The organism is Ornithinibacillus halotolerans (genome assembly GCF_014637405.1).
GTDB classification, from domain to species: Bacteria; Bacillota; Bacilli; order Bacillales; family Amphibacillaceae; genus Ornithinibacillus; species Ornithinibacillus halotolerans.
In genome coordinates this window covers 57,672-173,014 of record NZ_BMEY01000004.1, presented here as the reverse complement: position 1 = coordinate 173,014, position 115,343 = coordinate 57,672, and the positions used below count along the sequence as shown (strand labels likewise).

Here is a 115,343-nt window from a genome sequence, read left to right as displayed (position 1 = left end):
GCATGTTGAATTAATGAGCCATTTACTAGATTAGGGAACAATCCTATTAAAATTACACCTAAGACAAGAATAATTGGAGAAATTAGCATTCCAATTGGTGCCTCATGTGGTTTCTTTGGTAATAATTCCAGTTTCTTCGGACCAGTAAATACGCCAAAGAAAAAGTACATGGAATAGACGAAAGTAAAGATACTACCAAACACAGCTAAATATGGTATAGCTTCTGTTAAGAAACTTGCGATCGCATTACTATTCTCATTCAAATTTGTTGTTGCCTCAAAAAATAGCTCTTTACTATAAAACCCATTTAGGAATGGGAATGGTACACCTGCCATAGAGAAGGTACCGAATAAAGCTAATGTCGCCGACATTGGCATGAATGTTAATAATCCGCCAAGTTTACGTATGTCTCTTGTACCAGTTTCATGATCAATAATACCAGCAACCATAAATAGACTACCTTTAAATGTTGCATGGTTAAGAATATGGAATACAGCAGCAAATACAGCAGCTTCTGTACCGAAACCAAGCATTGCCATGATCATTCCTAGTTGACTTACGGTGGAGAAAGCAAGGATACCTTTTAAATCAGTCTGTCTCACAGCCATATACGATGCCCATACTAACGTAATGATTCCTACTAAGCTGACTACTATAAAGAACCATTCATAGACAACAAAGATTGCTGAAAATCTTGCTACTAAATAAATTCCTGCTTTTACCATCGTAGCCGAGTGTAAATAGGCACTAACAGGAGTGGGTGCTTCCATTGCATCTGGAAGCCAAATATGGAATGGAAATTGTGCTGATTTTGTAAATGCACCTAATAAGATAAAAACTAAAATTAACGGTAAATAACCACTACTTACGATTAAATCAATTTGATCGATCATAGAACGGATGCTAGTTGTACCTGTAATTACAGTTAGTAGAATAAGTCCCCCAAACATACTTAATCCACCAAATATAGTAATTAGCATTGATTTTTGGGCGCCATAACGTGAGCGTTCACGATGATGCCAATAACCAATAAGTAGGAAAGATGAAATCGATGTTAATTCCCAAAATCCATATAAGACAAATACGTTATCAGACAGAACTACTCCTAGCATTGCAGACATAAACATTAGCAAATAAACATAGAAATGTCCTAGTTTTTCTGTTTTGTGTAAATAATAGATGGAATAGAATACGACTAATGTCCCAATCCCACTAATAAGTAGCACAAATAGGAGACTAAGCCCATCTAAATAAAAACTAAAATTAATATTTAATGAAGGAATCCAATTATATGTATGATGTAAAGGAGAAAAGCCTTCGCCGATAAATCGTATAAAGTAAATGAAAATTCCTAAGGGGATAAATAAAACGAATATACCTGTATGTACTTTATCTTTCAATTTACTTAAAAATGGAATAAATAAAGCAAATACAAGCGGTATTAATACTGCAAAAATCATTTAAGAAAAACCCTCCCAATAATAGATTAGTTTGTAATATGACAGAAAAAAATAGATTCCTTCCTTTTTCACCATAGATAGTGTCTATTTTAATATATAAACGACAAAGTAACAAAGTAAAATACCGATTTTTTGAAGAGAAATTATTTGCTTCATATATATAAGGAAAATAAAATTATACTATATTAGTTATTTCCCAGTGGAAATAAAAAAACCTTACCATCATAAATTGGTAAGGAATAGTGTATTATTTATATTTATTTTGAGAAATATGTCAGTTTTTGTTGTGACTAACTTGTATATTTAATTTTATGGCTCAATCCTCTTCGAAAGATTTCATCTTTAATTAGCGCAACAAAATCAGGGCTTAATTTTAATTCATTTGCTTTATGATATGATTCCAGTAATAGCTCATCTGACAAATGCTCCATAATTGCAGCCCTCCTATTAAAAGTAAATTTGATAGAATGTTTTACAAGATTTAAACTAGTTATAACTTATCATGATTTAAAAACTAGAACAAGATGTGAGTTATCTACATTCGTCTGTAGATAACTTGTGGAAAAGAAGGGAAATTTGCTTTTAAACCTAATGATTACACTGTTGATATTGTGAATATAGTTATCCACAGTGCGATAATTGAGGGAATTTGTCGAACGATTTTTGCATTAATAACGTGATTTTTACATATTTCTACCTTAACTAACATAAATATGGTATTTTAATACTCGTAGGTTTTTCTTCTTAGCATAGTGGATGTGCTAGAACTGATATAATCTAGTTACTTTACTTATATAATTACCAAAAAAACTACTGTATAAACCTAGAATAGGATAGTATATACAAGAGAATACGTGAATGAAGAGGTGTAATTGTTGTTAAATCGTTTTTTACCCAATGAACATGTGAAGAATATTTTCGAGGTTAGACCAGAAGTATTAAAAGAGAAAGGAATTAAAGGGATTATCACAGATTTAGATAATACGTTAGTGCCATGGAATGTAAAAAGTGCTACTCCTGAAGTAATTGAATGGTTCAAACAAATGAAGGATAATGGCATTAAAGTAACTATAATATCGAATAATAAGGAAGAAAGAGTCAAAATGTTCTCAGAGCCACTCGGGACACCGTTTGTGTTTAGTGCAAGAAAGCCATTACGGAGGGCATTTAAAGTAGCTGCAAGGCAAATGGATTTACAAAAAGATGAGATTGTAGTTATCGGCGATCAATTACTTACTGACGTATTAGGTGGAAATTCGGCAGGTTTATATACGATTCTAGTCGTTCCGATTGTACAAACTGATGAGAAAATAACACAATTCAACCGGAAGATTGAGCGGAAAATTATGAATTATTTTCGAAAGAAAGGTTTAATTAGTTGGGAGGATTAATATTGGAAGCTATATATTGCATGGGGTGTGGCGTAGAAATACAGACCGAAGACCCTAAAGGATTAGGGTATACACCCAAATCATCATTAGAAAAAGAGAATGTATTATGTAAGAGATGTTTTCGTTTAAAACATTATAATGAAATCCAAGATGTTTCAATTCAAGATGATGACTTCTTAAGAATGGTTAGTTCTATTCGAGATAGGAAAGGGTTAGTCGTACATATTATCGATATATTTGATGTGAATGGGACGATGATTGAAAGTTTACCTAGGATTGTTGGTAATAATCCTATCATTTTGGTTGGAAATAAAATGGATTTATTACCAAAATCAACAAATCAACAGAAGTTAATTCATTGGTTAAAAAAATCTGCCAAAGATGCTGGACTAAAAGTACAAGATGTTTTTCTAATTTCTTCTGCAAAAGGATTTGGAATAGACGAATTAACTGAACAAATTGAGAAACTGAGAAATAAACAAGATGTATTTATCGTAGGGACAACAAATGTAGGAAAGTCCACGTTCATTAATCGATTAATTAAACAATCTGTAGGTGAAAGTGATGTAATTACAACATCTTATTTTCCAGGTACAACATTAGGATTTATTGAAATACCATTAGATGACGATTCCGTTCTAATTGATACACCTGGAATTGTAAATCAGGAGCAAATTGCTCATTATGTTTCTGATCAGGATTTAAAAGGTATTACACCGACTAAAGAAATCAAGCCACGTGTTTATCAATTAAATGCTGAACAAACCTTGTTTTTTGGGGGACTTGCTCGAATCGATTTTATTAAAGGGGATAAGCAGTCCTTTGTTTGTTATTTTGCTAATCAATTGCCGATTCATCGAACAAAGTTAGAAAAAGCAGATGACCTATATGAAAATCACGTTGGAGAACTATTGTCACCACCAGACGAAGAAACGAAAAAACTGTTGCCCCAATTTATAAATACTTCCTATCGTCTTGCAAATGAGAAAACGGATATTGTTTTTCCAGGTCTAGGTTGGGTAACCGTAAATGGAAATTGTACAGTAGTTGCCCATAGTCCTAAAGGTGTCAACGTTTCAATTAGAAAATCACTGATTTAGTTTGGGGGAAGAGGGGATGGAATATAAACTAGGCCTATTAGGTTATCCAATTAGTCATTCGTTGTCCCCATGGATATATAATCAATTTTTAAAACAAGAAAAGATAAAAGGGACATATACTATTTTTGAAGTTGAAGAAAACCGTTTAATAGACCAAGTTAACAAAATGAAGGAAAAGAACTTTAACGGTTTTAATGTTACTGCACCATATAAAGAGAAAATTATCCCTTTATTGGATGAATTGGATGTTTCGGCACAAAATATTGGAGCAGTTAATACTGTTCTAATTAAAAACGGACAACTCACTGGTTATAATACAGATGCTGTAGGATATTTGCGGTCTCTGGAACAATATTTTCCGCATTTAAAACAAGATAAACAACAAAAGATATTAATAATAGGTGCAGGTGGAGCCGCTAGGGCTATTTACTACGGGTTAAATCGTGCTGGTTATATAAGTATTGATCTTACAAATCGGACACTCGAAAAAGCTCATGCAATTACAAAAATAAAATCTGTAGAAACTAAATCATCAGTCATGTCATTAGAAGTAGCAGAAAAACAATTAAAAGAATATGATTTGGTTATTCAGACGACTAGTGTTGGGATGAAACCAAGATTAAATGAAATCCCAATTACATTAGATGGAATACGTAGTAGAACAATTGTTAGTGATATTATTTACCAACCAATCTGGACGAAATTCCTTACTGAAGCAAAGGCATTAAATGCATCTATCCATCATGGGCATACGATGTTACTCTATCAAGCTCAATACGCCTTTGAAATATGGTTCGGGAAAAAGCCAACACTAAAACAAATGGATGAACAATTAAAACGAATTTTAGAAGGGTGATTATATTTATGCTTACAGGCAAACAAAAGAGATTTCTTCGTTCGAAAGCACATCATTTAAAACCAATATTTCAAGTTGGGAAAATTGGGGTAAATGAAAACATGATCGTTCAAGTAAACGAAGCATTAGAAAAGAGAGAATTAATTAAAGTTAGCATTTTGCAAAATTGCATGGATGATAAAGATACGGTGGCAGAGGAATTAGCTGAGGGTACTGGTGCTGAGATTGTACAACTTATCGGAAACAATATTGTATTATATAAAGAATCAGAAGAACATAAGCAAATACAACTTCCATAATAAAAACTAGTACGAAAGGAGTTTTCATGAAACGTATTGGTATTTTAGGTGGAACATTCGATCCACCCCATATTGGACATTTAATTATTGCTGAAGAAGTGAATCAAGCATTAGATTTAGATGAAATTTGGTTTATTCCGACCTATGAACCTCCACATAAAGGGCGAGCTAGTGTAAGTGTTGAAAATCGGATTGAAATGCTTAAGTTAGCCATTGCGGATAATGAGTCATTTAAACTTAATACAATTGAAGTTGATAGAGAAGGCAAATCATATACGTATGACACGATGCTTTTGTTGACTAATAAGTACCCGGACTCAGAATTTTACTTTATAATTGGAGCAGATATGGTCGAGTATTTACCAAATTGGTATAAAATTGATGAGTTAATGAAGTTAGTTACGTTTATTGGGGTTAAACGGAGTGGATACTCCTTAAATACAACGTATCCAATTAGAGAAGTTGAGATTCCAATGGTTGATATTTCATCGTCATTAATTAGAAAAAGACAAAAAGAAAAAGGGACGATTCAATATTTAGTTCCTAAGTCTGTATATACTTATATAAAGGAGCATAGTTTTTATGAATAAACAAGATGCCCTTTCCATAGTTGAAACCCATCTAACAAAGAAGCGATTTGAACATACTGTAAGAGTTGCTGAAACAGCAGTAACTCTTGCCAATTTATATCAGGTATCTGCTAAGAAAGCAGAAATTGCAGCGATTTTTCATGATTATTGTAAATACCGTTCGTTAGAAGAAATGATGCGAATTATTGAAACTTCTTATTTACCGAAAGACTTACTTTTATATCATCATGAACTTTGGCATGGTCCTGTTGCATCCATTAAAGTAGAAGAAGAATACGGAATTACGGATGAAGAAATTAAATCTGCGATATATTGTCATACAACGGGAAAAGCACATATGGGTAAACTAGATCTGATTATTTTTGTAGCAGATTACATTGAACCAGGTAGAAGTTTTCCAGGACTAGAAGAAGTTCGTGAAATGGCTACAACTGATTTACTAAAAACTGCTTGGATGATTTCTAGAAATACGATAAACTTTTTGATGGAAAAGAAAAATCGGATTTATCCTGATACATTTCATGCATATAATGATTTAACGAGACTTTTAGATGGAGGTAATCATTTTGAACAAAATGCCATTGGAAATATTGAAACTAGCAGCGGAAGCATGTGATGATAAACGAGCTGAGGATATTGTTGCCCTAGATTTAGCTCAAGTATCTTTAGTTGCTGATTATTTTCTTATTTGTCATGGAACAAATGAACGTCAAGTTCAATCTATTGCTAGAGCTGTTAAAGATCAGATGGAGGAACATAATGTTTCAGTTAAGCGGCTAGAAGGATTTGAACAGGCAAGATGGGTTCTAGTTGACTTAGGGGATGTTGTTTGTCATGTATTTCATAAAGATGAGAGAAGCTATTACAACTTAGAGCGTTTATGGGGAGATGCCCAACACGTACCACTAGAGGTGGGTAATTAATAAAATGGCTTATCAATTAATGGCAAACTTATATGACCGCTTTATGGAAGAAGCACCATACGATAAGTGGGTTCAATTTACAGAATCGATAATTAACAGAAACAATCTACATGTATCTAACATTGTTGATCTCGGGTGTGGAACGGGAGAGATAACCGTACAATTATCGGAAAAGTATTCGATTACCGGTGTTGATTTCTCCACGGATATGTTGGCTATTGCAGAGCAAAAAGCAATGGAATCAAAACAGAAAATTGATTGGGTACATCAAGATATTCGAAATTTGAGTGGCTTAAGCGGGTATGACTTAGCAGTTAGTTATTGTGATGTCATCAATTATATAACATCAGAATCTGACGTTCAAAAAGTGTTCTCCAATGTATATGAACTATTAAATAATAACGGAATATTTATCTTTGATGTGCATTCGTTATCTCATGTAGAAGATAATCTAATTGGACATACCTTTTCAGATGTTAATGATGAGAGTGCATATGTGTGGTTTTGTTTCGAAGGCGATGAACAAGGAGAAATGATTCACGATCTTACCTTTTTCGCGTATAACGGAGAAAACTATGAGCGATTTGATGAAACTCATTATCAACGAACATTTTCGGTACATGTTTATAAAAATTTGTTAGAAAAATGTGGATTCGAAAAAATAAGTTTTTACGGGGATTTTTCATTAGAAAATGAATTTTCGTTAGAAAATGCCGAGAGAATCTTTATTATTGCACAAAAAGGACAAGGATAATGTTATTTCCTTGTCCTTTTCTCATTTTGCTTATCAGATATTCTTTCAGTATGATGGTGTCATAAGCATGATAAAGGTGTGATCATATTGATTGAATTACTCCGAAAAAATATCGTAATTGCAGTCATCTCCCTCGTTGCAATTCTAATTCTATTCTTTCAATTAATAGATAAGGATGAATCTTCTATCGCAATTCTAACAGAGGAACCTATTTCTCAAGATAGGAATGTAGAAGAAAAAGATATTCCAGACCAAATAATAGTCGATATTAAAGGAGCAATACATCAGCCAGGGGTTTATGAAATGGAGCCTAATTCTCGTGTGAAAGATATTGTAGATAAAGCAGGTGGATTTACGAAAGATGCGAATGAGTATGAGATTAATTTAGCTCAAAAACTATTTGATGAGATGATTATTATTGTACCGAAGATGGTGGAAGGAGATAAACAATCTAATACAGCCTCACAATCGAATAAGATTAGAATAAATTATGCTTCAGTAGAAGAAATAGAAACACTCCCAGGAATCGGTCCATCAAAGGCTAATGCGATTATTCAATATCGAGAAGAACATGGCTATTTTCAGAAGGTTGAAGATCTATTACAAGTTTCAGGTATCGGTGAAAAAGTTTTAGAAGCCATAAAAGAGGAAATACAAGTACCGTAGTTAATTGACGATTCATAAAAATGAAAGGTAAACTAGATATTATAGAGAGGGGAGTAAATGTCATGGAACGAATATCATGGAACCAATATTTTATGGCGCAAAGTCACTTGCTCGCATTACGTAGTACATGTACTAGATTAATGGTCGGAGCAACGGTTGTACGCGATAAACGAATTATTGCTGGTGGCTATAATGGGAGTGTCTCAGGTGGTGTTCATTGTGTTGATGAAGGGTGCTATGTAATTGATGGACATTGTGTTCGAACAGTCCATGCTGAAGCAAATGCTCTTTTACAATGTGCAAAATTTGGGGTGCCTACTGAAAATGCGGATATTTATGTTACGCACTTTCCTTGTCTTCAATGTACAAAACAATTAATTCAAGCGGGTATTAGGAAAGTATATTATGCAGAGAATTATAAAAACCATCCGTATGCAATACAACTATTTGAAGAAGCTGGTGTCGAAATGGAAATGGTAAAACTTGATTATTTGGCGATTGATATGGCTTATAAAGAGAAAACTGAAGTCGTTCAACAATTATTGGAATTAGTACAAGATAATTCCTCAACAGAAATAGACCAATTAACAAAGAAGGCAAATGAATTATTCAATGTTTAAGGTAAAGTAAAATGAAAGGTTATTGCTATATTTTAGCTCTAAGTGTGTTATGTAGTATTTTGACAACAATTTTTAATAGCATTTATATTGGTATCTTATTTCTAATCTGGATTAGTTACTTATTTTATATGAAACGAATAGGGAAGCTCTTATATTTTGTTTCCCTATTCTTCTACATATTTTTCTCCTTATATGTCCCTTCGATAGAGTTACACCAACATTCAATTACTCCGACAGAATTAACATTACATGGAGAAATTACTAGTCCAATTACCTCCTCTAATCATTTCCTACAATTTGAATTCCGAGAAAACAATTCTAACCAACTCATTCAAATCATGACCTTTGACGATGATAACTATTCATATAAGACAACTAGCATTCAACACGGGGCTGAATGCCAGATAAAGGGAATATTAAAAAGCCCAGAAGGAAGTAGAAATCCGGGACAATTTAATTATCAAGCATATCTCGCCTCTAATCACATACATTATCAATTCGAAGTGTCAAAGTTGGAAGATATTGCTTGTCATCAAAAATCTAATTTAAGTATCCTTTATAAAATTCGCGAATCTTTAATACAAACTATCTCTAATAGATTTTCAAACTTTACCAGTAGTTGGATTAGGGCGTTAGTAATAGGAGATGATCAGGATATTCCCGAGGATGTGATAGAGCTATTTCAAAGATGGGGTCTATCGCATATACTGGCTATTTCAGGTTTACATATTGGGTTAGTTGTAGGACTACTATATTTACTAACGATAAAAATAAATCTGTTAACGAAAGAGAAAGCAACAACGTTAATTATTGTGTTTTTGCCCATTTACGCCGTCATTGCAGGAGGGGAGCCTTCTGTATGGAGAGCTAGTATAATGATTTTATTAGGTCTTATATTGAGAAAAATGAAATCCAGATTTACTATAATAGATATAATTAGTATTACATTCATACTCCTTGTTTTGGTGAATAGATTTATTATATACTCTGTCGGATTCCAATTTTCTTTCATTGTTACATTCAGTATTATATTATCTAAAACATGGTTACTAGATAGTAATTCGTATATGATGCAAATGTTAAAATTAAGCTTCATTTCCCAGTTTATCATTACACCGTTACAAATGTTTTACTTTTTTCAATTTAATCCTCTTTCCATTTTTCTAAATTTAATTGTTGTTCCTTATTTCACTTTTTTTGTTATCCCACTCATGTTCTTATTTATCATAATGATGATAGTTCCATTTTTGTATCCGATTATTGATAAAGTATTTACATTCATTCATGAAGAGTTATTTTTAGTAGCTTTAAATTTGATTGATCATTATTTATACTTTCCATGGTATACCGGTTATACAACGCCCTTCTTTTTCATTGGTTATTATATTCTACTGTATCTTTTAATGGGTCGAATTCAAGGTGGGAAAAAGAAACAGGCTTTTTATTTCGGCGTTATGTTAATTGTGTTACTGCTCTCTAACGTTGTAAAGCCATATTTAACACCGACAGGCCAAGTGACAATGCTTGATGTGGGTCAGGGTGATGCAATCATTATTGAGCTACCTTTTCGTAAAGGAGTCATTGTAATTGACGCAGGAGCAAAGGTTTCGTTTGAAGATAACACCATTTCTGATTCAAATTATTCTCGAATCATAAAACCGTTTTTACAGTATCGTGGGATTCAAACCATTGATGCTATTTTTATAAGTCATGAGGATGTGGATCATTCAGGTAGTGTTCCGTTCCTAATTCGAGATTTTCAAGTGGAAGCCGTGATTGTAAGTGATTATTATCAATTAGATTCTACTTTGTTAGAGGAAATTCAAAATAAAAAAACAGAGCTTCATCGAGTGAAAAGTGGGCAAGAAGTAAATATTGAAGGGAAAATGTTTAAAGTGCTTTCACCATGGGTAGATAGAAATAGTAGTAATGAAAACTCTTTAGTTGTTCAAACGGTGTTAGGAAACAAAAGTTGGTTATTTACCGGAGACATCGAAGAACAAGCCGAATCTGCGTTACTTCGAAATTATCCTCATCTAAAAATAGATGTGTTAAAAGTTGCTCATCACGGGAGCAATACATCTTCAATTCCTGCATTTATATCTAGTATCAGTCCAAGGTATGCGTTAATATCAGTAGGTGAAAATAATCGGTATCAACATCCTTCAGAAGAAGTCATTGAACGATATAAAGAAGAAGGAACGATAATATTTCGTACTGATCAACTAGGTGCAATTATGTTTCGTTTTACAGAAAAAGAAGGAACATTTTATCATTATCAACCATAGTCTAATATAGAATTGGAATTAAAAATAATAAAAGAGACAGGTAAATTCCAGTCTCTTTTATTACGTATTACCATATGTACTTCTTTTACGAACCAATTACGCTAATTGTTACCCCAATAAAAAATATTAAAAGAAAGAAAACTAACGAAAATCCGAATCCTTTAATGGAATCAACTACATCATTATTTTTGGATTGTGGATCTTTTTCAAATTCATTCATAGCTAACCCTCCCATTTCAACCTTAGTATAAATTAATTACATAAAAAAATCCACCAATGATACAAAAAAGTCATATTTTATTTGCATTCCAAAATTAGAAAGACTTAACAACTATACTTTTAGGCTGGAAGGGTCATGCTATAAATGAACAAAAAATATCGTTTATCATCCTGTTCCTAGGGCATGATGGTAAACGTTTATATAGATAGGGAGGGAAATTTCTTATCCCAAATTTCCCTCTCAAGGTTTTTCTTGCTATTCACCGTTTGACGGATTACCATTTAACTATATCATATTTGGAGTGAATAGCATGACTTACAAAGAGGTTGTCAAACAAATAAAAAAACAAAATATACCAGAGGTCATTTTATTATATGGCACAGAAAACTATTTTATCCAAAAAATTACGGATTTATTAGTTAAACAAGTGTTATCTGATGAAGATAATTTGTCTACATATGACTTAACAGAAATATCCATTCAAGAAGTTATTGCGGATGTAGAAACATATCCTTTCTTTGGTGATAAGAAATTAATTATAGCAACTAATCCGACCTTTCTTAAGGCTAAACCGGACAAGCTCTCCTTCGAACATCAATTGGAAGTACTTGAACAATATTTAGAAATGCCAGTGGATTATTCCGTTCTTGTTCTTGTTGCACCATATGAAAAAATTGATGAACGGAAAAAGATTAGCAAGTTATTAAAGAAAAAAGGTCTTGTTGGGGAATGTAACCCAGTAAAGGAATATGAATTAAGAGATTGGATTAAAAATTTATCATCACAACTAAATATAACGATAGCGGAAGAAGCTTTTGATGTATTTGAAAACGAATTATCTACAGATTTAAATATCATCGAAAAAGAACTTGAAAAAATCTCACTCTATATTGGTGAAGGTGGTGTAGTTACAAAGGAAATTGCGGAGGAGTTACTTTCTCATACGATTACTAGTTCTGGGCTGCGCTTAGTTGATTCCGTAATGGACGGGGATTTAGCAAAAGCAATTAGAGTATATAAAGATTTAGAGAAGATGAAAGAGGAACCAATTGCATTAATTGGTCTTCTCGCATTTCAATTTCGGACTATACTCCGAGTAAAATTACTGAAGCAAAAGGGCTATAGTTCTGGACAAATGCAAAAACAAATTGGTGTTCATCCCTATGTTATAAAAATAGCGATGAATCGTGAAGCGAAATTTTCGGTGGAAAGACTGGAATACATCATGGACCAATTAGCAGAAACCGATGCCATCATGAAACAAGGAAGAATGGAAAAAGATTTAGCGTTTGAATTGCTATTATATAATCTCATTAAGAAATAAGTTTTTTCTAAGAGATTATTTCGTTTTAATCTAATAAATAGTAGATAGAAACTGTGCGGCTAGTATTATGGTTTGGAGCATTATANTTATTAAACATTTATAGAAAACTAACTATATTTAGAAAATCCAACCTAGCGCAGGCAGAATACGGAGACTCCAGCGGGAATAGCACGAGTCCGAAGACCCCGCAGAGGTGGTTTTTCCTCGAGGAGGCTGAGGCCGTGCCCGCGGAAAGCGGAGTATTCTGCCGGAGCGGCATCGTTGCACTATCCAAATTAATTAGGGTTAATTTTACAGTAGATACCGCACAGTTTCTATCAAATGGGCACCGAACTGTACGAAGGTGTAAGAATCCAGCCAAAAATAAAAAAACGATCCGTTTATGGATCGTTTTTTTTATTAGGCACCAAGACCGTTAACTTTTTTAGTTAAACGACTTTTTTGACGGTCCCCAGCATTTTTGTGAATAAGTCCTTTTTGAACTGCTTTATCAATCTTTTTAATCGTAGTAGGTAGCGCTGATTTAGCGTTTTCTACGTCATTTGCTTCAACAAATTTTTCAACTAACTTCACTTGTGAACGCATTTCAGATTTGAATGATTGGTTTTGAGCACGTTTTTTATTGTTTACTCCAACACGTTTAATTGCGGATTTAATATTAGCCATTGTTTCACCTCCTAGAGATACAGAACGTTCAATACATCGAACAAGAGACATTTTACCAAAATTACGGCTTGTTTTCAATAACTATTATTTATATAGCTAACATTTGTATGTTTTTTATGAAAATGTGAACGCTAATTCTATAGTGATAGGATACTTGTATTTTCTTGGAAAGGAAGAGATTAAGTGGATTTAAATGAGAATAAGTTTCAAGTACGTACTGATTTAGCAATTGAAGCGAAAGATATGTATGTAGAAAAAGAAACTCCTCCAGAAGAGCAAATTAAAGGAGTTCAATTACGAGAGAAAAATGAAAATGGAATTAAAATCTCTTTTGTTGATATCGATAAGGATGGGGCAGAAGTGATTGGTAAAAAACCTGGTTCATATGTCACCATTTACGCAGATGGGGTTAAGAAACAAGATACAAAGAGCCAGGAAAATGCAGCAAAAATACTGGCAAGGGAACTAGAGAATCTATTAGAGAGAAATAATATCCCAAAAGATGGTACAGGGTTAATTGTTGGTTTAGGCAACTGGAATGTGACACCAGATGCACTTGGGCCGATGACGGTAGAAAAAGTACTAGTTACAAGCCATTTGTTTAAGCTTGAACATCAATCCATATCTGAAGGGTATCGTCCAGTTGGAGCAGTAACTCCAGGAGTAATGGGAGTTACTGGAATGGAGACAAGTAATATTATTTTTGGTATTGTTGAAAAATTTAAACCGGATTTTGTTATTGCTATTGATGCACTGGCTTCCCGATCAATTGAGCGAGTAAATGAAACCATCCAACTTTCTGATTCAGGAATTCATCCAGGTTCAGGTGTTGGTAATAAGCGGAAAGAAATAAGTAAGGAAACATTAGGAGTGCCAGTTATTGCTATAGGTGTCCCAACTGTTGTTGATGCAGTCACAATAACTAGCGATACGATAGATTATATATTAAAGCATTTTGGAAGAGAATGGCGTGAGAAAGATCGTCCTTCAAAGTCACTAGCACCTGCTAGTATGACATTTGGTGGGAAGAAGTTTACAGAGGAAGACTTACCAGATCCAGAGAAAAGACAAACATTCATGGGTATTGTAGGTACGTTGTCTGAAGAGGAAAAAAGAAAATTAATACAAGAAGTATTAACACCAACTGGCTATAATATGATGGTTACTCCTAAAGAAGTCGACGGATTTATGATAGACATGTCCCATTTAATAGCAAATGGAATCAATGCAGCTCTTCATGAAGCGGTAGATGTCGATAACTTTGCTAATTACTCTAGATAGTGTGAGTGTATAAATCTATTAAATTTTGCGAAAAATAAGAGAAACAGTTCTACCTTCCGAAGATTCGTCATAGATTTTAACTATAGATGAACTTGGAAGGTGGAACAGTATGAAATTACCGAATAATAACCCGAATAATAAGAACATATTAGATATTCTTAAGAGAAGTACGTTGTATATTTTCAGTATTTTGTTTCTATTTATTATTATTGGTATATTTACGACAATCTCACCAGCTCTACGCCTGTCCTCTAATACATTAACAAACTGGACAAACGAAATAGAGAGTTCAACATTTATGTATTTATTAGGTATGGAGAATCGAGCTTTTATGGAGGGCCTTCCACCTGATGCTTCTATACCAAATGTGTCATCTACAATTTTTCAGATTGCAACAAGTATTAAACCAGATGACCCAAGAAGTCTGTTGGGTAACGAACTTCCTGGTTTTTCTATTTTTGATAGCGAAATATTTATTGCCGGTGAAGGGACAAACTATACGAATTTACCTGTGGAATCCTCCCCACCATTAGAGGAGGTTCTGAAAGATAGAGAAGCTATAGTAGATGAGGAACTAGAAATAAGTGAACCAGAAGAACCAATTGATACTCCTTCAACAGGAGATAAAAAAGTAGTGTTTATTTACAATACGCATAATTATGAATCATTTTTACCACATTTACCAGGTGTTACAGATCCAAACTTAGCTCAACATAGTAAAGTGAATATTTCTAAAGTAAGTGAAAGATTTTCAAATGCTTTAGATAAATATGGTATTGGTAATATCTTAGATAAAACAGATACTATGAAAATTTTAGATGAAAACAATATGGAATATTGGCAGTCATATGAAGCAATTCGAGGTCCAGTTCAAGAGGCATTTAAGTCAAATAAAGATGTACAATATGTATTTGATTTTCACCGAGATGGAGTACGTAGAGACGTAACAACGAAAGTAATAAATGGTGAATCATATGCGAAGATAGCATTTGTAATTGGCGGAGAAAATAAAGACTATGAAAAGAACCTAGAGATTGCTAGCAAGCTTTGGAAGATAATGGAGGAAAAATATCCTGGTTTAAGTCGTGGCGTACTGCCACCAAAAAAAGGTGTTGGAACAAATGGACTATTTAATCAAGACTTACATGAAAATGCATTAACTGTTGAAATTGGTGGAGTCGATAACACATTAGATGAATTATATCGATCGGCTGATATTCTAGCAGAAGTATTTAGTGAATATTATTGGGATGCAGAAAAAGTTAGTACGGAATAAGGGAGGTTTTGATAGTGTTTAAATATATATCAGTTATACTACTTCTTGTTATCGTATTTTTAGTAGGAACTATTATCGGTGCTGAACATAAAGGGGAATCTATTTTACCGACTTTTAAAGAAGAGAACACCACGGAAAAAGTAACAGAAGAAGTGACACATACTGCAAATACAACAGAACAAAAACAAGAAGTGGTAAATGAACAAATGATCGCACAGGAACTTTCTATGTCCAATCAAGACCACCTTAGTCAAAAGACTGCATCCTTTTTTGAAGTTATCGTACAAGGATTCTATGATATATTGGTTGAAATTTTATACCAAATATCACAATTGTTTTTTTAATTTTATATTTGAGGAACCGCTACATTAGCCCCGGAAAAAACTACGGATAATTCTTGAAAAAGAAAAAGGCCGTATATTTTCGGGGTTGGTTACTTGGATACAAAAATTTGGGGTTATACTTATCATTTGAATTATAGTAATGTAGTATATATAGCTATTTTAACAACTCTTTCTTGAAACTAAAGGTTGCAATTGCTATAATCATGCTAGCAATTATCGTATTTTTATGTAGAAATTTAATTTTTACTTTTACTGTTCGTTGGTAAAGGCAATAGGAGTGAACAACACGTATGGCAAGAAATCAAGATAATGTACGCAACTTTTCAATTATCGCCCATATTGATCACGGTAAGTCGACACTGGCTGACCGTATTCTAGAAAATACACATACAATTACAGAGCGAGAAATGAAATCGCAAGTCCTTGATGCGATGGATTTGGAAAGAGAACGTGGAATTACAATCAAATTGAATGCAGTTCAATTGCATTACAAAAGTAAAAGTGGGGAAGATTTTATTTTTCATCTAATAGACACCCCAGGACACGTCGATTTTACATATGAAGTTTCGAGAAGCCTTGCTGCTTGTGAAGGTGCAATTTTAGTTGTCGATGCAGCGCAAGGTATTGAAGCACAGACTTTAGCGAACGTTTATTTAGCAATGGATAATGATTTAGAAATTATTCCGGTTATAAATAAAATTGATCTTCCAAGTGCAGATCCTGAACGGGTAAAAAAAGAGTTAGAAGAGGTCATTGGAATTGATCCTGATGATGTCATTTTAGCTTCCGCAAAAGCAAATATAGGTATAGAAGATATATTAGAACGAATTACAGAAGCCGTTCCACCACCAGTTGGAAACCCTAAAGAGCCTCTTAAAGCGTTAATTTTCGACTCATTATACGATTCCTATCGTGGTGTAGTTGCCTATGTTTGTATTAAAGAAGGTTCTGTTAAAGTAGGCGATCGTATTAAAATGATGGCGACAGGAAAAGAATTTGAAGTTAATGAAGTAGGGGTATTTACACCGAAACAAGTTCCACTTAAGGAATTGCATGTTGGTGATGTAGGTTATATTACTGCTTCAATTAAAAATGTTGGGGATACTCGAGTAGGGGATACGATTACACTTGCTAATAACCCAGCTAAAGAACCACTTCCTGGTTATAGACGTCTAAATCCGATGGTATATTGTGGACTTTATCCTGTAGATTCTAATAAATACAATGACTTACGTGAAGCGTTGGAACGATTAGAGTTAAATGATTCAGCCCTTCAATACGAAGCAGAAACGTCACAAGCGTTAGGATTTGGTTTCCGTTGTGGATTTTTAGGATTACTTCACATGGAAATTATTCAAGAAAGAATTGAACGAGAATTTAAAATTGATTTAATTACAACTGCACCAAGTGTTATTTACGAAGTGGAACAGACAGATGGTGAACTGATATCTATTGATAATCCATCTGAAATGCCTGATCCACAGAAAATTGAAGAAATTCGTGAGCCGTATGTTAAAGCAACGATAATGGTTCCTAATGAGTATGTTGGTGCAGTAATGGAAATAGCTCAGAAAAAACGGGGCCAATTTATTGATATGGAATATTTAGATGATATTCGTGTGAATGTTATTTACCATATTCCACTTTCTGAGATTGTTTATGATTTCTTTGATCAATTGAAGTCAAATACAAAAGGGTATGCTTCATTCGATTATGAATTAATCGGTTATCGTCCGTCCAAACTTGTTAAAATGGATATCCTTCTTAATGGCGAAACAATTGATGCACTATCGTTTATTGTTCATAAAGATTTTTCATATGAGCGTGGGAAACTTATTGTAGAGAAATTAAAAGAATTAATTCCTAGACAACAATTCGAAGTACCTATCCAAGCTGCTATTGGTAATAAAATTGTAGCTAGATCAACGATTAAAGCTATGCGTAAAAACGTTCTTGCAAAATGTTACGGTGGAGATATCTCACGTAAAAGAAAATTACTTGAAAAACAAAAAGAAGGTAAAAAGCGCATGAAGATGGTCGGCTCGGTTGAAGTACCACAAGAAGCATTTATGGCTGTATTAAAGATGGATGATGAATAGAAATGAGAGAACGGAAGAACTTTTCAAAGTTTTTCCTTTTCTTTTTTGGTGGATTAATAGGATAAACTTTCCACTAATAAATTACTCTCACATAGTTGATTCCGGTGTAATTAGAGGAAAAGAAATAAGTTTCCAGAGAATTGTAATGTAAACACTCTGTGAAATCTCATATTTTTACGTTAGGAGAAAAAAGATGATTCAATCAGTATACATTCATATTCCGTTTTGCCAGCATATCTGTCATTACTGTGATTTTACAAAGTTTTTCTATAATGAAGAGTCTGCTACGGAATATTTAGAAGCTTTAACAAATGAAATACAAGTACAAGTTGCTGGTTCAAACAATAAAGTGAAAACCATTTTTATCGGCGGAGGAACACCGACAGCACTTAACTATACCCAGTTAAAAACACTCTTAACGTTAGTACATGATAAGTTTGATGTTTGGAATTGCGAAGAATACACCATAGAAGCTAACCCTGGTGATTTTGATGAAGCCAAGGCAAAGCTGCTTAAAGAATATGGAGTGAACCGTGTATCACTAGGTGTACAAGTATTCGATAATAATATGTTAGAGGAATTAGGAAGAGCTCATCGGGTTGAAGATGTGTATAAAACTGTAGATTTATTAAAAGAAAATGGAATTACAAATATTAGTTTAGATCTTATTTATTCTTTACCTCATCAAACACCAGAACATTTTGAACGTACAGTAACAGAAGCTTTATCATTTGATTTACCACATTACTCAGCTTATTCGCTGCAAATTGAGCCAAAAACAATCTTTTATAATCGACATAAAAAGGGGCAATTACATCGACCGCAACAAGAAGAAGAAGTCGCGATGTTTGAGATTTTAAAGGAAAAAATGAGAGCTAAAGGGCTACGTCAATATGAAATTAGTAACTTTGCCAAGGAAGGCTTTGAAAGTAAGCATAATTTAACGTATTGGAATAATGATTATTATTACGGATTTGGTGCTGGTGCGAGTGGATATTTACCGGGAAAACGGACAATGAATATAAGACCATTACCAGCATACATTAAACAGGCAAAACTTGATGGGTACCCTTACTTAAAAGTTGAAGAGATTGGATTAAAAGAAAAAATTGAGGAAGAACTATTTTTAGGGTTACGTAAATTAAGTGGGATAAGTAAGCAAAAATTCCATGATAAATTCGGTTTTTCTCATGAATTGTTATATAAAGATGAAATAGAGAAACTCGTTCAGAAAGGTTGGTTAATTGATGAACAACATTCATTTTATCTTTCTGAACAAGGTGTATTATTTGGTAATAATGTATTTGAATACTTTTTGATAGAAGATGATGATTTAGAGTCAATTGCATTGACAAAAAAATAATGATTTGATAATTTATTATTAGAATTAGCACTCAAGACTTGAGAGTGCTAACAGGGGTGATCATTAATGTTAACAGATAGGCAATTGTTGATTTTGCAAGTTATAATTGATGATTTTATTGAATCAGCTCACCCAGTTGGCTCACGTGCTATTTCAAAAAAAGATGAAATATCCTATAGTGCTGCAACCATTAGAAATGTTATGGCCGATTTGGAAGAGATGGGATATATTGAAAAAACCCATTCCTCTTCTGGTCGTGTACCTTCCCAAAAAGGATATCGCTATTATGTTGACCATGTTATTGCACCAACTATAAAAGAAGGCAACCTCTCAATTATGAAGGACTTAATACGGGATGAGTTCATTGACTTTGAAAAGCTAGTACAAAAGTCAGCTGAAGTGTTATCTGATTTAACAAACTATACGTCTATTATCCTAGGTCCAGAATTGTTTGAAACGAAAGTAAAACAATTACAGATTGTCCCAATATCTGACTATTCAGCAGTTGCAATTCTAGTTACCGATTCCGGGCATGTGGAACATCGTTCATTTACTATTCCTGAGGACATTAGCCCTTCTGATTTAGAAAAACTCGTCAATATTTTAAATGAACGATTAAAAGGAGTCTCTTTAGCTAGATTACCTCAAGTGATTACAACTGAAGTAGTTTCCCTTATGAAAGTATATGTGAGGGACTTTGAAAAATCATTTAACTACTTACAATCAGCTTTCTTTCAGGAACAACCAGTTAAACTCTATATCGGTGGCATTACAAATTTGCTAACACAACCTGAATTTAATGATATTAATAAAGTACGATCATTCTACCAAATGATGGAGAATGAAGATCAAGTTGTCAATTTGTTGAAAACACCACAACATGGGATTAGAGTCTCGATTGGGAATGAAAATAAATTAGATGAGATAAAGGACTTTAGCTTAATCACGGCATCTTATCAATTAGGAAATGAACAAAAAGGTACAATTGCATTACTTGGGCCGACACGGATGGAATACCGAAAAGTGATTACTCTTTTAAATTCATTATCAAATGAAATGACAGATGCGTTGTACTTGTGGTATAAAAACAACGGATAGATAAGATAGGTGATAAATTACCTACTGCATATGGAGGTGCCAATTATGGAACAAAAAGATGTGACAGAACAAGAACAGGAAACTGTAGACGAAGTGGAAGTAAAACAAGAAGAATCTACTGAAACAACAGAAGAAGTAATAGAAGAAGTAGAAGTAGGTACTAATAATCAAGATGAGATTACAAAACTCCAGCAAGAAAAAGATGAACTATACGAAAGATTACTTAGATTACAAGCAGAGTTTGATAATTTCAAGAAACGTTCGGTAAAAGAAAGAGAAGCAGAAAGAAAGTATAAAGCGATGGATCTTGCTTCTGAACTATTACCAGCAATTGACAACTTCGAGAGGGCGCTTCAAGTAGAGGAAACAGAAGCAAATAAAGGCTTACTTGAAGGGATTTCCATGGTATACAGACAATTACTTGATGGACTTAAGTCACAAGGTGTCGAAGTAATTGAAGCTGTTGGAAAAGAATTTGATCCAAATGTTCATCAAGCAGTCATGCAAGTAGAGGATGAAAATGCTGAGTCAAATGTTGTAGTAGAAGAATTGCAAAAAGGTTATATGATTAAAGATCGTGTCATTCGCCCTGCAATGGTTAAAGTAAATAAATAATTTTTTTGGCTTACTATCAAGGAGGAAATAACTATGAGCAAAATCATTGGAATTGACTTAGGTACAACAAATTCATGTGTTGCAGTAATGGAAGGTGGAGAAGCTGTCGTTATCCCGAATCCAGAAGGAAATCGTACAACACCATCTGCTGTAGCATTTAAAAATGGAGAAAGACAAGTAGGGGAAGTTGCGAAACGTCAAGCAATTACAAACCCTAATACAATTCTATCCATTAAAAGACATATGGGAACTGATTATAAAGTTGAGGCGGAAGGTAAAGAATACACACCACAAGAACTTTCTGCAATTATCTTACAACATTTAAAATCTTACGCTGAGGATTATATCGGTGAGAAAGTTGAAAAGGCAGTTATTACTGTTCCGGCTTATTTCAACGATGCAGAACGTCAAGCAACTAAAGATGCTGGTAAAATTGCAGGTCTAGAAGTGGAGCGTATTATTAATGAGCCAACTGCTGCAGCATTAGCATACGGAATTGAGAAAGCTAACGAAGATCAAACAATTCTAGTATATGACCTTGGTGGAGGTACGTTTGACGTATCAATTCTTGATATTGGAGATGGCACGTTTGAAGTAATTGCAACTGCTGGAGATAACCGCCTTGGTGGGGATGACTTTGACGATGTAATCATTGACCACTTAGTTGCAGAATTCAAAAAAGAAAACGGTATTGACCTTTCTCAAGATAAAATGGCAATGCAACGTTTAAAAGACGCTGCTGAAAAAGCGAAAAAAGATTTATCTGGTGTAACACAAACTCAAATATCATTACCATTTATTACAGCTGGAGAAGCTGGCCCATTACACTTAGAAATGAATCTAACTCGTGCAAAATTTGAAGAACTATCTTCTGAATTAGTTGAACGTACGATGATCCCAACTCGTAAAGCATTACGCGATGCTGATTTAACAGCTAGTGAAATTGATAAAGTAATTCTTGTAGGTGGATCAACGCGTATTCCAGCAGTACAAGAAGCAATCAAACGTGAAACAGGTAAAGAACCTTCTAAAGGTGTAAACCCAGATGAAGTAGTTGCATTAGGTGCAGCTATTCAAGGTGGAGTGCTTCAAGGTGATGTAAAAGACGTTGTATTACTTGATGTAACACCACTTTCATTAGGTATTGAAACAATGGGTGGAGTATTTACGAAATTAATTGAGCGTAATACAACAATCCCAACAAGTCATTCACAAGTATTCTCTACTGCTGCTGATAACCAAACAGCTGTAGATATCCATGTGCTTCAAGGGGAAAGAGAAATGGCTGCTGACAATAAAACACTTGGCCGTTTCCAATTAACTGATATTCCTCCAGCACCGAGAGGTATTCCTCAAATCGAGGTATCATTTGATATTGATGCAAACGGAATTGTTAATGTTCGTGCAAAAGACATGGGCACAAATAAAGAGCAATCCATTACAATCAAATCTTCTTCAGGTTTATCAGATGAAGAAGTGGAAAAAATGGTACGTGAGGCAGAAGAAAATGCTGAAGCAGATAAGAAACGTCGTGAAGAAGTAGACCTTCGTAATGAATCTGACCAATTAATCTTTACAACTGACAAAACGATTAAAGATTTAGGCGACAAAGTTTCTGAAGAAGATAAGAGTAAAGCGGAAGCAGCAAAAGAAGAATTGAAAAAAGCACTTGAAGGTAGCGACGTTGAAGAAATCAAAGCGAAAAAAGATGCTTTACAAGAACATGTACAACAACTATCCGTTAAACTATATGAGCAAATGGCTCAAGAAAACCAAGCTGCTGGAGAACAAGCAGGCGGTAACGCAGATGATAACGTTGTAGATGCAGACTACCAAGAAGTAGACGACGATAAAAAATAAGATCATTTTCAAATGAAAGTCAAAGTCAGGACCCTCTTGACTTTGACTTTTGTTGTTAGTCCTGTTTAGAATTTAAAATTATTGTAAATTGATATAAACAATTATTGCACTGAGCGGCCCGAATACACAAAGACTCCTTGAAAAAGAAAACCACTTTTTCTGCGTGCGATGTAATGCTGTCGAAGCATTCCTTGTCCTATGGGAGGATAGGCATAGGTGAGACCCCGCAGTGCGTAGCACGAGGAGGCTCAGCAGCCGCCCATGGAAAGCGAAGTGTATTCGGGCCGCGGATATGGCAAGAAGCAATTTATAATGATTAACAACAACCATTTGCCACTACAATATTTTTAATGTTATGATTTACCTTATGTGAAAGTGAAGCGGGAGAGTGATAGCTAGTGTCAAAACGAGATTATTATGAAGTATTAGGTGTTGAGAAAAGCGCAACTAAAGAAGAAATTAAAAAATCATACCGTAAATTAGCAAGAAAATATCATCCGGACGTTAATAAAGAACCAGATGCAGCAGATAAATTTAAAGAAGTAAAAGAAGCATATGAAACATTATCCAACGATCAAAAACGAGCACAATATGATCAATTTGGTCATGCAGGAATGAATGGTGGCCAAGGTTTTGGTGGCTTTGGTGGGGCACAAGATTTCGGCGGTTTTGGAGATATTTTCGATATGTTCTTTGGAGGTGGGGGACGTAGACGTGACCCTAACGCACCACAACAAGGTGCTGATCTTCAATATACAATGATTTTAGACTTTGAAGAAGCTATTTTCGGTAAAGAAACGGAAATTTCAATTCCAAATGATGAAGAATGTGCAACATGTCATGGTTCAGGTGCAAAACCAGGAACAAAACCAAAAACATGTACCCATTGCCAAGGAAGCGGTCAGTTAAATACAGAACAAAATACACCATTCGGTCGAGTAGTGAACCGTCGCGTATGTCACCATTGTAATGGTTCTGGAAAGATAATACCGGAAAAATGTACAACATGTAGTGGAAAAGGAACCGTTAAAAAGAATAAGAAAATCCAAATTAACATTCCTGCTGGTATAGATGAGGGACAACAAATTCGTGTTGCTGGTAAAGGTGAACCGGGTAAAAATGGTGGACCAAGTGGTGACCTATATGTTGTTATTAAAGTTCGTAGTCATGAGTTCTTTACTAGAGAAGGTGACAATATATTCTGTGAATTACCATTAACATTTACACAAGCTGCACTTGGGGATGAACTAGAAGTTCCAACCGTTCATGGTAAAGTGAAGCTGAAGATCCCTGCTGGAACACAGACAGGCAGAATCTTCCGATTAAAAGGAAAAGGTGCGCCTAATGTAAGAGGATATGGTCATGGAGATCAACACATTAAAGTTCGTGTAGTAACACCTACTAAATTAACAGAACGTCAAAAAGAATTACTACGAGAATTTAATGATATTAATGGTAATAATAAAACAGAGGAACAAGAGGATTCTCTTTTTCAAAAATTTAAAAAAGCATTTAAAGGGGATTAGGCTAGTATCCTAATTCCTTTATACATAATAGTTATCAACAAATGAACAATAATAATAGAAATGAGTGAGATTCGTTTGAAATGGTCGGAAATATGTATCCATACTACTAACGAAGCAATAGAACCGATATCCAATATTTTACATGAAATTGGAGCAAGTGGTGTTGTCATAGAAAATCCACTTGATTTGATAATTGATAAACAAGATGTGTACGGTGAAATATTCGAATTGAATCCAAAAGACTATCCAGATGAAGGTGTATATATAAAAGCTTATTTGCCTTTAAATAGCTCCATTATTGAAACTGTAGAAGAGATAAAGTTAGCTGTAAATAATTTAACAGCCTATGGAATCGAACTCGGAAAAAATGAAGTAACTTGGAGTGAAGTGGACGAAGAAGATTGGGCTACTGCTTGGAAGAAGTACTATAAACCTATCCAAGTATCAGAAAAGATAACCGTTACACCGACATGGGAAAATTACCAACCTACAAGCGAGGATGAAATTGTAATTGAGTTAGATCCTGGAATGGCTTTTGGAACAGGTACACATCCAACAACGATGTTAAGTATTCAGGCATTAGAAAAGTATGTAAATATGGGGGATTCTGTTATTGATGTTGGTTGTGGGTCGGGTGTCCTTAGTATCGCTTCCGCTCGCTTAGGCGCTAAGGAAGTTTATGCATTTGACCTGGATGAAGTAGCTGTGCAAAGTACTAAAACGAATGCAGAATATAATAAGGTAGATGATTTAATCCATCTCAAACAAAATAATCTATTACAAGATGTTCATTTACAAGCTGATATTATTGTATCCAATATTTTAGCCGAAATCATTATTCGATTTATTGATGATGCATGGGTAAATCTAGTAGATGGTGGTTACTTTATCACGTCTGGAATTATTCAGTCCAAAAAAGAAATGGTATTAAATAAAATGCAAGAACATGGATTTAAGATAATTGAAATAAATGAGATAGAAGATTGGGTTTCTATTGTCGCTAAGAAGAAGTAGGTGTAGGAATGCAAAGGTATTTTGTCCCAGAAAATAATTGGCAATCTAATTCAGTATCAATCGATGGAGAAGATGCTCACCATATTATTCGAGTTATGCGTATGCAAATAGGAGATGAAATAATTTGTAATACGCCTCAAGGTCAGAGTGCAACATGCAAAATTTCCATGATTCAAGAAAAAGAAGTCGTAGCTGAAATAATTGGCTGGTTGGATAAAAGCTCCGAGCTTCCTGTCTTTGTTACCATTGCTCAAGGTCTACCGAAAGGGGATAAGATGGATTTAGTACTACAAAAGGGAACAGAACTTGGGGCCAAAGCTTTTATCCCCTTTCAAGCAGAACGCTCGGTAGTAAAATGGGATTCTCGTAAAGTAGAGAAAAAATTATCACGTTATGCTAAAATTGTAAAGGAAGCTAGCGAACAATCACATAGAAACTATTTGCCAGAAATAAAGTCAGTGATGAATTTACAAGCTTTGATTATGGAAAGTAAACGTTACGATGTAAAGATAATCGCTTATGAGGAAGAAGCAAAAACAGATACCTTTCGATCGTTTGCAAGTATTGTAAAAAGTTTATCGAAAGATAGTAAAGTGTTAGTCTGTATCGGTCCTGAAGGTGGTTTATCTATGGAAGAAGTAAATAAACTTAAAGAATATGACTTCATTCCTGTTCGGTTAGGTCCGAGGATTTTAAGAACGGAAACAGCCGCACTGTACGTACTTAGTAGTATTTCGTATCATCTGGAAGAATTGGAGGGGCTCTCATGCCAACAGTAGCATTTCATACATTAGGTTGTAAAGTTAATCATTATGAAACAGAAGGTATTTGGCGCATGTTCATGGATCAAGGCTATGAACGTGTTGATTTTGATCATGATTCAGATGTATATGTTATTAACACATGTACAGTCACTAATTCTGGAGATAAGAAAAGTAGACAAATTATTAGACGAGCAATTCGTAAAAATCCAGATGCGATTGTTTGTGTAACTGGTTGTTATGCACAAACATCTCCAGGTGAAATTTTAGAAATTCCTGGAGTAGATGTCGTTGTCGGTACACAAGACCGCAAAAACATGATCCAATATATTGAAGAACATAAAAAATCGAGAGTTCCAGTGAATGGTGTTTCTAATATAATGAAAAACCGAGTTTTTGAAGAAATGGATGTCCCTGAATTCTCGGATAGAACTCGTGCATCTCTTAAAATTCAAGAAGGTTGTAATAACTTCTGTACGTTTTGTATTATCCCATGGTCCCGTGGATTATTACGTTCTCGTGATCCAGAAAGTGTCATAAGTCAAGCACAGAAGCTAGTTGATGCAGGCTATAAAGAAATAGTATTAACCGGAATTCATACAGCCGGTTATGGAGAAGACCTAAATGATTATAATTTTGCAGCATTATTAAGAGACTTAGAGTCTAAAGTGTCTGGTTTAGAAAGAATTCGTATCTCCTCCATTGAAGCAAGTCAGATTACGGACGAAGTTATTGAAGTTCTTGACCAATCAGAAAAAATCGTTCGTCATTTACATATTCCGTTACAATCTGGTTCGGATACAGTTTTAAAACGGATGCGTAGAAAATACTCTACCGAATTTTACTATCAAAAAGTTGGAAAAATCCGAAAAGCATTACCAGATTTAGCAATTACTTCTGATGTTATCGTTGGTTTTCCAGGCGAAACAGAAGAGGAATTTATGGAGACGTATAACTTCATTAAAAAAGTTGGATATTCTGAACTGCATGTCTTTCCATTCTCAAGAAGAACTGGAACACCTGCAGCAAGAATGGATGATCAAGTAGACGAAGATATTAAAAATGAACGTGTACAACGAATGATTGACTTATCAGAAGAACTTGCAAAAGAATATGCCGCTCGTTATGAGAATGAAGTACTTGAAGTTATTCCAGAAGAGCGTGATTTGGAAGAAGAAAATATGTTAGTCGGATATACAGATAACTACTTAAAAGTTAAGTTTGAAGGTACCCAAGATATGATTGGAAAAATTGTTCGTGTCAAGATTACGAAATCAGGATATCCATATAATGAAGGTAAATTTGTTCGAATAATGGATTTTGCTACACATGGTAAAATGAAAGTGAATGCCTAGTCTAATGACTGGGCATTTTATATATTGAAGCAAGATATCTACCATAGATTTCGAATCTGTAGAATTTAATTGATAGCATTTCCAATTATAAAGTGCTATTATACAAGAGGTACGTACAACTTAAGAAAGGAAGTTAAAATAATGACTCAAAATTTAGCAAAATATATTGATCATACATTATTAAAGCCTGATGCAACAAAAGAAAGTATCTTGAAAATTGTAGAGGAAGCAAAGGAATATGAATTTGCATCTGTATGTGTAAATCCTCATTGGGTTTCACTTTGTTATGATTATCTTAAAGATACAAGTGTAAAAGTTTGTACAGTAATTGGGTTTCCATTAGGAGCAACATCTACAGAAACTAAAATTTTTGAAACAAAACAAGCAATTGCTGATGGAGCAACAGAAGTTGACATGGTAATTAATGTAGGTGAACTAAAATCTGGTAATAGAGAATTTGTAAAGCAAGATATTGAGGCAGTGGTAAAAGCTGCTGAAGGAAAAGCTTTAACAAAAGTTATAATTGAGACGTCTCTATTAACTGAGGAAGAGAAAGTTATTGCATGTCAATTATCAAAAGAGGCAGGTGCAGACTTTGTCAAAACATCTACTGGATTCTCTGGTGGTGGAGCAACTGTGGAAGATGTTGCATTAATGCGTCAAACAGTAGGTCCAGAAATGGGAGTAAAAGCTTCTGGTGGCGTTAGAGATCTTGCGCAAGCAGAGGCAATGATTGAAGCAGGAGCAACAAGAATAGGAGCAAGTTCTGGTATTGCTATTGTTCAAGGAAAACAAGGAACTTCCGATTATTAATCAAATATAGCTTCAAGCTTTTTATTTTTAAATAACTTTGCAAGTATACAAAAGTTATGAAAGATACAAAGGAGAAGTAAGAAAAGCAAAATATATAGTTGACCGATTGCATAACAATATATTATAATTACAAAAGGCATGTGATATATACATATGCCTTTCTAATTAATCTGTTTTTTTGCTTCGGAGGGAGGGAAATTAGCATGTCAAATACAACTCGCGTTCGTAAAAACGAGTCTCTTGAGGATGCTCTTCGTCGCTTTAAACGTAGTGTAGCTAAAAGTGGAACACTACAAGAATATCGCAAGCGTGAACACTACGAAAAACCTAGCGTTCGTCGTAAAAAGAAATCTGAAGCTGCTAGAAAGCGTAAATTCTAAAGTAGGTGCTACAAATGTCTTTACTAACACGGTTAAATGACGATATGAAGCAAGCGATGAAGAATAAGGACAAGGAAAGACTTAGTGTTATTCGCATGGTTAAAGCTTCATTACAGAATGAATCGATAAAGCTTGGTAAAAGTGAGTTATCTGAAGACGAAGATTTAACAATTTTATCAAGAGAACTGAAACAAAGAAAAGATTCCCTCCAAGAATTTAAATCAGCTGGACGCGAAGATCTTGTTGAAAAGCTTGAAATGGAAATCGAGATTATTCAAGAATATATGCCTGAACAGCTATCTGATGAGGAGCTTTCAGCTATCATTCAAGAAACGATTCAAGAAACTGGTGCATCTTCAAAAAAAGATATGGGTAAAGTCATGAGTGCCATTATGCCTAAAGTAAAAGGTAAAGCAGATGGTTCTAAAATAAATAAATTAGTTCAACAATTTTTGAATTAACGTACCCAATAAATAAACCCTTGCTATTATTAAGCAAGGGTTTATTATTTTCCCCATTTTCCCATACAATATGCATGTCTCATTTTTCTATCCTTCCTGTAATAATCATGATACTATTTATAATATATCTATTTCATATCAATTTTTTGAAACCTTAGCTTATTATTATCCGTATATAATGATGTATAATGAGAGGGAGGTGTAGTACTTGCCAAAGAAACGATTAATAAGTTATTTTTTCCTGTTTATCGCTATTTTTCTATTTTTAATACCATATACTAGTCACATTTATGCTGATGACCAAGGTGGAGGGAAAACTGTATATATTATCCCTATTAAAAATGATGTGGAAAGAGGATTGGAAGCATTCCTATCACGTACAACAAAAGAAGCGTTAGAAAATGGGGCAGATCATATCATTTTTGAAATAGATACACCTGGTGGCAGTGTTGCTGCTGCAGATAATATAGGGACGATCATCGCAAATTTAGAAATTCCGACAACTTCCTATATTATTAGTCAAGCATTATCTGCAGGCTCTTATATTGCATTACATACGGATACCATTTATATGACCCCGCGAGCAACAATGGGAGCAAGTGGAGTAATCACCGGTGATGGAAATGCTGCAGATAAAAAAGCACAATCTGCATGGCTTAAAGCTATGACAAGTGCAGCAGAAGCTGGCGGAAGAGATCCTCTTTATGCTGCAGCAATGGCAGATTCTTCGATAGATCTACCTGAATTAGATGCACCTAAAGGAGAATTTTTAACGTTAACACCTCAAGAAGCTTTACAAGTAGGTTATGCTGAAGGTATTACTTCGGATAGAACAGAGCTATTATATGAGTTAGGGTTATCCAAATCCATTGTTGTGGAAAAAGAACCAACTATAGCGGAAAATATAGCAAGATTTATTACAAATCCAATTGTAGTATCTATTCTTTTATCCTTAGCAGGACTTGGACTCGTTGTAGAATTATATTCCCCGGGATTTGGAGTGCCAGGCACCATTGGCTTAGTTTCATTAGTATTATTTTTCTATGGTCATGTAGTTGCTGGGCTAGCAGGTATGGAAGCAATTATAATATTGCTTATTGGACTTGCCTTAATCATAGCAGAATTCTTTGTACCTGGTGGCATATTAGGGTTACTAGGAGTTGGAGCAATAATCGCCTCATTATTTATATCTGGCGCAAATATTGCAGACATGACAATGAGTATCGCGATTGCGCTTATCGTTGTGATAGTAGCTTCTGTCATTTTGTTTAGAAGAATAGGTTTAGATAAAGGTGTCTTTAGACATGTGATTCTAAAAGAAAGCACAACGACAGAATTAGGATATGTATCCAATGAAAATCGATTAGATTTGATTGGAATGGAAGGTTTCACCGCAACAGCTCTAAGGCCATCAGGCGTTGCCGTGTTTGGTGGAGAGCGGGTTGATGTCGTTTCAGAAGGTAGTTTTGTCGAAATTAATCAACCGGTTAAAGTTGTAAAAGTAGAAGGAGTACGAGTTGTTGTTAGAGAATTATAAGGTTATTAAACCTATAATATAAATTTTTTAGGAGGAATTCATTATGGATCCAAGTTTAATTATGCCTGTGATATTAATCGCGGTGATATTGATTGCAGTAGCAATCCTATTTACATTTATACCAGTAACACTGTGGATTAGTGCACTTGCTGCAGGAGTAAAAGTAGGTATTCTAACACTGATCGGGATGCGCTTACGTCGAGTTGTTCCAAGTCGTGTAATTAACCCATTAATTAAAGCACATAAAGCAGGTCTTGACGTAAAAACAAACCAACTAGAGAGTCATTATCTAGCTGGAGGTAATGTGGATAGAGTAGTAAACGCATTAATTGCTGCACATCGTGCTAATATTGAGCTATCCTTCGAACGTGCTGCTGCTATTGACCTGGCAGGTCGTGATGTATTAGAAGCGGTACAAATGAGTGTAAACCCTGAAGTAATTGAAACTCCATTTATTGCAGGTATTGCGATGGATGGAATTGAAGTAAAAGCTAAGGCTAGAATTACAGTACGTGCAAACATTGACCGACTTGTCGGGGGTGCTGGTGAAGAAACCATTATCGCTCGTGTTGGTGAAGGTGTTGTAAGTACGATTGGTAGTTCAGATACTCATGCAAAAGTATTAGAAAATCCAGATATGATTTCTCACACTGTATTAGCTAAAGGGCTAGATGCTGGTACTGCTTTTGAAATTCTGTCGATTGATATTGCTGATGTGGATATCGGTAAGAACATTGGTGCGATGCTACAAACAGACCAAGCGGAAGCAGATAAGAAAATTGCTCAAGCGAAAGCAGAAGAACGTCGCGCAATGGCAGTTGCACAAGAACAAGAAATGGTTGCTCGTGTTCAAGAAATGCGTGCAAAAGTTGTGGAAGCTGAAGCAGAAGTACCACTTGCACTTTCTGAAGCGTTACGTTCTGGTAAATTAGGTGTTATGGATTACTTAAATTATGAAAATATTAACGCCGATACAGATATGCGTGACTCTATTGGAAAACTATCTAAAGATAATAATGATGATGAAAATTAATGTTTATCTAATTAATAATAACTGGAAGAAGGGGGGACTTTGATGGAACAATTTCTACCGATTATAATTATTATTATAATAGGGATTATTCGATCACTTTCTGGTGGAAATCAAAATGAAAAACAACAGAAGCAACAACGTCCAAATGTTCCAAGACCTCGGCCTTCTAGCACCCCTTCAGGTCAACCGAATCCTGAGCAAACTGTTTATAAAACAGCGAACTCTGATAAGGAAAGGTCTAAACGAACACCGAAACAGACTGTCTATCAATCTGACCCATCGAATGTTTATGTAGAACAACAAAAACAGCAGATGGAAGAGTTAAAGCAAAGAGTACAGGGAAGGTCTTCGTCTGATATGATTACATCAGTAAGTTCCTCTAACGATCTTACAGGAAAAGACATTACTGAACTTGATATGTCAATAGGTCCTGCCATTACAGATGCAATTAGGCATCAGACATCGACTAAATTGAATGAAAAGCAAGAAGCATTCAAGAAAGATGTGCAAACAGGATTAACTTATAAAGGTCTTGTCCAAGGTGTAATAATGTCAGAGGTGCTTGGACCACCAAGAGCAAGAAAACCATACCGAAGTGTGATACAAGAAAGAAAACGAAATACACGGTAATAAAAACCCAAAAGCATTCGAAAGGATGCTTTTGGGTTTTTTAGTTCTTATCTGTTTCATTTTCTCATAAATATGTATGTGAGAGGGGGCTTTCACTAGTGAAGAAATTCCAACAACGATTACGACCATGGCTAGTAAAGTACTTAGCACTACCTTCTGATGTCATTATGGAATTGCCGAGAATAACGATTATTGGACAGCTTCATGTTTATATCGAAAACCATAAAGGCCTAGCTGTCTTTTCAGATAATGAGTTAAGGCTGAAAACGACGAAGGGATACATACAAATTAAAGGGTCTTCATTTGTTTTAAAGATGATGTTACCGGAAGAGATATTACTAGAAGGCAAGATTACTGATGTTAGATTTATTCCGGGATAAATGATAGTTACCAGGAGGATATTATGAAACAGATTCAAGGAACGTTTATAAAAGGTTATGTACGAATTGTGGTAACAGGACATATGCCAGAAATGTTTTTTCAAAGTTGTGTTTCAAATGGAATAACTGTCTGGGATATTAAGAGAGAGAGTAGTAAGTCATGTAGTGGGAATATTAAATTGGCTGATGTTTCCAAGGTTAAACAATTGAGACGGAAATATGAGTACAAGATCTCTTTTAAGGAACGAAGGGGTTATCCTTTTATCTTTCACCGATTTATACGCAGAAAAGAATTTGTGCTTTCTTTTATAATGAGTATTTTACTAATCATCTTTATGTCTAATATTATATGGAAAGTAGAGATAACAGGAGAATTACCTTTAGAACTAGAAGAAAAAATCGTAAAACAATTGAATGAATATGGAGTTCATCCTGGTGCATGGATATTTTCTATCGATCCACCAGGTAAAATTCAGCAAAAACTTACGGAAGATATTCCTGAGTTATTATGGGTTGGTGTGAACCAAAAAGGGACAACCTACCAACTAGAAGGTGTAGAGAAGATTATTGTTCAAGAAGAAAAAGTAGCAGGTCCTAGAAATTTAGTTGCAACTAAAAAAGGCGTTATTAAAAGAATGTATGTAGCAAAGGGTCTACCAAAAGTTAAAATTAATGATTATGTGGAACCTGGAAAAGTTCTAGTTTCTGGAAACTTAAATGAAGTGGAGCAATCAAATGAAGAAGAGGATGAAGAAAAGCCAAAGAAGCAAGTTTTAGTTCCGGCTGAAGGTGAAATCATTGCAAGTACATGGTATGAAGTAGATGTAACCATTCCATTAAAACAGAGGTATGAACACTTAACAGGTCAACAGGAGAAAAAATACTATTTTGGCATAAAGAACTTTAAATTACCAATTTGGGGATTTGGCAAACCAGAATTTGAGGAGATTCATTATGATAGTCTTGAAACGCCTATAAAGTTTTTAAAATGGGACTTGCCCTTCTCTATAGTAGAACAAACCTTAAGTGAGAAACAAATTCAAGAAATAGAAAGATCAAAAGAGCAAGCAATACAAGCAGGGATTAAGCAAGCAAGAGAAGAGGTCCAATTACAACTAGGGCCAGATGCTACAATAATATCGGAAAAAGTTTTGCATGAATCGGTGGAGAATGGTAAAGTAAAATTATACTTATATATGACAGTTGAAGAAAATATTGCTAAAGCACAACCAATTACTCAAGGAGATTGAATATGCCCGAAAAACTTAATGCAATTGATATCGAACTGACAAACCCAGAAGAAGCTCTAGAGCTATTTGGTAATAATGACAAATATTTAAAGCATATAGAAGATAAGTTAAATGTATCTATTGTGACAAGAGGAGAAAAAGTAAGTGTTTCTGGTACTAACGAAGATATTTCGATTGTACAAGATGTTCTTCTAACATTATTAAATGTTGTCAGAAAAGGAATAACCATTGCTGAAAGAGATATTGTCTACGCAATTGAATTAGCAAAACAAGGTAAGATTAATCAATTTGAAACGTTATTCGAAGATGTGATCGCAAAGACTGTAAAAGGCAAGTCTATTCGAGTTAAGACTTTAGGTCAAAAGAAATATGTATCTGCCATAAAGGAGAACGATTTAGTCTTTGGCATTGGACCAGCAGGTACTGGAAAAACATACCTTGCAGTTGTGATGGCTGTACAGGCATTAAAAAATGGACATATTAAACGAATCATCTTAACAAGACCAGCGGTTGAAGCAGGAGAAAGCTTAGGTTTCTTGCCTGGTGACTTAAAGGAAAAAGTCGATCCGTACTTACGTCCGTTGTACGATGCATTAAATGACGTGTTGGGAGCTGAACATACGTTACGTCTTATTGAACGAGAAACAATCGAAATTGCTCCACTTGCATATATGCGAGGTAGAACATTAGATGATGCGTTTGTCATTTTAGATGAAGCTCAGAATACTACACCAGAACAAATGAAAATGTTCTTAACCCGCCTAGGTTTTGGTTCAAAGATGGTAATTACAGGAGATATAACACAAGTAGATTTACCTAAAGGTGTTAAGTCTGGTTTACAAGTTGCTGATAAGTTATTAGCATCAATTAAAGATATATCGTTTATTTACTTAACTCAAACGGATGTAGTTAGACATCCTTTAGTTCAAAAAATAATAGACGCTTATGAAAAAGCAAGTCAGATTGATTAAAAAAGACCCGAATAGGGTCTTATTTCTTAATTTTACTTACTAAATATTTACAATGTTTACAAAAAAGAGGTGAAAAAGATGAAAGTATTTAAAGGAATGCTAGAAACTATTGTAAAAATACGATCTAAATGGTTGCGAATTATTGTCCCAGTATTAGCGTTATGTCTTTATTTTTTTATAATAACAATCGGAAATGTCTATACCGAGACTTACGATATTGAACCGTTAACAACTGCGAGAGAGACGATTCGTTCTCCAATTACGATTGAAAATCAAGAGGAAACGGAACGTAAAACACGTCAAGCTTTAGAAGCGGTTGAAGACAGGTTTGATATTCTAACTAATATAGCAGATGAACAGATTGGATATATTGAAGAAATCTTTGTTGCTTTAGATAAACTTGAAACGGATGCAAAATTGGAAGAGGATAAAGATGGTATTCCAGTTCAACTTACAAATAAAGAAAAGGTAGAGCGTTTAAAGCAGTTACTTTCCAATAGCATTACAGATAAAGTAGAAGATAGTGTATTCTTAAGGTTATTAGATGTACCAAAAGAAGAGCGCGAGAAAGGGAAAGAAATATTCATCTCTTACCTTCAGGACGAGTATGCAAACGGGGTTAGGACAGCAAATATTAATTCTGCGATTAATCGTGTTCGGGAAAATATTAAGTATTCAACACTTGATCAAAACTTAATTGAAGCATTTCATGAACTAACTTCATTTGCAATGGTTGAGAACTCTTTTTATGACGCGGAGAAAACCGCTGAAGCTAAAAAACAAGCTGCTAGTAATGTTGAACCAGTCATGATCAATGCAGGAGAAGTTATTGTACGTGAAGGGGAAACAATTACAAATGATGTATATGAAAAACTGCAACTAGTTGGTCTATTAAATAAAGACCGAAATGTATTTCCTGTTATTGCATTAGGTTTATTAGTCTTATTAATTGGTAGTGTCATTGCGTATGAGATGAACCGAATTGATAATCTGAAACATTTGGATAAAGGAAAAATTGCATCCATTTTATTAATTAGCTTCTTTGTAATTTCTGTCATGAAAATAATTAGTATTTATACGACAGCATCAAATGAGCTTTTCTTTATCGTACCAGTAGCAACAGGTGTATTATTGTTGAAACAATTAATTAATGAGCGATTAGCAATTGTTTTATCTATCTTATATGCAGTACTTGGAGGCATTATTTTTAATAATGGCATACCAGGTACACTTAATGTAGAGGTAATTATTTATTTCTTTTTCTCCCAGTTTGGAGCAATCATATTTTTGACAAATGTGAAAGATCGTCTTTCGATTGTCCGATCTGGGATAGGTATGACAGTTGTAAACATACTTACTATACTTCTATTTGTATTCTTGTCCTTTGAAAAATATTCACTTGGTGAGGTAATTGTGTTATCCAGTTTTGGGGTGGCAGCTGCTTTTCTTTCGGCAGTATTAACAATTGGTTTAATGCCATTCTTTGAAACAGGACTTGGTATATTATCAGATATTAAACTGCTACAATTATCTAGTCCGAATCAACCATTATTAAAGAAAATCTTGACGGAAGCACCAGGAACATATCATCACTCTGTGATGGTTGCTAATCTAAGTGAAACAGCATGTGATGCAATAGGAGCAAATGGATTATTAGCCCGTGTAGCTGCTTATTACCATGACATTGGAAAGACAGTTCGACCTCATTATTTTATTGAAAACCAATTATCAATAAAGAATCCACATGATGTCATATCACCTGAGCAAAGTGCAGAGATTATTATTCGACATCCATATGACGGGGCCGAGTTACTAAAAAAACATAAAATGCCTAAAGAAATTATTGATGTGGCAATGCAACATCATGGTACTAGTTTATTAAAGTATTTTTATTATAAAGAGAAAGAAACTAATAAAGCAGCTAGAGAAGAAGATTACCGATATCCTGGTCCAAAACCACAAACAAAAGAAGCTGCAATTATTTCTATTTGTGACTCCGTTGAAGCAGCAGTTCGCTCTTTGAAGGAGCCGACAGAAGAGAAAATAGAAGAAATAGTGTCTAGTATTGTTAATGACCGATTAATGGATGGACAATTAGATGAATGTCCACTAACTATAAAAGAAGTAAAAGTAATTCATCAAACAATTTGTGAAACATTAAAAGGAATTTTCCATTCTAGAATTCAATATCCAATGAAGGAGGCAAAATAGTGGAAATCGACTTCCATGATAATACCAATTCTGTAAAAGAGGATCATTTAAAATTAATATCTGGGTTACTTCAGCTCGCAGCGAGAAAAGAGAATGTGAATGAGGATGCAGAAGTTTCCGTTACTTTTGTTAATAATGAAGAGATTCAAGAAATCAATCGTGATTATCGCAAGTTAGATAAACCAACGGATGTTATCTCTTTTGCATTAGAAGAATCTGTAGAAGGTGAAATAGAAATACAAAGTGATGATATTCCTGTAGTCTTAGGAGATATTATCATTTCAGTTGAGAAGGCAAAAGAACAAGCAATCGATTATGATCACTCCTTTGAAAGAGAACTAGGCTTCTTAGCAGTGCACGGTTTTCTACATTTATTAGGATATGATCATATGACAAAAGAAGATGAAAAAGAAATGTTCCAAAAACAAGAGGATATACTAGGGGAATTTGATCTTGGCAGATAAAAAAAATTCCATAGGCTTTTTATATGCAATAAATGGATTGAAAGAAGTTTTTACATCCGAATTTAATTTTCGGTTACATGTTCTATCGACAATACTTGTTACATTAGCGGGGTTATTCTTTAAAATATCAATAATGGAATGGATAGCAGTTATAGTAGTGATCGGACTTGTTGTATCTGCAGAACTATTAAACACAGCAGTTGAAGAAATCATAAACTATATTAAACCAGAAATACACCCCGCCGCAAAAAAAATAAAAGACATCGCCGCCGCAGCAGTCCTCATCACATCCCTAACAGCCCTGCTCGTCGGAATACTAATATTTGTACCGAAGTTGTTTTAAGTTAATAATTTGAAATAATAATATATTTAAACGTATGGGATATAACTCTATCAAGGGTATTAAAGCCGAACACCCACTACACTAGCCCCGGAAATATACGGAGACTCCTGCAGGAGGAAAGGCATCGGTAAGACCCCGCAGTGCGATAGCACGAGGAGGCTTACCAGCCGCCTGCGGAAAGCGAAGTATATTTCCGGGGCGGGTTAGATGCACTTGCTACAATGTTTGCTTTTACCTTTGTAAGAAAGAGTTATGTCCCTATTTATTTATGTAGCATTAAATTGATAATTATCGAACTATATAATCTTTTCAATTGTTTTGTCGATTACATGAAACGTGAAAGATTATGTAGTATAATAAAGCAAATATTGAACGAATCTATTGAAACTTCTTGGAGGATTTACATGGAAAATTACAAATCAGGATTTATTGCAATCATTGGCAGACCAAACGTTGGAAAATCAACCTTTATGAATAAAGTAATTGGTCAAAAAATCGCTATAATGAGTGACAAGCCGCAAACAACACGAAATAAAATACAAGGTGTCCTTACACAATCTGATGCACAATTTATTTTTATAGATACACCTGGAATACATAAACCAAAACACCGACTCGGTGATTTTATGGTAAAAATTGCAGAAAATACACTAAATGAAGTGGATGCCGTATTATTTATGATTAACGCAGATGAAGGGTATGGTAGAGGAGATCAATTTATCATTGATCGTCTAGAACGAGTGAAAAGCCCTGTTTTCTTAGTTGTTAATAAAATTGATTTAGTCCATCCGGACAAGCTATTGCCCTTAATTGAATTATATAAGGATAAATATGAATTTGAAGAAATTGTTCCAATTTCAGCATTGGAAGGAAACAATGTAAATCGTTTACTGGAAGTGTTAAAGTCACACTTACCAGAAGGACCACAGTTTTATCCAGCTGATCAAGTTACTGATCACCCGGAACGATTTATAATAAGTGAGTTAATTAGAGAGAAAGTTCTTCATCTTACTAGAGAAGAAATTCCTCATTCGATAGCGGTCGTTATAGAAAATATCGAAAAACGAGAATCGAATGCTGTATTTATTCAAGCAGTAATCGTGACAGAAAGAAAATCACAAAAAGGAATTCTTATTGGGAAACAAGGAAGCATGCTAAAAAATATCGGTAAGGAAGCTCGAAAAGATATTGAAGCTTTATTAGGTTCAAAAGTTTACCTCGAATTGTGGGTTAAAGTTCAAAAAGACTGGAGAAATAAACAAAGTCAGTTACATGAATTTGGATTCCGCCAAGATGAATATTAGAGTTGGAAAATTTTAAAATACATCGTTTTAACGGTTGTGGAAAAGATAAGATTATCCGGAACATCATTGCAAATATTGCAATTGGTATTCCAGATTACAAAAGGAAAAAATCAATGTTCTAACTTAGAAAAAGATACTTCTTTGAAAAGTATAAAGAAAGGTGTGTTTTCTTGTGATAGACTTAGTATGGAAATTATTTAGTCAAACAGGAAATATAGAGACCTATTTACTAATGAAAGAGTTAGAAAGTGAACCCGATGAGCTTGACTTCGATAAAGGCTCTATAAATAATCTGGAAAACTTACCGGTAGATTCAAATTTGTAGCATGCAATAATTAGAGGGGACTTGAATGTATGCTAGAAAGAATAGATGGAATTGTTATTAAAACGAAGGATTATGGTGAAACACATAAGATTGTAACAATCTTTAGTAAGAAAATCGGTAAATTCTCTGCGATTGCACGTGGAGCGAAAAAACCTAAAAGTCGAATGGCTGCTGTCACGCAGCCTTTCATTTATGGAGAATTCTTTGTTTATTTAAATAAAGGATTGGGTACCATTCAACAAGGGGAAATTATTGATTCTTTTCGCAAGATCAGAGAAGATATTATTAAAACTTCCTACGCAGCATACATCGTAGAGCTAACAGAAAAATTACTAGATGAGAAAAAGCCCAATTTAGAGATATATACTCAATTTGTAAAAACTTTAGAGTGGATTAGTGAGCATGAACAAGCAGATATTCCAATTATGATGTATGAAATGAAATTATTTGCAGTGGCTGGTTTTGCTCCTACAGTTGACCGTTGTATTAACTGTGGTGGTAAAAATGCTCCTTTTTCTTTTTCTATGGTAGAAGGTGGCCTTCTATGTTCAAGGTGCCGACATGTAGACATGGAGTCCGTACAATTATCTACTAATGTAGTAAAGCTTTTATATCTTTTTGCTAAAGTAGGGTTAGAAAGAGTAGGGAATGTTTCTGTCAAAGAAGAGAATAAATTATTATTAAGGCAGTTATTAGATAATTATTACGATCGTTATGGTGGTTATTATTTAAAAACAAGGAAATTCCTTAATCAATTAAATAAATTTAAGTAATTGTATTACTAATATTTGACAAAAACTATTATTTTCAGTAAGATGATACATATTCAAAAAGACCGTGCTATGAAAGAGAAGAGTACTTTCTGTATTTCATTAATAGCGAGCTCAGGATAGTGTAAGCTGAGTAATAAATCAGTTAGGAATGGCGCTCTGGAGCATGAACGGATACAAGTGGCTTTACAAAGGTAAAGCAAGTAGGGTGGAACCGCGGCTTAAAACCCGTCCCTATGTCTATAAATTATTATAGGCATAGGGACGGGTTTTTTTATATTTCCCTACCTTGTAGAAGTAAGAATAATAATTAATGGAGGTTTTTTAGGTGAATATACAAAATATGATTTTTACACTTCAAAAGTTTTGGTCTGAACAAGATTGTATATTAGTCCAAGCATATGATACAGAAAAAGGTGCTGGTACAATGTCACCAATGACATTACTGCGTAGTTTAGGTCCGGAGCCTTGGAGAGTGGCTTATGTCGAACCTTCACGTCGACCAGCAGACGGTCGTTACGGAGAGAATCCAAACCGATTATATCAGCATCATCAATTTCAAGTGATTATAAAACCATCACCTGAAAATATACAAGAACTGTATTTGGAATCTTTAAAAGCTTTAGGGATCAATCCTCTAGAGCATGATATTCGTTTTGTAGAAGATAACTGGGAGAACCCTACTCTAGGAGCTGCTGGTTTAGGGTGGGAAGTATGGCTAGATGGAATGGAAATTACTCAATTTACATACTTCCAACAAATTGGAGGCTTAGAAGCAAATCCCGTTACAGTCGAATTAACTTATGGGATAGAACGACTAGCTTCTTATATTCAAGATAAAGAAAATGTTTTTGACCTAGAGTGGACAGATGGGTTTACGTATAAGGATATTTTCAAACAACCTGAGTACGAACATTCAAAGTATACATTTGAGGAATCTAATGTAGATATGCTGTTCCAGTTATTTACAATGTATGAAGAAGAGGCTCAAAGAACGATGGAAAAGGGACTGATTTTCCCAGCGTATGATTATGTGTTGAAATGTTCCCATACGTTTAATCTTCTAGACGCAAGAGGGGTTATCTCTGTTACAGAACGTACTGGATATATAGGCCGAATTCGAAACTTAGCTCGTAATATTGCAAAGGCGTATGTAGCAGAAAGAGAAAAACTTGGCTTTCCGCTATTAGATAAGGAGGAGAAATAATGGCCAAAAATGTGTTGTTTGAAATTGGATTAGAAGAATTACCAGCTCGTTTTATTGATGATTCAGAAAAGCTACTAGGTGAGAAAACAGAGCAGTGGCTGAATGATTTACGTATCTCTTTTTCAAAGGTGGAAACATTTTCGTCGCCAAGAAGACTAGCAGTACTTATTCATGATATGAATGAAACGCAGGAAACGATTGAAGAAGAAGCAAAAGGACCAGCATTAAAAGTAGCAAAGGATAATGAGGGCAATTGGACAAAAGCAGCAATTGGTTTTACTAGAGGACAAGGGAAAACAACTGATGATATTTATACAAAAGATTTAAAAGGAACAACGTATATCTATGTGAATAAAGTGATCGAAGGAAAACCAACCTATGATCTGTTACCACAATTTAAAGAAATTATTGAGTCTATTCCATTTGGTAAGAATATGCGATGGGGAGAACAGACGATGCGTTATGCTCGACCAATACGTTGGTTAGTCGCTCTTTATGGAAATGAAGTAATTCCATTTGAAATTGCGCATGTCGAGACAAACAATACAACGTTTGGACATCGTTTCCTAAGTGGTAAACTTACAATAAATAATCCAGAAGACTATAAGTTATTATTAAAGGAAAATTATGTGCTTGTAGACCCAACAGAACGAGAGAAGCTTATTGTCGAAGGCATTAAGAAAATTGAAGCAGAGAAGAATGTACTTATTCCAATTGATCAACAACTAATGAATGAAGTACGTAATCTTGTTGAATATCCTACCGTATTTATTGGATCATTTGAAGAGGAATTTTTAAAATTACCAGCAGAAGTATTAATTACGTCTATGAAGGAACATCAACGATATTTCCCTGTGAAATCTAGTGAAGGTGAATTGCTCCCATACTTTATTGGAGTAAGAAATGGTGATGCTAACCATATAGAAACAGTAATAAAAGGAAATGAGAAAGTATTACGAGCAAGATTGTCAGATGCACAATTTTTCTATGAAGAAGACCAAAAAAATTCAATTGATTTTTATCTTGAAAAATTAGAAAGTGTTGTATTTCAAGAGAAGCTTGGAACAATCTCTGATAAGGTTAATCGTGTTGCAGCTATCGCTGAGAAGATTGCGGTAGCATTAAAGTTAAACCAAGTTGATTTGAATCATATAGGTCGTGCTGCGAAGATTAGTAAATTTGATTTGATGACAAATATGGTCAATGAATTTACTGAACTTCAAGGAATTATCGGTGAAAAATATGCACATATTTTTGGTGAAGATGATACTGTTGCAACTGCAATTAAGGAACATTATATGCCAACTAGTGCCGGCGGTAAGCTACCAGAAACAATTGTCGGTTCGGTTGTTAGTGTGGCAGAGAAGTTGGACACGATTGTTGGTTGTATTGGTGTTGGTCTAAAACCAACAGGTTCTCAAGACCCTTATGGTCTACGTCGTCAAGCTATTGGCATTTTGCGTATTGCAAATGATAGAGAGTGGGAAATTGAAGTAAGTGAACTTTTCCAAATCGCTTTGAATCATTACAAAGAAATACAATTAGAGCATTTTGATGCAAGTGTTGTAAATCAAGAACTACATTCATTTATTCAACAAAGGGTAGCATTTGTATTGAAAGAGAATGGAATTGAACAAGACATCATCCATGCTATAACCAACCATGGTATTGGTGAAATGGCTTCGATAATGAAAAAAGCAACGATACTTTCAGCGAAACGTAATGATGCGAACTTTAAATCAACACAAGAAGCACTTGTTAGAGTATTGAACTTAGCAGAGAAGACTGAAGAAACAGTAGTTAATGAAGAATACTTTGAAACTGATTCAGAAGCTAATTTATATAAAATGTATAATCAAGTACAGCAAAGTTTTGAGAAATTAGTAGATCAAGATGAATTTGAGAAAGCATTTGCTGAACTAGAACAATTAGCAGAACCAATTCATGCATTCTTCGATAATAATATGGTCATGTCTGATAATGAAACTATAAAAAGAAATCGATTGGCATTATTAAAACGAATTGCACAGTTACTAAACAGCTTTGCGGATTTAAATGTAATCGAGTGGAAACAGCATTTTTAATAGAATAGCCATACTATTACCTGTTTGGATAGAAAATAGGTTATAATATTATTATGTAGTATGTCTTTTTTAACCGTTGGGTGGTGTGAAATTGTGGAGTTATCCAATCGACAAGAAAAAATAATAGAAATTGTTAAACATAATGGGCCAATTACAGGAGAGCATATAGCAGAAAGATTGAACTTGACTCGTGCAACATTAAGACCAGATTTAGCCATATTAACGATGGCTGGATTTTTAGACGCAAGACCAAGAGTCGGTTATTTCTATACAGGTAAAACTGGTTCAGAATTGTTAACAGAGAAAATAAAAAAATATAAAGTCCAAGAGTATCATTCTGTACCAATCGTTGTACAAGAAAGTGCATCAGTATATGATGCAATATCAACAATGTTTCTTGAAGATGTAGGAACATTATCGATAATAGATGAGAATTCTTGTTTGACAGGAGTAGTATCCCGGAAAGATTTGTTACGTGCTGCTATAGGAAATCAGGATCTAAGTGCTTTACCTGTCCATATTATTATGACTAGAATGCCAAACATTACTGTTTGTAGAAAAGAAGATTTCATTATAGATGTAGCAAAACAACTTATTAATAAGCAGATTGATGGATTACCAGTTGTAAAGGATACCCCAAATGGGCTAGAAGTAATTGGGCGTATTACAAAGACAACGATTACGAAAGTTTTTGTAGAATTAATAACAGATAATCAAATATAATCCCAGGGGGATGATATGAATGAATACAAAAAAATCTGTTTTTATCTTATCCGACTCCGTTGGGGAAACTGCTGAATTAGTCATTAAAGCTGGTTTAAGCCAATTTACCCAAAGCTATAAAGTTCAGCGGATTCCATATGTAGAAGATAAGAAGACCATTGATGAGACATTGTTCCGTGCAAAAGAAGAACAAGGAATTATTGGATTTACTTTAGTTGATCCAGATTTAAGAACATATTTAAATAATAAGGCAGCGGAATATCAAGTGGAAGCAATTGATATAATGGGTCCTATGCTGCAATCTATGGAGAGATATTTTAATAAGAGTCCACGTCTGGAACCTGGATTAGTCCATAAATTAGATGAAGACTACTTTAAGAAAGTGGAAGCTATTGAGTTTGCTGTTAAATACGATGATGGTAGGGATCCAAGAGGAATTTCGAGAGCCGATATTATTTTAATTGGTGTTTCTCGAACGTCAAAGACTCCGTTGTCTCAATTTTTAGCGCATAAACGAATACGCGTAGCTAATATTCCAATAGTTCCTGAAGTAGAACCGCCAGAAGAATTATTTATGGTAGATCCAAATAAATGTATTGGATTAAGAATAAGTCCAGAGAAACTAAATGATATTCGAAAAGAACGTCTAAAAGCATTAGGGTTAGGAGATCAAGCTACCTATGCAAATATCCAAAGAATCCATCAGGAATTAGATTATTTTGATAAGATTGTGGATAGAATTGGATGTAGGGTTGTTGATGTTTCCAACAAAGCTGTAGAAGAAACAGCAAATCATATCTTACGTTTATTAAAAGAATAGTAATTAAACGAAAGGAGCATCCCTAATGGGAATGCTCCTTTTATACGAATTTTAGGTGATAATTAATAAAATTTGTGCATAATTTAAATTGTTTAGTAGTAATTTTTGTTAAAATGTATTATAATAATTTTTTGTGTAAAAATAGATGATATGTATAAAATTATACAATTGTAGAAGAATGGATATTCAGAAAAATAAAACATTCATTTTAAAGAAGGAATCTGAAACTTTTTGTAGAATAGTATTATAAGACTATAAAAGTTCTACACTGCAATTAGGCCAACAATTAACTAATGTATCAATATTGTGGCACATGATAACTTCTTTTCCTTCTAAGAAATTTACATACATAGAAGGTATTTTTTTCGACAATTGCAAAAAACTTGTCGAAATATGAAGGATTTTATTATTGGGATATCGAATTATTAGAAGTATAAATCCCTGAAATCTGGTGGTGAAATTGTCTAATCAAATATCAGAAGAATTAATTGAACAAATTCGAAACTCAAATGATATTGTTGATGTTATTGGAGAATATGTTCAATTAAAAAAACAAGGAAGAAACTTTTTTGGGCTTTGCCCATTTCATGGTGAGAAAACTCCTTCCTTCTCCGTTACACAAGAAAAACAAATATTTCATTGTTTTGGTTGTGGAAAAGGAGGAAATGTTATTACTTTTCTAATGGAAATGGAAAGTTTCACTTTTTACGAAGCAATGAAATTTCTTGCGGATCGTTCGGGAATGGAGTTGCCAACAGAGGCAATTCATAAAGAATCCTCTTTACCGAAAGAAACACAGCAAGCATATTCTGCGCATGAATGGTTAACCAAATTGTATCATCATCTCATTCGTTATACGAAGGATGGTAAAAATGGGCTAACTTATTTAAAAGAAAGAGGTATTACAGAAGAAGCAATTGATACCTTTCAATTAGGTTTTGCTCCTACAACAAAGGATTTCATTCGTACCTTCTTACAAAAAAAGGGGTTTCACGAGCAAATGCTTGTAAAGTATGGATTGTTAAGGAGAAATCAAGACAATTCTGTATCGGACCGTTTCCAAGGTCGAATTATCTTTCCGTTAAGGAATCATCTTGGAAAAACGGTAGCTTTTACGGCTCGGGCAGTTGAAGGACAGGAACCAAAATATTTAAATAGCCCAGAGACGGATCTCTTTCAAAAAGGAAAGATGCTCTACAATTTTGACTTAGCAAAGAAACATATTCGAAAACAAAATGAAGTAATTTTGTTTGAAGGAAATATTGATGTAATCTCTGCTTATCAAGTAGGTATCCAAAATGTTGTAGCAACTATGGGAACTGCATTAACTGAAATACAAGCAAAATTACTAAACAGATATGCAGAAACGGTTATTATTTGTTATGACGGAGACAATGCAGGTGTTGAGGCAGCTTATAAAGCTTCCCTTTTATTACAACAAGTTGGGTCAGAAGTAAGAATTGCCAGCCTTAAAGATAATCTTGATCCTGATAGTTTTATTAGGGAATATGGTGGAGAAGCCTTTACTAAAGAAGTCATTGCTACGGCACAAACATTTATTGGTTTCTATATGCGATATTTGAAAAAAGACTACAACTTAAGTCTTGAAGCTGATAGAATCCAATACATTGAAAAAGTGCTAATGGAACTAGCCAAAATAGAAAGTTCCGTTGAGAGAGAATTGTATGTGAAAGAATTAAGTTCTGAATATCATATCTCGATGGAATCATTATTAGCGCAAATCCAACAATATAGACAAAAATCAGACGTTGTAAAGGATAAGAGCAAGAAAGACAGATATACTAATAAGGTAGAAAAGTCAAGAGGTAAATTATTACCAGCATTTCATAATGCTGAGAGAAAATTATTGGCATATATGCTTGGAAATGAATCTATTGCAAATAAAGTGAAAGATGAAATTGGAGCTTCTTTTAACATTGATGAACATAAAATTATCGCAACCCATTTGTATGCTTATTACGAAGAAGGCAACAGAGAAGATGTGAGTTTGTTTGTTGAAAGATTGTCTGATGAAAAAATTAGAACACTTGTCACACAACTTGCAATGATTCCAATACAGACAGATATAAGTGATAAGGAGATTAATGATTATCTTCATATAATCCGAGCTGAAAGTAGTACAGGTGTTGATATTAAACAGCTGAAAGCAGAACAAAAGCTTGCAGAACAACAAAATGACCCTATAAAAGCAGCTAAAATAGCACTAAAAATTATTGAATTACAACGACAAGTTAAACTTTAAATTGATTGAAGTAGTATGGAAGGAGGGGGACTCATGGCTGAAAATAAACCTTCACAAACAAAAGAAAATGAGCCTGAGTTAACTTTAGAACAAGCGAAAGAACAACTTCTTGAAATTGGTAAGAAAAGAGGAGTTCTTGCTTATGAGGAAATAGCCGATCGTTTATCGAATTTCGTAATTGAACCAGATCAAATGGATGAATTCTATGAAAACCTTGCAGACCAAGGGATTGACGTAATTGGTGAATCAGAAGATGACCCTAAAATGAAAGAGATAGAAAAAGAAGAATTTGATGTACATGATTTAAGTGTACCTATCGGGATAAAAATAAATGACCCAGTTAGAATGTACTTAAAAGAAATTGGGCGTGTTGATTTATTATCTGCGTCGGAAGAAATTGAGTTAGCTACACGTATTGAACAAGGTGACGAAGAAGCTAAAAAACGATTAGCAGAAGCAAACTTACGACTTGTAGTAAGTATTGCTAAACGATATGTTGGTAGAGGAATGTTATTCCTTGATTTAATTCAAGAAGGTAATATGGGATTAATAAAAGCTGTTGAAAAATTTGATTATCGAAAAGGCTTTAAATTCAGTACGTATGCAACATGGTGGATACGACAAGCAATTACCCGTGCAATTGCTGACCAAGCAAGAACAATTCGTATACCAGTTCATATGGTTGAAACAATCAATAAACTTATCCGGGTTCAAAGACAACTTTTACAAGATCTAGGGCGTGAACCAACACCAGAAGAAATTGGTGAAGAAATGGATTTAACTCCAGATAAAGTTCGCGAGATACTTAAAATTGCTCAGGAACCAGTATCACTTGAGACACCAATTGGTGAAGAAGATGACTCTCATTTAGGTGATTTTATTGAGGATCAAGAAGCAATTTCGCCATCTGATCACGCTGCCTATGAACTGCTAAAAGAGCAGCTTGAAGATGTACTTGATACACTTACGGATCGTGAAGAAAATGTTCTTCGATTACGTTTCGGACTAGATGACGGTCGTACTCGTACACTGGAAGAAGTAGGTAAAGTATTCGGTGTTACTCGTGAACGTATTCGTCAAATTGAAGCAAAAGCACTTCGTAAATTAAGACACCCAAGTCGTAGTAAGCGTTTGAAAGACTTTTTAGATTAAAATTAGGAAAAGTCTTTGTCGTGTTCTAAGGGCATAGACTTTTCTTCTTTATATTGTCTAGTAAAATCAGCTTTTGACTGCAACGGGGTGATGAAGTTGGCAGACAATCGTACACAAATAATTGTACGAGAAATCAAATATTGGAAAGATCATAAACTACTTCCAGAGACACAGTGTGATTTTTTACTTGCTTTATATACGCAAGGGGATGAATCACTTTCTACTAAAAAGAAATGGAAACTAAATCCGTTGCTAGTTGTTCAAGTAATATTATTGTTTTTGATGGTACCGTTTTCATTTCTTGTAGTTTATTTTACTCAATTTAATTCTTTTTTGCAACTTAGTATTTTAATTCTTTTTGTTTCATACGCAATTTGGGTCTTTATATATTTGTGGAATCAACAATCCACCTATATTCATATTCCTATTGTTGTCTCTTTGCTTTTATTATTAGTTGTAACCGACTTACTTGTTACTATATTGACACTCCAATCACTATATGCGTATATTTTATTTGGTGTCAATTTCATTAGTTGGTTAGTATGTGGTATCATATTTAAATATCGCTATTTAATGATTTCAAGTATTATTGCATTTATAATTTTATTGTTCGCAAACTTTTCACATCTTTTTTCTTTTAACTATTGAGTTTTTCATATAGAATAGATATAGCTATGTGGAATATTATATTCCTGGGATACATAAGGAGGAAATACTAATGAAACGAAACCCAATCATTCCTTTTGCAATAATTGCTGTTATAGGGATTCTTGCAACAATTGTAATTTCATTCGTTGGTGTAAACCAAAGAGATGAAATTGCAGGTGGAGATGAAGGACAAGCAGAAGGACAAATTATGGAAGACCCGGAAGAAATCTATGCAGCTAGTTGTTTAAGCTGTCATGCTGCAGATCTTTCAGGTGCAGCTGGTCCAGCACTGACAACTATCGGTGCAGAATTATCATTAGATGAAATTAAAGAAGTCATCTCAAATGGTAAAGGTATTATGCCTGCATTCTCAAATCAATTAGATCCAAAAGAAATTGATATTATATCTGAGTGGTTAAGTGAGAAAAAATAAATAAAGATGGGGGAAAGCTTTCTGCTATAATTCAGAAAGCTTTTCTTTTATACTTTTTATTGATATGGAGGTAAAACATGACAGAAGAAATTAAACTGTCGAAGCGATTATTAAAGGTCGCTTCCTATCTACCTAAAGGTGCAAATTTTGCTGATATTGGCTCAGATCATGCTTATTTAGCATGTTATGTTTGTCAACAAGACTCTAGTGCACAAGCGATTGCTGGTGAAGTGAATAAAGGACCTCTTAGCAGTGCCTTAGAGACTATAAATAAATATGGTTTAAACGATGTCATTGATGCTAGACTAGGTGATGGGTTAGCGGTGTTACAACCAAATGAGGTCAATCAACTTGTCATTGCCGGAATGGGTGGAGCTTTAATACGATCAATACTAGAGAATGGGAAGGAAAAGCTAGGAAATGTTGAGTTAATAGTAGCACAACCTAATGTTGACGAGAAAAATGTGAGGACGTGGTATGTGGTCAATGGCTTTAAAATAGCTGATGAAGTTATACTTGAAGAAAATGGCCATATTTATGAAATTATTGTCGGTGTCAGAACTTCAGACAAGTATCAGTTAACTGAACAGGAGCTATTATTTGGACCTTTCTTATTACAGAAAAAAGATAGATTGTTCTTAGAAAAGTGGAAGCAAGAGAAAGAAAAGTTACAACGAGTGATTGAACAAATGAAACAAGCTAAAGTAAGAGATACTAACAAAATTAAAGGGTTCCAAGAACAAATAAGTTGGATTGAGGAGGTGTTACAAGATGGGGAAAACGGTAACTAATTCAGATGTCTTTAAATTGATAGAGGCATGGGCTCCAAAAAACCTTGCCTATGACTGGGATAATGTTGGATTACAAATAGGATCCCATAACCAACCGGTACGAAAAATTATGGTTACCCTTGACGTAATAGAATCTGTAGTTGATGAAGCAATTGAAAATAAAGTTGATTTAATAATTGCCCATCACCCACTTCTGTTTAAACCACTGAATCAACTAAATTTGGATACTTGGAAAGGACGAATTATCCATAAGTTAATCGCCAATAATATCACCGTTTATGCTGCTCATACTAATTTAGATATCGCAGATGGTGGAGTAAATGATATGCTATGTGAAGTATTGGGAATAAACAATAAAGAGATTTTAAAAACAGAAGGGGAGAAATTTCTTTATAAGTTAGCTGTTTATGTTCCAGAAACACATTTAAATCAAGTTGTCGATGCTCTATCAAAAGAAGGAGCAGGACATCTAGGAAATTACAGTCATTGTACGTTTCAAACGAAAGGTACTGGAACGTTTATGCCGTTAGCTGATGCGGAACCGTTTATTGGGAAACAGAATGAATTAGAAAAAGTAAAAGAGGTAAAAGTAGAAACAATTGTAAAAGAATCTATATTACCAAATGTAATAGATTCAGTAATTGCTGCCCATCCTTATGAAGAAGTAGCCTATGATGTTTACCCATTAAAAATGGATGGGGAGAAATTAGGGATTGGTCGTATCGGCACCATAAATGAAGAAATGTCTTTAGATTCATTTGTCGATCATGTTAAAAACTCCCTAGGACTAAGCCATGTCAAAGTATCTGGTAACTTGTCAAAAAGAATAAACCGTGTTGCTGTCCTCGGGGGGAGTGGTGAGAAGTATATTTATCATGCACTACGTCAAAAGGCCGATGTACTTATTACAGGTGATATGACTTTTCATTTTGCACAGGAAGCAATTGAACTTGGACTTGCTGTAATTGATGCTGGACACTATATAGAACAAATTATGAAAACTGGTACACAGAAGTATTTGCAAGATAAGCTTACTAATGTTGATATTATTATATCAGAAACGAATACTGACCCATTTCAATATAGATAATTTATTGTATGTTAGGCAGTTAAAGGAGAAGTTCCATGAATAGAACGTTTAAATCAATATCTTTAAATTCAACCATGTTAGAAGTAATTGAAAAACTACAATTTAAAACACCTACAGAAATTCAGTCTAAAGTAATTCCTGCAATTCTAAAAGGAGAAAGCGTAATAGGTCAATCCCATACAGGATCAGGTAAAACGCATTCCTTCTTAATCCCAATATTCAATCAGCTGATTAGTGAGAAAAAACAAGTGCAAAGTGTAATTACCGCACCTACACGTGAGCTTGCAACACAGTTGTATGATGAAGTTAAGAAAATAATTAAACTTGCAAATAAGGAACAAGAATGGAAAGCCAAATTGCTAGTCGGGGGAACAGATAGACATAAGATGGCTGAGAAGTTAAAGGAGCCACCTCATATCATTGTTGGTACACCTGGCAGAATTCTTGACTTAGTGAAAGAAGAGGCAATTTCCATTTATTCAGCAACTACTTTTGTTATTGATGAAGCTGATTTAATGCTTGATTTAGGATTTATTACTGATGTAGATCAACTGTTAGTGCGTTGTAAAGAAGATATTCAACTAATGGTGTTTTCAGCTACGATTCCACAACGATTGGAACATTTTTTCAAGAAATATTTAGAAAATCCATTGCATGTAAAAATTGATAATGAATTGTCACCAGAAACAATGGAACATCGGTTAATTTCTGTTAAACATCGTGAAGAAGATGACATTATTTTTCAAATTTCAAAGGCGATAAATCCTTATTTAGCAATTATTTTTACAAATGGGAAAGAAAATGCAGATAAACTTCATGATAAACTCCTTCAGAGAGGCTTAAATGTTGGGATTATTCATGGGGGACTGTCCCCAAGAGAACGAAAAAGGATATTAAAAGAGATACAGAGCTTGAAGTATCAGTACATTGTGGCAACGGACTTGGCATCTAGAGGTATTGACATTAAAGGGGTTAGTCATGTAATTAATGCTCAATTACCAAAGGAAGAGGAATTTTATATACATCGTGTTGGAAGAACTGCTCGAGCTGGTATGGAAGGTACTGCAATTAGCCTTTATCGTGAAGAAGATATTAAATTAATTGAGAAATTACAGCAAAAAGGGCTTGAATTTGTTTTCTATGATGTCAGAGATGGTCAGTGGCAAGATGCTAAAGCGTGGAATGAACGTAATCTCCGCCTGAAAACGACAACGAATGTTGAAAAAGAAGCATGGAAACAAGTTCGTAAGCCGAAAAAGGTGAAACCAGGTTATAAGAAAAAGATGAAGAAGCAACAAGAATCAATAAAGAGAAGGATTGTTAAAAAGTCGCAGCAAAAGAGAAGTAAATAGGGGGAGAAATAACGATGCTAAAAATTGGATCACATGTATCAATGAGTGGAAAGAAAATGTTATTAGCCTCAAGTGAAGAGGCTGTTTCTTATGGTGCAAATACTTTTATGATTTACACAGGTGCGCCACAAAATACTAGAAGAAAGCCTATTGAAGAATTAAATATTGAAGAAGGATTAAAACACATGCAAGAAAATGGTATTGCAGATATAGTTGTTCATGCGCCATATATAATTAATATCGGTAATACGACTAAACCAGAAACGTTCGAACTAGGAGTAAATTTCCTAAGAAGTGAAATTGATCGTACAGAAGCAATTGGTGCGAAACAAATAGTACTCCATCCAGGTGCCCATGTCGGTGCAGGAGCTGAAGATGGAATCAAAAAAATAATTGAAGGTTTAAACGAAGTCTTGCAAAAAGAAGATCAAGTTCAAATCGCATTAGAAACAATGGCTGGAAAAGGCTCTGAAATTGGTCGTACGTTTGATGAAATTGCAAAGATTATCGATGGTGTAACATTAAATGAAAAGTTATCTGTATGCTTGGATACATGTCATGTGCATGATGCTGGTTACGATATCGTTAATGACTTTGATGGGGTTCTAACGGAATTCGATAAAATTATCGGTGTCGATCGAATTAAAGTAGTTCATGTTAATGATTCTAAAAATGAACGTGGAGCACATAAAGACCGCCATGAGAATATTGGCTTTGGTCATATTGGTTTTGATGCTTTACATTATATTATTACTCACCCTCAACTAGCAGATTTACCAAAAATACTTGAAACACCATATGTTGGTCTAGATAAAAAGAGCAAAAAAGCACCTTATAAATTTGAAATCGAAATGATTAAAAATGGGTCATTTAATCCTGAATTACAAGAATTAATAATGAACCAATAAAAAAATACTACCCAGAAGGTTTTCCTTCTTTGGGTAGCATTTTTAATGGAATAAATGTTCTAAACCATAAGACTTAATTAATTCATGAAATAACTTATTTGCTTTTATGGCAGTTTCACGATCGGTAATTTTACTTAAGTCATGCAACATCTTTTCCCTTTCTCTACGTTCAAAAGGGTTGATTTGCTTACTTCTAACGTAATTAGAAATTTCTTGTGCTTGTTCTCTTGATATAGAGAAACCATATTGTTTGGAATAATGAGCGACGTCTTCGGTAGTGATATGTCTCATTTTATTGATGATAATTTGTTTAATAAATATAGACATTGGGAACAACTCCTTTATGTTTCACTATATGCAATACAATTTGTACTATCAACTTGTTTTTAAAAAATCATACACTTTCCATGGAAACAAGTACCATTATATATTTAGTAAAACATCACAAACTATAATTGCACCTCATCCATTAGAAGGAGGTCAATTATGGACGATAAACATCGTACAGATAATGTTGAAAAGGCTCCACAGTACAGCGAAGACGATCATTATACAGCTCAACATACCGATGGGATATTTAGCAGTCGCGGTGATGAGGAAACAGCAGCTGAGTTAACTGCAGACGATTACAGAAGAAACATTACGTTAGAAGATGACGATGGCGCAGAAGCGAACACATCTATTGGCTGGATTGCACTTGCATTATCCATTGCTTCGTTTTTCTGGGCACCGATTCTTTTAGGTGGTGCAGGAATTATCGTCGGATTCATCGCAAGAAATCGTCATGCAAACACTTTAGGGAATATTGCAATCGCTGCTGGAGCAATATCGATTTTAATCACATTATTCATATTACCATTTGTGTAAAGAAAGAGGCTAGGTTTTCCTAGTCTCTTTTTAATTGTATTTTGGGAAAAAGTAATACCTATTAACCATTAGTGCATTTGGATCTACATTTGGATTTAGTTCTGAAAAGTCTTTTAATAACAATTCTATATCATATGAATTTAGCTCTGGATTTAAACGATCTATAACCGTGATTACCGTATCACCAGGATTAATTTTTATTTTGACGATATCAAATGATTTATTGTTAACTGCTGTTACAGAGTTGTCCTTCTTTTGATTTATATTGGATGAAATTGGTGTACCGATAGTTAAATCTTTATAGAGGCTTATAAAAAATAGTATAATAACAATAGTGATAATTGTTTTTCTCATTTTTATTTTGTCTCCTTATAAATGAAACCATTTATTATCATCGTACGTATATATAGAAAGATTACCGAGAGAGGGAGAAGGAAATGGAAATATTTTCTTATGACTGGATTGCTTTAGTAATTACAGGGTTGGCTACATTATTTTTAATTGGTGAGATTTTAGTTAATATGCGTGGGATTTTTGCTTTGTTAGGAATAGGATTTATTACTATTTATTTCTCAGTATATTTAGAAACAAACTCACTTATTCTTATGCTACTTATTTATTTTGTAGGAATTGTCCTTATTATTATTGATGGAAAAATATTAAATGATGGTACATTAGCGGTAATTGGTACAGCTAGCATGTTAGCAGCAGTAGCGCTACCAGCACCAAACGTCGCTGCAGGTATTTATGCAGTATTAGGAGTATTATTAGGTATTGGAGGATCACTTTTCTTCTTAAAAGTATTTAAACGTCGAGATATGTGGAACAAAATCACATTAAAAGATCAATTAACGAGTGAAGCAGGATACAATTCTATAAATAAAGAATATCTGACTTTGCTAAACCAAGAAGGAATTACTTTAAATGATATGCGTCCTGTTGGTACTATCCGCATTGGGAAAAAAGATTATAGTGCTGTTTCTAATGGACAATGGATTCCAAAGGGTACAAATATTGTAGTTGTTCAAGTTGATGGTACAAAAATATTAGTTGAAGCTAAAAAATAATTCTTAAGGGATCTCCTTTAAGAATTATTTTTTTGGTTAAAGGCAAACTACTCCTATGTAATCATCATATTTTGACAAAATTGACATGAATGAATGTAAATTTTATGTAAATATTTTAATAAGCACTTTACAAAGTGAATTGTTTTTACAATAATGAGTAAGGTGTGTTTAAAAGTAAATACATATAATTTCTAACTAAAAGGGGGAGAGTATCCATTGGAAATAGATGTTCAGAAATTGATTTTTGAATTCATCGGTGGTTTAGGAATATTTTTATTAGGTATTAAATTTATGGGCGATGGATTACAAAAATCAGCAGGAGATCGATTACGAGATATTCTAGATCGTTTTACAAGTAATCCTTTCCTAGGTGTTTTAGCAGGTATTATTGTAACAGTATTAATCCAAAGTAGTTCAGGAACTACAGTACTAACAGTAGGGCTAGTTAATGCTGGGTTTATGACACTTAGACAAGCTATTGGTGTTATCATGGGAGCTAACATTGGGACAACTGTTACGGCATTCATTATCGGGATAGATCTTGGTGAATATGCATTACCGATTCTTGCTGTAGGTGCCTTTTTAATCTTCTTCTTTAAACATCAAAAGGTAACAGCAGTTGGACAAGCGGTATTTGGTTTTGGTGCATTGTTCTTCGGTTTAGAATTAATGAGCAGTGGGATGAAACCATTACGGTCTCTGCAAGCATTTCAAGATTTGACTATTAGTATGAGTGAACATGAAGTACTTGGAGTTGTGGTTGGTACATTGTTTACACTTATTGTTCAAAGCTCTAGTGCGACAATTGGAATCTTACAAGGATTATATTCCGAAGGTGCTATCTCATTAGATGCTGCATTGCCAGTATTATTTGGGGATAACGTCGGGACAACTATAACAGCTATATTAGCAGCATTAGGAGCTTCTGTTGCTGCGAGAAGAGCAGCTGCTGTCCACGTTACTTTTAACTTAATAGGGACAACTATTTTTGTTATTTTCCTTGGATTATTTGAAAAATTTATCGTGTTTTTACAAACTCAATTATCCCTTAATGCAGAAATGACTATTGCGTTTGCCCATGGTAGTTTTAATATTTTTAACACTATAATTCAGTTTCCATTTATTGCTCTCCTGGCTTGGTTTGTTACAAAAATTATACCAGGTAAAGATACAACGATTGAGTATAAACCAAAACATTTGGATCCAATTTTCATTCAACAGTCTTCTGCGTTAGCTTTAGATCAGGCAAAGGCGGAAATTATTCGTATGGGTGAATACGCTCATCAAGGACTAGAAGAAACTAATCTTTATTTAACTACGAACCAAATGAAGCATTCGGAAATGGCTAAACAAATAGAGGGTGCTCTAAATAGTCTCGACAGAAGTATAACAGATTATCTAATTGATATTTCCGGAGGTTCTTTATCAGAATTTGAAAGTGAAAAACACACCATGTTAATGGACACGGTAAGAGATATCGAACGAATTGGCGACCATTTCGAGAATATTATCGAATTAATCGACTATAAAATCTCCAATAAAGTTGTTATAACAGATAAAGCTCAGGAAGATCTAGCGAATATGTTTGATTTGACGATGTCAACTGTTAAACAAGCAGTGAAAGCATTAGAAAAAGAAGATCGTGAAGAAGCATTAGCTGTTATGCAAAAAGAGGAACAAATAGATAAGATGGAAAGAACATACCGTAAAAAACACATCATTCGTATGAATGAAGGGGAATGTAGTGTATCTGCAGGTATTGTATTTGTGGACATAATCTCCAACTTAGAACGAATTGGAGACCATGCAGTTAATATTGCAGAATCTGTTCTTGAAGAACATTAAAAACCTAAAGTATATCGGGCCAGGGGACATTTCTCTGGCTCGTTTTTTTATTTAACGGATAAGTGTATAAGAAATTTATTCATATTTTATTAATTTTTTTGTTGCTTTAATCTATTAATGGTGGTATAGTAAATATTGTCGTTTTCAATACATATTCTTTCTTTTAAAAAAAGTTGTTGACATTAATTCTAGAATATGATAAATTAAATCTCGTGCTACTTTAAAAAACAAGTTTTAATAGAATTCAGATTTTAGATATTATTCCACAGTAGCTCAGTGGTAGAGACGAGCATCACTTCCACCGAATATGCTACGAGTAACCCCGAGGAATATACATCTTCGAATAAACTAGAAGACGCAGGGGTCAGCACCTTGGATTAAGTTTTTAAAGTAGTAAGTAATTAAATTTTAATTATTCCACAGTAGCTCAGTGGTAGAGCAATCGGCTGTTAACCGATCGGTCGTAGGTTCGAATCCTACCTGTGGAGCCAATAAACATGGCGGCGTAGCTCAGCTGGCGAGAGCGTACGGTTCATACCCGTGAGGTCGTGGGTTCGATCCCCTCCGCCGCTACCATTTACTTTTAAAACATTAACATCATGGCGGTCGTGGCGAAGGGGTTAACGCACCGGATTGTGGCTCCGGCACTCGTGGGTTCGATTCCCACCGATCGCCCCATATAATGTAATACGGACCCTTAGCTCAGTTGGTTAGAGCTATCGGCTCATAACCGATCGGTCGCAGGTTCGAGTCCTGCAGGGTCCACCATTAAAACTCGGAGGTATACCCAAGTCTGGCTGAAGGGATCGGTCTTGAAAACCGACAGGCGGGTCAAACCGCGCGGGGGTTCGAATCCCTCTACCTCCTCCATTTTAATTTTTATAACTTAATAACCTATGGCTTGGTAGCTGGCCGCTTGCATCCACGAATTAACATCTAAGTGCAGGCCTGTCCCGATGGATACACATCCTTGATTAAACTAGTAGAAGCAGGGACACAGTGGTACTACTAGGAACATAATGTCTATACTATTTTAAAAAGTTAACTTAATAAGCTATGGCTTGGTAGCTCAGTCGGTAGAGCAATGGACTGAAAATCCATGTGTCGGCGGTTCGATTCCGTCCCAAGCCACCATTTATGTACAAGCTGATAGGCTTGTTTTTTTATTGTTATAAAAATGAATGTACAAGTAACAATTAACATCCTCTTGAACAATTCCCTCTAACATTGATTAAAAACTATATGAGATTGTTTCTCATGCACAAATTTATCTAAATTCTGATTGGAAAGTATATGAGAGTTAGTCTCATGTGCATTTTTATAAAAAAACTAATTAAAAAGTATATGACAGCAGGTCTCATGCACATATTCATCTAAATTTCTATTCAAAAAGTATATGAGAACTAACCTCATGCACAAATTCATCTAAATTCCATTCAAAAAGTACATGAGAGCAGGTCTCATGCACAAATTCATCTAAATTCTATTCAAATAGTTTATGAGAGCAGGTCTCATGCACAAACTCATCTAAATTCCGTTTAAAAAGTATATGAGATCCAGATTGATTTTATTAGGCAAAAAATTTGCAAGATATGGTAACGAATGATAATCTTTCTATTAAAGGGTACCATATCCTTTGTATAACTTAATTTATTAGGAGGAATTCATTATGGCAAAATTTGAATTACCAGAATTACCTTATGCATATGATGCATTAGAGCCACATATTGACAAAGAAACAATGAACATCCATCATACAAAGCATCATAATACTTATGTAACAAATTTAAATGCTGCTCTTGAAGGGCAAGCAGATCTACAAGGGAAGTCACTAGAGGATCTAGTTAGCAATCTTGATGCTGTTCCTGAAAGTGTTCGTACAGCTGTACGTAATAATGGTGGTGGCCATGCTAACCACAGCCTATTCTGGAAAGTTCTTTCTCCAAATGGTGGCGGTGAGCCAACTGGTGAACTAGCTGAAAAAATTAATGCTAAATTCGGTAGCTTTGATAAATTTAAAGAAGAATTCGAAACAGCAGCAAAAGGTCGTTTCGGTTCTGGTTGGGCTTGGTTAGTATTAAACAATGGTGAAGTAGAAGTTACGAGCACACCAAACCAAGATTCTCCATTAATGGAAGGTAAAACTCCATTACTAGGATTAGACGTTTGGGAGCATGCTTATTATCTTAACTATCAAAACCGTCGTCCTGATTATGTTTCTGCATTCTGGAATGTAGTAAATTGGGAAGAAGTAGCTAAAAACTATAACGAAGCAAAATAAGTTAATTGAAAAGATGAGAAGGATATCTATGGTTTCTCCATAGTATCCTTCTTTTTTTCTTTTCGTATATCTCATATTGAATTGTTCACACTAAAGAAAGAGAGAGAAAAGGGGCAATTCACTATGAATAAAACCTTACAAAAGGTTATTGGAACAACAGAAATTAATCGAGATTTAATTCTTTTATTAGTAATAGGTGGTTTATACTCACTCGGTCTTTACCTATCAAATACGTTTGTGAACGTATACTTATGGAAGCAAGCAGAGGGAAATTTCTACACCATTGCAACTTACAATTTAGCGATATTTATTCTGCAACCAATAACATTTATTATTGCAGGTAAAATTGCTAAAAAAGTAGATCGAGTCATTGTATTGAGGTTAGGAGTATCCTTTTTATCTTTATTTTTTTTAACTGTGTTACTAATTGGAGAGCATGCAGCATACTTTAACTTTTTACTTGGGAGTCTTTTAGGTATTGGCTATGGATTTTATTGGTTAGCATTCAATGTGCTTACATTTGAAATTACTGAGCCAGAAACGAGAGACTTTTTTAATGGGTTTCTTGGGATATTACAATCACTCGGCGGTATGGTAGGGCCATTCTCTGCAGGTTTTATCATTTCCAAGATGGAAGCGAATATTGGATATAGTACTATATTTACAGTATCTTTTCTTTTGTTTATTTGTGCCGTTATTTGCAGTTTCTTTTTACAAAGAAGACCTGCTGAAGGAGTATATTTATTTAAGAGGATTGTTCAAGAAAGAAAGAATAATAAAAACTGGAATCGAATTTTAAATGCCCACCTATTTCAAGGGCTACGGGAAGGGATCTTTCTTTTTGTTATAACCATTTGGGTTTATATTGTGACACAAAGTGAGTTATCGCTTGGAATGTTTAATTTATATTTTTCTGGTTTCTCATTTGTGTTTTACTATCTTGCTACCAAATTTATAAAACCCAATCGAAGAAGAAAAGCGATACTAATTGGTAGCCTTATGTTGTACTTATCACTATTTCTTATCATTGCTCATGCGAGTTATTTCACATTAATCTTATATGGAATTATTATTGGAATAGCCTATCCAATTATTAACGTACCATATATATCGATGACGTATGATGTGATAGGAAAAGCGTGGAAAGCTGCTGATTTAAGAATTGAGTATATTGTTGTGAGAGAGTTATTTTTAAATATAGGAAGGGTAGTCTCTATTGTCTTTTTTATCATTGGAATAACTATCTTTGAAACGGAATCGATTATACCAATATTATTAGTTGTTTTTGGTGCTTTACATTTAGGTGTATATTTCTTTATTAGGAAAATTGGATTGAAGAGTTCCTTTAAAAAAGCAGTAATGATTAAAGACCAAATTTCCGATGAAAAAAATCGTTAAACATTATATAAAATGATATAATATACCATGAGAAAGAGACTATTAATTGTTTTGGGGGAGAAAAATGAAAAAAGAAAAAAAGAAAAAGGCCCAACTTCCCTTTCGTTTAAATATATTATTTTTCGTTGTGTTTTTATTATTTGCTGTACTCATCTTGCAACTAGGTGTAGTTCAAATACTTAAAGGTGAAGAGTTTCAAAAAGAGATTGAAAAGACTACACAAGATATAACGAAATTACCTGTTCCACGTGGTGAAATTTATGATAGAAATTACAATGTAATTGTCAAAAATAAACCGATGTATGCTATTACGTATACACCTCAAAAAGGGGTACAGGCAAAAGAACGACTGGAAGTAGCTCAAAAACTTTCTAAGTATATTAATATGTTTAAACCAAATAAAAAGGATAAAAAAGAACAAATTGAGCGAATAACAGATCGGGAAAAAAAGGAATATTGGTATTTGCTAAATGAAGAAGAAGCACTTAATAAACTGACGGATGAAGAAGCAAGTGAAATGAAGCCGGCAGAACAATACAGAACGATTTTAGAGAGGATTACGGAACAAGAATTTAATAGTAATCTGACAGAAGATGATTATGAAATTATTCTTATTAAAAGAGAATTAGACCGAGCTTTTGCACTAACTCCGCAAGTAGTAAAAAGTGAAAATGTAACACCAGAAGAATATGCAAGAGTAGCAGAACATCTAGCCTTATTACCAGGAATCAATGCTACAACAGATTGGGTAAGGGAATACCCTTATGAAGATACAATACAAGGGTTACTTGGAGATGTGTCAACAGAAAAACAAGGAATTCCGGCTGAAAGAGTAGATTATTATTTAGCGAAAGGATATAACCGAAATGATCGGGTAGGCCAAGAAGGTTTAGAATTCCAATATGAAGACATTCTAAGAGGTCGTAAAGAACAAGTAAAATATACGATGAGTAAAAGTGGTGTCATACTAAATTCTGAAGTTGTAGTTCCAGGAGAAAGTGGTAAAGATTTAATATTGACAATCGATATGGAATTTCAACAGATGGTCGATGAAATATTGCGTTCTGAATTAGAAGCAGCTACAAGAGGTGGTAACAATAAATATCTTCGTGATATGATTGCTGTTGCTATGGATCCGAATACTGGTGAACTATTAGCTGTATCAGGTCAGTCTCTTAATAAAGATAAAACTAAAATAATAGACGCCCCGTACAAGGCATTACACGATGCCCATATACCCGGTTCTACCATAAAAGGTGCAACCGTGTTAGCAGGTTACGATTCAGGAGTAATTAGCCCTGGTCATCGCGAATTTGATACACCAATTAAAATAGCAGGGTCACCAACTGTTAGTTCCTGGAAAAACTTAGGGATGGTAAATGACATCGATGCATTACGATTATCCTCCAACGTCTATATGGCATATATAGCGATGAGAATGGGTGGAGAGTATAATTATAAACCTGGGAAGTCAGTTAGTTTTAATCGGAATGCCTTTTATGACATGCGTTATTATTTTAACCAATTTGGATTAGGGGTAAAAACAGGTGTTGATTTTCCAGAAGAATCACCTGGTTATGTAGGCTCAATAAATGTGGAAGGTGCTGCAGGTTTATTTCAGCAATTTGCATTTGGACAATACGATACGTATACGGCAATGCAATTAGCTCAGTATGTATCGACTATAGCTAATGGAGGGTATCGCGTCCAACCCCAATTTGTTAAAGAAGTCCGTAATCCAACTTCAGAAGAGGATGGGCTTGGTAATATATATAGAAGTATGAATACGAATATATTAAACAAGATTACAATGGATGATTCTTTACTTAATCGAGTTCAAGAAGGTTTCCGACAAGTGTTCCAAGCACCAGGTGGAACAGCGTATAGTTACTTTAGAGACGTCGACTATAGTCCCGCTGGAAAGACTGGAACCGCCCAATTTAAATTCTTTGTTGATGGAAATGAAATTGATACAATTAATTTAACAATGGTTGCCTATGCACCACATGATAATCCAGAAATTGCAATATCAGTAATTGTTCCTCAGCTTGATCTGGATGAAACAAGAATTAATAGTGACATTACGAAACGAATTTTCGATGCATATTTCGAATTAAAAGAAAAACGTGCAAATAATAATACTGAACAAGAAAATGATGAGAATGAAGAAGAGACAGAGGAAGAAAATGAATAAGTTGAACCCTAAGGCTAATTTTTGTGCCTTAGGGTATTTTTATAGATTTAAGATTTGTAACTTCACAATAACTTTACAAACTGTTAATACGTAATTCATATTAAGAAGTTATGATTATAGTAAAGGGGAGACGAAATATGCGAATTCGGGAACAATATCAGAACGAAATGGATGAATTAATTCAGGATATAATTTCGTTGGCTAATCAAGCGAAAAAAGCATTTAGTGATTCGATTGATGCATTATTTAATCAAGACATTGAACTTGCGAAGAAAATTGTAGAAGATGACAAAATAATCGATAAGAATGAAGCGGCAATTAATGATAAAGTAATTTTAATGATTGCCAAGCAACAACCAGTTGCAACTGATTTACGGCGTTTAATCATTGCTCTTCGTGTTGTGACTGACTTAGAAAGAATTGGGGATAATGCAAAAAATATATCAAAAGCAGCGATGCGCTTAGGAGAAGACTACCAGGATGAACTTCCTAGAGAATTGAAAATTATGCGTGATCATGCATTGGTAATGTTAGAAACAGCAGTAAGTGCTTTTCAAAACGAAGATATTCAGACTGCTCTCAAATTAGCCGATATGGATGATAAGGTAGATAAACTCTATAAACAAGTTGTAACAGATATGTTAAGTAAAAAAGCGATGAACTCAGATCAAGTTCAATATGTCATGCAAATTGCTTTTAGTGCACGTTTTATTGAACGTACATGCGATCATATTACAAATATTGGCGAAAGCATTGTGTTTTTAGTAAAAGGTGAAATTGTTGATTTAAACGATTAAGTTAAAAATTAATAAAAAAAGGAAGAGGTATTGAAAGGATGTAAACTCCTAATATACCTCTTCCTTTTTATTTTGTTAATGCTTCTGCAATTTCATAGAAACTCATATCACTAGCTATTGTAAACTCACCAAGTTGAATTCGAACAACATATCCTTCGTCTTCTAAGTACGTTATAAACTCATCGGCATTTTCAATAATCCCATTACTTTCTAATTCTTTACTGATTGTAGATGGTGCCATACCTGAAGTGATAGATACAGTATATGTTTTGGTAGTTTCCTTCTCTTCTTGATCTTCTACTTCTTCTTTTTGTTCTTGGTTATTTTCCTCCGTATCTTCATCGGAAGAACTTTCTTCGTTTTTGGATTCAGTTTCATTGGACTCAGAATCCTCATTCTTCGTATCATCAGAAGCTATTTCAGTTTCTTTTTTACTTACTTCACCACTGATTGATAAAGAGATATAGTCATCCTCAGTAAGTACTCGGTAACCTTTGTCTTTTAATTCTTCGACAATATGTTCAATTGGAACTTCTGATATATCTTGTTTAGTTCCATTAGTAAAGTAGTTAACGGCTAACATTATTACTGCAGCGGTAAATAAACCAACTGCAAATCCACGTATTGTTTGTTTCATGTTTCCCACCTTAAATTAATAGATTAATAGTATTCACTTTCTCCAATACCATCTGTTAGAAGTTCTTCTTCTAGAACTTTCACTTTTTTCTTTAATTGATACGTATCCTGCATGGTAGAAACTGATAATTGTTCTAATTCACTTTCAATCTTTTCGAAACGGTCATTCATAAAGTATGAAAGGATAAATAGAGCAATAGCAATTACCACAATGGATACTCCAACTGCAAGTAGCATCTTATTACCTCCAATCTATTCATTACTATTTATATCACACAATTCGACAAGATGAAACTATAATTTTTTTCCATACACTTGATTGATTAGCAAACATCTGCTATTATTAATAAGTCTGAAATGAACTAATAATGCAAGTTTGCAAGTTAAGATAAGTTTGGAGGGAAAAACATGAGAGTAAACATTACTTTAGCTTGTACTGAAACAGGAGATCGTAATTATATTACAACAAAAAACAAACGTACGAATCCTGAACGTATTGAGCTTATGAAATATTGCCCACGTCTTAAAAAACATACGTTACACCGTGAAACAAAATAATCTTTTTACTTTAGAAGCTTGCTCTCAACACATTAGAGCAAGCTTTTTTCTACATTCAGGATATTAAAAGTAGGGAGAGATCTGGAGTGGAAAAAAAAGAAGAATTACGGAATCAGACCATTAACTTATTAAAAAATCTAGCAAACGAAAAAGTAGAGATTGAAACAAGATTGCATAATCAGTTATTTCAATCCACCTATTGGAAACAGGCAAAGACTATTGGGATAACAATCTCTAACGGGATAGAATGGGACACGAAATTAATTATTGAACAAGGTTGGGCTGATGAAAAAATCATGGTTGTTCCTAAATGTATACCGGAAGAAAAGAAACTTGAATTTTACCAATTACATAACTTTAGTGAATTAGAGACGGTATATTTTAATTTATTAGAACCTAAACCTGTGGAAAGTAATAAAGTTCATCCGAATCGAATAGATTTAGTCATTGTTCCTGGAGTGGTATTTCATTCGAAAGGTTATCGAATTGGATTTGGGGGAGGATACTATGATCGGTTTTTGGCGTATTATAATGGTATCTCATTATCCATATTGCATACTAAACAATTAATTGAAATGATGCCAATCGAGTCCCATGATATTGCAGTAGATCATTTGCTTACGGAACAAGGGTTTATTAAATAAGAAGATGCTCGAATAATTTTACATAGATGGATAAAACTATAAATAGTTAGCCTTTAGAAAGGGTGTTTATAGTTGAGAGTATTTGTAATTTTAACAGTAATAGTAGGGCTTTTTTCAATATTGTATAAGTGGCGTTATAAAATGATGAATGCCATGTTGGCAGTGAGCTTTTTAAGGAAAATAGCTGTTTCAATTTCCATGAATATGCCATCTATCCGTAAAAATATACTGCCAAGTATATTTAAAGATACGGTGGAACCTACGAATTAATGTTAAAAGAGCTGTCTAAACAGTTCTTTTTTTTTGGAAAGAATTCTTTACTTCTTTTTGGTATGATAGGTATAGGGAGGGGAATGAATGGACATAAAATCAACATACATGATGTACAAAATTGCTCATCATCTTACAGTAGAAAACGGATATGAGGCTATCCATATTAATAATAATTTAGCTGAAATTTGGTTAGAAAAGTATGAGGAGAAAACGTCTCGTGTTGTTCGTATTTCTACTGTTGGATTCGACTGGAAAAACCATCTCAAAAAAGATATTGCAATTGTGTTTCAAAAGACAAGAGCAATGCGAAAATTATTACAAGGTAAACAAATTGAAATACATAATGTATATATTTCCCCTTTTACGCCTATTGACAGCTGGGAAATGCTAAAGAAACCATTAATGGTACAAGAGAAGAATCCAATTAAAATGAAAATCTATTATTTATCTGGTGATGAAATTGTCACAGAAAAAAATCGCCTTAGTGAAAATATTGGAGCTGTATTCCCAAACGTAGAAACAATACCGGAAGAAAATCTAGAGCATTCAATCCAGCAATTAAAGCTAGAATTATACAATAAAATTAAAGAAAAACAGAAAAAAGAAGAAGGTATTTTCTCTTTTGGTAAACCAATATTTACTTACCTGTTAATTGCTATAAATGCCATCTTATTTTTATTATTAGAGTGGAATGGTGGTAGTGAAAATCATCTAACGTTAATTGAATTTGGAGCAAAATATAATCCATTAATAATAGATGGAGAATGGTGGCGGATTGTCACTTCCATGTTCTTACATATTGGTCTATTACACTTTGCTTCTAATATGTTATTTCTCTATTTCTTTGGGTCGCTAGCTGAGCGTATTTATGGTTCAGTTAGATTCTTAATAATTTATATGCTTGCAGGTGTAGGTGGGGGAGTTGCTAGCTTTGCACTTGTAACCAACTTATCAGCTGGTGCTTCAGGAGCATTATATGGGTTGTTCGGCGCATTTCTATATTTTGGTATATTCCATAAACGTATCTTTTTTCAAACGATTGGAACGAATATATTATTCTTATTAGGAATTAATATCATTCTTGGTTTCTCTATGCCACAACTGGATGTTACAGCTCATTTTGGGGGATTAATTGCTGGGTTCGTTGCTAGTGCTATCGTCCACTTTCCAAAGAAGAAAAATATAATGACTCAAGTAATTGGAATCGGTATTTATTTGATTGTTGTCGGTTGGATGTTCTTGTTTGGTGTAGACAATAACGAAGCAAATGCAACGTATCAATTAATGAAGATTGATCAGTTACTACCAGATGAAAAATATGAAGAAGTAATTGATAGTGCAACAAAAGGACTCGAAAATCCAGAAGATGTGGAAGCGTTACTTTTATTTCAACGTTCCTATGCATATATACAATTAAATGAGTTAGAAAAAGCGATTGAGGATTTAGAAGCGTGTATAAAAGTAATGGAGGATCCAAAAGAATTGCCACAAGCTTATTTCAATTTAAGTATACTGTATATTGAAACAGAAGATGAACGTGCTAAGGAAATGCTTCAGAAAGCATATGAATTAAATCCTAATGATGAACGAGTAATCGAGTTATATGAAAGTCTTGATAAAAATTAGAATTTTAATATGAATAAATATTGATGGCCCCAGAATAATGTTTACTTTCTGGGGTTTCTTGTATGCTCGTTTAAAGAGAATAGTAGTGTATAGAAATAGTTACCATACATAAACTAACAGATATCAAATAATATTGCATGGAGGAACTATGGAAAAAGAAAAGCAACCAGTATTTTCGTCATACGAACAGAATAACTCCTATATGCAAGAACGATTACAAATAGACAAAAGCTTTGATATCGTTAATTTAGACTTAGAATATGCTGGAAGAAAAATGTCGATGTTTTTTATTGACGGCTTTGCAAAAGACGATATTTTACATCTGTTGATGAAATTTTTAGCTAAACTCGAACCAGAACATTTAGAACCAGATGCTTTAACAAAATTACTGAAACAATATTTACCATATGTTGAATTAGATCAAGTAGATGATTTAAATCAAGCGGCAGATACCATTCTAGCAGGTCCAACCGCCTTAATAGTGGAAGGGGTAAATAAAGTAATAATTATTGATGCTAGAACATATCCTGTCCGTTCTCCAGGTGAACCTGACTTAGAACGAGTTGTTCGGGGTTCACGTGATGGCTATGTAGAGACAATTGTATTTAACACTGCATTAACCCGTAGAAGAGTACGTGATCGTTCGTTAAGAATGGAATATATGCAAATTGGGAGACGCTCGTTAACTGATATATGTATTTGTTATTTAGAAGATATTGCCGATAAAAAAAGAGTTGAGGATCTGAAAAGTAAATTAAAAGAAATTGATACTGATGGATTACCGATGGCTGAAAAAACAGTCGAAGAGTATATAAGTGGTAGACATTGGAACCCATTTCCTACCGTACGTTATACGGAGAGACCAGATACAGCTGCTGCCCATTTGTATGAGGGACATATATTAATCATCATTGATGGTTCACCAAGTGTTATTATTACACCAACAACGTATTGGCATCATTTACAGCATGCTGAAGAGTATCGGCAAAAACCGTTAATTGGTGCTTACTTACGATTTGTTAGGTTTATTGCTGTATGGGCATCTATTTTTATTTTGCCATTGTATTATTTATTCTCGACTAATCCTGAACTTCTACCAGAGCAACTAGCATTTATTGGCCCCAATGAAATGGGGACTATTCCAATATTAATTCAGTTTCTTATAGCCGAATTAGGTATTGATATGTTACGAATGGCGGCCATACATACTCCAACCTCTTTAGCTACTGCAATAGGGCTAGTAGCTGCAATACTCATCGGACAAGTTGCTATTGAAGTAGGATTATTTTCATATGAAGTGATTCTTTATTTAGCTGTTGCAGCAATTGGTACTTATGCAACACCAAGTTATGAAATGAGTCTTGCTAACCGGATTGTCCGGCTATTTTTACTACTTGCAGCTGCTGCGTTTGGAGTAGTTGGGTATATGATAGCATTATTATTCTTGCTCATTTATACAGTCCGTATGAGGTCATTTGAAATACCCTACTTTTGGCCGGTATTACCGTTTTCACCTCGTGCATTTCGTGATGTCTTTATTCGCACACCAATACCACTTAAACGAAAAAGGCCTTCCATACTACATCCTGAGGACCCAGACCGATAAAGGTATGGGTCTTTTTTACATTAACAAAAAACTATTTCTTTTGGTGCGTTTTGCTATATAATAGAAATTGGTGATAAGAGTGAAAACGTTATATGACGTACAGCAAGTATTAAAAAGATTTGGAACATTTATTTATACAGGGGATAGACTTGGAGATTTGGAGTTAATGCAAAACGAAATAACCGAATTATACAAAGCAGGTTTAATAGATATAGAATCTTATCGAACTGCTATATTAGTCATCCGTCATGAGATAAATAACTATATTTCAAAAAAAGGGTGAATTGTAATGAATAAAAACATTATCATTGGAGTAGATATAGGAGGTACTACAGTAAAAATTGGTATACTACAATCTACTGGTGAAATAATTGAAAAATGGGAAATTGAAACTACAAAATCAAATGATGGTAAAATCGTAATTGATCAGATTTGGAGCTCTGTATTAGCTAAATTAACGACTTTAGAATTGGATACAAACGATGTACTGGGTATCGGCATTGGTGCACCAGGATTTATTGATGGAGAAAATGGGTATGTATATGAAGCAGTTAATATTGGGTGGAAAGAATTTAATCTAAGAGATTATATGACTAGTAAAACTGGATTACCAGTATATGTTGAGAATGATGCTAATATTGCAGCATTAGGTGAAAACTGGTTAGGTGCAGGCCATAAGGCAAAAGATGTGATTGCTGTGACACTTGGAACAGGAGTTGGCGGTGGTATCATTGCTAAAGGTAAAATTTTAAATGGTATTAACGGGACAGCAGGGGAAATAGGACATATAATTGTCGATCCAAATGGATATGCTTGTAATTGTGGTCGAACAGGATGTTTGGAAACCATTGCTTCTGCAACAGGAGTGGTAAGGCAAGCAATGAAAATAATTGAAAATAAACCTTCTAGTCCACTTGCTTTGCAATACGCACAAAATGGTAAAATTACATCTAAGCTAATCTTTGATTTGGCTAAACAAGGTGATAAAGATTGTAATCATATTATCGACTATACTGCTAATACGTTGGGAATGGCTTTAGCAAATTTAGCAGTGACCATTAATCCTTCGATGATCTTAATTGGTGGGGGTATGTCTAATGCTGGTGAACAATTATTACAACCGATTAAAGATTCATTTACAAAATATGCTCTACGAAGAACAAGTGAAGCATGTGAAATTAAAATTGCAGAATTAGGTAATGATGCTGGAATCATTGGTGCTGCATACTTAGTTCAACAGAATCTAGCTTAATCGATAATAATTTCTCCTATAAATTGTAACAATCTTGAAACCTTTTTGTTGTTTTATTCGTCTTAATAGATAGTTTGTTTAGTTCAAATGGTTTTCATGCCGTTACTATCAAAATAAATCTGCATATAGTAAAGTAGTAGTTTTTAGGAGGAAATAATATGAAACGTAAAGGAAAAAATATTCCTTTATATGTATTAGCGACATTAATATTCGGGTTAAAAACCTACATCGTATACCGTTTCTTTTTCAGTCTTGATCTAGAAAATGGTATGCAAGAATTAATTTTATTTATTAATCCGTTTGTATCAGCCTTTCTAGTATTTGCTGTAAGTGTATGGATTAAGACACCGGAAAGGCAAATGAAGTATCTACGGTATATGGTGTTAATTGGGACACTTATAATTTATGCAAACCTAGTATTCTACCGGTCTTTTTCGGACTTTATAACTCTTCCACAACTAGGGCAAGGTGGAAATGCAGGGGATTTAGGTTCCAGTATTCTTTCATTAATAAAAGTATATGATATTATACTATTTATTGATGTCATCATAGTTTGGTATTTAAGTAAAAAGCATGTGATTAAAGTAAAGACCAGCTATCCAAAAAGTGGAAAAATATGTGCTTTTGCTTTATCGCTTGCTTTATTAGTGGGTAATTTCTTTTTAGCAGAAATGGAACGTCCCCAATTATTTACTAGAGCATTTGACAGGGAATATTTAGTAAAATATATTGGTTTGTTTAATTATCATATTTATGATGCTGTACTTCATTCTAAAGTTAAAACACAGCATGTTTTTGCAGATGGTAGTGAGTTACCATCCATTGACGAATATGTTAATAACGAAATAAAACAAAATGGCAAATCAGATTTATTTGGAATTGCGGAAGGAAAAAATGTTATCTTTATTTCTGCAGAATCGATTCAAAGCTTCGTAATTGGTAATACAGTAAATGGGCAAGAAGTTACACCATTCCTTAATCGCTTAGTTGAAGATGAAGATACGTATTACTTTGAAAATTTTTATCACCAAACAGAACAAGGAAAAACTTCTGATTCAGAATTTCTAACAGAAAATTCATTATACCCTTTACCAAGGGGAGCAGTGTTTTATACCCATGCACAAAATGATTATCGAGCGATGCCAGAAATTTTAGGTAATGAGGGGTATTATACAACGGTATTCCATGCAAATAATGATAGTTTCTATAATCGTGACCAAATGTATCCTAATTTAGGGTTTGACTATTATTATGATCAAGATGCATATGAAGTGAACGAGAATAATAGTATTGGTTGGGGCTTAAAGGATAAACAATTTTTTGAGCAATCTATGAAGTATTTACAGACTCTTGAAGAACCGTACTATGCGAAGTTCATTACATTAACAAACCATTTTCCATTTGAACTTGATGTAAAAGATCGGTCAATTGATCGCTATGATTCAAACTCAAATACGTTAAACAATTATTTTCCAACTGTTCGTTACATGGATGAATCCATTGAATTATTCTTTAACCAATTAAAAGATGCAGGGATTTATGAAGATTCGATTATCATTATTATGGGAGATCACTATGGAATAAGTTCTAACCATAATAAAGCAATGAGTCAATATCTTGATAAAGAGGAAATTACACCATATGATCATGTTCAATTACAGCGTGTACCATTGTTTATTCATATCCCAGGTCATGGAGAAGGGGAAGTAAAATCAACTATTTCCGGCCAAATTGATATGAAACCAACTATTCTAAGTCTACTTGGAATTGAAAATGATGAGGATATTTACTTTGGAAATGATTTATTTAACGAAGATCGAAAAGGATATGTCATCTTACGTAATGGAGATTATATAACAAAAGATTATATCTATACGAGCGACAATTGTTATAATTTTACAACAGGCGAATTGCTGGATGAAACTGATGCGAATGCTTGTTTTGAATTTACAGAGAAAGTAAATCAGGAATTAAGTTATTCCGATGACATCATTTACGGAGATCTATTCCGATTTGTGGATTTTGGTGAAGAAAAGTAGAATCTTACTAAATAAAAATAGTTTTAAATGAATAAACACCACATGTGGCCCGGAAATATATATTGTTTTCCGTGGGTGAATGTGGTGTTTATGCGTTAATTGCAATCATTAATTCTTCTCACATCAACTTAATCATTCCAATAAAAATAAAAAAACTAACGAAATCGTTTGACTTCGCTAGTTTTTTATTCTTATAAATTATCTTTTAAAACAGAAATGATTGTGGCGATCGAGAAAAATCCAAAAGCAAGTACGGATAGAACTGAGAATCCTAATGCAAGGAAATTTCTATACTTTAACTGACGGATAACAGATACAACCGAAACAATTGCTACAACTAAGAAAATAATTCCTAATACAATATGTTGCATTGGCATTGAAGCTTTACCTCCTTACAGATAACCATTGATCTTTGTTTGTTTAAAAAATTCATTTATATTAATATGTATTATACTACCACATTTATTCTAGTATAAAATTAACTATTTGTCGAGGAAATCATATAAAGTTAAAAATTTCTTCACAACCACAATAACAGGAGGGAAATGCATTGCAAATTAAGAACTTTCCACTAGGGGCTTTAGGGACAAATTGTTATATCCTCTATAAGAATAAAAAAGCGATTATTATTGACCCAGGAGCAGAAGGGGATAAAGTTATAAATTGGCTAACTGAAGAGGGAGTAGAACCTTTGGCTATCCTGTTAACTCATGCACACTTTGATCATATTGGAGCTGTAGAGCAATTACGCAATCATTATAATATTAAGGTATACATGCATGCCTTAGAAAAAGAATGGCTAAAAGAACCAACTCTAAATGGCTCCAGTCGATTTTTTGGTGGAGAAATCAAAACAGCTTCACCAGATATATTATTACAGCCTGGGAAATATCAACTTGATATTTTTGAAATGGAAATTTTTCACACCCCAGGGCATTCTCCAGGTAGCATTAGCTTCTATTTTGAAAAAGAGGGAATTATTATAAGTGGAGATGTGTTATTTCATAGAAGTATTGGTAGAACTGATTTACCAGGTGGCGATTTTTCCGTGTTAGAAGAATCGATTCAACGTACAATCTACCCGTTAGCGGACCAAACTATTGTTTATCCAGGACATGGCCCGCAAACGACTATAGGAGAAGAGAAACGATTAAATCCTTTTGTGAATGCAATTTAAGAAAACAAAAAACCCTGCAAGTGGCATGTTATGTATGCGCAGGGTTTTTTGTTTACTTAATGCCCGAAACCAGGCACTAAATGGAATTCTGAATACCACGTAAAACCTATCATGAAAACAGTTAAGTAAGCTCCGAACAAGTACATGTACATACGCTCAGATAATTTCAAATAACCTATTGTTAGGAAAAATATTGTTTGAACTAGGGATAGTAATGCGGGACCAGTCATACCACCGGCATAGAACATTACTGTGAAAATACCAGTCCAAAAGGCAAGGACTCGAAACATTCTGTCCATCATTTCCCCTCCTTTTCACTCTGTCTCAATGTTATTATATACAAGTCATGCAATAATGTAAACGAAACACATTTTGAATAAATGGTGAATTATTTCTTGGCTAGAAATCAAATCCTCCATGTATACGAAGAGAAATCTTCATTCGGGTGCATGATTAATGATTTAGTAACTTCATATAAATAGCCACCATTTGTTTGAATAATAAAGGTTAAATGGATGTAATCAACTGATTGAGAAATCTCAATCGTAACAATCCCATTTGGAAAAGTATAATTAATTTTTTCTACACCATTATTATATTGTGAGTATTGTTCGCTTTTATACTTCCTATAACTTAATTCAAATAGTGATTGTGCTGTTATTTGTTCGATAAGATTTGCCGTCATTTTACTGTCATGATGATATTTAATCAAGTTCGTTGATACATACAGTAAAGTTATTGCTGTTAACATTAAAACAAGTGGCAATGTGAACCCTTGTTCATTCTGGAAGAAATACGATTTCTTTTTCATATGTATCTCCTTTACTTGACGAAATAATAATTTTGAAACCATGGGGGAGAAGCTGACATTGAAAATCCCGGATATTTCTTAATAATATTTCATGACCTTGATTATTCACTTGTCTACGAATGACGTTACCATATTTTTCGATAGAAACAAGATCTCCTGTTAATGTAGTCATACTAACCTTGTTATTCTTAATAGACAGTTCGTTCACTTGATTTACATTATGCTGAATAAAATGAAATAATTGTTGGATGGAAATCTCATCATAATGATGTTCCCGGGGAAATGTTTTTACAATAGCACCATATATATGAATACATATGATAGCTAACGTAATCATTAACAGAACAGTATAGAAAGTAAAGGCTCTTTCATTATTCTTCCCAACCATATAGACAGACCTCTTCTTTGCGCTGCATGATATTAAGCCATGTTGCACAGCCTATTATTAGTGAATCTTCAAACCTGTTAAATGTAAACGTTACAGAGATGGAATCTATTTCTCTTTGGAATGACGATGGTACAACTTTAGATTGCATTTCATCATGTAAAACGTAAGTGACAGCTCTTCGCTCACTCAATACTTCTCTTTCAAAAGAAATGTGAGTGACTAGGGGGATAAGTAGTGTACATAGAAGTAAAAAAATAGTTAAGGAAACGATAACTTCTATAACTGTAAAACCTCTATTGTTTTTCAATATATCCACGTCCCTTACCAGGAGGAAATACTATATTATATTTGTTCTTCGGAGATATTAACTGGATTGTTCCAGCTTGACGAATTGTCCCATATTCATTAAAAGCGATAGAACGATATTGACGCCTATTAATTCTCCATCCAGTTGGGAGGTTTCGGATAATGTCTTTATTATCTGACGTCTCAATAACGTATCGATCTTCATAAAGAACAATTCGATTGTAATATGAAGACCCAAGGGTTTGATTTTGTAAATATAACAAATCATATTCAAGTATGTGTAAAACAGTTTCTTCGTTTTTTCGTTCGATAAAGGACGTGGAGATTGGTATTGAGATGAGAAGCACGATACTGATGACTGAAAGTACTACTAAAATTTCAATCAGGGTAAATCCAGATTGTTTAGTTTGTTGTAGATCCATTATCGGTCACTATCCCATTTTCGAGAGATAGAGGTTTCCCAGAGCAGGAAAGTTGATCTTCACTACGGAGATATTTTTCATCTAGCAGTACTTCAAGGTTTTCAGGATACGTTCCATTTTCTAAGTAATACGTATCAACTTGAGCTTGTACGACTGCAACTAAAGCATCACAACCGTCCTCTTGTACTTTTTTATTCTTTTCCCCTAAGTTTGGAATAACAAGTAATAATATGATGGAAATGACCATCATCACCACTAACATTTCTATTAAAGTAAATCCTTTTTCATTTCTAAACATTTGAACTCCTCCTTAAAATGTTTCGATTAATTGATACATAGGTAACATAATGGATAAATAAATCATGATGATTACAAGCCCTAAAACAATGAAAAAGATAGGCTGAATATACGTAATAAATTTAATAATTCTCTGGTTAATTTCCTCCGTTAAAAAAGTAGCATAGATAGTTAAGTCATTTTTTAGTTCTTCTTGATTCGTATTTTTTTGGAAAATAGATGCAAGTTGTGGACTAATAAATGATAATTCACTCATAGTCATGGAGATATGTCTTCCGTTATTTAGGCTTTCGGTTAATTGAGTTGCATAATAGGAAAGTAGTGGAAGTTTACTTTGATTCGCTAGAATGATTAACACATCTCTAATTGATAGGCCAGTACCGAGTAGGGAGCCAAAATGAGTAGAAAATAAAAAGGATGTGTTCAATGTTAAGTAACTTCGATAAAATGGGATGGCTTGATATATTCTAATTTGCTTTGAGATTGGCAACCGGTGTTTCCAATACTTCCAACATATAATCGTAATGCCAATAATGACACCAATGATGACGAGGCTAATATACAAGATGGAAAATAAATGTATTATCGACATAAGAAAAAAACTATCGCCACTACCAGTTTGAAATAAATTCATTATATACGGGAGTACTTTCTGTTGAATAAACATAAATGTAATTGTAAAAATGATAGTGAGGATGATAGGGTAGCGAATTGCTTGCGCGAATTTTTTCTTATACATTAGCCTTTGCTCGTATATGTCTATACATTGGAGAATACTTTCTTCTAAATCGCTATGTTCCTTTGAAAAATAGATATATGTTGTAATGAGGGAATGGAAGGACAGTCTTTCTAGTGCTTGTTCGAAGGAAATACCACGTTTTAATTGATCGATAATCTCAATTGCAAGTGATTGTAATGTTTTATCCCATTTTAATGTCTCTAAAGCAGCTAATAATGAATACCCATTGGATAGGGATCTAGATAGTCTATTCAGAAACGATAATTGGATGGAAGCAGGTAATCGTTTATTCTTTCTCAAAAGTCTCGTTAGAGATAAATCCATAGCTCCATGCCTTCCTTTTTAAATAGAAGAAAGTATGTTTATAATGATTGAAATTAATATTTTCGCCTTGTATAGCTTTGCTTAATAATTTTCCATCCAATATTTCTAGTAGAGCTGCTCTTCGTTTTGATTCGTTACTAGAGATGATAGGTATTAATTGAATAGAAGAAATCCCAATTAATGATTGTTCCAACTCAACTCTAGTCAATCCCATTTCCAATAGTCGCTGAATCGTACCAATTGTGTTTTTGGCGTGAATAGTACTTAAGACTAAATGCCCTGTTAAAGAAGCCTCCAATGCAAATTTTGCAGTATGTCTATCCCTTATTTCTCCAACCATGATTATATCTGGGTCATGCCGTAGTGCAGCTTTTAACCCAGTTTGATACGTAATCCCTGCTTTTTCATTAACCTGTACTTGTAAGATGTCATCAATATTCTTTTCAATTGGGTCTTCGAGTGTAATGGTTTGGAAAGAGCCATTTTTTAACGTCTCCTCTAGTAATGCATAAAGTGTAGTTGTTTTCCCACTACCAGTTGGACCGGAAATTAAAATTAATCCCGCACGGAAATTCATCCATTGTTTAATTTTTGTTAATTGATTTTTGAATAAAAATAATTGATCGAGGGAAAAGTGTTTACCTTGAGGAAGGATCCGCATTGCAAGGCTTTCTAATTGATTTACAGGTAATGTAGATAATCGAAGAGAATAATCTTGAGAATTTGTTTGGTATGGAATAGTACCATTTTGGGGTTTTCTTATTTCACCAATATCCATCCCTGATGTAAACTTGTAATAGGTAAGAAGTAATTCGTATTCTACAGTTGAAATGGTTGTGTGTAGAATTCGCTTGCCTTGTATTCTGAAATAAATATTGGTATTTTGCGTGAAGGGATAGAAATGAATATCAGTGGCTTGACTTTTAAGGGCTTGTTGAAGAATTTTGTCTGACAGAAGCTGTGCAGAATTCAATCAGTTACACCTCCATCTTATTTTCTATTTATTATTATTCGACATATACATGCAAAATCCTTCTTTTTTATTAAAAAAATTTTAGAGGGTGAAATAAATGAAGAAACTATACTTGATTGGCTTTATGGGATGCGGGAAAACTTCCACTTCTCACTATCTTAGTAAAAAAACAGGCCTAACCCATGTAGATATTGATGAATTAGTAGAAAAAAATCAACAGAAGAAAATTAAGTCCATTTTTCAAGAGGACGGGGAAGCCGTTTTTAGGCAGTATGAATCGGAGACATTAATGGCTATTAACGATGCTGTAATCGTTTCAACCGGTGGTGGCATTGTCGAAAGGGTAGAAAATATTCAATTTATGAAAGAAACGGGCGTTCTCATCTATTTAAAAACGTCACTCGAAATAATTAAACAACGGATTACCAATGATGGAACACGTCCACTATGGAATAATTCTAAAGATATTAATAGTTTATATGAAAAAAGAACTCGATTGTACGAAATGAATGCTGATTACATAATTGATTGTGATGATATGACGATTGAAGAAGTTGGCTTACGCATATTAGAATTATCAACGTATAAAGCTGTTTTAAAACGTGAAGAGTAATAATAATCATTTGAAAAAAGAGGTGATAACGATAAAGGGAAATGATTATGTAAAATATATGACAGAACAAGTTGTATCGTATATTGATCAACCAAAAGAAGTAAGGAAACAAAAACGTTTAGAACAAAAAGCAAATTCCCAAATGCTACCTATTGGAAACAAATGGTTTGGAGCATTGCCATTTGCTATTAAATCTATGTTTAAGAAAGTAGAGTGAAAGGGTGGGTAAGGTCTAATTATATGTTCAAATAGTTAGACCTTATCGTTTAGTTTATAAAATTTCCATTCAGATAAAAAATCCCACCGTTTACGATATTCACTTGAATTTTTGGATGGTATCTTTCTTTTAAATCTTGCAGTTCCTTTTCCATCTGATCGATCTCCTCGTCCCACTCATCTTCATAAAAGTGTTTAAGAAGCTCCATTTCATTTTCTAAAGTTTCTAGTGATTCCTTTGCCCAGTCATGATCTAAATCGCTAATATATTGATCAATTACGGAAAGTATTCGTTTATAACCACTTTGAGGCTTAATAATGGGTGTAATCGTATAACAAAAATCTGAAATTTTCATTCCAAATTCTATCCCATGTAACGCATCCATCATTTCTGTTTTCATAACTCCATTGATTAAATTTAGTCCAATCGAAAATATCTCATCCTTTTTATGTTTTCCAATGTAGCTTATTTTTAAGTTAACAACTAACCATGGATGTAGGGCTGTATTTTGATTTGCTTGAACGACTTGAAATAATCGTGTAAATCGTTCATTTTCTTTTAAATGATTTAATATTTGCTGAAGACGGGGACTCCCAAAGTGGATTCGTTCCCCTTTGAGATCTTGAATTTCTTGATTAGTTATTAACGTCAGTTGCATTGGGTCGCCTTCACGACCCATATTTTTAATATAGTGCCAATAAAAAGGACGATTCATAAGTGCCCGATCCATTTTCTCGTTTAGTTGGATTTGAAGAACGCCATCTTGATTGGAAATTATCTCACAGTGATGCGCGGTGAAGTAATCCTTTAGAAACGAATGAAGTTCAATTGCCATACTGTGATTCCTCCGTCATGGTATTTTGATGCGTGTTTTGTATAATAGACGTTAAATTATCTAGCTTTATCTTTATTTCTCCAGTTGATGATGATTCTTTCATTATGGATTGAATTTCTTCTTCAAAACTATCTATTTTTAACTCCGCTAATATATCATCTAAATGACCAATAACCTTTTCAAAAAGGGCAATTTTTTCATAAAGTAACTTCATAATATGTTCTTCCAATGTATTCCGAATGGCAAAGTTATAGATATGAACATCTTTTTCTTGTCCATAACGATGTATTCTACCAATACGCTGTTCTAAACGCATTGGGTTCCATGGAAGGTCATAGTTAATCATATAATTACAAAATTGTAAATTAATCCCTTCACCTCCTGCTTCTGTTGCAATTAATACTTGTGCCCGATCCTTGAATAATTGCTTCATCCAATCTTTTTTTCCACGTTTAAATCCTCCCCGAAATGGTACCGATGTAATGCCATGTTGCTGTAAAATCCATTGTAAGTACAGTTGAGATGCTCGATACTCGGTGAAAATAATAACTTTTTCATCGCCAATTTCTTTGATTAATTCCACTACTTTTTGTGCTTTCGCATGATGGGGGAGTTGACCAATTCTTTCAATTATTGGTTGTAATATTTCCCTACCATGATGTTCTTCATTATTAACAAATTTTTGTAATGATAAATAACAAGCTTCTCTGGAGGAACATAATTCTCTTAAAAAGGTAATTTTAGAAAAAGAAGAGAACGGTTGGAACGTCTTATCTAGTTCGTTGTAAACTTCATACTCTTCATCGGTAAAATCTACCCACACGGTTTCAATATTTCGTTTTGTTGTATTGAGTGACGTATCTTTTCTCGTGTTTCTAACCATTACTTTTTGAACTAATTGTTTTAAGTACGTGTCTTGATTGATCTTTTTACGGTCTTTTCCATACTTTTCTAAAAAGGATTCATAGTTTCCTAAATGTCCAGGTTTTAAAATTGAAACAAGATTGAAAATTTCTATTAGTTGATTCTGTACGGGTGTTGCAGTTAGCAATAAACAATACTTTTTCTTTAGGGCACGAACAAATGCATAGTTTTTTGTTTTATGGTTTTTTAATTTATGTGCTTCATCTATTAATACAAAATCATAATTAATATCTAAAATTGCTTCCCTGTGCGGAGATCTTTTAGCTGTATCAATAGAAGTGACAATAATGTCATAACTATCCCACGGATAATGTTTTTTAAATGTTGCGGCAGGGATGTAGAACTTTTCATTTAACTCTTTTACCCATTGGTTAACTAAGGATGCGGGGACTAAGATAAGTATCTTTTTGGCAAGTCCGCGAATCATATATTCTTTTAAGATTAATCCAGCTTCAATCGTCTTTCCTAACCCTACCTCATCAGCTAAAATAGCTCTTCCATTCATTTCTTCAATTGCCTGTTTTGCCGTTTGCACTTGATGTGGTAAAAAATTCATTTCTGGTAAGAATTCTAATGCTCTTAAACCATGGAAATCCTTTGTGAAAGTTGTTAATTCTGCATCATAGGCCATTTTAAAAAGTTCCCAAGATGAAAAAGGACCATCATGGTCTAGTTTTTCTTGTAAATCGTTAATAAAATTATTATCATATGATACTTCAATATTGTTCATTTGATACTTCCTTTATCAGTAGTTTCATAATTTATTGAACGTAAAGGATACATTTTCAATTGTAATATGGTATAATGTAAGCGATATCTTTCGTAAAATTTGTTTTGATACATAGTATAACCATAAAGATAGAATTTCATTATGGCGAATGAGTACAAGGGGAGAGATTACCACTCGAGGAGAACAGGTAACGCCGAAGGAGCAAGCAAGTTGCGAATCTCTCAGGCAAAAGAACCCTTGTAGGACGCACCTCTGGAGAGTGTTTGTCTTAACAAACCACCCACGAAGCACGCATTTATCAATAAATGCTAAACTTTCTGGTTACAGGACAGAGGCAGTATTGAAGGGGGACAGGCCCCTTTCAAGCTGTCTCTATTTTTATGGTTAATTATTAGAAAATTTAAAAAGGGAGTGGTTATCGTGAGTGAACTGAAACGAACACCTATTTATTCTGAATATGAAAAGTATGGGGCAAAAACTATCGACTTTGGGGGATGGGATTTACCTGTACAATTTTCCAGTATTAAAGAGGAACATGTAGCAACAAGAACGACTGCTGGATTGTTTGATGTATCTCATATGGGAGAAATATTAGTGACAGGTCCAAAAAGTTTGGAGTATCTACAATATGTCACTACAAATGATGTATCCAAATTAGTTCCTAACAAAGCCCAATACGCTTTTATGTGTTACGAAGATGGTGGCACAGTTGATGATTTTCTCATTTATATGCTCCGTGAAAATGAATATTTACTAGTAGTAAATGCTGCAAATACCGATAAAGATTTTGAATGGATGATTAAAAATAATCAATATGCAGCTGAGGAAGTAACCATACAAAATGTATCGGCTAATTATGCACAAGTTGCATTACAAGGACCAAAAGCAGAAGAAATCTTACAAACGATGACAGAAACAGATTTAAGTGCAATAACATTCTTCCGATTTGATCAGGAAGTATATTTATCTGGAATTGAAAAACCAGCACTTGTTTCAAGAACTGGTTATACCGGGGAAGGTGGGTTTGAAATATATATTGATGCTGAAGCAGGGCCAGTTCTTTGGAACCGTATTTTAGAGGCAGGTAAAGAGAAAGGACTACTACCAGTTGGCTTAGGGGCTCGTGATACGCTACGCTTTGAAGCAAACCTACCACTTTATGGACAAGAACTATCCCAGTCAATTACACCAATTGAAGCTGGACTTGGGTTTGCTGTTAAAGTAAATAAGAAAGAGAATTTTATTGGAAAAGAAGTTTTAAAAGAACAAGTAGAAAATGGAACATCTCGTAAAATAGTCGGCATTGAGATGATCGATAAAGGTATTCCACGCCATGGGTACGAAGTTTTATATGGAGATGAGGAAATCGGTGTTGTTACTTCTGGTACACAATCACCAACTCTACAAAAGAATATTGGCTTAGCTATAATTAAGAGTGAATATGCTACGCTAGATAATGAACTAACCATTCAGGTGAGAAAGCGTAAGCTTCGTGCAAAAGTTATTCCAAGAACATTTTTAAAGCAGGATTAATAGGGAGGGAACAACAATGGAATTTCGTTATTTACCGATGACAGAAACAGATAAGAAAGAAATGTTAGATGCGATTGGTATCCAATCAACGGAAGAGTTATTTTCTGATATTCCAGATAAAGTTCGACTTAAAAGAGAAATGAATCTGAAAGCTCCTACAAGCGAAATCGAATTGAAAAAAGAGCTTGTTAGAATGAGTAAGAAAAACTACAACTTACAAGAATACACATCGTTCCTTGGGGCGGGGGTATATGATCACTTCATCCCATCAGTTGTCGATCATGTCATTTCACGTTCAGAATTTTATACAGCGTATACCCCATATCAACCAGAAATTTCACAAGGGGAATTACAAGCAATTTTTGAGTTCCAGACGATGATTTCAGAACTAACTGGTATGCCTGTTGCAAACTCGTCCATGTATGATGGGGGAACATCACTTGCTGAAGCAGTTAATTTAAGTGCAGCACAAACAAGAAAGAAGAAGGTATTAGTTTCTAAAGCTATTCATCCAGAGTCCCAAGCAGTAATTGAAACATATGCGAAAGGTCCAAATTTAGAAATCGTCTACATTGATCATGTTGACGGTCGAACAGACTTAGACCAATTAGCACGTGAACTTGATGAAGATACAGCAAGTGTTGTAATCCAATATCCAAACTTCTTTGGCCAAGTGGAACCATTAAAAGAAGTTAGAGAATTACTAGATGGACAGAAGAAAACGATGTTTATAGTTTCTAGTAATCCACTTGCATTAGGATATTTAACACCTCCTGGGGAATTTGGTGCAGATATTGTTGTCGGTGATACACAAGTCTTTGGAATTCCTGCTCAATTTGGTGGGCCACATTGTGGATACTTCGCTACAACAGAAAAATTAATGCGTAAAATACCAGGTCGATTAGTGGGACAAACTGTTGATGAAGATGGAGTACGTGGTTTTGTATTAACTTTACAAGCTAGAGAGCAGCATATTCGTCGCGAGAAAGCAACATCTAATATATGTTCGAACCAGGCTCTAAATGCGTTGGCTAGTTCTGTTGCAATGAGTTCAATCGGTAAACATGGACTAAAGAAAATGGCTGAATTGAACATGCAAAAAGCACGTTACGCTAAAAAGAAATTGGAAGAGGCTGGGTTTGAAGTGCTTTCAGATGGAGCATTTTTCAATGAATTTGTTGTGAAATTACCAGTTACGGTTAAAGTAGCAAATGATAGATTATTAGAAAAAGGCATCATCGGTGGCTATGATTTAGCTGTATATTACCCTGAACTTGAAGGCCATATGTTAATTGCTGTTACAGAAATTCGTACAAAAGAAGAAATTGATGCTTTTGTAAAAGAATTGGGGGATATCCATGAGTAATAAAGACTTTCCATTAATATTTGAACGTAGTAAAGAAGGTAGAGTGAGTTATAATCTACCAGAACTTGATGTTCCAGCAGTGGATTTAGACGCTGAATTAACAGACACATATGTGCGGAGTGAAGCACCAGAACTACCAGAAGTAAGTGAACTAGAGATCATGCGCCATTATACTGGTCTATCTAACCGTAACTACGGAGTAGATTCTGGATTCTATCCACTCGGTTCATGTACGATGAAATACAATCCAAAGATTAACGAAGATGTTGCTCGTTTGGATGGGTTTAGTCATATTCATCCATTACAAGATCCAAAGACTGTCCAAGGGGCATTAGAAATGATGTATGACCTTGGTGAGTCTTTAAAAGAAATTACAGGCATGGCAGCAGTTTCCTTACAATCAGCAGCTGGAGCACATGGAGAATGGACAGGGCTTATGATGATTCGTGCCTTCCATGAAGCAAACGGTGATTTTCAGCGTACAAAAGTTATCGTTCCTGACTCTGCACATGGAACAAACCCAGCATCAGCAGCGGTTGCCGGGTTTGAAGCTGTAACAGTAAAATCTAATGAAAATGGATTAGTAGATTTAGAAGACTTAAAACGTGTTGTTGGTGATGACACAGCAGCATTAATGCTAACTAACCCAAATACACTAGGTCTTTTTGAAACAGAAATTCTTGAAATGGCAGAAATTGTACATGGTGTCGGTGGGAAATTATACTACGACGGTGCCAACTTAAACGCAATTATGGGATATGCTCGTCCAGGAGATATGGGCTTTGACGTCGTTCACTTGAACTTGCATAAAACATTCACTGGACCACATGGTGGGGGAGGACCAGGTTCTGGACCAGTTGGGGTTTCCGCTGAATTAGAACCATTCTTACCAAAACCTGTTATTGTTAAAGAAGATGACTTCTATACATTTGATTATGATCGCCCAGACTCTATTGGTAGAGTGAAACCTTACTATGGTAACTTCGGCATTAACCTTCGTGCGTATACGTATATTCGTACAATGGGAGCGGAAGGACTGAAAAAGGTAAGTGAATATGCGGTTCTAAATGCTAATTATATGATGCGTAAGCTAGAGAAAGCTTATGATTTACCATATACACAACACTGTAAGCATGAATTTGTTCTTTCGGGTAGAAGACAGAAAAAACTAGGTGTACGTACACTAGATATCGCTAAACGCCTGTTAGACTTTAATTATCACCCGCCTACCATCTACTTCCCATTAAATGTAGAGGAAGCATTGATGATCGAACCGACAGAGACGGAATCAAAAGAAACTTTGGATGGCTTCATTGATACGATGTTACAAATTGCAGATGAAGTAGAAAACAATCCTGAAATTGTCCAAGAAGCTCCACATCATACGATTGTGAAGCGGATGGATGAGACAACTGCAGCAAGAAAACCAGTGTTACGATATAAGAAGGCTTAAATTTAGAACGCCAAAGGGGTGTGGACTCCTTTGGCGTTTTTATTTTGGTATTTATCAAATTGCTTTATGGGGATGGGTGAAATGAAGAATGGGAAGACCGCTTATATCATTTTGGAGCTGAATGAAGTAGGAAATGAAGAATGGGAAGCTCTCATCCATCATTATAGAGTTTTTTGAATAACACAGAAAATAAAAAAAGCGAACATATGCACTATGGACAAGTGTATGTGTTCGCTTTTATTTTTATAAAGAAGATTATCCTCTTTTAACTTTCCCAGTCCACTTCTTAAATCCGCCTTTTAATTGGTTAATATCTTTGTATCCCTTTTTATGAAGTAGTTGAGCTGCTCTAGCAGAACGAGCTCCACTTTGGCAATAAAGATAAACTGGTTTATCCGGACGAATTTCAATTAAACGTTGTTTCATTTGGGTAACTGGAATATTTCTAGCGCCAAGAATATGACCGTTTTTAAATTCTTGAGGCTCTCTCACATCAATTAATTGTGCTTTTCGATAGCCTTCTCGGAATTGCTCCTCGGTAAGCGTCTTTAAATAATTGCGTTGTCTGAAGAAACGAAATACAGAAATAACGATTAAAATGATTAATGCTAATAATAGATATTCCATCTAATAAATCCCCCGTCTTTCACTTTGTACTATCCTATTATAGGCTGAAACCCTATTTTTTTCAAAGTATTTATTATCATATTGATTATATATCTATATTTAAGTTGTCCACTAACATATTTATATATTCTAGTGCAATTTTAAAATTTGTTAGATTTAGTAGATTTTCACATTGTTATCTTTAATTATCTTTATTTTTCTTATGTTTTTGTTATTTATCATGTTTGACAAAATTAATCATATATGCTCAAAACACAATATGTAGTATTTGTGTTAAAATTTACACACTAGATATTGAAATCCATTACCTAAATATGGTATGGTATTACTAGCTTACAAATCTATTAGTAGATTTAAAGATTTATATTTAAAGGAGAGATTAAATGTCAACGGCTGTCGAATCAAGAACTAACATTAATGTGGACATGCTTAACGAAGATATTAAGCAATTTCCACAGGTACATCCAATCACCCCAGATATGAAATTACTACATAAGGGTGTATCGAGGTTGGTCATGTTAGACCGATACGCGTTTAAAGATACAGAGAAAAAGACATTAAAAGAAGGGGATTTTGTTGTCTTAACGGTTAAAGCAGATCCAAAATTTCCAGCCAGGGGCTTAGGGTTTATAAAATCTATTGATAAAGCTAATAACGAAGCTCTAGTACAAGTAGAACCAGATTATGTTTCTGTTTTAGATGGTGAAGAAGCAGAAACAGGAATTGTAAAACGAGGATTAGATAGTATTGATAAGCCTCTTGAAGTGTTCTATGAGCAGATTGCAAAGCGTAATGCTACTGGTCTAGCAAGTGTAGAACCCACGGAAGAGTTACGTGAAAAGTGGGTTGACAAGTACTACCATGAGCTTGCTAACTTAAACTTTATTCCAGCAGGTCGGGTACTGTATGGTGCAGGTTCAGAAACCGAGGTAACTTACTTTAATTGTTACGTTATGCCTTATATTAAAGATTCTCGTGAAGGAATCTCTGAGCACCGGAAACAAGTTATGGAAATTATGAGTAGAGGTGGCGGTGTTGGTACGAATGGTTCCACCCTTCGTCCACGTAATGCCCTAGCAAGAGGAGTAAATGGTAAATCATCTGGATCAGTATCTTGGTTAGATGATATTGCAAAATTGACTCACCTTGTTGAGCAAGGTGGATCGCGAAGAGGAGCACAAATGATTATGTTAGTAGATAATCACCCTGACATAATCGAATTTATAATTTCTAAAATGCAAAATCCTAGGATCCTAAGGTTTTTAATTGAGAATACCGAGGATGAACAAATTAAGAAGTTAGCGCAAGAAAAATTAAAATTTACTCCTTTAACCGATACTGAAGTTGACTTATACCAAGGAATATTAAACTATAAAAATATTCCTGGACAAGGTGGATTTACAAATCAAGTACTACGTGAAGCGGAAGATAAGTTAAGAACTGGTGGAACGTATTCAGTTCATAATCCTGAATTCCTAACGGGTGCTAATATTTCTGTATGTATTACAAAAGATTTCATGGAAGCAGTTGAAAATGATACATGGTATGAATTGAAATTCCCAGATGTGGAGAATTACAACGAAGAAGAAATGAAAGCTTATAATGAAAACTGGCACAATGTTGGCGATGTACGTAAATGGGAAGAAATGGGCTACGGTGTCCGTGTATATCGACGAATTAAGGCAAAAGAGCTTTGGAATTTAATTAACATTTGTGCTACGTATTCAGCAGAGCCAGGAATTTTCTTTATTGACAATGCAAATGAAATGACAAACGCTAAAGCGTACGGTCAACAAGTTGTAGCAACAAATCCGTGTGGTAAAGTGGCTTAGTTTGCCTCACGTTAAAAATTGCGGAATGAAGCGGGAAGGCTGAGATGCTAATCCGAACCGAAGGCTAGAAGTAATATTCTAGTCAGGGGCAACGCATAGATGGTGAAACTCTTTACATGAGAATATAATCCATCCAAGAGGCCGCAACATTACACACTAATTGCACTAATCGCAACTACTACAATTCTATAATTATAACAAAGGATTGAGTATTTGATGAATAGAGGATATGCCGGTTACTACAAAGAACACTATTTGAGAAGTTCATATGAATATGCCTATGCAAGGTATCTTGATTTTAAGAAAATCTCTTGGAGTTATGAATCAGAGGTCTATGATATTGGCTATAAATTATATAAGCCAGACTTTTTCTTGTATGATGAAAATGGTAATCTAACAAAAATTGTAGAGGTAAAATCTAGAAATAGAAATGAAAAAGCAAAAGCATTAAATGCTTTGGAAATTATCTCGAAAAGATACAATATAGATTGCGAATTAGTTTCTTATGAGGAACTATTAGAAATATATAAGAAGCTTCCATTCTCCCTCACAGCAACAATAAATGAGTGGATAAATTCTAACAGTACTACTATTAACAAAGCTGCTTTTGGAAAACTAAATGGCCATTATAATATGGTTCACAGTGAAGAAACAAAAAGAATTATTGGAAATCATACAAAAAAGTTATGGCAGTCAAATAGTCTTTCAAAGCAAAGAATGGTTGAGGGACTTAGAAATTCTGGTCTATCACAAAAAGGTAAGATAAAGATTCCAAGAGAAGAGAGAACTTGTATAGAATGTAATAGCAAATATATTGTTATTAGAACTTCAACAAAAAAATATTGTAGTCGTACTTGTTCTGGTAATTCTGCAATCAGAAAAGCAACCCAAGCATATGTGATTCAAAGAAATGATATCCATATTAATATTAAGAAATTTATTATTAAGTGGTCAGTTTCTAATAGAGAATTAGTGCTCTCAATTCCGTATAATAGAATTAGTTCAAGTTTAGCGCCATTAATAAATAAGATAGAAGAATTATATGGTGTAAAGGATATGAGAGTTATCTCTAAAGCTGTGTTTGGTAAGGACTGCGGTAGAAAAGAATTGCTAAAATTCATGAAAAAAGTGTGTAATGAAAATGTATGCTGAACTTACAGGAATTCAACTGTAAGAACTATTGGATAAAAAGCCGGTAGGATAACAAAATCGGAACAACCACTTGCACCATATTCTGTCTGCAACCTTGCAGCAGTAAATCTTGGTGAAATGGCGAATAAAGAAACAAAAACAGTTGATTTTGAGAAGTTAGAACAAACTGTGAAAACTGGTGTCCGCATGCAGGATAATGTTATTGATGCGACTCCATATTTCTTAGAAGAAAATAAGAAACAAGCATTAGGAGAGCGTCGTATTGGACTTGGTGTAATGGGACTTCATGATCTTCTCATCTATTGTGAAACAGAATATGGATCAAATGAAGGTAATGAATTAGTTGACCAAATTTTTGAAACGATTGCGACGACTGCTTATCGTGAATCTATTGAACTTGCAAAAGAAAAGGGAAGCTTCCCATTCTTAGTAGGGGAAACAGATGAAGAAACGAAACAATTACGTGAAGCATTTATTGATACAGGTTATATGAGAGGAATGCCTGAAGATATTCGAGAAGATATTCTGAAATATGGTATTCGTAATTCTCACTTGCTAACTGTTGCACCTACGGGTAAACGCGTTGCCCCCTACATTTGTAAAAATGTAGCGTAAACTTGGCTATATGCGGGAAACTCTGGCGTATCTTTTGCTACCTAGCTTTGCCAGCTATTTGATAAAGGTAAAAATGCAAAAGTGTTGGCTATATATGCCTACCAGACAATTCGCAGGGAAGTCATGGCTGACCCCTCAACGACTACATGCCGAGCACCATAAAATATGGTTGATGATATAGTCTGATCCATATAGCGATATATGGAGCGGGTACTAATAACCCCGCCCTCTAGAAATAGAGAGTAACAAATATGAGCACAGGAACAATGGTTGGCGTATCAACAGGTCTCGAACCTTACTTCTCCTTCTCCTACTTCAGAAGTGGAAGATTAGGTAAATTTATCGAAGTAAAAGCAGATATCGTACAAGAATATTTAGAAGCAAATCCTGAAGCGGATGAGAACAACTTACCAAACTGGTTTGTAACAGCTATGGAATTATCTCCAGAAGCTCATGCAGATACACAATGTGTGATTCAACGTTGGGTAGATAGCTCAATATCCAAAACAGTGAACGCTCCAAAAGGATATACTGTTGAACAAGTAGAAAGTGTATACCGTCGATTATACCGTGGTGGTGCAAAAGGTGGTACGGTATATGTGGATGGAAGCCGTGACTCTCAAGTACTAACATTAAAAGCAGAAGAAAACACTTTCGAACAAACTGAATTATTCGAGAATGTAGAAGAACCGAAAAAAGTTGTCTTAATGGACACGATTCAAGAGTTGAATTCAACTGATGTAACGATTGGGTCAGAAGTAGGAGACACTTGCCCGGTTTGTCGAGAAGGTTCTGTCGAAGACATTGGCGGATGTAACACATGTACGAGCTGTGGTGCGCAATTGAAATGTGGTTTATAAACTTATAACGAATCAAAAGACTACCAAATGAAGAGAGATACTTGGTAGTCTTTTTTACTTAAAATTAAAGGGGAATGTTTCATGATTATTTTATTAAATGGTGCTTACGGAGTAGGGAAAACAACCATTGCCAATGAACTACTCACAAAAGTAGATAACAGTATACTCTATGACCCTGAAGAAGTAGGCTATATGCTTCGTAACATCATCACTGATGATATGAAGAAACAGGAGGAGCATACTGACAATTTCCAGGACCTACTACCTTGGAAACGGCTAGTAGTTACAGTAGCGAAAGAATTAATAACAACCTATGAGAAAAATTTAATCATACCAATGACAATCTATAAGAAAGAATATTTATCATACATCATAAATGGTATAAAAGAATGTGATCCAAATACTTTTCATTTTTGCCTAATTGCCAATAAATCCACTATACATAATCGGTTATTAAAAAGAGGAGAGGAAGCAGGAAATTGGTGTTTCCAACAAACAGACAGATGTCTTGAGGCATTTCAAGATGATATATTTCAAATTAAAATAAATACAGATCAAAAGTCGTCTCACCAAGTTGTTGAAGAAATAATGAAACAAATTAATTCTCTATAACGTATAGAAACTATATAACTTTAGGAGAGATGAGAACTATGAATAATTGGTGGGAGAATAAGAAAGAGCGGACTCGAAAGCATCGAAAACATGGTGAGAAATATACTTTTGGTGATTTTATCATGGATGTTTTATTTTGGATTCCGGAGTTAATCATTTTACCATTCCGACTAGTGTTCTGGGTTTTTCGTGGTTTATGGAGATTGTTCGATTTTACCTAAAAGCTTGTATCAAAATACTTTTTTCGGTATCCTCGATATAGAAACAATTTTGCCTTTGATAAAAAATTATTCTATGAAATGAGGAGAACAACATGCCTACACCTAGTATGGAGGACTATATAGAAATTATATACAATCTAATTGAATCAAAAGGATATGCAAGGGTCTCTGATATTGCTGAATCACTAGAGGTACATCCATCTTCTGTAACTAAGATGGTGCAGAAGTTAGATAAAGGAGAATATGTTCTTTATGAGAAATATCGAGGCTTTATTTTAACTGAAAAAGGAAATAAAGTAGGAGAACGGTTGGTTTTTCGTCATGAATTATTAGAAGAATTTCTAGAAATTATTGGTGTGAAAGAAGAGAATATTTATAATGATGTTGAGGGAATTGAACACCATCTAAGTTGGAATTCAATTGATAGATTAGGTGATTTAGTAACTTATTTCAAAGAAGACAAGAAACGTTTAGACGATCTAAAAGAAATCCAACTGAGGAAAAAAAATAATACCAAATAAAAAAGGACATTGTTCTAAACCACCAAACGATCGCTTACATATATAAAAAAGCGATAAGGGGATATTCTATGAAAATAGATGGTGTCTTCTCTGGTGGTGGTGTAAAAGCTTATGCATTTATTGGTGCCCTAGAAATTATTGAGAAGAAAAACCTACAGTTTGAACGTGTCGCAGGGACATCTGCTGGTTCAATAGTAGCTGCATTAATTGCGGCAGGATATCGTGTAGATGAACTAAAGAATATCTTAGATGAACTAGACCTAACACAATTATTAGATCCTCCAATGCTAACAAAAATCCTCCCAGGAAGTAAATGGTTTTTCTTATATTTTCAAATGGGGTTAAATAAAGGAGATAAGTTTGAACAGTGGGTCTATCGACAACTAGCACATCGTAATATATATACATTTGCAGATGTGACGGAAGGATATCTTAAAGTCGTAGTTAGTGATCTTTCATTAGGGAAACTAGTTGTTATCCCAGATGATTTAGAGAGAGTTTATGGGATAAAGCCTGAGAATTTCCCGGTAGCTAAAGCGGTTAGAATGAGTTCAGGATTTCCTTATTTCTTTATGCCAAGTAAGATTTATGGGAAAAAAAGAGGAAAGAGTTTAATTGTTGATGGAGGGTTGTTAAGTAACTTTCCACTCTGGGTATTTGAAGATGAGACAAATAAACGATTGAGACCAATTCTCGGTTTAAAGCTTAGTGATTCCCCAAGTGAAACCAGTCCAAAAAAGATTAAAAATGCACTTGATATGCTTCATGCACTATTTTCTACAATGAAACAGGCCCATGATGCAAGATATATCTCCACATCTGAAAAAGCAAATATTATTTTTATTCCCGTTAAAGGCGTACAAACAACAAACTTCATGATTGACGAGAAAGTGAAACAAGAGTTAATTAATACTGGTAGGCAGCGTGCAGAAAAGTTCTTAAAGTATTGGTCAACTTAATATAAAAATAAAGCGAGTTTCTTTAATTGGAAACTCGCTTTTTGTTTTTTGATTTATTTCCATCAATAACTCTTAAATGGGAAGGACGTTTACTTGCCTTTTTCTTGATTGGATTTGGTTGTTTCGGTTTTCTAGCTGTAGAAGTATTTTGATACTGTGCATATTTTGATTTCGACTGTTTAACCGCTTGTTTATATTTTTTAACATCGGATGAACGATTTCTTCCACCTAAAACAAAGTAATAAAACAGACCAAAAATTGCTAAACCGATGATAACTGTCATAAAAATATTTGATAGAAAACCAGTTGTGTTCGTTAATAATTGCATTACTAACCCAACAGCAGCTAGACCGATAATTCCATATATAATAAACTTCATAAAACGACTGTTGCCCATAGGTATCTTCCTTTCATTTTCTTATGTATTCTTATTAATTATCATTGAGATTAAAAATCTAATAGATATTCATTCTCTATTATTAGTATAATTGTTTCCTTTCAAACTGAAAATATTCAAATACTTTTATTATTTATATATAACATTGTGTAATTCATTTTCAATAGGTGGGTAATACTAAACGTGGAGGTGGATATGTTGGATAATCAGAAATTAGAGCAAAATAAACCCGAAGATTCATCTACATTTCTAGGTAGATCATTATTAACGGGCTTCGTTGGAGGAATTCTAGCAAGTCTAATTGGGTGGTTTATGTATTATTTTAATTTTATGGAAGTATCTGCAAAATCATTCATCTTACGTTCATGGACAACGGCAGGATGGACAGACTCATGGTTAGGTGACTTATTAACAATTATTCTAATCGGAATAATATCCATTGGAGTTGCACTAATATACTATGGTGTGTTTAAAAAGGCTTCCTCTCTATGGGGCGGTATCGTTTACGGACTCATATTATGGGCCATTGTATTTTTTGTGTTGCAACCTATATTTGCTAATATACCGAATTTATCAGAGATGGAATTGAAAACAATCGTATCTACCATTTGTTTATATATACTTTATGGTACTTTTATAGGTTATTCTATCTCCTTTGATTATCATGATACAGTTCTTAATGTCTCTAATAAAGAACCAAAAAAGGCATAATCAAGACCTACTTTCCTTCTCTTCTACTAAATCAATATTCAAACTTGTCTATTTATGGTAAACTGATAAAGTCGTAATAGATTCCATTATATACAAAAGTAAAGGAAGCTACATAGCCATAAAAAAGTGAGGAAGGGATGAAGAGATGGAAAAGTTGAATAAAATTAGAAAGTCACTTGAAGGATTAAACCTTGATGCACTACTGATTGCCAGCCCAATTAACCGTAGATATGTTACCGGATTTACTGGTACTGCAGGTGTTGTACTTGTTAGTAAGGAAGAAGCAATTTTTATTACAGACTTCCGTTATACGGAACAAGCAAGTGAACAAGCTAAAGGTTTCACAGTTATAGAACATAAATCACTAATCGAAGAAGAAGTGAAAGCGCAATTAGAACGCCTACATGTTAAACGATTAGGATTTGAGAAAAACCACCTCACATATGCTACATATGATCGATATAACAGTTTACTGGACGCAGAGTTAGTTCCAACGAGTGATATCATTGAGCAAATTCGTCTAGTTAAAACTCCAGAGGAACTAGCTACACTAAAGAAAGCAGCGCAAATTGCTGATGCAGCTTATGAGCATATTCTTGGGGTAATTAAGCCAGGTGTAAAAGAAATTGAAGTTGCAAATGAACTTGAATTCTTTATGCGTAAACAAGGTGCAACACAGTCTAGTTTTGATATTATCGTGGCATCTGGTTTTCGTTCTGCGATGCCGCATGGAGTTGCATCTACGAAAGAAATTCAAGCTGGTGAATTAGTAACACTGGACTATGGAGCACTATATGATGGCTATGTTTCGGATATTACAAGGACTGTAGCTGTTGGCGAAATTAGTGATGAGCTAAAGAACATTTATAATACTGTTCTTGAGGCACAGCTACGTGGTGTTAATGGAATTAAGCCTGGAATGACTGGAATAGAAGCGGACGCTTTAACAAGAGATTATATTAAAGAACAAGGCTATGGTGAATATTTTGGCCATTCTACAGGACATGGAATTGGTTTAGAAGTTCATGAAGGTCCAGGACTTTCCTTCCGCAGCGATGTCAAACTAGAACCTGGAATGGTCGTAACAGTAGAGCCTGGTATTTACATTCCTAATGTAGGTGGATGCCGAATTGAGGACGATATTGTTATTACAGAAACAGGAAATGAACGACTAACAACATCTACGAAAGAACTTATTCAACTTTAAGTTCGTTTGGTTATTTAAGGAGGATATTTATGATTTCAGTAAACGATTTTAAAACAGGTTTAACGATTGAAATTGACAATGACCTATATCAAGTTGTTGACTTCCAACACGTAAAGCCTGGTAAAGGTGCAGCTTTTGTACGTTCAAAATTACGTAATCTTCGTAACGGAAATATTCAAGAAAAAACGTTCCGTGCTGGTGAAAAAGTAGGAAAAGCACATATTGAGCATAAAAAAATGCAATATCTATATGCATCTGGTGATTCCCATGCATTTATGGATACTGCTTCTTATGAGCAAATTGAACTAACTTCTACACAAATTGAGTATGAACTTAAATTCATTAAAGAAAACATGGAAGTTCAAATGATTCAGTATCAAGGTGAAATCTTAGGTATTGACTTACCAAACAACGTTACACTTGAAGTAGTGGAAACAGAACCTGGTATTAAAGGGGATACGGCAAGTGGTGGATCTAAACCTGCAACATTAGAAACAGGTCTTGTTGTTCAAGTGCCATTTTTCGTAAACGTTGGCGATAAATTAGTAATTAATACTTCTGATGGAAAATACGTTTCTAGAGGCTAATATCTCATATTATAAAGATGACCGTCTAAAAAATAGATGGTCATCTTTTTTGTTTGTAATTATCAATCTATTGAAAATAATTGTGATAGAATACAAATAGATAAAATATAAGGAGGGTAAACATTGAAAAAGCTATTAAAAGCAGATTTACATAAAACAAAAGCTTATTTAGACAATCATTGTCGTCAATTGGAAAGGGCAAGATTTAAATATTTCTATGCAAATGGCGAAAAGGAAAAAGTGTTAGAGGAGCTAAAAGTCTATCAAAATAGTGACGGAGGATTTGGGAATGGAATTGAGCCAGACTTTTGGACACCTGTATCTTCTCCGATGGCTACATGGGCTGCTGGACAGATTCTCTTCGAAATAGATGCAGATAAAAATGAGCCAATGGTCCAACAAATGATTGATTATCTCATCGAGCATTACAACCGAGAAACTGGAAAGTGGCTATCAGTTATACCGGAAATTAATGATGCTCCTCATGCACCTTGGTGGCATTGGGAAGAAGGTGCTGAAGAGAATTGGTCTTTTAATCCAAGTATTGAATTAGCAGCATTTCTTATTCATTGGTCAGAACCAGAAAGCATTGCCGCAACTATTGGTTGGGATTCTATTAAACAAGCTGTTTCTTATTTAATGGAGCAAAAGGAAATGGACAAACATGAAATTAATAATTTTCAAGCATTCGTTACTATTATAGAATCTCATCAATCTTTATTAGAAACAGAAACTGGTCATTCCTATCAAATCATATTAAATAAAGTAGAGGAGCTAGCTTTTCACTGTATAAATAAAGATACGAGTAGCTGGGATTCGGGATATGTACCGCTGCCACTAGATTTTATCGATAGTCCAGATAATCCTTTATGTGAACGATTAGGTAATTTATTAGAGAAAAACTTAGATTTTTATATAGAGAAGATGTCTGAAGAAGGAGTTTGGAATATTTCATGGGAATGGGGAATGTTTCCTGAAGCATTTGAAAAGGCAAGTATTTATTGGCAAGGAATTCTTGCTGTCGAAAGATATAAGAAACTGGAAGCATTTGGTCGATTGGAATTTAAGTAGTGAACACCATAGCAAGATTTAGGAGGTTGACATGTTCGAATCCAGTAGAATTAAACTGTTAAAAGTTGATAAAGAGGATGTCGAATTATATCATTCATGGAGAAATAACTTGGAAGTTATGTCTTCTACTAGTCCAGCCATCGATATATATACATTAGAAGAAAAAAGACAATTTTTTGAGGATATCATTGTTGGGTCAAGCACTTCCAAAAGCTATATGATTGTGGATAAAGACGCCCAAAAGAAAATTGGTATTACTTCCTTAATCCATATGGATACAAAAAATAGAAATGCCGAATGTATTATCGATATTGGTGAAAAAGATTACTGGGGAAAAGGATATGGTCAGGAGGCGTTGTCATTATTACTAGATTTTGGTTTTCTTGAGTTAAATCTCCATCGTATTTCTTTACGAGTATTTTCTTTTAATCAACGAGCAGTGAACCTATATAAACGAATTGGGTTTATTGAAGAAGGAATAAGTCGAGAAGCCCTATTCCGCAATGGCAAATGGCACGACATCATCCATATGGGGATTTTACAAGAGGAATATTTCTTAAAATCTCATGAAAAACTTAATTATAAGTCCAATAGTTAATTTTTAAAACAGTCTGTCACAAAGAACAGACTGTTTTTTCTTTTGCTCCAACTACAACTCTACCACACAAAATATTAACTCTACTATTTCCCTCTATCTGTCATAAAATCCTCATTAGCACATACATTTACTTATAGAAAATCAAATTATAAATACTGAATAAAGTGAGGACATGCTATGGAGGAGATCCTACGTTTATTTCCTAAACAAATTCAACCAGCCATTATACAGAAACTAAATAACAGATGGGACAAGCTCCAAGAAATCAGAGTCCGCTTAAATCAACCAATAGAACTAATTTTTGATGAAGGATTAGAGTGGATCACAGGAGCAAGACCAAATAAAAAGGATAGTATGTTTATCATCAACCAGTTAAGTGAGTTTTCTTTATATCGAATGGAAGATGAACTAAGAGAAGGGTATGTCACCATTGAAGGTGGGCATCGTGTTGGACTTGCTGGAAAAGTGAACACGTTAAATGGATCAGTGAAAGCAATTCAATATATTACGTTCTTAAATATAAGAATTGCTAAACAAAAAATTGGAGTTGCTTCGAAAGTAATTCCACACTTGTATAACCAGAGATTTCTAAACACTTTGTTTGTAGGTCCTCCTCAATCAGGAAAAACAACGCTCATCCGAGATGTTATTCGAATTATTTCTTCTGGTTGGAATCATGTTCCACCCAAAAAAGTTGGTGTAGTTGATGAACGTTCTGAAATTGCAGCTTCGTTAAAAGGTGTTCCACAACATGATTTAGGAAAGCGTACAGATGTGTTAGACGCATGTCCAAAGGCAGAAGGTATGATGATGATGATTAGGTCTATGTCTCCGGAGATACTCGTTGTAGATGAAATTGGCAGTGACAAAGATGTACATGCACTTATTAATGCCATCAACGCGGGGGTGACTATCATTTGTACAATCCATGGTCAATCTTTAGAAGAGTTAAAGAACCGAACAGCTATTCAACCTCTTTTAGAGAAAAAAATGTTTCAGCGGATTGTCATTTTGAAAGGACAAAATTCTCCAGGGACAATTGATTCTATTTTTGATGAACATGAAGTAAATATGTATAAAAGTCGGGGGGCTTTCTCTGATGAAATGGATAGGAGCACTTCTCTTCATAGGCGCAACGACATGGCTCGGATTCGAGTGGAGTAGCAAATTAACGAGACGTCCCAAACATATCCGTCAGTTAATTAATGCGTTACAAGTGTTAGAAGCAGAAATTACGTATAGTCAATTACCACTACATGATGCTTTTACTACAATTGCGAAACAAATTCCAAAACCGTGTGCTAATTTTTTTCAAATGGTTGCTGATGATATGAAACAATCGAGTAGTGACTTTGATGAGCTATGGGAAAAATGTGTTTCAACATATATTGAAGAATCTAGCTTAAGTGTTAATGAAAAAGAAATACTACTACAGTTTGGAAGAACACTTGGTCAACATGATTTCTTTCAACAACAAAAACATATCCAACTTACGATTAAACATTTAGAAAGAGAATTACAAGATGCAAGGGACGAACAAGATAGGTATGGGAAAATGGCTAAAAGTTTAGGGTTCTTAACCGGCTTGTTTATCGTTTTGTTGCTTATTTAAGAAGGAAGGGGCGCACCAAATGCTATCAGATGCATCAATATTATTTCAAATTGCTGGTATTGGTATTATCGTCGCGTTAATACACACGATTTTAAAGCAAATGGGGAAGGAAGAAATAGCGCAGTTTGTTACGTTGATCGGGATTATTATTGTTATTGTTTTTGTTGTTAATGGAATATCAGACTTATTCCAACAAATCCGGTCCGTATTTTTATTTCAAGGATAGAGAAGCATGGATATCATTCAGATTGTTACACTCGGGCTTATTGCAAGTATACTGTACATTATTCTAAAAGATATGCGCGGTCCCTTTGCTTTTACGATTATTCTCATAACAGGAATTGCTTTATTTTTAGCTGTCATTAGTCAAATTGGTTCGATTATTCGATTGATCGAATCATTAGGGCAAAAAGCTTCAATCAATAGCATGTATATCGAAACCATTTTAAAAATAATCGGCATTGCTTATATCACAGAGTTAGGTGCCAGTATTACGAAAGACGCTGGCCTTGGCGCAGTTGCTTCCAAGATTGAACTTGCTGGGAAAATATTTATTCTCTTACTCGCAATCCCAATCATATCAGCAGTAGTTGAAGCAATTCTAAATTTCTTGCCTGCAACCTAGGAAAAGAAGTTTTAGAAGGGAAGGAATAGGTGGTAGTGCATGAAGCAGTTTAGTCGAATTTGTAGTTTCATATTTCTCATCCTTTTTTGGGGACAACCAGTTGTATTTGCTGAGAATGACTTGGAAACTCCAGAAGATGTACTAATGAATGAGATAAATTTTGAAGGAATGCAGCATTATTGGAATGCTGTTGTGGATGAATATGGGGGATATGTACCAGAGCTTCAAAAGACGAATTTATATGAAATGATTAAAGGAAATGATGAATTTTCTATTAAACATATATTTTCTGGGGGACTAGAGTACTTATTACATGAGGTTATTTTGAACGGAAAACTACTAGGATCCCTACTACTCCTAACCTTACTCTCTGTATTATTGCAAACGATGCATACTGCCTTTGAGAAGACTTCTGTAAGCAAAATTGCATACTTTGTCGTTTATATCGTACTTATTTTTATTGCTTTGAATAGTTTTTACTTGGCAGTTTCCTATGCAACCGATGCCATCGATATGATGGGGAGTTTTATGATTGCGCTCATTCCTTTAGTGCTTGGATTAATGGCATCTTTTGGAAGTGTCATCTCTGTATCATTTTTTCATCCGATCATAATATTCTTAATCCCCTTTAGTGGGGTGTTAGTTTCTAACTTTGTCATGCCATTATTATTTTTATCGGCTTTATTAGTAATTATTAGTAGTTTAAGTGATAGCCATAAAGTGACGAACTTAGCAGATTTATTTCGCTCCATTAGTATTGGTGCTTTAGGTATCTTTTTAACTATATTCTTAGGGGTGTTATCTGTACAAGGAGCAGCAAGTGCTATTCAAGATGGGGTTGCGATGAAAACAGCAAAATTTGTTACGGGAAATTTTATCCCGGTAGTTGGTCGAACCTTTACTGATGCAGCTGATACGATTCTTAGTGCATCACTCATATTGAAAAACGCAGTAGGTATCGTTGGAGTTGCAATCATTATATTCATTGCATTGTTTCCAGCCATTAAAATATTTGCCATTGCGTTAATCTATAAAGTTGCAGCAGCAATACTACAACCAATTGCCGATGGACCAATAATTACTAGCTTAAATACAATTAGTAAATATATTGTTTATATATTAGCTTGTCTACTAGCAGTCTCTCTCATGTTTTTCTTAAGCATTGTCATTATAGTAACTGCAAGTAATATTACATTATTACTTCGTTAGGATGATAGAAATGGATTTTATAATAAATTGGGTAGCACAGATAATCATCTTTATTTTGCTTGCTACAGTTATAGATTTGCTCATCCCGAATGGCGGAATGAAGAAATATATTAAATTTGTAGTTGGATTAGTATTAATTTTAATATTTTTACAGCCTATCTTTTATTTCTTTAAGATTGATATCCAACATGCGGTCCAAAGCTCTTTTCAAACGATCATAAATGACAACTCTAATCAATCTGGAGTAGAAAGTTTAATAAATTTACAAAAAAGTGATATAGAATCATCAACTACCGCATATATTTCAGAACAGATGGCTGTCCAATTAAAAGAAATTGCTACAGCTCCTCTATTGGACAACTACCAAGTAGAGATTAAAGATATATCTTTTACATTCTCAGAAGGTGGAGCATATACCTATGAGGGGCTACAAGAGGTCATTGTTTATCTAGGAGAATCAGATGCAGGGGAGGGAACAGTAAATGTTGTAGAGGATGTTGTCATCGGATCAGGGAGTGAACCGAAATCTTCGGAAGAACAAATTGATCTGGAAGGGATTGAGTCCCTGTTAAGAAAATCCTGGGAATTAACGGATAAGGAATTAACTGTTATATGGGAGGGAGGGGCATCTTGAATAAATTTATCGAGTATATCAAAAATAAAATAAACGGCTCTAAAATGACGGGATATGTCATCGTTATTGCACTAGCTGCTTTATTAGTAATCTTAGTTTCTAACATGTTTTCTACCTCATCCCAACAAGATTTAGGACAAGAAGTACCACGGTTGGAATTAGAATCAGAACCTGAGTCAACAGAAGTAAATTCCCATGAAGGCGGGGCAACGTCTGATGTAGAGGTACTTGAACAAAGCTATAAAAAACAACTAGAGAGTATGTTAGAAAATATCAATGGCGTCTCTGAAGTAACCGTAATGGTGAATTTAGACTCTACGAATGTAAAAGTGTATGAAAAAAATCTCATTCATGGACAGCAGCAAACAGAAGAAAATGACCGCAATGGCGGAACAAGACAAATTGAAGATAGTACAGAAGAAACACAAACAGTAATTATTAGACAAGGAGATAAAGAATCTCCAGTGCTAGTACAAACAAAAAAACCCCAAGTAAGAGGGGTACTTGTAACAGCAAAAGGTGTAGAGAAAGCGACCGTAAAACAATGGGTCGTAGAAGCAGTGTCAAGGGTGCTTGATGTTCCAACACATAGAGTATCAGTAATGCCTAAAAATTAAGGGAGGATGAAATAATGTTGAAAAAACAAACGGTTTGGTTATTAACAATGTTGAGTTTAATGATTGTATTAAGTGTATACTATATGTCACAAGATCGTGACGACCTAGCATTTATTAATAATGGTGATGAAGCTAATTATGAGGATGCATCTTCAGAAACCACGACAGGTGATGAGGATGTCAATGTAACTCCTTCAACTCCAGAAGGAAATGAGTTATTTACTGTATTGCGCATGGAAGTTCAAGATGAAAGAAGTATTAAGAAAGATAGATTACAAGATATTGTAGCAAGCAGTACGGCCTCTGCAGAAGAAAAGAAACAGGCCTATGACGAAATGGATGCAATTGATGCAGCGAAAATGAAAGAAACAATTATCGAGGAATCCATTCTTGCATCTGCGGAATATCAAGATGTATTAGTTCGTTCAGAAGATGATGTTGTACATGTACATGTACAAGCTGATGAACTTTCAAAAACAGAAGTAGTCAATATTATGCAAATGGTTCGTGACGAGTTTGGTGATATTACAGTAGACGTAATTTTACAACCAATGACAGAAAGCTAAATAAATAGATTTATAAGTTACTAGCATCAAGTCTAACAGGCTTGATGTTTTTTGTTTGGCTGCCATTCATCATTTTGAGTGGATTTGGGTAATGAAATGACGTATGAGATACTGCCATTCATCATTAGGTGAGGGTATGGGTAATGAAATGACGTAAGAGATACTGCCATTCATCATTAGGTGAGGGTATGGGTAATGAAATGACGTAAGAGATACTGCTATTCATCATTTAGCGAGGGTTTAGGTAATGAAAAGATTAATGGGATGCTGCCATCAATCATTTGGCGAGGGTTGAAGCAATGAAATGACGTATGAGAGCTTGCAATCCATCATTTTAAATGGATTTAGGTAATAAAATGACGTATGAGAGCCTACTATCCATTATTTTGAATGAATTTGAAGGAACGCACCGGTCATAAGCAATTAAATCCAACCTATTAGATATTCGCCTTCTCTTGATATCATTGGTATAATTAGGGAAAGTGTAAACGCTTTACTCATAAACATATAAATAAATGTTGATGTTTTCCTAACATTTATCGTAAAATGTTAAGAGGAGTTATTAGTACCTAACTATAAAACAAGGTAAGGGAGTTATATTAATTATGCTAAAAGTACAAGAAATTCGTGAAATAATAAAACTTGTTGATCAATCTTCAATTAATGAATTTACGTATGAAACAAATGGGACAAAAGTGTCTATGAAAAAAGCAGCTGAAAATGTTGTTGTTCAGTCACAGCCAGTTGTTCAAGTGGAAAAAGAAGTGACAGCTGTACAACCTACACAAGCGACAGCTCAACCAGTACAGCAAGAAGTGAAAGAAACGGTGGAGCCAACTGCGAAAGAAAGCACAGTTAATTTTGACCATGAAATCACTTCTCCAATGGTAGGGACATTCTATGCTGCACCGAATCCAGAGAGTGATCCATATGTATCGGTTGGAAGTAAAGTGAATAAAGATACAGTAGTTTGTATCGTTGAAGCAATGAAATTATTTAATGAAATTGAAGCAGAAGTATCTGGTAAAATTGTCGAGATTTTAGTGGAAAATGGAGAGCTAGTGGAATACGGGCAACCATTGTTTAGAGTGAAAACAAAATAAGGGGACGTGCTAATATGATTAAAAAACTACTTGTTGCAAACAGGGGAGAAATAGCTGTCCGAATCATTCGTGCTTGTAAAGAAATGGGTATTGAAACGGTTGCCGTATATTCAGAAGCAGATCACGAATCATTACATGTTCAATTAGCAGATGAGGCTTATTGTATCGGTCCAAAATTAAGTAAGGACAGTTATCTTAACTTTACGAATATCATGAGTGTCGCAACATTAACAGATGTAGATGCCATTCACCCTGGTTATGGATTTTTAGCTGAAAATGCTGACTTTGCTGAAATATGTAAAGCTTGTAATATTACATTTGTTGGACCAACAGCAGAAGCGATTCAAAGAATGGGTATTAAAGACGTTGCAAGAGAAACAATGAAACAAGCGAATGTACCAATTGTGCCTGGATCCGATGGTATAATTGAAAGTGAAGAAGAAGCTATTGAAATTGCAAATACAATAGGCTATCCGGTCATTATTAAAGCAACTGCTGGTGGTGGCGGAAAAGGAATCCGAGTTGCAAGAACAGAAGAAGATTTAATAAAAGGAATTCGCATTACTCAAAAAGAAGCTGAAACTGCTTTTGGTAATCCAGGTGTCTATATTGAGAAATTTATTGAAGATTTTAGACATGTGGAAATACAGGTACTAGCAGATACACATGGAAATGTCATTCACTTAGGTGAACGAGATTGTACAATTCAACGTCGATTACAAAAATTAATTGAAGAAACACCTTCTCCTGCCCTAAATGAGGAAATTCGTGCTAAAATGGGAGAAGCGGCAGTTAAAGCAGCCCAAGCTGTTAACTATGTTGGGGCTGGTACCATTGAATTTATTTTTGACCGTAAGTCTAAAGAATTCTACTTCATGGAAATGAATACAAGAATTCAAGTAGAACATCCGGTAACAGAGATGGTTACTGGTATTGATCTTATTAAAGAGCAAATAAAAGTTGCCAATGGTGAAGTATTATCCGTGAAACAAGAAGAAATTGAATTTAACGGTTGGGCAATTGAGTGCCGTATAAATGCTGAGCACCCATTTAAGAATTTTATGCCATCACCTGGGAAAATTAATATGTACTTACCACCTGGAGGGTTAGGGGTACGAGTTGATTCAGCAGTATATCCTGGATATAACATACCACCATATTATGACTCAATGATTGCAAAATTAATTACGTATGGTTCTACACGAGAGGATGCAATTTCAAAAATGAAGCGTGCATTAGATGAGTTCGTGATTGAAGGAGTACATACAACTATTCCTTTCCATCGTTTAATTATGGATCATCAAGTATTTATTGAAGGTGATTTTAATACGAACTTCTTGGAAGATAATCCAATTTTAGAACCGGTTAATGAGTAGATGGGTGATTCTACATTATTACAATAGAGGAGTGAAAATATGGCTGAACAATCTATAGTCAATATGAAAGAGAATACAGGACTTGGTACTGTAGAAATAGCACCAGAAGTAATTGAAGTTATTGCTGGTATTGCTGCTTCTGAAGTAGAAGGCCTTGCTAATATGCGTGGGAACTTTGCTACTGGCGTCGTAGAGAAGTTTGGTAAAAAGTCGCATAGTAAAGGTGTAAAAGTAGAACTAACCGAAAATGGAATTGTAATTGATTTGTTTGTCGTTTTAGAATATGGTGTTTCCATTCCATCAGTGGCACAAAAAATCCAAGCTAACATTAGACAAACATTAAAAAATATGACTTCATTAGATATTGTTGAAGTTAATGTCCATGTCGTTGGGCTACAAATGGAGAAAGAACAAGATTCAGAATAATTGATAGGGGGTCAAAGGGTATGGGATACCTTTTGGCCTTTCTTTGTTATTTACTTCCGAATGTGGCGTCAGAAAGATAATCATGATATTATTTGAAAGAGATTATTAAAGGAGTAGTGTAGATGAAACGTCACGAAGCAAGAGAAAAAGCATTTCAAACTTTATTTCAATTAGACTTAATTGATGAAGATATAGAAGAAACGATTCAAGAGAGGTTAGAAGAAGTTGAAAAAGATCAATTCCTTCAAGAATTAGTAACTGGAGTTGTTGAAAAGAGACAGGAAATTGATGAAATTATTTCAGCCAATCTAGAGAAGTGGTCCTTTAACCGATTAGCAGCAGTAGAAAAAGCGGTATTACGAATTGCGACGTATGAAATAAAACATATGGAAGATATACCTGAAAATGTGTCTATTAATGAAGCTGTTACTTTAGCTAAACTATATGGCGATGATAAGTCAGGGAAATTCGTTAATGGAGTACTTTCAAAAATTATTAAAGATTAGAAGGGGAGGGTATGAATGGTAGCTGAGGTTATTAATGGAAAAGAATTATCCACAAAACTAAAGGAAGAAATGAAGCAGGAAGTAGATTTGTTACGTAAACAAAATTTAGTTCCTCATTTAACCGTTGTTTTAGTAGGGAATAACCCAGCATCTAGGTCTTACGTAAATGGTAAAAAAAGAGCATCAGAAGAAGTAGGCATAAGCTCTGAAATTATCGAACTTCCTGAAACAGTTTCAGAAGAAGAACTATTAGACGTAATTGATAAATTAAACAACGAAGATGCTGTACATGGAATTTTAGTTCAACTCCCATTACCAAAACAAATAACCGTTGCTCATATTATCGAAGCAATCGATCCTAGGAAAGATGTGGACGGGTTTCATCCAATTAATATTGGAAAAATGATGACAGGCCAAGATACGTTATTACCGTGCACACCTTATGGAATACTAACGATGCTACATTCTAAAAATATTTCTATTGAAGGTAAGCATGCGGTAGTTATTGGAAGAAGTAATATTGTCGGTAAACCGGTTGGACAGTTATTGTTAAATGAAAATGCAACCGTTACTTATTGTCATTCTCGAACAAAAAACTTAAAAGAATTAACGAAGCAGGCTGATATATTAGTTGTAGCTGTCGGGCGACCGAATGTAATTAATGAAGAATATATTAAATCCGGTGCAGTTGTAATAGACGTCGGGATCAATCGATTGGAGGATGGGACGTTAACAGGTGATGTTGATTTCCAAAGCGCAATGAAAAAGGCTTCTTATATTACTCCAGTACCACGAGGAGTTGGACCGATGACAATAACAAGTCTATTACATAATACAATTAAAGCTGCTAAAGGGTTGATAAAATGACTAATAAATATTTAACAGTCACAGCTCTTACAAGATATATTAAGCGAAAATTAGATATCGATCCTCATTTGCGAAATGTTTGGTTAAAAGGGGAAATATCTAACTTTAAATTGCACTCACGTGGACATATGTACCTTACGCTCAAAGATGACCAGTCTCGAATTAATGCTGTTATGTTTGCAGGGAATAACCGTTTTCTTAAGTTTAGACCAGAGAATGGGATGAAAGTTCTCGTACGTGGAGAAATTAGTGTGTTTGAGGCGACAGGTCAATATCAATTATATATTCAACAAATGGAACCAGATGGTATCGGTTCGTTATACTTAGCATTCGAACAATTAAAAGAAAAGCTACGTAAACAAGGTTATTTTGAAGAGTCCTATAAAAAAGAAATACCAAAAGTTCCAGACCATATCGCAGTTATTACATCCCCGACAGGTGCCGCTGTTCGTGATATAATTACTACTATTAAAAGAAGATATCCAGTCGTTCAACTAACAGTATTACCTGTATTAGTACAAGGTGTGAATGCAGCTCGTTCCATTCAGAAAGCAATCGAACAAGCAAACGCAATGAGCATGTTTGATGTAATTATTCTTGGGCGTGGTGGAGGTTCGATTGAGGAATTATGGAGTTTTAATGAGGAAATAGTTGCGGATGCAATTTTTCGGTCTCAAATCCCTATCATTTCTGCAGTTGGTCATGAAACAGACGTAACTATAAGTGATTATGTTGCTGATCTACGTGCCCCCACTCCAACTGGAGCAGCTGAGATGGCTGTACCTTCCCAAGCTGAATTATTAGATAAAATTGCGAAACAAAAACAATCTTTAACGAGTTTAGTTAGTTTAACAATTAAGCATCACCAAAGTAGCTTAGATCAAATGATTCAGTCTTATGCTTTTCGTTATCCAGAGCAACTAATTAGACAAAAAGAGTTAGAATTGGATAGATATAAAGAACGGTTAGAGCGCTCCACTCAACATACCGTTAGAAATAAGATGGAACGGTATACAAGCCTAAAAACACGAATTTATACACAACATCCAAAGAAAAGATTAGATGAGGCAGTACGGAGTTTAAATCAATTAATGAAACAAAGTAATCAACTGATGAGTCAGCAAATAGAGAAACAATCTGTACAATTAAATCGAGCTTTAGATAAATTAACATTACTTAACCCATTAGAGATTATGAAAAGAGGATTTGCTATTCCGTATACTTCAACTGGTGAAATTATTAAGTCGAGTAAGCAAATCGAACCAAAAGATGTGATTGAGCTTAATTTAAACGACGGGGTTGTAAATTGTGAAGTATTAGATGTAAAGGAGTGCAAAAATGGAACGATTTAAAGATTTAAGTTTTGAAGAAGCAATGGAGAAATTGGAAGAAATTATTGGCAAACTAGAAGAAGGGGATGTTCCACTAGAAAAAGCAATTGCGTATTACCAGGATGGAATGATCCTTTCCAAAATTTGTGGAGATAAACTCACTAATATACAAGAAAAAATGGTCCAAATTATGAATGAGCAAGGAGAGCTTGTTCCATTTGATATGCAAGAGGGGGAGAAATAGTGGAATCGGTCTTAAAGGATTATATTAATACAAATCAACAATTATTTGATTCGAAAGTAAAGTCTTACTTTGAACAGCTTGATATTCCAACTGAACTTAAAAAATCTATGCTTTATTCATTGGAAGCTGGCGGTAAAAGAATTCGTCCTATTTTATTATTAGCAAGTTATGAAGCGTATGCTACTGAAGTGGAAAAGACATATAGTTCATTAGTAGCGCTTGAAATGATTCATACGTATTCTTTAGTTCATGACGACCTTCCAGCAATGGATGATGACGATTATCGAAGAGGATTATTAACAAACCATAAAGTTTTTGGAGAAGATACGGCTATTTTAGCAGGAGATGCATTATTAACATATAGCTTTGAAATTATTAGTAGAGACCCACTACTCTCCGATAAGGAAAAAGTTTATCTAATTCAATATTTGTCAAAAGCGAGTGGACCAAGCGGGATGGTTGCAGGACAAATATTAGATATGGAAGCAGAGAAGACACAAGTAGACCTTGAACAATTAGAAAAAATTCACGCATTAAAAACTGGGGAATTATTACGGTTTGCAGTTACTGCTGGTGCTTATTTAGGTAATGCTACAGAAGAGCAAATTAATCATTTGCAAGATTTTGCATACTATTTAGGATTAATCTTCCAAGTACAAGATGATATCTTAGATGTTACAGGTGATGAGGCAAAACTTGGTAAAGCGGTTGGAAGTGACGAAACTAATAATAAAAGTACATACCCGAAACTACTTGGGATTGATGGTGCCATCGAAATGAAGAACCATTATACCGAAAAAGCATTAGAACATTTGAGAAAAGCAAATGCGGATACAGATAAATTACTCCAATTGACAAATTATATTAGTGAAAGAGACCATTAAAACTTAGTTTGGTAAAGGATAAAAACTATGAGTAAAATAAGACTGGATGTTCTACTTGTAGAACGGAATTTAGTAGAAACAAGAGAAAAAGCGAAACGGGCTGTCATGGCAGGATTAGTCTATTCCGACCAAGAGCGGTTAGATAAACCTGGTATGAAAGTAGATGAGACAATTCCACTTACCGTAAAAGGAAAAGTTATGCCTTATGTCGGTAGAGGTGGATTAAAATTGGAGAAAGCCTTGCAAGTGTTTTCTGTTGATGTACGTGATAAAATTATGATGGATATAGGATCATCTACAGGAGGGTTTACTGATTGTGCATTACAATCCGGTGCTGCACGTTGTTATGCCATTGATGTCGGTTATAATCAGTTGGATTGGAAGCTCCGTAATGATCCTCGTGTTGTTGTGATGGAAAGAACGAACTTTCGCTATGTGACAGAAGAGAATTTAGAACATGGACTTCCTAACTTTGCATCAATTGATGTCTCCTTTATTTCACTAAAGTTAATTTTACCTGTCTTAAAAAAACTATTAGTGGCAAATAGTGATACCGTTGCCTTAATCAAGCCTCAATTTGAAGCGGGACGTGAACAAGTCGGTAAAAAAGGAATTGTGAGAGATAAAAAGATTCATGTTGAAGTATTAAATAAAATTCTTACCTTTGCTGAAGCGGAAGGATTTACACTTCATGGTCTAACTTTTTCCCCAATTACAGGTGGCGATGGTAATGTTGAATTTTTAGCCCATCTAGGTTGGAAAAAGGAAGAACCGGGAAAGACATTGGAAGAGTTAAATCCTGAAGAAGTAGTGAATGAAGCTCATTCTGAATTGAAGTCAGCACAGAATATATAAGTTAGTGAGGATGAATGGGTCAGTCCAGCACTACAACATCTAGAATGAAGGATAGTAATAGTTCTACTTGTTGTTTTATGTAAGGTATGGAGCTGATGAAGTCATCCTCTTTTTTATATTTGTGAAGAGAAAAAACTTCATAGCTAAAATTTCATTATATATTTGGGGGTGTACAAGATGAGTAAAATAAAAAGACATATTAAAATTAGAGAATTAATTACGGAACATGACATTGATACACAAGATGAACTCGTTGATCGTTTAAAAAATTTAGGCTATAACGTAACACAAGCTACAGTATCAAGAGATATAAAAGAATTGCAACTCGTTAAAGTGCCGACACATGGTGGGAAATATAAATATAGTTTGCCGGCAGACCAACGATTTAATCCACTTGAGAAGTTAAAACGATTAATCATGGATGCGTTCGTAAAGATTGACCATACGAGCCATTTTATTGTTTTAAAAACATTACCTGGTAATGCACATGCGGTTGGTGCTTTAATCGATAATTTAGAGTGGGATGAGATTATGGGAACGATTTGTGGCGACGATACATGTTTAATTATTTGTCGTACAGAAGAAAGTACAGAAGTAATTAAAGATCGATTTATTAATATGCTGTAAAGGGAATGAGGTAAGCATATGTTAACCGAATTATCTATACATAACTTTGCGATAATTGATGAGATAACGATAACGTTTAAAGATGGATTAACGGTAATGTCTGGGGAAACTGGTGCTGGAAAATCCATTATCATTGATGCAATTCAACTTCTTGCTGGCGGACGTGCCTCGGTTGACTTTGTTCGACATGGGGAAGAAAAAGCTGAAATAGAAGGGCTATTCTTTATTGAATCCACTAATCATCCAATTAAAGAAGTTGGAAAGCTGTACGGTGTAGAAATGGAAGATAATGAAGTTGTACTTAAACGAGTTATTACAGCTTCAGGGAAGAGTATTTGTCGAGTGAACGGAAAATTAGTTACACTTGCTATTTTAAAGGAATTTGGTAGAACGCTTATTGATATACATAGTCAGCATGAAACCCAATCTTTAATGAATCCTGAAAATCATATTGAATTATTGGATTTATATAATCGAGATGAAATTGAATCGGTAAAAGAAGAATATTTGTCTATTTACAACAAACTAGAACAATTAAAAAAGCGTCATAAAGAATTAAGTGAAAATGAGCAAGAAATGGCACAACGTCTTGATTTATTAGAATTTCAACTTAGTGAATTAGAAAAAGCAAGTCTAGTCCCGAATGAGGATATCGAATTAGAAAAAGAGAGAAATCAATTAGTTAATTATGAAAAGATATATAAAGGTGTAATAGAAGCTTATAATGCATTATATGGTGAGCAAAAAGGATTAGAGTGGTTACAAATTGCTCAAAAGTCGTTAGAAGAAATTAATCATCATGATGAGTTTATTTCACAAAAGTCAGAAATGCTATCTAACCAATATTACATGATCGAGGATTTAACGTATGAATTAAGTAATTTTATGGATTCATTAGAATTTGACCCGGATCGTTTAAATGATATTGAAGGCCGTCTAGCAGAACTCAATCGTTTAAAGAAAAAGTATGGTTCTACTGTTAGTGATATGATTGAATATATGGGCCAAATTGAAGAAGAAATAGAACAAATTCGAAACAAAGACTCTCATCTCCAAAAGATTGCAAATGAAATTGCTGATGTTGAAAAAGATGCCTTTTTGGAAGCGAAGCAGTTACATGATCTGAGAAAAAGAGCAGCAAATGATTTATCGAAAGAAGTCCAAACCGAATTAAAGGATTTATATCTTGAAAAAGCATCATTTTCTGTTCAATTTCATCCTAATCATGCCGATGAGAATGCTCCACTACATCGTAACGGATTCGATCAGATTCGTTTTCTAATTTCAACAAACTTAGGAGAACCATTAAAAGAAATTAATAAAGTAGCCTCAGGTGGAGAACTATCGAGGATTATGTTAATTCTAAAGAAATTATTTGCAAAACATCAAGGAGTCACAAGTGTTATATTTGATGAAGTGGACACAGGTGTTAGTGGAAGAGTTGCCCAAGCAATTGCTGAAAAAATATTTCAAATATCCACTGATTCCCAAGTGTTATGTATTACCCATTTACCACAAGTAGCAGCAATGGCGGATACCCACTTATTCATTCAGAAAAATGAACTTGAAAATCGCACCATTACACATGTGACAGAATTAACCGAGGAAGATCGAATTCATGAATTAACAAGAATGATAACAGGTACTAAAGTAACAAATACGGCTATTGAACATGCTAAAGAACTTCACGAACTAGCACAACAATTTAAAAGAGAAGTAATAGTTAATTAAATAGGAATCATAATAGTATTAATGAAGTTACTTATCATTTTCAAAAATCACCTCAATAAAGCTTTACAAACCTCGGAATATACTTATTCTCTCATGTAAGTCGGACCAACCGACAAAGGATGTGCGAAGTATATTTCCGAGGCAGGTTATGTCCACTATTTATATTATCCAGTTATCCCTTGGCAAGAAAAAGTCCCCAGTAATTCACTTAGTAAAGTTGTTTTTATATACATTTTTTTACAAGGAAATGTTAAGCAGCTTTTCTTAAAACTTCCCAGTTTAAAATTACCCATTAAAGGTCAAATTAGAAGTACAGATAAAAAATATGGTATGGGTTTAGGAACAAGGAGAGTGGAAATCTGTGAAACAGTCGAATACAATACGCATCATTACAGGAGTAATTCTCCTACTCGCATTGTTAATTGTTCCTTTTACACCCCCGATACAAAATTATTTTACCATTCCCAATAAGATTGTAACGTTCCAAGGTCAATTCTTAGATTCAATTCCAAAATTAGGACAAGCTGTCCAAGTACATGCCTCCACAACTGATGAACGGTCAGAAGTTATCCATGCAGCAAATCTTGAGTCTGATGAACTCGGCGATAGTCAGTTATTTTACTCTGTTGCTGGATTGCCAATTAAAAAAGTAGATGTTTCCGTACTAAAGGATGTCAAAGTTATTCCAGGTGGTCAATCCATAGGAGTTCAATTACAAACACTTGGAGTACTAGTTGTAGGTCATCATCTTGTAAACGGTGAGAATGGCACAAAGTCACCAGGGGAAGATGCAGATATTAAAGTCGGTGACGTAATCATGGAGATTAACGGTCAGAAAATAGAGGAAATGAAAGATGTCAAACCAATTGTAGAAGAAGCAGGTAAAGATTCAAAACCATTAAAAGTAAAAGTTAAAAGAGGAAATGAAACTTTTATTACCGAATTAAAGCCAATCAAAGACACGAAAGAAAATGAATTTCGAATTGGATTATATATTCGTGACTCTGCAGCTGGAATTGGTACGATGACATTTTTTGAACCTGAGTCTAAAAAATATGGTGCACTTGGTCATGTTATTTCCGATATGGACACTAAAAAACCGATTGAAATTCATGAGGGTACAATTGTTCGTTCCACAGTGACATCTATACAAAAAGGGAATAATGGAACCCCTGGTGAAAAACAAGCAAAGTTTTCTATAAAAGAAAATAAAATTGGGACGATAACAAAGAACAGCCCTTTTGGGATATTTGGTAAATTAGATAATGCTATTGAGAATGGAAAGTATGACGAGCCAATGCCGATTGCTTTATCTCATGAAGTAAAAGAGGGACCGGCAAAGATATTAACCGTCATAGATGGTGAAAAAGTAGAAGAATTCGATGTTGAAGTAGTGAGTAGTGTTGCACAAAAATCTCCTGCTACAAAAGGTATGGTTATACAGATAACCGACTCAAGATTATTAGAAGCAACCGGCGGTATTGTCCAAGGAATGAGTGGAAGCCCAATTATTCAAAATGGAAAAGTAATCGGTGCAGTTACCCACGTCTTCGTAAATGACCCAACAAGCGGTTATGGAGTTCACATAGAATGGATGTTACAAGACGCAGGAGTAGACATTTATAAAAAAGATGATAAAAAAGCAAGTTAATTTTGAAATAGAAAATGTATTTCGTTTAATTTTCTAAAAGACCAGGTAAGTGAGTTTATTGGTTGTACTATACTCAACCTAAGGTAACGTCAATAGAATAACGAATACTCATTACACAGTCCCGAAAATACACCAAGACTCCTGTTGGAGGAAAGGCTTACCAGCCACCCGCAGAGAGCGAAGTGTATTTCCGGGGCATTTTATATGCACTAATAATAGTGATTAG

The 115,343-nt window shown here is 34.4% G+C and carries 123 protein-coding genes, 6 tRNA genes, 3 pseudogenes, 2 riboswitches and 1 other annotated feature (1 of these 135 only partly in view); of the genes and pseudogenes, 111 read left to right on the top strand and 21 right to left on the bottom strand.

Annotation, left to right across the window (positions count from 1 at the left end):
• Both IEV35_RS05545 and IEV35_RS05540 read right to left on the bottom strand, forming a co-directional pair.
• Nucleotides 1–1,460, bottom strand: partial view of a Na+/H+ antiporter subunit A gene (locus tag IEV35_RS05545; RefSeq protein WP_188383705.1) — the 5' portion only. 880 nt of this gene lie to the left of the window's left edge; only the first 1,460 of its 2,340 coding nucleotides appear in the window; its start codon is at nucleotides 1,458–1,460; the stop codon falls past the left edge of the window.
• 290 nt (nucleotides 1,461–1,750) lie between these two features.
• A complete protein-coding gene (locus tag IEV35_RS05540) occupies nucleotides 1,751–1,891 on the bottom strand; it encodes a sporulation histidine kinase inhibitor Sda (RefSeq protein ID WP_188383704.1) in 141 nt (46 codons plus the stop codon).
• A 444-nt stretch (nucleotides 1,892–2,335) separates the two neighbouring features.
• On the opposite strand from IEV35_RS05540, the gene IEV35_RS05535 reads away from it, so the two are divergent.
• From IEV35_RS05535 to IEV35_RS05485, 11 genes are all read left to right on the top strand, one after another.
• Nucleotides 2,336–2,851 (top strand): YqeG family HAD IIIA-type phosphatase, encoded by a 516-nt coding sequence (locus IEV35_RS05535; RefSeq protein WP_188383703.1) that lies wholly within the window; start codon nucleotides 2,336–2,338, stop codon nucleotides 2,849–2,851.
• Nucleotides 2,852–2,853: 2 nt separating this feature from the next.
• On the top strand, nucleotides 2,854–3,951 hold the full coding sequence (gene yqeH, locus IEV35_RS05530) for a ribosome biogenesis GTPase YqeH (RefSeq protein ID WP_188383702.1): 1,098 nt from the start codon (nucleotides 2,854–2,856) through the stop codon (nucleotides 3,949–3,951).
• Nucleotides 3,952–3,967: 16 nt separating this feature from the next.
• Nucleotides 3,968–4,807, top strand: coding sequence for a shikimate dehydrogenase (gene aroE, locus IEV35_RS05525; protein ID WP_188383701.1), 840 nt, complete (start codon nucleotides 3,968–3,970; stop codon nucleotides 4,805–4,807).
• Between the two features lie 8 nt (nucleotides 4,808–4,815).
• Nucleotides 4,816–5,106 carry a ribosome assembly RNA-binding protein YhbY gene (gene yhbY, locus IEV35_RS05520; RefSeq protein ID WP_188383700.1) on the top strand — a complete coding sequence of 97 codons (291 nt, stop codon included), beginning with the start codon at nucleotides 4,816–4,818 and terminating at the stop codon, nucleotides 5,104–5,106.
• Between the two features lie 26 nt (nucleotides 5,107–5,132).
• Nucleotides 5,133–5,696, top strand: coding sequence for a nicotinate-nucleotide adenylyltransferase (locus IEV35_RS05515; RefSeq protein WP_188383699.1), 564 nt, complete (start codon nucleotides 5,133–5,135; stop codon nucleotides 5,694–5,696).
• A complete protein-coding gene (gene yqeK, locus IEV35_RS05510) occupies nucleotides 5,689–6,312 on the top strand; it encodes a bis(5'-nucleosyl)-tetraphosphatase (symmetrical) YqeK (protein WP_188383698.1) in 624 nt (207 codons plus the stop codon). The genes IEV35_RS05515 and yqeK overlap by 8 nt, the downstream gene beginning before the upstream one ends.
• Nucleotides 6,272–6,619: a ribosome silencing factor gene (gene rsfS / locus IEV35_RS05505; protein ID WP_188383762.1), complete on the top strand. Its 348-nt coding sequence runs from the start codon at nucleotides 6,272–6,274 to the stop codon at nucleotides 6,617–6,619. Before yqeK ends, rsfS begins: the two co-directional genes overlap by 41 nt.
• 4 nt (nucleotides 6,620–6,623) lie before the next feature.
• Nucleotides 6,624–7,373 (top strand): class I SAM-dependent DNA methyltransferase, encoded by a 750-nt coding sequence (locus IEV35_RS05500; protein WP_188383697.1) that lies wholly within the window; start codon nucleotides 6,624–6,626, stop codon nucleotides 7,371–7,373.
• Between the two features lie 87 nt (nucleotides 7,374–7,460).
• The gene (locus IEV35_RS05495; RefSeq protein WP_188383696.1) at nucleotides 7,461–8,039 is read left to right on the top strand and encodes a helix-hairpin-helix domain-containing protein; all 579 of its coding nucleotides are present in this window, start codon (nucleotides 7,461–7,463) and stop codon (nucleotides 8,037–8,039) included.
• Between the two features lie 62 nt (nucleotides 8,040–8,101).
• Nucleotides 8,102–8,659 carry a ComE operon protein 2 gene (locus tag IEV35_RS05490; RefSeq protein ID WP_188383695.1) on the top strand — a complete coding sequence of 186 codons (558 nt, stop codon included), beginning with the start codon at nucleotides 8,102–8,104 and terminating at the stop codon, nucleotides 8,657–8,659.
• Nucleotides 8,660–8,670: 11 nt separating this feature from the next.
• Nucleotides 8,671–10,947: a DNA internalization-related competence protein ComEC/Rec2 gene (locus IEV35_RS05485; protein ID WP_268237910.1), complete on the top strand. Its 2,277-nt coding sequence runs from the start codon at nucleotides 8,671–8,673 to the stop codon at nucleotides 10,945–10,947.
• An 85-nt stretch (nucleotides 10,948–11,032) separates the two neighbouring features.
• Here IEV35_RS05485 and IEV35_RS05480 read toward each other — a convergent pair whose 3' ends face one another.
• The gene (locus IEV35_RS05480) at nucleotides 11,033–11,167 is read right to left on the bottom strand and encodes a YqzM family protein (RefSeq protein ID WP_188383693.1); all 135 of its coding nucleotides are present in this window, start codon (nucleotides 11,165–11,167) and stop codon (nucleotides 11,033–11,035) included.
• Between the two features lie 310 nt (nucleotides 11,168–11,477).
• On the opposite strand from IEV35_RS05480, the gene holA reads away from it, so the two are divergent.
• Nucleotides 11,478–12,491: a DNA polymerase III subunit delta gene (gene holA / locus IEV35_RS05475; protein WP_188383692.1), complete on the top strand. Its 1,014-nt coding sequence runs from the start codon at nucleotides 11,478–11,480 to the stop codon at nucleotides 12,489–12,491.
• 399 nt (nucleotides 12,492–12,890) lie between these two features.
• On the opposite strand, the gene rpsT is transcribed toward holA, so the two are convergent.
• Nucleotides 12,891–13,157, bottom strand: coding sequence for a 30S ribosomal protein S20 (gene rpsT, locus IEV35_RS05470; RefSeq protein WP_188383691.1), 267 nt, complete (start codon nucleotides 13,155–13,157; stop codon nucleotides 12,891–12,893).
• 183 nt (nucleotides 13,158–13,340) lie between these two features.
• Here rpsT and gpr point away from each other — a divergent pair, with 183 nt between their 5' ends.
• The 39 genes from gpr to IEV35_RS05275 all read left to right on the top strand — a co-directional run bounded on the left by gpr (nucleotide 13,341) and on the right by IEV35_RS05275 (nucleotide 54,092).
• Complete coding sequence (gene gpr / locus IEV35_RS05465; RefSeq protein ID WP_188383690.1) at nucleotides 13,341–14,438, top strand: GPR endopeptidase; 1,098 nt, start codon at nucleotides 13,341–13,343, stop codon at nucleotides 14,436–14,438.
• Nucleotides 14,439–14,547: 109 nt separating this feature from the next.
• Nucleotides 14,548–15,714: a stage II sporulation protein P gene (gene spoIIP / locus IEV35_RS05460; protein WP_188383689.1), complete on the top strand. Its 1,167-nt coding sequence runs from the start codon at nucleotides 14,548–14,550 to the stop codon at nucleotides 15,712–15,714.
• A 14-nt stretch (nucleotides 15,715–15,728) separates the two neighbouring features.
• On the top strand, nucleotides 15,729–16,058 hold the full coding sequence (locus tag IEV35_RS05455; RefSeq protein WP_188383688.1) for a hypothetical protein: 330 nt from the start codon (nucleotides 15,729–15,731) through the stop codon (nucleotides 16,056–16,058).
• Nucleotides 16,059–16,348: 290 nt separating this feature from the next.
• Nucleotides 16,349–18,157, top strand: coding sequence for a translation elongation factor 4 (lepA, locus tag IEV35_RS05450; protein ID WP_188383687.1), 1,809 nt, complete (start codon nucleotides 16,349–16,351; stop codon nucleotides 18,155–18,157).
• A gap of 193 nt (nucleotides 18,158–18,350) precedes the next feature.
• Nucleotides 18,351–19,520 (top strand): radical SAM family heme chaperone HemW, encoded by a 1,170-nt coding sequence (gene hemW, locus IEV35_RS05445; protein WP_188383686.1) that lies wholly within the window; start codon nucleotides 18,351–18,353, stop codon nucleotides 19,518–19,520.
• 66 nt (nucleotides 19,521–19,586) lie between these two features.
• Nucleotides 19,587–20,618: a heat-inducible transcriptional repressor HrcA gene (gene hrcA / locus IEV35_RS05440; RefSeq protein WP_188383685.1), complete on the top strand. Its 1,032-nt coding sequence runs from the start codon at nucleotides 19,587–19,589 to the stop codon at nucleotides 20,616–20,618.
• 42 nt (nucleotides 20,619–20,660) lie between these two features.
• Entirely contained in the window at nucleotides 20,661–21,233 is a 573-nt protein-coding gene (gene grpE, locus IEV35_RS05435; protein ID WP_373284696.1) for a nucleotide exchange factor GrpE, read from the top strand.
• A 33-nt stretch (nucleotides 21,234–21,266) separates the two neighbouring features.
• Nucleotides 21,267–23,093: a molecular chaperone DnaK gene (gene dnaK / locus IEV35_RS05430; RefSeq protein ID WP_188383683.1), complete on the top strand. Its 1,827-nt coding sequence runs from the start codon at nucleotides 21,267–21,269 to the stop codon at nucleotides 23,091–23,093.
• Between the two features lie 398 nt (nucleotides 23,094–23,491).
• Nucleotides 23,492–24,619: a molecular chaperone DnaJ gene (dnaJ, locus tag IEV35_RS05425; RefSeq protein ID WP_188383682.1), complete on the top strand. Its 1,128-nt coding sequence runs from the start codon at nucleotides 23,492–23,494 to the stop codon at nucleotides 24,617–24,619.
• Between the two features lie 75 nt (nucleotides 24,620–24,694).
• Nucleotides 24,695–25,633: a 50S ribosomal protein L11 methyltransferase gene (prmA, locus tag IEV35_RS05420; RefSeq protein WP_188383761.1), complete on the top strand. Its 939-nt coding sequence runs from the start codon at nucleotides 24,695–24,697 to the stop codon at nucleotides 25,631–25,633.
• 8 nt (nucleotides 25,634–25,641) lie between these two features.
• Nucleotides 25,642–26,412, top strand: a complete 771-nt coding sequence (locus tag IEV35_RS05415) for a 16S rRNA (uracil(1498)-N(3))-methyltransferase (RefSeq protein ID WP_188383681.1) — start codon at nucleotides 25,642–25,644, stop codon at nucleotides 26,410–26,412.
• Complete coding sequence (gene mtaB, locus IEV35_RS05410; protein WP_188383680.1) at nucleotides 26,400–27,749, top strand: tRNA (N(6)-L-threonylcarbamoyladenosine(37)-C(2))-methylthiotransferase MtaB; 1,350 nt, start codon at nucleotides 26,400–26,402, stop codon at nucleotides 27,747–27,749. The genes IEV35_RS05415 and mtaB overlap by 13 nt, the downstream gene beginning before the upstream one ends.
• A gap of 141 nt (nucleotides 27,750–27,890) precedes the next feature.
• Nucleotides 27,891–28,562, top strand: a complete 672-nt coding sequence (deoC, locus tag IEV35_RS05405; RefSeq protein WP_188383679.1) for a deoxyribose-phosphate aldolase — start codon at nucleotides 27,891–27,893, stop codon at nucleotides 28,560–28,562.
• A 203-nt stretch (nucleotides 28,563–28,765) separates the two neighbouring features.
• Nucleotides 28,766–28,942 (top strand): 30S ribosomal protein S21, encoded by a 177-nt coding sequence (gene rpsU, locus IEV35_RS05400; protein ID WP_042145999.1) that lies wholly within the window; start codon nucleotides 28,766–28,768, stop codon nucleotides 28,940–28,942.
• Between the two features lie 14 nt (nucleotides 28,943–28,956).
• Nucleotides 28,957–29,403, top strand: coding sequence for a GatB/YqeY domain-containing protein (locus IEV35_RS05395; protein ID WP_188383678.1), 447 nt, complete (start codon nucleotides 28,957–28,959; stop codon nucleotides 29,401–29,403).
• Between the two features lie 208 nt (nucleotides 29,404–29,611).
• A complete protein-coding gene (locus tag IEV35_RS05390) occupies nucleotides 29,612–30,940 on the top strand; it encodes an NfeD family protein (protein ID WP_188383677.1) in 1,329 nt (442 codons plus the stop codon).
• A 43-nt stretch (nucleotides 30,941–30,983) separates the two neighbouring features.
• Nucleotides 30,984–31,973 carry a flotillin-like protein FloA gene (floA, locus tag IEV35_RS05385; RefSeq protein ID WP_188383676.1) on the top strand — a complete coding sequence of 330 codons (990 nt, stop codon included), beginning with the start codon at nucleotides 30,984–30,986 and terminating at the stop codon, nucleotides 31,971–31,973.
• 42 nt (nucleotides 31,974–32,015) lie between these two features.
• Nucleotides 32,016–32,603 (top strand): YqfB family membrane protein, encoded by a 588-nt coding sequence (locus IEV35_RS05380; RefSeq protein ID WP_188383675.1) that lies wholly within the window; start codon nucleotides 32,016–32,018, stop codon nucleotides 32,601–32,603.
• 98 nt (nucleotides 32,604–32,701) lie between these two features.
• A complete protein-coding gene (yqfC, locus tag IEV35_RS05375; RefSeq protein ID WP_188383674.1) occupies nucleotides 32,702–32,983 on the top strand; it encodes a sporulation protein YqfC in 282 nt (93 codons plus the stop codon).
• A gap of 23 nt (nucleotides 32,984–33,006) precedes the next feature.
• Nucleotides 33,007–34,233 (top strand): sporulation protein YqfD, encoded by a 1,227-nt coding sequence (gene yqfD, locus IEV35_RS05370; RefSeq protein ID WP_188383673.1) that lies wholly within the window; start codon nucleotides 33,007–33,009, stop codon nucleotides 34,231–34,233.
• A gap of 2 nt (nucleotides 34,234–34,235) precedes the next feature.
• The gene (locus tag IEV35_RS05365) at nucleotides 34,236–35,204 is read left to right on the top strand and encodes a PhoH family protein (RefSeq protein ID WP_188383672.1); all 969 of its coding nucleotides are present in this window, start codon (nucleotides 34,236–34,238) and stop codon (nucleotides 35,202–35,204) included.
• Nucleotides 35,205–35,282: 78 nt separating this feature from the next.
• Nucleotides 35,283–37,415, top strand: a complete 2,133-nt coding sequence (locus IEV35_RS05360; protein WP_188383671.1) for an HD family phosphohydrolase — start codon at nucleotides 35,283–35,285, stop codon at nucleotides 37,413–37,415.
• Nucleotides 37,415–37,879: an rRNA maturation RNase YbeY gene (ybeY, locus tag IEV35_RS05355; protein WP_188383670.1), complete on the top strand. Its 465-nt coding sequence runs from the start codon at nucleotides 37,415–37,417 to the stop codon at nucleotides 37,877–37,879. The genes IEV35_RS05360 and ybeY overlap by 1 nt, the downstream gene beginning before the upstream one ends.
• A complete protein-coding gene (locus tag IEV35_RS05350) occupies nucleotides 37,869–38,222 on the top strand; it encodes a diacylglycerol kinase family protein (protein ID WP_188383669.1) in 354 nt (117 codons plus the stop codon). The genes ybeY and IEV35_RS05350 overlap by 11 nt, the downstream gene beginning before the upstream one ends.
• A gap of 404 nt (nucleotides 38,223–38,626) precedes the next feature.
• Nucleotides 38,627–39,526 carry a GTPase Era gene (gene era, locus IEV35_RS05345; RefSeq protein ID WP_188383668.1) on the top strand — a complete coding sequence of 300 codons (900 nt, stop codon included), beginning with the start codon at nucleotides 38,627–38,629 and terminating at the stop codon, nucleotides 39,524–39,526.
• A gap of 172 nt (nucleotides 39,527–39,698) precedes the next feature.
• Nucleotides 39,699–39,851 (top strand): YqzL family protein, encoded by a 153-nt coding sequence (locus IEV35_RS05340; RefSeq protein ID WP_188383667.1) that lies wholly within the window; start codon nucleotides 39,699–39,701, stop codon nucleotides 39,849–39,851.
• Nucleotides 39,852–39,880: 29 nt separating this feature from the next.
• Nucleotides 39,881–40,624 carry a DNA repair protein RecO gene (gene recO, locus IEV35_RS05335; protein WP_188383666.1) on the top strand — a complete coding sequence of 248 codons (744 nt, stop codon included), beginning with the start codon at nucleotides 39,881–39,883 and terminating at the stop codon, nucleotides 40,622–40,624.
• Nucleotides 40,625–40,684: 60 nt separating this feature from the next.
• Nucleotides 40,685–40,860, top strand: a binding site (T-box leader).
• 89 nt (nucleotides 40,861–40,949) lie between these two features.
• Nucleotides 40,950–41,828, top strand: coding sequence for a glycine--tRNA ligase subunit alpha (glyQ, locus tag IEV35_RS05330; protein ID WP_188383665.1), 879 nt, complete (start codon nucleotides 40,950–40,952; stop codon nucleotides 41,826–41,828).
• On the top strand, nucleotides 41,828–43,912 hold the full coding sequence (gene glyS, locus IEV35_RS05325; RefSeq protein WP_188383664.1) for a glycine--tRNA ligase subunit beta: 2,085 nt from the start codon (nucleotides 41,828–41,830) through the stop codon (nucleotides 43,910–43,912). The genes glyQ and glyS overlap by 1 nt, the downstream gene beginning before the upstream one ends.
• Before the next feature lie 60 nt (nucleotides 43,913–43,972).
• Entirely contained in the window at nucleotides 43,973–44,635 is a 663-nt protein-coding gene (gene ccpN, locus IEV35_RS05320; protein WP_188383663.1) for a transcriptional regulator CcpN, read from the top strand.
• A 19-nt stretch (nucleotides 44,636–44,654) separates the two neighbouring features.
• The gene (locus IEV35_RS05315) at nucleotides 44,655–45,455 is read left to right on the top strand and encodes a pyruvate, water dikinase regulatory protein (protein WP_188383662.1); all 801 of its coding nucleotides are present in this window, start codon (nucleotides 44,655–44,657) and stop codon (nucleotides 45,453–45,455) included.
• A gap of 460 nt (nucleotides 45,456–45,915) precedes the next feature.
• Entirely contained in the window at nucleotides 45,916–47,718 is a 1,803-nt protein-coding gene (dnaG, locus tag IEV35_RS05310; protein WP_188383661.1) for a DNA primase, read from the top strand.
• A 33-nt stretch (nucleotides 47,719–47,751) separates the two neighbouring features.
• Nucleotides 47,752–48,870, top strand: coding sequence for an RNA polymerase sigma factor RpoD (gene rpoD, locus IEV35_RS05305; protein WP_188383660.1), 1,119 nt, complete (start codon nucleotides 47,752–47,754; stop codon nucleotides 48,868–48,870).
• Between the two features lie 96 nt (nucleotides 48,871–48,966).
• Nucleotides 48,967–49,518 (top strand): hypothetical protein, encoded by a 552-nt coding sequence (locus IEV35_RS05300; RefSeq protein WP_188383659.1) that lies wholly within the window; start codon nucleotides 48,967–48,969, stop codon nucleotides 49,516–49,518.
• A 70-nt stretch (nucleotides 49,519–49,588) separates the two neighbouring features.
• On the top strand, nucleotides 49,589–49,951 hold the full coding sequence (gene cccA / locus IEV35_RS05295) for a cytochrome c550 (protein WP_188383658.1): 363 nt from the start codon (nucleotides 49,589–49,591) through the stop codon (nucleotides 49,949–49,951).
• Nucleotides 49,952–50,028: 77 nt separating this feature from the next.
• Complete coding sequence (locus IEV35_RS05290; RefSeq protein WP_188383657.1) at nucleotides 50,029–50,742, top strand: tRNA (adenine(22)-N(1))-methyltransferase; 714 nt, start codon at nucleotides 50,029–50,031, stop codon at nucleotides 50,740–50,742.
• Nucleotides 50,723–51,832, top strand: a complete 1,110-nt coding sequence (locus IEV35_RS05285; RefSeq protein WP_188383656.1) for a Nif3-like dinuclear metal center hexameric protein — start codon at nucleotides 50,723–50,725, stop codon at nucleotides 51,830–51,832. Before IEV35_RS05290 ends, IEV35_RS05285 begins: the two co-directional genes overlap by 20 nt.
• 35 nt (nucleotides 51,833–51,867) lie before the next feature.
• Nucleotides 51,868–53,184, top strand: coding sequence for a DEAD/DEAH box helicase (locus IEV35_RS05280; RefSeq protein ID WP_188383655.1), 1,317 nt, complete (start codon nucleotides 51,868–51,870; stop codon nucleotides 53,182–53,184).
• A gap of 14 nt (nucleotides 53,185–53,198) precedes the next feature.
• Nucleotides 53,199–54,092 (top strand): deoxyribonuclease IV, encoded by an 894-nt coding sequence (locus IEV35_RS05275; RefSeq protein WP_188383654.1) that lies wholly within the window; start codon nucleotides 53,199–53,201, stop codon nucleotides 54,090–54,092.
• A 42-nt stretch (nucleotides 54,093–54,134) separates the two neighbouring features.
• On the opposite strand, the gene IEV35_RS05270 is transcribed toward IEV35_RS05275, so the two are convergent.
• Entirely contained in the window at nucleotides 54,135–54,419 is a 285-nt protein-coding gene (locus tag IEV35_RS05270; protein ID WP_188383653.1) for a DUF2624 domain-containing protein, read from the bottom strand.
• Between the two features lie 159 nt (nucleotides 54,420–54,578).
• Between IEV35_RS05270 and IEV35_RS05265 the strand changes: the two genes are divergently transcribed.
• The gene (locus IEV35_RS05265) at nucleotides 54,579–54,959 is read left to right on the top strand and encodes a hypothetical protein (RefSeq protein ID WP_188383652.1); all 381 of its coding nucleotides are present in this window, start codon (nucleotides 54,579–54,581) and stop codon (nucleotides 54,957–54,959) included.
• A gap of 30 nt (nucleotides 54,960–54,989) precedes the next feature.
• Here the strand turns inward: IEV35_RS05265 and yqfZ are convergent, their stop codons facing one another.
• Nucleotides 54,990–55,313 carry a protein YqfZ gene (gene yqfZ / locus IEV35_RS05260; protein WP_188383651.1) on the bottom strand — a complete coding sequence of 108 codons (324 nt, stop codon included), beginning with the start codon at nucleotides 55,311–55,313 and terminating at the stop codon, nucleotides 54,990–54,992.
• Nucleotides 55,314–55,396: 83 nt separating this feature from the next.
• Here yqfZ and IEV35_RS05255 point away from each other — a divergent pair, with 83 nt between their 5' ends.
• The 12 genes from IEV35_RS05255 to phoU all read left to right on the top strand — a co-directional run bounded on the left by IEV35_RS05255 (nucleotide 55,397) and on the right by phoU (nucleotide 64,541).
• Nucleotides 55,397–56,026, top strand: a complete 630-nt coding sequence (locus IEV35_RS05255) for an NfeD family protein (RefSeq protein ID WP_188383650.1) — start codon at nucleotides 55,397–55,399, stop codon at nucleotides 56,024–56,026.
• 216 nt (nucleotides 56,027–56,242) lie between these two features.
• Nucleotides 56,243–57,871, top strand: a complete 1,629-nt coding sequence (locus IEV35_RS05250) for a Na/Pi cotransporter family protein (protein WP_188383649.1) — start codon at nucleotides 56,243–56,245, stop codon at nucleotides 57,869–57,871.
• A gap of 416 nt (nucleotides 57,872–58,287) precedes the next feature.
• A tRNA-Asn gene (locus IEV35_RS05245) sits at nucleotides 58,288–58,362 on the top strand.
• Between the two features lie 8 nt (nucleotides 58,363–58,370).
• A tRNA-Met gene (locus tag IEV35_RS05240) sits at nucleotides 58,371–58,447 on the top strand.
• A 26-nt stretch (nucleotides 58,448–58,473) separates the two neighbouring features.
• Nucleotides 58,474–58,549: transfer RNA gene (locus IEV35_RS05235), tRNA-His, on the top strand.
• Nucleotides 58,550–58,562: 13 nt separating this feature from the next.
• Nucleotides 58,563–58,639, top strand: a tRNA-Ile gene (locus IEV35_RS05230).
• 9 nt (nucleotides 58,640–58,648) lie between these two features.
• Nucleotides 58,649–58,741 (top strand) — tRNA-Ser (locus IEV35_RS05225).
• Nucleotides 58,742–58,929: 188 nt separating this feature from the next.
• A tRNA-Phe gene (locus IEV35_RS05220) sits at nucleotides 58,930–59,005 on the top strand.
• 535 nt (nucleotides 59,006–59,540) lie between these two features.
• The gene (gene sodA / locus IEV35_RS05215) at nucleotides 59,541–60,152 is read left to right on the top strand and encodes a superoxide dismutase SodA (protein WP_188383648.1); all 612 of its coding nucleotides are present in this window, start codon (nucleotides 59,541–59,543) and stop codon (nucleotides 60,150–60,152) included.
• 123 nt (nucleotides 60,153–60,275) lie between these two features.
• Nucleotides 60,276–61,550, top strand: coding sequence for an MFS transporter (locus IEV35_RS05210; RefSeq protein WP_188383647.1), 1,275 nt, complete (start codon nucleotides 60,276–60,278; stop codon nucleotides 61,548–61,550).
• A gap of 64 nt (nucleotides 61,551–61,614) precedes the next feature.
• Nucleotides 61,615–63,744 carry a peptidoglycan D,D-transpeptidase FtsI family protein gene (locus IEV35_RS05205; RefSeq protein ID WP_188383646.1) on the top strand — a complete coding sequence of 710 codons (2,130 nt, stop codon included), beginning with the start codon at nucleotides 61,615–61,617 and terminating at the stop codon, nucleotides 63,742–63,744.
• A gap of 137 nt (nucleotides 63,745–63,881) precedes the next feature.
• Nucleotides 63,882–64,541 carry a phosphate signaling complex protein PhoU gene (gene phoU / locus IEV35_RS05200; RefSeq protein ID WP_188383645.1) on the top strand — a complete coding sequence of 220 codons (660 nt, stop codon included), beginning with the start codon at nucleotides 63,882–63,884 and terminating at the stop codon, nucleotides 64,539–64,541.
• 67 nt (nucleotides 64,542–64,608) lie between these two features.
• Here phoU and IEV35_RS05195 read toward each other — a convergent pair whose 3' ends face one another.
• Nucleotides 64,609–65,178 (bottom strand): hypothetical protein, encoded by a 570-nt coding sequence (locus IEV35_RS05195; protein WP_188383644.1) that lies wholly within the window; start codon nucleotides 65,176–65,178, stop codon nucleotides 64,609–64,611.
• Nucleotides 65,179–65,201: 23 nt separating this feature from the next.
• Nucleotides 65,202–65,414: a hypothetical protein gene (locus tag IEV35_RS05190; protein ID WP_188383643.1), complete on the bottom strand. Its 213-nt coding sequence runs from the start codon at nucleotides 65,412–65,414 to the stop codon at nucleotides 65,202–65,204.
• A gap of 171 nt (nucleotides 65,415–65,585) precedes the next feature.
• Here IEV35_RS05190 and rpmG point away from each other — a divergent pair, with 171 nt between their 5' ends.
• From rpmG to IEV35_RS05150, 8 genes are all read left to right on the top strand, one after another.
• Nucleotides 65,586–65,735: a 50S ribosomal protein L33 gene (gene rpmG / locus IEV35_RS05185; protein ID WP_026681152.1), complete on the top strand. Its 150-nt coding sequence runs from the start codon at nucleotides 65,586–65,588 to the stop codon at nucleotides 65,733–65,735.
• An 86-nt stretch (nucleotides 65,736–65,821) separates the two neighbouring features.
• Nucleotides 65,822–66,379, top strand: coding sequence for a 5-formyltetrahydrofolate cyclo-ligase (locus IEV35_RS05180; RefSeq protein WP_229740657.1), 558 nt, complete (start codon nucleotides 65,822–65,824; stop codon nucleotides 66,377–66,379).
• Between the two features lie 72 nt (nucleotides 66,380–66,451).
• Nucleotides 66,452–66,649, top strand: coding sequence for a protein YqgO (gene yqgO / locus IEV35_RS20295; protein WP_188383642.1), 198 nt, complete (start codon nucleotides 66,452–66,454; stop codon nucleotides 66,647–66,649).
• An 87-nt stretch (nucleotides 66,650–66,736) separates the two neighbouring features.
• Nucleotides 66,737–68,278 carry a rhomboid family intramembrane serine protease gene (locus tag IEV35_RS05170; RefSeq protein ID WP_188383641.1) on the top strand — a complete coding sequence of 514 codons (1,542 nt, stop codon included), beginning with the start codon at nucleotides 66,737–66,739 and terminating at the stop codon, nucleotides 68,276–68,278.
• A 148-nt stretch (nucleotides 68,279–68,426) separates the two neighbouring features.
• The gene (locus tag IEV35_RS05165; protein WP_188383640.1) at nucleotides 68,427–69,884 is read left to right on the top strand and encodes a spore germination protein; all 1,458 of its coding nucleotides are present in this window, start codon (nucleotides 68,427–68,429) and stop codon (nucleotides 69,882–69,884) included.
• Between the two features lie 70 nt (nucleotides 69,885–69,954).
• Nucleotides 69,955–70,167, top strand: a complete 213-nt coding sequence (locus IEV35_RS05160; protein WP_373284692.1) for a YqgQ family protein — start codon at nucleotides 69,955–69,957, stop codon at nucleotides 70,165–70,167.
• A 6-nt stretch (nucleotides 70,168–70,173) separates the two neighbouring features.
• Nucleotides 70,174–71,136: an ROK family glucokinase gene (locus IEV35_RS05155; protein ID WP_188383638.1), complete on the top strand. Its 963-nt coding sequence runs from the start codon at nucleotides 70,174–70,176 to the stop codon at nucleotides 71,134–71,136.
• A gap of 158 nt (nucleotides 71,137–71,294) precedes the next feature.
• Nucleotides 71,295–73,175 (top strand): LTA synthase family protein, encoded by a 1,881-nt coding sequence (locus tag IEV35_RS05150; protein ID WP_188383637.1) that lies wholly within the window; start codon nucleotides 71,295–71,297, stop codon nucleotides 73,173–73,175.
• 191 nt (nucleotides 73,176–73,366) lie between these two features.
• Here the strand turns inward: IEV35_RS05150 and IEV35_RS05145 are convergent, their stop codons facing one another.
• Nucleotides 73,367–73,552 (bottom strand): DUF2759 family protein, encoded by a 186-nt coding sequence (locus IEV35_RS05145; protein WP_188383636.1) that lies wholly within the window; start codon nucleotides 73,550–73,552, stop codon nucleotides 73,367–73,369.
• Between the two features lie 173 nt (nucleotides 73,553–73,725).
• On the opposite strand from IEV35_RS05145, the gene IEV35_RS05140 reads away from it, so the two are divergent.
• Nucleotides 73,726–74,352 (top strand): MBL fold metallo-hydrolase, encoded by a 627-nt coding sequence (locus IEV35_RS05140; protein WP_188383635.1) that lies wholly within the window; start codon nucleotides 73,726–73,728, stop codon nucleotides 74,350–74,352.
• A 56-nt stretch (nucleotides 74,353–74,408) separates the two neighbouring features.
• Here IEV35_RS05140 and IEV35_RS05135 read toward each other — a convergent pair whose 3' ends face one another.
• From IEV35_RS05135 to comGA, 8 genes are all read right to left on the bottom strand, one after another.
• Complete coding sequence (locus IEV35_RS05135) at nucleotides 74,409–74,651, bottom strand: DUF2626 domain-containing protein (RefSeq protein WP_188383634.1); 243 nt, start codon at nucleotides 74,649–74,651, stop codon at nucleotides 74,409–74,411.
• A gap of 107 nt (nucleotides 74,652–74,758) precedes the next feature.
• On the bottom strand, nucleotides 74,759–75,163 hold the full coding sequence (locus IEV35_RS05130) for a hypothetical protein (protein ID WP_188383633.1): 405 nt from the start codon (nucleotides 75,161–75,163) through the stop codon (nucleotides 74,759–74,761).
• Nucleotides 75,132–75,551, bottom strand: a complete 420-nt coding sequence (locus IEV35_RS05125; RefSeq protein ID WP_188383632.1) for a ComGF family competence protein — start codon at nucleotides 75,549–75,551, stop codon at nucleotides 75,132–75,134. The genes IEV35_RS05130 and IEV35_RS05125 overlap by 32 nt, the downstream gene beginning before the upstream one ends.
• Entirely contained in the window at nucleotides 75,535–75,858 is a 324-nt protein-coding gene (locus tag IEV35_RS05120; protein WP_188383631.1) for a type II secretion system protein, read from the bottom strand. Before IEV35_RS05120 ends, IEV35_RS05125 begins: the two co-directional genes overlap by 17 nt.
• Complete coding sequence (comGD, locus tag IEV35_RS05115; protein WP_188383630.1) at nucleotides 75,845–76,279, bottom strand: competence type IV pilus minor pilin ComGD; 435 nt, start codon at nucleotides 76,277–76,279, stop codon at nucleotides 75,845–75,847. Before comGD ends, IEV35_RS05120 begins: the two co-directional genes overlap by 14 nt.
• A complete protein-coding gene (comGC, locus tag IEV35_RS05110) occupies nucleotides 76,260–76,577 on the bottom strand; it encodes a competence type IV pilus major pilin ComGC (protein WP_188383629.1) in 318 nt (105 codons plus the stop codon). Before comGC ends, comGD begins: the two co-directional genes overlap by 20 nt.
• Before the next feature lie 12 nt (nucleotides 76,578–76,589).
• Nucleotides 76,590–77,615 (bottom strand): competence type IV pilus assembly protein ComGB, encoded by a 1,026-nt coding sequence (gene comGB / locus IEV35_RS05105; protein ID WP_188383628.1) that lies wholly within the window; start codon nucleotides 77,613–77,615, stop codon nucleotides 76,590–76,592.
• Entirely contained in the window at nucleotides 77,602–78,612 is a 1,011-nt protein-coding gene (comGA, locus tag IEV35_RS05100) for a competence type IV pilus ATPase ComGA (RefSeq protein ID WP_188383627.1), read from the bottom strand. Before comGA ends, comGB begins: the two co-directional genes overlap by 14 nt.
• A gap of 97 nt (nucleotides 78,613–78,709) precedes the next feature.
• Here comGA and IEV35_RS05095 point away from each other — a divergent pair, with 97 nt between their 5' ends.
• Both IEV35_RS05095 and IEV35_RS05090 read left to right on the top strand, forming a co-directional pair.
• Entirely contained in the window at nucleotides 78,710–79,225 is a 516-nt protein-coding gene (locus IEV35_RS05095) for a shikimate kinase (protein WP_188383626.1), read from the top strand.
• Nucleotides 79,215–79,442: a YqzE family protein gene (locus tag IEV35_RS05090; RefSeq protein ID WP_308419768.1), complete on the top strand. Its 228-nt coding sequence runs from the start codon at nucleotides 79,215–79,217 to the stop codon at nucleotides 79,440–79,442. Before IEV35_RS05095 ends, IEV35_RS05090 begins: the two co-directional genes overlap by 11 nt.
• A gap of 49 nt (nucleotides 79,443–79,491) precedes the next feature.
• Here the strand turns inward: IEV35_RS05090 and IEV35_RS05085 are convergent, their stop codons facing one another.
• Both IEV35_RS05085 and IEV35_RS05080 read right to left on the bottom strand, forming a co-directional pair.
• A complete protein-coding gene (locus IEV35_RS05085) occupies nucleotides 79,492–80,277 on the bottom strand; it encodes a YqhG family protein (RefSeq protein ID WP_188383625.1) in 786 nt (261 codons plus the stop codon).
• Nucleotides 80,267–81,931 carry a DEAD/DEAH box helicase gene (locus IEV35_RS05080; protein ID WP_188383624.1) on the bottom strand — a complete coding sequence of 555 codons (1,665 nt, stop codon included), beginning with the start codon at nucleotides 81,929–81,931 and terminating at the stop codon, nucleotides 80,267–80,269. The genes IEV35_RS05085 and IEV35_RS05080 overlap by 11 nt, the downstream gene beginning before the upstream one ends.
• Nucleotides 81,932–82,079: 148 nt before the next feature.
• Nucleotides 82,080–82,178, top strand: a riboswitch (glycine riboswitch).
• A gap of 2 nt (nucleotides 82,179–82,180) precedes the next feature.
• Nucleotides 82,181–82,266: riboswitch (glycine riboswitch) on the top strand.
• An 85-nt stretch (nucleotides 82,267–82,351) separates the two neighbouring features.
• Here IEV35_RS05080 and gcvT point away from each other — a divergent pair.
• From gcvT to gcvPB, 3 genes are read left to right on the top strand one after another with little or no spacing between them, the layout of a single operon-like run.
• Complete coding sequence (gene gcvT, locus IEV35_RS05075; RefSeq protein WP_188383623.1) at nucleotides 82,352–83,464, top strand: glycine cleavage system aminomethyltransferase GcvT; 1,113 nt, start codon at nucleotides 82,352–82,354, stop codon at nucleotides 83,462–83,464.
• Nucleotides 83,465–83,480: 16 nt separating this feature from the next.
• Nucleotides 83,481–84,830: an aminomethyl-transferring glycine dehydrogenase subunit GcvPA gene (gene gcvPA, locus IEV35_RS05070; protein WP_188383622.1), complete on the top strand. Its 1,350-nt coding sequence runs from the start codon at nucleotides 83,481–83,483 to the stop codon at nucleotides 84,828–84,830.
• Nucleotides 84,823–86,283: an aminomethyl-transferring glycine dehydrogenase subunit GcvPB gene (gene gcvPB, locus IEV35_RS05065; protein ID WP_188383621.1), complete on the top strand. Its 1,461-nt coding sequence runs from the start codon at nucleotides 84,823–84,825 to the stop codon at nucleotides 86,281–86,283. Before gcvPA ends, gcvPB begins: the two co-directional genes overlap by 8 nt.
• A gap of 255 nt (nucleotides 86,284–86,538) precedes the next feature.
• Here gcvPB and IEV35_RS05060 read toward each other — a convergent pair whose 3' ends face one another.
• A complete protein-coding gene (locus tag IEV35_RS05060) occupies nucleotides 86,539–86,910 on the bottom strand; it encodes a rhodanese-like domain-containing protein (RefSeq protein WP_188383620.1) in 372 nt (123 codons plus the stop codon).
• 383 nt (nucleotides 86,911–87,293) lie between these two features.
• Here IEV35_RS05060 and IEV35_RS05055 point away from each other — a divergent pair.
• The 8 genes and pseudogenes from IEV35_RS05055 to IEV35_RS05020 form a co-directional block, all read left to right on the top strand.
• Nucleotides 87,294–88,733, top strand: a pseudogene (locus IEV35_RS05055) (vitamin B12-dependent ribonucleotide reductase); the annotation flags it as partial.
• 225 nt (nucleotides 88,734–88,958) lie between these two features.
• Nucleotides 88,959–89,894, top strand: a complete 936-nt coding sequence (locus tag IEV35_RS05050) for a PDDEXK family nuclease (protein WP_188383618.1) — start codon at nucleotides 88,959–88,961, stop codon at nucleotides 89,892–89,894.
• Nucleotides 89,895–89,954: 60 nt separating this feature from the next.
• Nucleotides 89,955–90,509: pseudogene (locus IEV35_RS05045) on the top strand (ribonucleotide reductase barrel domain-containing protein); the annotation flags it as partial.
• 254 nt (nucleotides 90,510–90,763) lie between these two features.
• Nucleotides 90,764–91,369, top strand: a pseudogene (locus tag IEV35_RS05040) (ribonucleotide reductase barrel domain-containing protein); the annotation flags it as partial.
• Between the two features lie 81 nt (nucleotides 91,370–91,450).
• Nucleotides 91,451–91,981, top strand: a complete 531-nt coding sequence (locus tag IEV35_RS05035) for an AAA family ATPase (protein WP_188383617.1) — start codon at nucleotides 91,451–91,453, stop codon at nucleotides 91,979–91,981.
• Nucleotides 91,982–92,019: 38 nt separating this feature from the next.
• Complete coding sequence (locus tag IEV35_RS05030) at nucleotides 92,020–92,202, top strand: hypothetical protein (protein WP_188383616.1); 183 nt, start codon at nucleotides 92,020–92,022, stop codon at nucleotides 92,200–92,202.
• A 92-nt stretch (nucleotides 92,203–92,294) separates the two neighbouring features.
• The gene (gene mntR / locus IEV35_RS05025) at nucleotides 92,295–92,723 is read left to right on the top strand and encodes a transcriptional regulator MntR (protein ID WP_188383615.1); all 429 of its coding nucleotides are present in this window, start codon (nucleotides 92,295–92,297) and stop codon (nucleotides 92,721–92,723) included.
• A 68-nt stretch (nucleotides 92,724–92,791) separates the two neighbouring features.
• Nucleotides 92,792–93,682, top strand: coding sequence for a patatin-like phospholipase family protein (locus IEV35_RS05020; RefSeq protein WP_188383614.1), 891 nt, complete (start codon nucleotides 92,792–92,794; stop codon nucleotides 93,680–93,682).
• A 22-nt stretch (nucleotides 93,683–93,704) separates the two neighbouring features.
• On the opposite strand, the gene IEV35_RS05015 is transcribed toward IEV35_RS05020, so the two are convergent.
• On the bottom strand, nucleotides 93,705–94,061 hold the full coding sequence (locus tag IEV35_RS05015) for an SA1362 family protein (RefSeq protein ID WP_229740656.1): 357 nt from the start codon (nucleotides 94,059–94,061) through the stop codon (nucleotides 93,705–93,707).
• A 213-nt stretch (nucleotides 94,062–94,274) separates the two neighbouring features.
• On the opposite strand from IEV35_RS05015, the gene IEV35_RS05010 reads away from it, so the two are divergent.
• The 25 genes from IEV35_RS05010 to spoIVB all read left to right on the top strand — a co-directional run bounded on the left by IEV35_RS05010 (nucleotide 94,275) and on the right by spoIVB (nucleotide 115,117).
• A complete protein-coding gene (locus IEV35_RS05010) occupies nucleotides 94,275–94,790 on the top strand; it encodes a YqhR family membrane protein (RefSeq protein WP_188383612.1) in 516 nt (171 codons plus the stop codon).
• 145 nt (nucleotides 94,791–94,935) lie between these two features.
• Nucleotides 94,936–95,997 carry a M24 family metallopeptidase gene (locus IEV35_RS05005; RefSeq protein ID WP_188383611.1) on the top strand — a complete coding sequence of 354 codons (1,062 nt, stop codon included), beginning with the start codon at nucleotides 94,936–94,938 and terminating at the stop codon, nucleotides 95,995–95,997.
• A gap of 29 nt (nucleotides 95,998–96,026) precedes the next feature.
• Entirely contained in the window at nucleotides 96,027–96,584 is a 558-nt protein-coding gene (gene efp / locus IEV35_RS05000) for an elongation factor P (RefSeq protein WP_188383610.1), read from the top strand.
• Between the two features lie 123 nt (nucleotides 96,585–96,707).
• Nucleotides 96,708–97,655: a hypothetical protein gene (locus IEV35_RS04995; RefSeq protein WP_188383609.1), complete on the top strand. Its 948-nt coding sequence runs from the start codon at nucleotides 96,708–96,710 to the stop codon at nucleotides 97,653–97,655.
• A 31-nt stretch (nucleotides 97,656–97,686) separates the two neighbouring features.
• A complete protein-coding gene (locus tag IEV35_RS04990) occupies nucleotides 97,687–98,253 on the top strand; it encodes a GNAT family N-acetyltransferase (protein WP_188383608.1) in 567 nt (188 codons plus the stop codon).
• A 177-nt stretch (nucleotides 98,254–98,430) separates the two neighbouring features.
• On the top strand, nucleotides 98,431–99,417 hold the full coding sequence (gene spoIIIAA, locus IEV35_RS04985; protein ID WP_188383607.1) for a stage III sporulation protein AA: 987 nt from the start codon (nucleotides 98,431–98,433) through the stop codon (nucleotides 99,415–99,417).
• A complete protein-coding gene (spoIIIAB, locus tag IEV35_RS04980; RefSeq protein ID WP_188383606.1) occupies nucleotides 99,353–99,865 on the top strand; it encodes a stage III sporulation protein SpoIIIAB in 513 nt (170 codons plus the stop codon). The genes spoIIIAA and spoIIIAB overlap by 65 nt, the downstream gene beginning before the upstream one ends.
• A 19-nt stretch (nucleotides 99,866–99,884) precedes the next feature.
• On the top strand, nucleotides 99,885–100,091 hold the full coding sequence (spoIIIAC, locus tag IEV35_RS04975) for a stage III sporulation protein AC (protein WP_188383605.1): 207 nt from the start codon (nucleotides 99,885–99,887) through the stop codon (nucleotides 100,089–100,091).
• 6 nt (nucleotides 100,092–100,097) lie between these two features.
• A complete protein-coding gene (gene spoIIIAD / locus IEV35_RS04970; RefSeq protein WP_188383604.1) occupies nucleotides 100,098–100,490 on the top strand; it encodes a stage III sporulation protein AD in 393 nt (130 codons plus the stop codon).
• Nucleotides 100,491–100,529: 39 nt separating this feature from the next.
• Nucleotides 100,530–101,699 (top strand): stage III sporulation protein AE, encoded by a 1,170-nt coding sequence (gene spoIIIAE, locus IEV35_RS04965; protein WP_188383603.1) that lies wholly within the window; start codon nucleotides 100,530–100,532, stop codon nucleotides 101,697–101,699.
• A gap of 10 nt (nucleotides 101,700–101,709) precedes the next feature.
• The gene (spoIIIAF, locus tag IEV35_RS04960) at nucleotides 101,710–102,333 is read left to right on the top strand and encodes a stage III sporulation protein AF (protein WP_188383602.1); all 624 of its coding nucleotides are present in this window, start codon (nucleotides 101,710–101,712) and stop codon (nucleotides 102,331–102,333) included.
• The gene (gene spoIIIAG, locus IEV35_RS04955) at nucleotides 102,330–102,950 is read left to right on the top strand and encodes a stage III sporulation protein AG (RefSeq protein ID WP_229740655.1); all 621 of its coding nucleotides are present in this window, start codon (nucleotides 102,330–102,332) and stop codon (nucleotides 102,948–102,950) included. The genes spoIIIAF and spoIIIAG overlap by 4 nt, the downstream gene beginning before the upstream one ends.
• Nucleotides 102,951–102,964: 14 nt before the next feature.
• Entirely contained in the window at nucleotides 102,965–103,516 is a 552-nt protein-coding gene (locus tag IEV35_RS04950) for a SpoIIIAH-like family protein (protein ID WP_188383600.1), read from the top strand.
• Nucleotides 103,517–104,121: 605 nt separating this feature from the next.
• Entirely contained in the window at nucleotides 104,122–104,619 is a 498-nt protein-coding gene (gene accB, locus IEV35_RS04945; protein ID WP_188383599.1) for an acetyl-CoA carboxylase biotin carboxyl carrier protein, read from the top strand.
• Between the two features lie 14 nt (nucleotides 104,620–104,633).
• The gene (gene accC, locus IEV35_RS04940) at nucleotides 104,634–105,995 is read left to right on the top strand and encodes an acetyl-CoA carboxylase biotin carboxylase subunit (protein ID WP_188383598.1); all 1,362 of its coding nucleotides are present in this window, start codon (nucleotides 104,634–104,636) and stop codon (nucleotides 105,993–105,995) included.
• A 39-nt stretch (nucleotides 105,996–106,034) separates the two neighbouring features.
• Nucleotides 106,035–106,421, top strand: coding sequence for an Asp23/Gls24 family envelope stress response protein (locus IEV35_RS04935; RefSeq protein ID WP_188383597.1), 387 nt, complete (start codon nucleotides 106,035–106,037; stop codon nucleotides 106,419–106,421).
• A 122-nt stretch (nucleotides 106,422–106,543) separates the two neighbouring features.
• A complete protein-coding gene (gene nusB / locus IEV35_RS04930) occupies nucleotides 106,544–106,927 on the top strand; it encodes a transcription antitermination factor NusB (RefSeq protein ID WP_188383596.1) in 384 nt (127 codons plus the stop codon).
• Between the two features lie 15 nt (nucleotides 106,928–106,942).
• Nucleotides 106,943–107,794: a bifunctional methylenetetrahydrofolate dehydrogenase/methenyltetrahydrofolate cyclohydrolase FolD gene (gene folD, locus IEV35_RS04925; RefSeq protein WP_188383595.1), complete on the top strand. Its 852-nt coding sequence runs from the start codon at nucleotides 106,943–106,945 to the stop codon at nucleotides 107,792–107,794.
• Nucleotides 107,791–109,146, top strand: coding sequence for an exodeoxyribonuclease VII large subunit (gene xseA, locus IEV35_RS04920; protein WP_188383594.1), 1,356 nt, complete (start codon nucleotides 107,791–107,793; stop codon nucleotides 109,144–109,146). Before folD ends, xseA begins: the two co-directional genes overlap by 4 nt.
• Nucleotides 109,133–109,369, top strand: coding sequence for an exodeoxyribonuclease VII small subunit (gene xseB / locus IEV35_RS04915; RefSeq protein ID WP_188383593.1), 237 nt, complete (start codon nucleotides 109,133–109,135; stop codon nucleotides 109,367–109,369). The genes xseA and xseB overlap by 14 nt, the downstream gene beginning before the upstream one ends.
• Complete coding sequence (locus IEV35_RS04910; protein WP_373284690.1) at nucleotides 109,369–110,253, top strand: polyprenyl synthetase family protein; 885 nt, start codon at nucleotides 109,369–109,371, stop codon at nucleotides 110,251–110,253. The genes xseB and IEV35_RS04910 overlap by 1 nt, the downstream gene beginning before the upstream one ends.
• Before the next feature lie 27 nt (nucleotides 110,254–110,280).
• Nucleotides 110,281–111,108, top strand: coding sequence for a TlyA family RNA methyltransferase (locus tag IEV35_RS04905; RefSeq protein WP_188383592.1), 828 nt, complete (start codon nucleotides 110,281–110,283; stop codon nucleotides 111,106–111,108).
• Nucleotides 111,109–111,285: 177 nt separating this feature from the next.
• Nucleotides 111,286–111,735, top strand: a complete 450-nt coding sequence (gene ahrC / locus IEV35_RS04900; RefSeq protein WP_188383591.1) for a transcriptional regulator AhrC/ArgR — start codon at nucleotides 111,286–111,288, stop codon at nucleotides 111,733–111,735.
• 18 nt (nucleotides 111,736–111,753) lie between these two features.
• Entirely contained in the window at nucleotides 111,754–113,466 is a 1,713-nt protein-coding gene (gene recN / locus IEV35_RS04895; protein WP_188383590.1) for a DNA repair protein RecN, read from the top strand.
• A 361-nt stretch (nucleotides 113,467–113,827) separates the two neighbouring features.
• Nucleotides 113,828–115,117: a SpoIVB peptidase gene (gene spoIVB / locus IEV35_RS04890; RefSeq protein ID WP_188383589.1), complete on the top strand. Its 1,290-nt coding sequence runs from the start codon at nucleotides 113,828–113,830 to the stop codon at nucleotides 115,115–115,117.
• The last annotated feature ends 226 nt before the right edge of the window (nucleotides 115,118–115,343 follow it).

Coding starts and splice junctions, on each gene's coding strand:
- era (WP_188383668.1), top strand. CDS start 38,627: ATGGAAAATTACAAATCAGGATTTATTGCAATCATTGGCAGACCAAAC.
- rsfS (WP_188383762.1), top strand. CDS start 6,272: ATGCCATTGGAAATATTGAAACTAGCAGCGGAAGCATGTGATGATAAA.
- efp (WP_188383610.1), top strand. CDS start 96,027: ATGATTTCAGTAAACGATTTTAAAACAGGTTTAACGATTGAAATTGAC.
- recN (WP_188383590.1), top strand. CDS start 111,754: ATGTTAACCGAATTATCTATACATAACTTTGCGATAATTGATGAGATA.
- holA (WP_188383692.1), top strand. CDS start 11,478: ATGACTTACAAAGAGGTTGTCAAACAAATAAAAAAACAAAATATACCA.
- IEV35_RS05540 (WP_188383704.1), bottom strand. CDS start 1,891: ATGGAGCATTTGTCAGATGAGCTATTACTGGAATCATATCATAAAGCA.
- IEV35_RS05125 (WP_188383632.1), bottom strand. CDS start 75,551: ATGGTTGGGAAGAATAATGAAAGAGCCTTTACTTTCTATACTGTTCTG.
- ahrC (WP_188383591.1), top strand. CDS start 111,286: ATGAGTAAAATAAAAAGACATATTAAAATTAGAGAATTAATTACGGAA.
- IEV35_RS05010 (WP_188383612.1), top strand. CDS start 94,275: ATGTTGGATAATCAGAAATTAGAGCAAAATAAACCCGAAGATTCATCT.
- IEV35_RS05395 (WP_188383678.1), top strand. CDS start 28,957: ATGTCTTTACTAACACGGTTAAATGACGATATGAAGCAAGCGATGAAG.
- accB (WP_188383599.1), top strand. CDS start 104,122: ATGCTAAAAGTACAAGAAATTCGTGAAATAATAAAACTTGTTGATCAA.
- IEV35_RS05060 (WP_188383620.1), bottom strand. CDS start 86,910: ATGGAATATCTATTATTAGCATTAATCATTTTAATCGTTATTTCTGTA.
- gcvPB (WP_188383621.1), top strand. CDS start 84,823: ATGAGTAATAAAGACTTTCCATTAATATTTGAACGTAGTAAAGAAGGT.
- folD (WP_188383595.1), top strand. CDS start 106,943: ATGGTAGCTGAGGTTATTAATGGAAAAGAATTATCCACAAAACTAAAG.
- IEV35_RS05285 (WP_188383656.1), top strand. CDS start 50,723: ATGGGGAAAACGGTAACTAATTCAGATGTCTTTAAATTGATAGAGGCA.
- IEV35_RS04990 (WP_188383608.1), top strand. CDS start 97,687: ATGTTCGAATCCAGTAGAATTAAACTGTTAAAAGTTGATAAAGAGGAT.
- xseB (WP_188383593.1), top strand. CDS start 109,133: ATGGAACGATTTAAAGATTTAAGTTTTGAAGAAGCAATGGAGAAATTG.
- yhbY (WP_188383700.1), top strand. CDS start 4,816: ATGCTTACAGGCAAACAAAAGAGATTTCTTCGTTCGAAAGCACATCAT.
- rpmG (WP_026681152.1), top strand. CDS start 65,586: ATGAGAGTAAACATTACTTTAGCTTGTACTGAAACAGGAGATCGTAAT.
- deoC (WP_188383679.1), top strand. CDS start 27,891: ATGACTCAAAATTTAGCAAAATATATTGATCATACATTATTAAAGCCT.
- comGD (WP_188383630.1), bottom strand. CDS start 76,279: ATGGATCTACAACAAACTAAACAATCTGGATTTACCCTGATTGAAATT.
- phoU (WP_188383645.1), top strand. CDS start 63,882: ATGCGAATTCGGGAACAATATCAGAACGAAATGGATGAATTAATTCAG.
- IEV35_RS05155 (WP_188383638.1), top strand. CDS start 70,174: ATGAATAAAAACATTATCATTGGAGTAGATATAGGAGGTACTACAGTA.
- IEV35_RS05205 (WP_188383646.1), top strand. CDS start 61,615: ATGAAAAAAGAAAAAAAGAAAAAGGCCCAACTTCCCTTTCGTTTAAAT.
- dnaK (WP_188383683.1), top strand. CDS start 21,267: ATGAGCAAAATCATTGGAATTGACTTAGGTACAACAAATTCATGTGTT.
- IEV35_RS05095 (WP_188383626.1), top strand. CDS start 78,710: ATGAAGAAACTATACTTGATTGGCTTTATGGGATGCGGGAAAACTTCC.
- IEV35_RS05500 (WP_188383697.1), top strand. CDS start 6,624: ATGGCTTATCAATTAATGGCAAACTTATATGACCGCTTTATGGAAGAA.
- IEV35_RS05170 (WP_188383641.1), top strand. CDS start 66,737: ATGGACATAAAATCAACATACATGATGTACAAAATTGCTCATCATCTT.
- IEV35_RS05050 (WP_188383618.1), top strand. CDS start 88,959: ATGAATAGAGGATATGCCGGTTACTACAAAGAACACTATTTGAGAAGT.
- IEV35_RS05315 (WP_188383662.1), top strand. CDS start 44,655: ATGAATACAAAAAAATCTGTTTTTATCTTATCCGACTCCGTTGGGGAA.
- rpoD (WP_188383660.1), top strand. CDS start 47,752: ATGGCTGAAAATAAACCTTCACAAACAAAAGAAAATGAGCCTGAGTTA.
- IEV35_RS05130 (WP_188383633.1), bottom strand. CDS start 75,163: ATGAAAAAGAAATCGTATTTCTTCCAGAATGAACAAGGGTTCACATTG.
- IEV35_RS05365 (WP_188383672.1), top strand. CDS start 34,236: ATGCCCGAAAAACTTAATGCAATTGATATCGAACTGACAAACCCAGAA.
- IEV35_RS05080 (WP_188383624.1), bottom strand. CDS start 81,931: ATGAACAATATTGAAGTATCATATGATAATAATTTTATTAACGATTTA.
- IEV35_RS05165 (WP_188383640.1), top strand. CDS start 68,427: ATGGAAAAAGAAAAGCAACCAGTATTTTCGTCATACGAACAGAATAAC.
- mntR (WP_188383615.1), top strand. CDS start 92,295: ATGCCTACACCTAGTATGGAGGACTATATAGAAATTATATACAATCTA.
- IEV35_RS05270 (WP_188383653.1), bottom strand. CDS start 54,419: ATGTCTATATTTATTAAACAAATTATCATCAATAAAATGAGACATATC.
- spoIIIAC (WP_188383605.1), top strand. CDS start 99,885: ATGCTATCAGATGCATCAATATTATTTCAAATTGCTGGTATTGGTATT.
- lepA (WP_188383687.1), top strand. CDS start 16,349: ATGGCAAGAAATCAAGATAATGTACGCAACTTTTCAATTATCGCCCAT.
- cccA (WP_188383658.1), top strand. CDS start 49,589: ATGAAACGAAACCCAATCATTCCTTTTGCAATAATTGCTGTTATAGGG.
- IEV35_RS05515 (WP_188383699.1), top strand. CDS start 5,133: ATGAAACGTATTGGTATTTTAGGTGGAACATTCGATCCACCCCATATT.
- rpsT (WP_188383691.1), bottom strand. CDS start 13,157: ATGGCTAATATTAAATCCGCAATTAAACGTGTTGGAGTAAACAATAAA.
- comGC (WP_188383629.1), bottom strand. CDS start 76,577: ATGTTTAGAAATGAAAAAGGATTTACTTTAATAGAAATGTTAGTGGTG.
- IEV35_RS05145 (WP_188383636.1), bottom strand. CDS start 73,552: ATGCCAATGCAACATATTGTATTAGGAATTATTTTCTTAGTTGTAGCA.
- spoIIIAF (WP_188383602.1), top strand. CDS start 101,710: ATGGATTTTATAATAAATTGGGTAGCACAGATAATCATCTTTATTTTG.
- IEV35_RS04905 (WP_188383592.1), top strand. CDS start 110,281: ATGAGTAAAATAAGACTGGATGTTCTACTTGTAGAACGGAATTTAGTA.
- IEV35_RS04950 (WP_188383600.1), top strand. CDS start 102,965: ATGTTGAAAAAACAAACGGTTTGGTTATTAACAATGTTGAGTTTAATG.
- spoIIIAA (WP_188383607.1), top strand. CDS start 98,431: ATGGAGGAGATCCTACGTTTATTTCCTAAACAAATTCAACCAGCCATT.
- IEV35_RS04935 (WP_188383597.1), top strand. CDS start 106,035: ATGGCTGAACAATCTATAGTCAATATGAAAGAGAATACAGGACTTGGT.
- IEV35_RS05280 (WP_188383655.1), top strand. CDS start 51,868: ATGAATAGAACGTTTAAATCAATATCTTTAAATTCAACCATGTTAGAA.
- nusB (WP_188383596.1), top strand. CDS start 106,544: ATGAAACGTCACGAAGCAAGAGAAAAAGCATTTCAAACTTTATTTCAA.
- floA (WP_188383676.1), top strand. CDS start 30,984: ATGGATCCAAGTTTAATTATGCCTGTGATATTAATCGCGGTGATATTG.
- IEV35_RS05485 (WP_268237910.1), top strand. CDS start 8,671: ATGAAAGGTTATTGCTATATTTTAGCTCTAAGTGTGTTATGTAGTATT.
- spoIIIAD (WP_188383604.1), top strand. CDS start 100,098: ATGGATATCATTCAGATTGTTACACTCGGGCTTATTGCAAGTATACTG.
- IEV35_RS05360 (WP_188383671.1), top strand. CDS start 35,283: ATGAAAGTATTTAAAGGAATGCTAGAAACTATTGTAAAAATACGATCT.
- IEV35_RS05030 (WP_188383616.1), top strand. CDS start 92,020: ATGAATAATTGGTGGGAGAATAAGAAAGAGCGGACTCGAAAGCATCGA.
- IEV35_RS05195 (WP_188383644.1), bottom strand. CDS start 65,178: ATGAAACAAACAATACGTGGATTTGCAGTTGGTTTATTTACCGCTGCA.
- yqeK (WP_188383698.1), top strand. CDS start 5,689: ATGAATAAACAAGATGCCCTTTCCATAGTTGAAACCCATCTAACAAAG.
- mtaB (WP_188383680.1), top strand. CDS start 26,400: ATGCCAACAGTAGCATTTCATACATTAGGTTGTAAAGTTAATCATTAT.
- IEV35_RS05135 (WP_188383634.1), bottom strand. CDS start 74,651: ATGGACAGAATGTTTCGAGTCCTTGCCTTTTGGACTGGTATTTTCACA.
- IEV35_RS05085 (WP_188383625.1), bottom strand. CDS start 80,277: ATGGCAATTGAACTTCATTCGTTTCTAAAGGATTACTTCACCGCGCAT.
- IEV35_RS05005 (WP_188383611.1), top strand. CDS start 94,936: ATGGAAAAGTTGAATAAAATTAGAAAGTCACTTGAAGGATTAAACCTT.
- spoIIIAB (WP_188383606.1), top strand. CDS start 99,353: ATGAAATGGATAGGAGCACTTCTCTTCATAGGCGCAACGACATGGCTC.
- IEV35_RS05480 (WP_188383693.1), bottom strand. CDS start 11,167: ATGAATGAATTTGAAAAAGATCCACAATCCAAAAATAATGATGTAGTT.
- spoIIP (WP_188383689.1), top strand. CDS start 14,548: ATGAAATTACCGAATAATAACCCGAATAATAAGAACATATTAGATATT.
- hrcA (WP_188383685.1), top strand. CDS start 19,587: ATGTTAACAGATAGGCAATTGTTGATTTTGCAAGTTATAATTGATGAT.
- IEV35_RS05020 (WP_188383614.1), top strand. CDS start 92,792: ATGAAAATAGATGGTGTCTTCTCTGGTGGTGGTGTAAAAGCTTATGCA.
- IEV35_RS05275 (WP_188383654.1), top strand. CDS start 53,199: ATGCTAAAAATTGGATCACATGTATCAATGAGTGGAAAGAAAATGTTA.
- IEV35_RS05490 (WP_188383695.1), top strand. CDS start 8,102: ATGGAACGAATATCATGGAACCAATATTTTATGGCGCAAAGTCACTTG.
- IEV35_RS05150 (WP_188383637.1), top strand. CDS start 71,295: ATGAAACGTAAAGGAAAAAATATTCCTTTATATGTATTAGCGACATTA.
- IEV35_RS05415 (WP_188383681.1), top strand. CDS start 25,642: ATGCAAAGGTATTTTGTCCCAGAAAATAATTGGCAATCTAATTCAGTA.
- IEV35_RS05035 (WP_188383617.1), top strand. CDS start 91,451: ATGATTATTTTATTAAATGGTGCTTACGGAGTAGGGAAAACAACCATT.
- IEV35_RS05255 (WP_188383650.1), top strand. CDS start 55,397: ATGGAAATATTTTCTTATGACTGGATTGCTTTAGTAATTACAGGGTTG.
- rpsU (WP_042145999.1), top strand. CDS start 28,766: ATGTCAAATACAACTCGCGTTCGTAAAAACGAGTCTCTTGAGGATGCT.
- yqfD (WP_188383673.1), top strand. CDS start 33,007: ATGAAACAGATTCAAGGAACGTTTATAAAAGGTTATGTACGAATTGTG.
- IEV35_RS05015 (WP_229740656.1), bottom strand. CDS start 94,061: ATGAAGTTTATTATATATGGAATTATCGGTCTAGCTGCTGTTGGGTTA.
- hemW (WP_188383686.1), top strand. CDS start 18,351: ATGATTCAATCAGTATACATTCATATTCCGTTTTGCCAGCATATCTGT.
- accC (WP_188383598.1), top strand. CDS start 104,634: ATGATTAAAAAACTACTTGTTGCAAACAGGGGAGAAATAGCTGTCCGA.
- IEV35_RS05380 (WP_188383675.1), top strand. CDS start 32,016: ATGGAACAATTTCTACCGATTATAATTATTATTATAATAGGGATTATT.
- xseA (WP_188383594.1), top strand. CDS start 107,791: ATGACTAATAAATATTTAACAGTCACAGCTCTTACAAGATATATTAAG.
- recO (WP_188383666.1), top strand. CDS start 39,881: ATGCTAGAAAGAATAGATGGAATTGTTATTAAAACGAAGGATTATGGT.
- ccpN (WP_188383663.1), top strand. CDS start 43,973: ATGTCTTTTTTAACCGTTGGGTGGTGTGAAATTGTGGAGTTATCCAAT.
- sodA (WP_188383648.1), top strand. CDS start 59,541: ATGGCAAAATTTGAATTACCAGAATTACCTTATGCATATGATGCATTA.
- aroE (WP_188383701.1), top strand. CDS start 3,968: ATGGAATATAAACTAGGCCTATTAGGTTATCCAATTAGTCATTCGTTG.
- glyS (WP_188383664.1), top strand. CDS start 41,828: ATGGCCAAAAATGTGTTGTTTGAAATTGGATTAGAAGAATTACCAGCT.
- IEV35_RS05190 (WP_188383643.1), bottom strand. CDS start 65,414: ATGCTACTTGCAGTTGGAGTATCCATTGTGGTAATTGCTATTGCTCTA.
- IEV35_RS05265 (WP_188383652.1), top strand. CDS start 54,579: ATGGACGATAAACATCGTACAGATAATGTTGAAAAGGCTCCACAGTAC.
- IEV35_RS05290 (WP_188383657.1), top strand. CDS start 50,029: ATGACAGAAGAAATTAAACTGTCGAAGCGATTATTAAAGGTCGCTTCC.
- yqfZ (WP_188383651.1), bottom strand. CDS start 55,313: ATGAGAAAAACAATTATCACTATTGTTATTATACTATTTTTTATAAGC.
- spoIIIAE (WP_188383603.1), top strand. CDS start 100,530: ATGAAGCAGTTTAGTCGAATTTGTAGTTTCATATTTCTCATCCTTTTT.
- IEV35_RS05210 (WP_188383647.1), top strand. CDS start 60,276: ATGAATAAAACCTTACAAAAGGTTATTGGAACAACAGAAATTAATCGA.
- gcvPA (WP_188383622.1), top strand. CDS start 83,481: ATGGAATTTCGTTATTTACCGATGACAGAAACAGATAAGAAAGAAATG.